At 68.2% G+C, this 113834-nt stretch carries 100 protein-coding genes and 3 pseudogenes (2 of these 103 only partly in view); 41 read left to right on the top strand and 62 right to left on the bottom strand.

Annotated elements, in window-relative coordinates:
• Window positions 1-857 carry the 5' portion of an acetyl-CoA C-acetyltransferase gene (locus MNR01_RS10255; protein WP_241917713.1) on the bottom strand. Its footprint begins 421 nt before the window's first position, so only the first 857 of its 1278 coding nucleotides appear in the window; the start codon lies at window positions 855-857; the stop codon falls past the left edge of the window.
• A gap of 119 nt (window positions 858-976) precedes the next feature.
• On the opposite strand from MNR01_RS10255, the gene MNR01_RS10260 reads away from it, so the two are divergent.
• Window positions 977-1894, top strand: coding sequence for a hypothetical protein (locus MNR01_RS10260; RefSeq protein WP_241917714.1), 918 nt, complete (start codon window positions 977-979; stop codon window positions 1892-1894).
• 40 nt (window positions 1895-1934) lie between these two features.
• Here the strand turns inward: MNR01_RS10260 and MNR01_RS10265 are convergent, their stop codons facing one another.
• The 10 genes from MNR01_RS10265 to MNR01_RS10310 form a co-directional block, all read right to left on the bottom strand.
• Window positions 1935-2246 carry a hypothetical protein gene (locus tag MNR01_RS10265; RefSeq protein ID WP_241917715.1) on the bottom strand — a complete coding sequence of 104 codons (312 nt, stop codon included), beginning with the start codon at window positions 2244-2246 and terminating at the stop codon, window positions 1935-1937.
• Between the two features lie 54 nt (window positions 2247-2300).
• Entirely contained in the window at window positions 2301-2807 is a 507-nt protein-coding gene (locus MNR01_RS10270) for a GNAT family N-acetyltransferase (RefSeq protein ID WP_241917716.1), read from the bottom strand.
• A gap of 7 nt (window positions 2808-2814) precedes the next feature.
• Window positions 2815-3381, bottom strand: coding sequence for a superoxide dismutase family protein (locus MNR01_RS10275; RefSeq protein WP_241917717.1), 567 nt, complete (start codon window positions 3379-3381; stop codon window positions 2815-2817).
• A 208-nt stretch (window positions 3382-3589) separates the two neighbouring features.
• Window positions 3590-4993, bottom strand: coding sequence for a nitrogen regulation protein NR(I) (gene ntrC / locus MNR01_RS10280; RefSeq protein WP_241917718.1), 1404 nt, complete (start codon window positions 4991-4993; stop codon window positions 3590-3592).
• A complete protein-coding gene (locus tag MNR01_RS10285) occupies window positions 4990-6081 on the bottom strand; it encodes an ATP-binding protein (protein WP_241917719.1) in 1092 nt (363 codons plus the stop codon). The genes ntrC and MNR01_RS10285 overlap by 4 nt, the downstream gene beginning before the upstream one ends.
• A gap of 62 nt (window positions 6082-6143) precedes the next feature.
• Window positions 6144-6497, bottom strand: coding sequence for a response regulator (locus tag MNR01_RS10290; RefSeq protein WP_241917720.1), 354 nt, complete (start codon window positions 6495-6497; stop codon window positions 6144-6146).
• Window positions 6472-8259 (bottom strand): ATP-binding protein, encoded by a 1788-nt coding sequence (locus tag MNR01_RS10295; RefSeq protein WP_241917721.1) that lies wholly within the window; start codon window positions 8257-8259, stop codon window positions 6472-6474. Before MNR01_RS10295 ends, MNR01_RS10290 begins: the two co-directional genes overlap by 26 nt.
• Window position 8260: 1 nt before the next feature.
• Entirely contained in the window at window positions 8261-9574 is a 1314-nt protein-coding gene (locus MNR01_RS10300) for a tetratricopeptide repeat protein (RefSeq protein ID WP_241917722.1), read from the bottom strand.
• Window positions 9571-9717, bottom strand: coding sequence for a hypothetical protein (locus MNR01_RS10305; protein WP_241917723.1), 147 nt, complete (start codon window positions 9715-9717; stop codon window positions 9571-9573). Before MNR01_RS10305 ends, MNR01_RS10300 begins: the two co-directional genes overlap by 4 nt.
• A complete protein-coding gene (locus MNR01_RS10310; protein ID WP_241917724.1) occupies window positions 9714-11192 on the bottom strand; it encodes a glycosyltransferase in 1479 nt (492 codons plus the stop codon). The genes MNR01_RS10305 and MNR01_RS10310 overlap by 4 nt, the downstream gene beginning before the upstream one ends.
• 163 nt (window positions 11193-11355) lie before the next feature.
• Here MNR01_RS10310 and MNR01_RS10315 point away from each other — a divergent pair, with 163 nt between their 5' ends.
• From MNR01_RS10315 to MNR01_RS10325, 3 genes are read left to right on the top strand one after another with little or no spacing between them, the layout of a single operon-like run.
• A complete protein-coding gene (locus MNR01_RS10315) occupies window positions 11356-12324 on the top strand; it encodes an ATP-grasp domain-containing protein (protein WP_241917725.1) in 969 nt (322 codons plus the stop codon).
• Window positions 12300-12926, top strand: coding sequence for a phosphoglycerate mutase family protein (locus MNR01_RS10320; protein ID WP_241917726.1), 627 nt, complete (start codon window positions 12300-12302; stop codon window positions 12924-12926). Before MNR01_RS10315 ends, MNR01_RS10320 begins: the two co-directional genes overlap by 25 nt.
• Window positions 12916-13263 (top strand): hypothetical protein, encoded by a 348-nt coding sequence (locus MNR01_RS10325; protein ID WP_241917727.1) that lies wholly within the window; start codon window positions 12916-12918, stop codon window positions 13261-13263. The genes MNR01_RS10320 and MNR01_RS10325 overlap by 11 nt, the downstream gene beginning before the upstream one ends.
• A 34-nt stretch (window positions 13264-13297) precedes the next feature.
• On the opposite strand, the gene MNR01_RS10330 is transcribed toward MNR01_RS10325, so the two are convergent.
• Window positions 13298-14323: a PIG-L family deacetylase gene (locus tag MNR01_RS10330; RefSeq protein ID WP_241917728.1), complete on the bottom strand. Its 1026-nt coding sequence runs from the start codon at window positions 14321-14323 to the stop codon at window positions 13298-13300.
• An 86-nt stretch (window positions 14324-14409) separates the two neighbouring features.
• Complete coding sequence (locus MNR01_RS10335) at window positions 14410-15276, bottom strand: phosphatase PAP2 family protein (RefSeq protein ID WP_241917729.1); 867 nt, start codon at window positions 15274-15276, stop codon at window positions 14410-14412.
• Between the two features lie 174 nt (window positions 15277-15450).
• On the opposite strand from MNR01_RS10335, the gene MNR01_RS10340 reads away from it, so the two are divergent.
• Window positions 15451-16818: an amino acid permease gene (locus MNR01_RS10340; RefSeq protein WP_241917730.1), complete on the top strand. Its 1368-nt coding sequence runs from the start codon at window positions 15451-15453 to the stop codon at window positions 16816-16818.
• Between the two features lie 125 nt (window positions 16819-16943).
• On the opposite strand, the pseudogene amt reads toward MNR01_RS10340, so the two are convergent.
• From amt to glnA, 4 genes and pseudogenes are all read right to left on the bottom strand, one after another.
• Window positions 16944-18275: pseudogene (gene amt / locus MNR01_RS10345) on the bottom strand (ammonium transporter); the annotation flags it as partial.
• 283 nt (window positions 18276-18558) lie between these two features.
• On the bottom strand, window positions 18559-18897 hold the full coding sequence (locus tag MNR01_RS10350; protein WP_241917731.1) for a P-II family nitrogen regulator: 339 nt from the start codon (window positions 18895-18897) through the stop codon (window positions 18559-18561).
• A gap of 61 nt (window positions 18898-18958) precedes the next feature.
• Window positions 18959-19717 (bottom strand): TorF family putative porin, encoded by a 759-nt coding sequence (locus MNR01_RS10355; RefSeq protein ID WP_241917732.1) that lies wholly within the window; start codon window positions 19715-19717, stop codon window positions 18959-18961.
• 203 nt (window positions 19718-19920) lie between these two features.
• Window positions 19921-21330 (bottom strand): type I glutamate--ammonia ligase, encoded by a 1410-nt coding sequence (gene glnA, locus MNR01_RS10360; RefSeq protein ID WP_241917733.1) that lies wholly within the window; start codon window positions 21328-21330, stop codon window positions 19921-19923.
• A gap of 274 nt (window positions 21331-21604) precedes the next feature.
• On the opposite strand from glnA, the gene MNR01_RS10365 reads away from it, so the two are divergent.
• Both MNR01_RS10365 and MNR01_RS10370 read left to right on the top strand, forming a co-directional pair.
• Window positions 21605-22459, top strand: a complete 855-nt coding sequence (locus MNR01_RS10365) for an undecaprenyl-diphosphate phosphatase (protein ID WP_241917734.1) — start codon at window positions 21605-21607, stop codon at window positions 22457-22459.
• A gap of 83 nt (window positions 22460-22542) precedes the next feature.
• Window positions 22543-23388: an META and DUF4377 domain-containing protein gene (locus tag MNR01_RS10370; RefSeq protein WP_241917735.1), complete on the top strand. Its 846-nt coding sequence runs from the start codon at window positions 22543-22545 to the stop codon at window positions 23386-23388.
• A 27-nt stretch (window positions 23389-23415) separates the two neighbouring features.
• Here the strand turns inward: MNR01_RS10370 and MNR01_RS10375 are convergent, their stop codons facing one another.
• The 13 genes and pseudogenes from MNR01_RS10375 to MNR01_RS10435 all read right to left on the bottom strand — a co-directional run bounded on the left by MNR01_RS10375 (window position 23416) and on the right by MNR01_RS10435 (window position 37752).
• Window positions 23416-24492, bottom strand: a complete 1077-nt coding sequence (locus tag MNR01_RS10375) for a sensor domain-containing diguanylate cyclase (RefSeq protein ID WP_241917736.1) — start codon at window positions 24490-24492, stop codon at window positions 23416-23418.
• A 62-nt stretch (window positions 24493-24554) separates the two neighbouring features.
• The gene (locus tag MNR01_RS10380; RefSeq protein WP_241917737.1) at window positions 24555-25181 is read right to left on the bottom strand and encodes a YbhB/YbcL family Raf kinase inhibitor-like protein; all 627 of its coding nucleotides are present in this window, start codon (window positions 25179-25181) and stop codon (window positions 24555-24557) included.
• 120 nt (window positions 25182-25301) lie between these two features.
• A complete protein-coding gene (locus tag MNR01_RS10385) occupies window positions 25302-27371 on the bottom strand; it encodes a tetratricopeptide repeat protein (RefSeq protein WP_241917738.1) in 2070 nt (689 codons plus the stop codon).
• A 123-nt stretch (window positions 27372-27494) separates the two neighbouring features.
• Complete coding sequence (locus MNR01_RS10390) at window positions 27495-28499, bottom strand: alpha/beta fold hydrolase (protein WP_241917739.1); 1005 nt, start codon at window positions 28497-28499, stop codon at window positions 27495-27497.
• Window positions 28500-28556: 57 nt separating this feature from the next.
• A complete protein-coding gene (locus MNR01_RS10395) occupies window positions 28557-29363 on the bottom strand; it encodes a lysophospholipid acyltransferase family protein (RefSeq protein WP_241917740.1) in 807 nt (268 codons plus the stop codon).
• Between the two features lie 153 nt (window positions 29364-29516).
• Window positions 29517-31913, bottom strand: a pseudogene (locus tag MNR01_RS10400) (exo 1,3/1,4-beta-D-glucan glucohydrolase); the annotation flags it as partial.
• Between the two features lie 342 nt (window positions 31914-32255).
• Window positions 32256-32615, bottom strand: coding sequence for a hotdog fold thioesterase (locus MNR01_RS10405; RefSeq protein ID WP_241920588.1), 360 nt, complete (start codon window positions 32613-32615; stop codon window positions 32256-32258).
• 343 nt (window positions 32616-32958) lie between these two features.
• Complete coding sequence (locus tag MNR01_RS10410) at window positions 32959-33150, bottom strand: hypothetical protein (protein ID WP_241917741.1); 192 nt, start codon at window positions 33148-33150, stop codon at window positions 32959-32961.
• A 45-nt stretch (window positions 33151-33195) separates the two neighbouring features.
• Entirely contained in the window at window positions 33196-33393 is a 198-nt protein-coding gene (locus MNR01_RS10415; RefSeq protein ID WP_241917742.1) for a hypothetical protein, read from the bottom strand.
• A 406-nt stretch (window positions 33394-33799) separates the two neighbouring features.
• Window positions 33800-35905, bottom strand: a complete 2106-nt coding sequence (locus MNR01_RS10420) for a phospholipase D family protein (protein ID WP_241917743.1) — start codon at window positions 35903-35905, stop codon at window positions 33800-33802.
• Window positions 35905-36507: a YceI family protein gene (locus tag MNR01_RS10425; RefSeq protein ID WP_241917744.1), complete on the bottom strand. Its 603-nt coding sequence runs from the start codon at window positions 36505-36507 to the stop codon at window positions 35905-35907. Before MNR01_RS10425 ends, MNR01_RS10420 begins: the two co-directional genes overlap by 1 nt.
• 23 nt (window positions 36508-36530) lie before the next feature.
• The gene (locus MNR01_RS10430) at window positions 36531-37007 is read right to left on the bottom strand and encodes a histidine phosphatase family protein (RefSeq protein WP_241917745.1); all 477 of its coding nucleotides are present in this window, start codon (window positions 37005-37007) and stop codon (window positions 36531-36533) included.
• Between the two features lie 112 nt (window positions 37008-37119).
• Window positions 37120-37752 carry a ParA family protein gene (locus tag MNR01_RS10435; protein WP_241917746.1) on the bottom strand — a complete coding sequence of 211 codons (633 nt, stop codon included), beginning with the start codon at window positions 37750-37752 and terminating at the stop codon, window positions 37120-37122.
• Between the two features lie 230 nt (window positions 37753-37982).
• On the opposite strand from MNR01_RS10435, the gene MNR01_RS10440 reads away from it, so the two are divergent.
• Window positions 37983-39470: an AAA family ATPase gene (locus MNR01_RS10440; protein WP_241917747.1), complete on the top strand. Its 1488-nt coding sequence runs from the start codon at window positions 37983-37985 to the stop codon at window positions 39468-39470.
• A gap of 34 nt (window positions 39471-39504) precedes the next feature.
• On the opposite strand, the gene ggt is transcribed toward MNR01_RS10440, so the two are convergent.
• From ggt to MNR01_RS10465, 5 genes are all read right to left on the bottom strand, one after another.
• Window positions 39505-41205: a gamma-glutamyltransferase gene (gene ggt / locus MNR01_RS10445; RefSeq protein WP_241917748.1), complete on the bottom strand. Its 1701-nt coding sequence runs from the start codon at window positions 41203-41205 to the stop codon at window positions 39505-39507.
• A gap of 201 nt (window positions 41206-41406) precedes the next feature.
• A complete protein-coding gene (locus MNR01_RS10450; protein WP_241917749.1) occupies window positions 41407-42036 on the bottom strand; it encodes a tetratricopeptide repeat protein in 630 nt (209 codons plus the stop codon).
• Between the two features lie 133 nt (window positions 42037-42169).
• Complete coding sequence (locus tag MNR01_RS10455) at window positions 42170-44533, bottom strand: family 20 glycosylhydrolase (RefSeq protein WP_241917750.1); 2364 nt, start codon at window positions 44531-44533, stop codon at window positions 42170-42172.
• Window positions 44534-44677: 144 nt separating this feature from the next.
• A complete protein-coding gene (locus MNR01_RS10460; RefSeq protein ID WP_241917751.1) occupies window positions 44678-47446 on the bottom strand; it encodes a TonB-dependent receptor in 2769 nt (922 codons plus the stop codon).
• 142 nt (window positions 47447-47588) lie between these two features.
• Window positions 47589-48617: a glucokinase gene (locus MNR01_RS10465; protein ID WP_241917752.1), complete on the bottom strand. Its 1029-nt coding sequence runs from the start codon at window positions 48615-48617 to the stop codon at window positions 47589-47591.
• A 374-nt stretch (window positions 48618-48991) separates the two neighbouring features.
• Between MNR01_RS10465 and MNR01_RS10470 the strand changes: the two genes are divergently transcribed.
• From MNR01_RS10470 to MNR01_RS10485, 4 genes are all read left to right on the top strand, one after another.
• Complete coding sequence (locus MNR01_RS10470; protein ID WP_241917753.1) at window positions 48992-50302, top strand: sugar MFS transporter; 1311 nt, start codon at window positions 48992-48994, stop codon at window positions 50300-50302.
• Between the two features lie 219 nt (window positions 50303-50521).
• Window positions 50522-51556: a LacI family DNA-binding transcriptional regulator gene (locus tag MNR01_RS10475; RefSeq protein ID WP_241917754.1), complete on the top strand. Its 1035-nt coding sequence runs from the start codon at window positions 50522-50524 to the stop codon at window positions 51554-51556.
• Window positions 51557-51628: 72 nt separating this feature from the next.
• A complete protein-coding gene (locus MNR01_RS10480) occupies window positions 51629-52957 on the top strand; it encodes a flavohemoglobin expression-modulating QEGLA motif protein (protein WP_241917755.1) in 1329 nt (442 codons plus the stop codon).
• Between the two features lie 359 nt (window positions 52958-53316).
• Entirely contained in the window at window positions 53317-53598 is a 282-nt protein-coding gene (locus MNR01_RS10485) for a cupin domain-containing protein (RefSeq protein ID WP_241917756.1), read from the top strand.
• Between the two features lie 87 nt (window positions 53599-53685).
• Here MNR01_RS10485 and MNR01_RS10490 read toward each other — a convergent pair whose 3' ends face one another.
• The 5 genes from MNR01_RS10490 to zwf all read right to left on the bottom strand — a co-directional run bounded on the left by MNR01_RS10490 (window position 53686) and on the right by zwf (window position 60073).
• Entirely contained in the window at window positions 53686-55146 is a 1461-nt protein-coding gene (locus MNR01_RS10490; RefSeq protein ID WP_241917757.1) for a DUF1254 domain-containing protein, read from the bottom strand.
• Window positions 55147-55260: 114 nt separating this feature from the next.
• A complete protein-coding gene (eda, locus tag MNR01_RS10495; RefSeq protein WP_200608147.1) occupies window positions 55261-55887 on the bottom strand; it encodes a bifunctional 4-hydroxy-2-oxoglutarate aldolase/2-dehydro-3-deoxy-phosphogluconate aldolase in 627 nt (208 codons plus the stop codon).
• Between the two features lie 77 nt (window positions 55888-55964).
• Window positions 55965-57794 (bottom strand): phosphogluconate dehydratase, encoded by a 1830-nt coding sequence (gene edd, locus MNR01_RS10500; protein WP_241917758.1) that lies wholly within the window; start codon window positions 57792-57794, stop codon window positions 55965-55967.
• Window positions 57795-57852: 58 nt separating this feature from the next.
• Complete coding sequence (pgl, locus tag MNR01_RS10505) at window positions 57853-58635, bottom strand: 6-phosphogluconolactonase (protein ID WP_241917759.1); 783 nt, start codon at window positions 58633-58635, stop codon at window positions 57853-57855.
• A complete protein-coding gene (gene zwf / locus MNR01_RS10510; RefSeq protein ID WP_241920589.1) occupies window positions 58619-60073 on the bottom strand; it encodes a glucose-6-phosphate dehydrogenase in 1455 nt (484 codons plus the stop codon). Before zwf ends, pgl begins: the two co-directional genes overlap by 17 nt.
• Window positions 60074-60278: 205 nt before the next feature.
• On the opposite strand from zwf, the gene MNR01_RS10515 reads away from it, so the two are divergent.
• From MNR01_RS10515 to MNR01_RS10560, 10 genes are all read left to right on the top strand, one after another.
• Complete coding sequence (locus MNR01_RS10515) at window positions 60279-61022, top strand: GntR family transcriptional regulator (RefSeq protein ID WP_241917760.1); 744 nt, start codon at window positions 60279-60281, stop codon at window positions 61020-61022.
• Window positions 61023-61086: 64 nt separating this feature from the next.
• Window positions 61087-62121, top strand: coding sequence for an SIS domain-containing protein (locus tag MNR01_RS10520; protein ID WP_241917761.1), 1035 nt, complete (start codon window positions 61087-61089; stop codon window positions 62119-62121).
• Between the two features lie 4 nt (window positions 62122-62125).
• Window positions 62126-63274 carry an N-acetylglucosamine-6-phosphate deacetylase gene (gene nagA / locus MNR01_RS10525; RefSeq protein ID WP_241917762.1) on the top strand — a complete coding sequence of 383 codons (1149 nt, stop codon included), beginning with the start codon at window positions 62126-62128 and terminating at the stop codon, window positions 63272-63274.
• A 198-nt stretch (window positions 63275-63472) separates the two neighbouring features.
• Complete coding sequence (locus MNR01_RS10530) at window positions 63473-67156, top strand: indolepyruvate ferredoxin oxidoreductase family protein (RefSeq protein ID WP_241917763.1); 3684 nt, start codon at window positions 63473-63475, stop codon at window positions 67154-67156.
• 310 nt (window positions 67157-67466) lie between these two features.
• Window positions 67467-67934 (top strand): hypothetical protein, encoded by a 468-nt coding sequence (locus MNR01_RS10535; protein WP_241917764.1) that lies wholly within the window; start codon window positions 67467-67469, stop codon window positions 67932-67934.
• A complete protein-coding gene (locus MNR01_RS10540; RefSeq protein ID WP_241917765.1) occupies window positions 67931-68818 on the top strand; it encodes a DUF692 domain-containing protein in 888 nt (295 codons plus the stop codon). Before MNR01_RS10535 ends, MNR01_RS10540 begins: the two co-directional genes overlap by 4 nt.
• Window positions 68815-69636 (top strand): DNA-binding domain-containing protein, encoded by an 822-nt coding sequence (locus MNR01_RS10545; protein WP_241917766.1) that lies wholly within the window; start codon window positions 68815-68817, stop codon window positions 69634-69636. Before MNR01_RS10540 ends, MNR01_RS10545 begins: the two co-directional genes overlap by 4 nt.
• Window positions 69637-69693: 57 nt before the next feature.
• The gene (locus tag MNR01_RS10550; protein WP_241917767.1) at window positions 69694-70056 is read left to right on the top strand and encodes an MmcQ/YjbR family DNA-binding protein; all 363 of its coding nucleotides are present in this window, start codon (window positions 69694-69696) and stop codon (window positions 70054-70056) included.
• Window positions 70057-70168: 112 nt separating this feature from the next.
• Complete coding sequence (locus MNR01_RS10555) at window positions 70169-71464, top strand: M20 family metallopeptidase (protein WP_241917768.1); 1296 nt, start codon at window positions 70169-70171, stop codon at window positions 71462-71464.
• Window positions 71465-71539: 75 nt separating this feature from the next.
• The gene (locus MNR01_RS10560) at window positions 71540-72904 is read left to right on the top strand and encodes a M20 family metallopeptidase (RefSeq protein ID WP_241917769.1); all 1365 of its coding nucleotides are present in this window, start codon (window positions 71540-71542) and stop codon (window positions 72902-72904) included.
• 9 nt (window positions 72905-72913) lie between these two features.
• On the opposite strand, the gene MNR01_RS10565 is transcribed toward MNR01_RS10560, so the two are convergent.
• The gene (locus tag MNR01_RS10565) at window positions 72914-73555 is read right to left on the bottom strand and encodes a glutathione S-transferase family protein (protein ID WP_241917770.1); all 642 of its coding nucleotides are present in this window, start codon (window positions 73553-73555) and stop codon (window positions 72914-72916) included.
• A 129-nt stretch (window positions 73556-73684) separates the two neighbouring features.
• On the opposite strand from MNR01_RS10565, the gene queF reads away from it, so the two are divergent.
• From queF to MNR01_RS10580, 3 genes are all read left to right on the top strand, one after another.
• Window positions 73685-74506: an NADPH-dependent 7-cyano-7-deazaguanine reductase QueF gene (gene queF, locus MNR01_RS10570; RefSeq protein WP_241917771.1), complete on the top strand. Its 822-nt coding sequence runs from the start codon at window positions 73685-73687 to the stop codon at window positions 74504-74506.
• Between the two features lie 116 nt (window positions 74507-74622).
• The gene (locus tag MNR01_RS10575; RefSeq protein ID WP_241917772.1) at window positions 74623-74922 is read left to right on the top strand and encodes a LysM peptidoglycan-binding domain-containing protein; all 300 of its coding nucleotides are present in this window, start codon (window positions 74623-74625) and stop codon (window positions 74920-74922) included.
• A 61-nt stretch (window positions 74923-74983) separates the two neighbouring features.
• Window positions 74984-75475 carry a hypothetical protein gene (locus tag MNR01_RS10580; RefSeq protein ID WP_241917773.1) on the top strand — a complete coding sequence of 164 codons (492 nt, stop codon included), beginning with the start codon at window positions 74984-74986 and terminating at the stop codon, window positions 75473-75475.
• A 199-nt stretch (window positions 75476-75674) separates the two neighbouring features.
• Here the strand turns inward: MNR01_RS10580 and MNR01_RS10585 are convergent, their stop codons facing one another.
• Window positions 75675-76061: a YchJ family metal-binding protein gene (locus MNR01_RS10585; protein WP_241917774.1), complete on the bottom strand. Its 387-nt coding sequence runs from the start codon at window positions 76059-76061 to the stop codon at window positions 75675-75677.
• Between the two features lie 97 nt (window positions 76062-76158).
• Between MNR01_RS10585 and MNR01_RS10590 the strand changes: the two genes are divergently transcribed.
• Entirely contained in the window at window positions 76159-76866 is a 708-nt protein-coding gene (locus MNR01_RS10590; RefSeq protein WP_241917775.1) for a UPF0149 family protein, read from the top strand.
• A gap of 209 nt (window positions 76867-77075) precedes the next feature.
• Window positions 77076-79310 (top strand): NADP-dependent isocitrate dehydrogenase, encoded by a 2235-nt coding sequence (locus MNR01_RS10595; RefSeq protein ID WP_241917776.1) that lies wholly within the window; start codon window positions 77076-77078, stop codon window positions 79308-79310.
• Window positions 79311-79434: 124 nt separating this feature from the next.
• Here the strand turns inward: MNR01_RS10595 and MNR01_RS10600 are convergent, their stop codons facing one another.
• From MNR01_RS10600 to MNR01_RS10620, 5 genes are all read right to left on the bottom strand, one after another.
• On the bottom strand, window positions 79435-80505 hold the full coding sequence (locus MNR01_RS10600; RefSeq protein WP_241917777.1) for a DUF4344 domain-containing metallopeptidase: 1071 nt from the start codon (window positions 80503-80505) through the stop codon (window positions 79435-79437).
• Between the two features lie 92 nt (window positions 80506-80597).
• Entirely contained in the window at window positions 80598-81566 is a 969-nt protein-coding gene (locus tag MNR01_RS10605; protein ID WP_241917778.1) for a DMT family transporter, read from the bottom strand.
• Window positions 81567-81636: 70 nt separating this feature from the next.
• Window positions 81637-82458, bottom strand: a complete 822-nt coding sequence (locus tag MNR01_RS10610) for an AraC family transcriptional regulator (RefSeq protein ID WP_241917779.1) — start codon at window positions 82456-82458, stop codon at window positions 81637-81639.
• A 101-nt stretch (window positions 82459-82559) separates the two neighbouring features.
• The gene (locus MNR01_RS10615) at window positions 82560-82793 is read right to left on the bottom strand and encodes a hypothetical protein (RefSeq protein ID WP_241917780.1); all 234 of its coding nucleotides are present in this window, start codon (window positions 82791-82793) and stop codon (window positions 82560-82562) included.
• Between the two features lie 143 nt (window positions 82794-82936).
• Window positions 82937-83152, bottom strand: coding sequence for a hypothetical protein (locus MNR01_RS10620; RefSeq protein WP_241917781.1), 216 nt, complete (start codon window positions 83150-83152; stop codon window positions 82937-82939).
• Between the two features lie 161 nt (window positions 83153-83313).
• Between MNR01_RS10620 and MNR01_RS10625 the strand changes: the two genes are divergently transcribed.
• The 3 genes from MNR01_RS10625 to MNR01_RS10635 all read left to right on the top strand — a co-directional run bounded on the left by MNR01_RS10625 (window position 83314) and on the right by MNR01_RS10635 (window position 85817).
• Window positions 83314-84273, top strand: a complete 960-nt coding sequence (locus MNR01_RS10625; RefSeq protein WP_241917782.1) for a LysR substrate-binding domain-containing protein — start codon at window positions 83314-83316, stop codon at window positions 84271-84273.
• A 67-nt stretch (window positions 84274-84340) separates the two neighbouring features.
• Window positions 84341-85234: a methyltransferase gene (locus MNR01_RS10630; RefSeq protein ID WP_241917783.1), complete on the top strand. Its 894-nt coding sequence runs from the start codon at window positions 84341-84343 to the stop codon at window positions 85232-85234.
• A 46-nt stretch (window positions 85235-85280) separates the two neighbouring features.
• Window positions 85281-85817, top strand: a complete 537-nt coding sequence (locus MNR01_RS10635; protein WP_241917784.1) for a pseudouridine synthase — start codon at window positions 85281-85283, stop codon at window positions 85815-85817.
• A gap of 24 nt (window positions 85818-85841) precedes the next feature.
• Here the strand turns inward: MNR01_RS10635 and MNR01_RS10640 are convergent, their stop codons facing one another.
• Together MNR01_RS10640 and MNR01_RS10645 are read right to left on the bottom strand one after the other, a co-directional pair.
• Window positions 85842-86822 carry a DMT family transporter gene (locus MNR01_RS10640; RefSeq protein ID WP_241917785.1) on the bottom strand — a complete coding sequence of 327 codons (981 nt, stop codon included), beginning with the start codon at window positions 86820-86822 and terminating at the stop codon, window positions 85842-85844.
• A gap of 29 nt (window positions 86823-86851) precedes the next feature.
• Window positions 86852-87043, bottom strand: a pseudogene (locus MNR01_RS10645) (aldo/keto reductase); the annotation flags it as partial.
• Between the two features lie 299 nt (window positions 87044-87342).
• Between MNR01_RS10645 and MNR01_RS10650 the strand changes: the two are divergent.
• A complete protein-coding gene (locus MNR01_RS10650) occupies window positions 87343-88446 on the top strand; it encodes a hybrid sensor histidine kinase/response regulator (RefSeq protein WP_241917786.1) in 1104 nt (367 codons plus the stop codon).
• Window positions 88447-88477: 31 nt separating this feature from the next.
• Here the strand turns inward: MNR01_RS10650 and MNR01_RS10655 are convergent, their stop codons facing one another.
• On the bottom strand, window positions 88478-88834 hold the full coding sequence (locus MNR01_RS10655; protein WP_241917787.1) for a hypothetical protein: 357 nt from the start codon (window positions 88832-88834) through the stop codon (window positions 88478-88480).
• A 141-nt stretch (window positions 88835-88975) separates the two neighbouring features.
• On the opposite strand from MNR01_RS10655, the gene MNR01_RS10660 reads away from it, so the two are divergent.
• Complete coding sequence (locus MNR01_RS10660; RefSeq protein ID WP_241917788.1) at window positions 88976-89641, top strand: Fe2+-dependent dioxygenase; 666 nt, start codon at window positions 88976-88978, stop codon at window positions 89639-89641.
• Window positions 89642-89668: 27 nt separating this feature from the next.
• On the opposite strand, the gene MNR01_RS10665 is transcribed toward MNR01_RS10660, so the two are convergent.
• Together MNR01_RS10665 and hrpB are read right to left on the bottom strand one after the other, a co-directional pair.
• Window positions 89669-90688 (bottom strand): hypothetical protein, encoded by a 1020-nt coding sequence (locus MNR01_RS10665; protein ID WP_241917789.1) that lies wholly within the window; start codon window positions 90686-90688, stop codon window positions 89669-89671.
• Between the two features lie 22 nt (window positions 90689-90710).
• Window positions 90711-93239, bottom strand: coding sequence for an ATP-dependent helicase HrpB (hrpB, locus tag MNR01_RS10670; protein WP_241917790.1), 2529 nt, complete (start codon window positions 93237-93239; stop codon window positions 90711-90713).
• A 96-nt stretch (window positions 93240-93335) separates the two neighbouring features.
• Between hrpB and MNR01_RS10675 the strand changes: the two genes are divergently transcribed.
• Window positions 93336-94142 carry a TatD family hydrolase gene (locus MNR01_RS10675; RefSeq protein ID WP_241917791.1) on the top strand — a complete coding sequence of 269 codons (807 nt, stop codon included), beginning with the start codon at window positions 93336-93338 and terminating at the stop codon, window positions 94140-94142.
• Window positions 94143-94148: 6 nt separating this feature from the next.
• Here the strand turns inward: MNR01_RS10675 and MNR01_RS10680 are convergent, their stop codons facing one another.
• Window positions 94149-94436 carry a hypothetical protein gene (locus MNR01_RS10680; RefSeq protein ID WP_241917792.1) on the bottom strand — a complete coding sequence of 96 codons (288 nt, stop codon included), beginning with the start codon at window positions 94434-94436 and terminating at the stop codon, window positions 94149-94151.
• Between the two features lie 190 nt (window positions 94437-94626).
• Between MNR01_RS10680 and MNR01_RS10685 the strand changes: the two genes are divergently transcribed.
• Window positions 94627-96627, top strand: a complete 2001-nt coding sequence (locus tag MNR01_RS10685; protein ID WP_241917793.1) for a winged helix-turn-helix domain-containing protein — start codon at window positions 94627-94629, stop codon at window positions 96625-96627.
• A gap of 54 nt (window positions 96628-96681) precedes the next feature.
• Here the strand turns inward: MNR01_RS10685 and MNR01_RS10690 are convergent, their stop codons facing one another.
• The 4 genes from MNR01_RS10690 to MNR01_RS10705 all read right to left on the bottom strand — a co-directional run bounded on the left by MNR01_RS10690 (window position 96682) and on the right by MNR01_RS10705 (window position 100023).
• On the bottom strand, window positions 96682-97119 hold the full coding sequence (locus MNR01_RS10690; RefSeq protein ID WP_241917794.1) for a hypothetical protein: 438 nt from the start codon (window positions 97117-97119) through the stop codon (window positions 96682-96684).
• A gap of 94 nt (window positions 97120-97213) precedes the next feature.
• Window positions 97214-98200, bottom strand: coding sequence for a 2-dehydropantoate 2-reductase (panE, locus tag MNR01_RS10695; protein WP_241917795.1), 987 nt, complete (start codon window positions 98198-98200; stop codon window positions 97214-97216).
• A gap of 10 nt (window positions 98201-98210) precedes the next feature.
• Entirely contained in the window at window positions 98211-99011 is an 801-nt protein-coding gene (locus MNR01_RS10700) for an ABC transporter permease (RefSeq protein ID WP_241917796.1), read from the bottom strand.
• 70 nt (window positions 99012-99081) lie between these two features.
• Window positions 99082-100023, bottom strand: coding sequence for an ABC transporter ATP-binding protein (locus MNR01_RS10705; protein WP_241920590.1), 942 nt, complete (start codon window positions 100021-100023; stop codon window positions 99082-99084).
• 203 nt (window positions 100024-100226) lie between these two features.
• Between MNR01_RS10705 and MNR01_RS10710 the strand changes: the two genes are divergently transcribed.
• The 4 genes from MNR01_RS10710 to MNR01_RS10725 all read left to right on the top strand — a co-directional run bounded on the left by MNR01_RS10710 (window position 100227) and on the right by MNR01_RS10725 (window position 104614).
• Window positions 100227-100994 carry a ferredoxin--NADP reductase gene (locus tag MNR01_RS10710; protein WP_256451840.1) on the top strand — a complete coding sequence of 256 codons (768 nt, stop codon included), beginning with the start codon at window positions 100227-100229 and terminating at the stop codon, window positions 100992-100994.
• Window positions 100995-101103: 109 nt separating this feature from the next.
• On the top strand, window positions 101104-102660 hold the full coding sequence (locus MNR01_RS10715) for an alpha/beta hydrolase (protein WP_241917797.1): 1557 nt from the start codon (window positions 101104-101106) through the stop codon (window positions 102658-102660).
• Window positions 102657-103403 carry an ATP-binding cassette domain-containing protein gene (locus MNR01_RS10720; protein ID WP_241917798.1) on the top strand — a complete coding sequence of 249 codons (747 nt, stop codon included), beginning with the start codon at window positions 102657-102659 and terminating at the stop codon, window positions 103401-103403. The genes MNR01_RS10715 and MNR01_RS10720 overlap by 4 nt, the downstream gene beginning before the upstream one ends.
• Window positions 103400-104614 (top strand): ABC transporter permease, encoded by a 1215-nt coding sequence (locus MNR01_RS10725; protein ID WP_241917799.1) that lies wholly within the window; start codon window positions 103400-103402, stop codon window positions 104612-104614. Before MNR01_RS10720 ends, MNR01_RS10725 begins: the two co-directional genes overlap by 4 nt.
• 206 nt (window positions 104615-104820) lie before the next feature.
• Here the strand turns inward: MNR01_RS10725 and MNR01_RS10730 are convergent, their stop codons facing one another.
• From MNR01_RS10730 to rpmH, 5 genes are all read right to left on the bottom strand, one after another.
• Entirely contained in the window at window positions 104821-105858 is a 1038-nt protein-coding gene (locus MNR01_RS10730; protein ID WP_241917800.1) for an energy transducer TonB, read from the bottom strand.
• A gap of 185 nt (window positions 105859-106043) precedes the next feature.
• Entirely contained in the window at window positions 106044-107390 is a 1347-nt protein-coding gene (gene mnmE / locus MNR01_RS10735) for a tRNA uridine-5-carboxymethylaminomethyl(34) synthesis GTPase MnmE (RefSeq protein ID WP_241917801.1), read from the bottom strand.
• 83 nt (window positions 107391-107473) lie between these two features.
• Entirely contained in the window at window positions 107474-109195 is a 1722-nt protein-coding gene (gene yidC, locus MNR01_RS10740; RefSeq protein ID WP_241917802.1) for a membrane protein insertase YidC, read from the bottom strand.
• A gap of 15 nt (window positions 109196-109210) precedes the next feature.
• Window positions 109211-109654 (bottom strand): ribonuclease P protein component, encoded by a 444-nt coding sequence (gene rnpA / locus MNR01_RS10745; protein WP_241917803.1) that lies wholly within the window; start codon window positions 109652-109654, stop codon window positions 109211-109213.
• A 56-nt stretch (window positions 109655-109710) separates the two neighbouring features.
• Window positions 109711-109851: a 50S ribosomal protein L34 gene (gene rpmH, locus MNR01_RS10750; RefSeq protein ID WP_031374044.1), complete on the bottom strand. Its 141-nt coding sequence runs from the start codon at window positions 109849-109851 to the stop codon at window positions 109711-109713.
• A 416-nt stretch (window positions 109852-110267) separates the two neighbouring features.
• Here rpmH and dnaA point away from each other — a divergent pair, with 416 nt between their 5' ends.
• The 3 genes from dnaA to recF form a co-directional block, all read left to right on the top strand.
• Window positions 110268-111593, top strand: a complete 1326-nt coding sequence (gene dnaA, locus MNR01_RS10755; RefSeq protein WP_241917804.1) for a chromosomal replication initiator protein DnaA — start codon at window positions 110268-110270, stop codon at window positions 111591-111593.
• Between the two features lie 303 nt (window positions 111594-111896).
• Entirely contained in the window at window positions 111897-112997 is a 1101-nt protein-coding gene (dnaN, locus tag MNR01_RS10760) for a DNA polymerase III subunit beta (protein ID WP_241917805.1), read from the top strand.
• Window positions 112998-113246: 249 nt separating this feature from the next.
• Window positions 113247-113834: the 5' portion of a DNA replication/repair protein RecF gene (gene recF, locus MNR01_RS10765; protein ID WP_241917806.1), read on the top strand. Its footprint extends 528 nt past the window's final position; 588 of the gene's 1116 nt are visible here — the first part of the coding sequence; its start codon is at window positions 113247-113249; the stop codon falls past the right edge of the window.

Consider the following 113834-nt stretch of genomic DNA (forward strand, 5'->3'; position numbering starts at 1 on the left):
AGCACTTCATGGCCGTGCGAGCGCGCCCATTCCTCGGAGGCCAGCAGGCACGCGGAGGCGCCATCGGTCAGCGGGGTGGAGTTGGCAGCGGTCAGGGTGCCGCGGCCGGAGGTCTTGTCGAAGGCCGGCTTGAGCGAGGCCAGCTTCTCCAGGGTGCTGTCGGGACGCAGGATGTTGTCGCGCGAGACGCCGCGGAAACTCACCACCAGGTCGTCGAAGAAACCGCGCTCGTAGGCGGCGGCAAGCTTCTGGTGCGACGACAGCGCCCATTCGTCCTGCGAATCGCGCGAGATGTTCCACTGCTTGGCCATGTCCTCGCAGTGGTCGCCCATCGACTTGCCGGTGCGCGGCTCGGCCACGCCCGGAAACTCGGGCTTGAGTTCGCGGAAATGGAAACCCTTGAACGCGGCCAGCTTGTCGCGCGGCGTCTTGGCGCGGGCAGCCTCGAGCAGGCGACGGCGCAGCTTCTGGCCGTAGACGATCGGCACGTCGGAGGTGGTGTCCGAGCCGCCGCCGATGCCGACCTCGATCTGGCCGGCGGCGATCTTGTTGCCGATGTGCACGATCGAGTCGAGCGAGGTGCCGCAGGCGCGCTGCAGGGTGATGCCCGGGGTCAGCGGCGACAGGCCGGACGACAGCGCCGCCTCGCGGCCGAGGTTCCAGTCGCTGGAGTGCTTGATCACCGCTCCCATCGCCACTTCGCCCAGCTGCTGGCCATGCAGGCCGTACTTCTCGACCAGCGCGCCCAGGGTGCGTACCGACATGCCCAGGTTGCCAACGTCCGCATAGGCCGTGTTCTGGCGGCAGAACGGGATACGGACGCCACCGAGCACGGCAACGGGACGGGCAGGACGCATCGTTAACACCTCACGCAGAATGGCTGAAGGGGGATGAACACCCGGGCCTTAACGGCGCCACGGGCATAATGTCCGCAGTGTAGCGCCGCCTTCGCGTGCGACCAAACGCCACCGTATCCATGAGTCTTCCCGGCCCCGCCCCCGCTGTCCCCACCACTACCCTGCACGTGCTCGGCGCGCTGGCGCTCGAGTTGCGCGGCGATGCCCCGGTGTCGCGCCAGGCCCTGGCGCAGGTCGAGGTCGGTGCCCTCGCCGAGCTGGTCGCGCATGACCTGGCGGGCTTCGCGCCCGAGGCGGCCGCGCTGGAGCTGGTGACCGTCGGCGCCCATTACGACCCGGTCGAGTTGCTGCGGCCGGGCTGGCCCCTGCACCAGGAACTCGACCAGCTGGCCGCGCGGGCACCGCGTTCGGCGGCGCAGGCCGGCGGCCGGATCATTGCCTTCGGCGCGCACGACGCGCAGCTGCCTGGTGCGCTGACGCCGTCGCCGGATTTCGCCGGCGGCCCGCTGCGGCTTGTGCCGTTCGTGCTCGGCGGCGATCCCGACATCGCCACCCGGGTCGGCGACGCCTTCGAGCGCGAACTGCTCGAGCGCGGCATGGCCGGCGCGGCGACCGCGCTGGCGGCACAGGAGGCCTTCGGCCTGCAGGTCGAACATGCGCGCTACCTCACCGTGCACGACCTCACCGCGATGATGGCGATGCAGTACGACCACGCCGGCCTGGGGCCGCTGTGGCCGCTGCTGGAAACCGCCCTGCTGGAGCCCGAAGGCGAGCACTGGCTGGATGCGCCACCGGAGCCGCTGGTGCACTACGCCAACGGCGAGGCACGCATCGCGTTGTTCGAACCGCGTGCGTGGAAGGCGCGCTATGCCACCGAGGCCCCCTGCGAGACGCCCGAGTGCCGCGACAAGCTTGAACGGCTGCACCAGCATTTCCAGTCGCGCCAGCGCCAGATCGCCGCGGTGCTGGGCGCGCACGGCGTACCGGTCAACTTCGTGCATTGCGCGGGCGAACAGGCGCGCGAAGCGCTGGATTGAGCGTTGCGCCGGCGCAGATGCATCCGCGCAGCTGTCGACCCTAGGGCAACGTGAACTTGCGCGTGGAGCGCAGCGGCCACAGTGAGGTGAAACGCGCGCCGCCGACGAGGCGGTATGCGCTGGAAACGCCCTGCACCAGTCCCATGCGCTGCAGAACCTCCCTGGCGCGGCGGAACGACTGTCGCGGGTCGGCGGTCACCATGAAGAGGTTGATCTCGTTCTTGCTGACGTCATAGCCGTCAAGCTCGGCAGAGTCGCCCAAGGCCTGCTTCAACTCGCCCTCGATGGTTGCAAGGAAGGTTTCGTCGGCCAGGGACTTGCGCCAGAACTTGATGACGAGCTGGTAATCCATCTCCTGATTGTAGGGACAATCACCGGGGGTGGCGATGACTGCCTTCCGAACTCGTCAGGTCGGGAACTCCGCTTCGTAGATCGCGTAGCCGGCATCGACCATGCCCAGCGACTGGTAGGTGCGATGGGCCTGGGCATTGTCGCGTTCGACGTACAGACGCAGGCCAACCACGCCGGGGGTGGCACGCGCCAGCGACTCGACGTGGCGGTACAGCGCGGCGAACACGCCCTGTCGCCGATGCACGGGGGCGACGTACACGCTCTGGATCCACCACCAGTCACCGTTGCGCCAGTCGCTCCATTCGCGCGTGAGCATCAGCGTGCCGGCCGCGCTGGAGATGGTTTCGCGGCCGGCGACGGTGGCCTCGCGGACGGCGACGAAATAGCGCGCCTTGGCAGGATCGTCGATCGCCGCTTCGACGCCGGCGAGCACGGTCGCCGGATCCAGCTGCTTGTGCTCGGTTTCCAGCGCCATCGCCAGCGCCCACTGCGCGAGCAGGTCGCGGTCGTGGGCATTGGCAGCGCGTATGCGCAGCGGCGCCTGCGCCGGGTGGTCGGACACGGTGGCGTTACTGGGTGACGGTGATGACGCCGCAGGCGACGCGGCCGCCTGCGTTGCCGGTGGGCTGCGTCTTGTAGTCGTCGGCGCTGGCGTGGACGATCACCGCCTTGCCGGCGACATCGTTGGCCGCGCCACCGCCGAGGGTGACGCCACTGGCGTGCACGTCGACCCTGGCCACGCCTTCGCCGTCGGCAACGATGTTGTTCATGTCGCCGCCGTGGTGCGCGCTGCTGTCGACCTTGCCGTGCGGCGAACCGGCCGGATTGAAATGGCCGCCAGCGCTGCTGGCATCGGCGGCGCTGCAGTCGCCCTTCTCGTGGATGTGGATGGCGTGCGTGCTGTTGGGCGCGAACCCGCCGACCTCACCGGTGAGGTGCACGCCATCGCCCATCGGCACCACGCTGAGCTTGCCGCTGACCAGGCTGGCCGACGCCGATGCGAGGTTGACCGTGGCGGCCCTGGCGGTCGACACCGCGGTCGGCGCGGCGGGCGCCTTCGTCTTCGGCGTGGAACTGCAGGCGGTCACGGCCACCACGACGGCGGCGGCGAGCAGGGTGTTCAACGTGGTGTTCATCGACTTCTCCATGTTGTTTGGACGGGGACTGGCAGCAGGCCCCTATGCAAAGCCAGATCGTCACGCAGCCTAGCTGCGCGCCGGTCATCCAGCGGTGAAAGACGCCCCGGCCGGTGTTCACGCCAAGCTCGCAAACCCAGCCGTACGCGTCATTGAAGCTTCGCAGCTTCGGTCGTGGCGATCACGACCGGTCCGTTGCGGCGCGGGGTCAGGTTCGACGCCGTCCGGGGCCAAGTTTGCGCGTCAGCGTGTTGCGGCCCAGGCCCAGGCGCGCAGCCGCTTCGGTGCGGCGACCGCCGGTGTGCTCCAGCGCTGCCTCGAACAGGGCGCGTTCGAAACGCTCGCGAGCCTGTGCGTGGATGTCGTCGCTGCCGAGCGTGAGTTGCGCACGCGCCCATGCCGCAAGCCGGGTGTCCCAATCATCGTCGTCGCGGTTGCCGCTGTCCTTGCCCGGCGTGGCGGCAAGTGCCTCGTCCAGGTCGGCGCGCGCGATGGTCTCGCCCGGCGCGAGTGCGGCCAGGCGCCAGCACAGGTTTTCCAGCTGGCGCACGTTGCCGGGCCAGTCGTAGCCGAGCATGCGCTCGAGCGCCGGCTTGGCCAGTCGCTTGGCCGGCGCATCGAATCGCGCGGCGGCCGACGCCAGGAAGCGTTCGGCCAGGCGCGGGATGTCCTCGCGCCGCTCGCGCAGCGGCGGCAGGTGCAGGCGCACGACATCAAGCCGATGCAGCAGGTCGGCGCGGAAGCGGCCATCGGCCACCAGCGCTTCCAGATCCTGGTGGGTGGCGGCGATCACGCGGACATCGACGCGGATCAGCTCGCGCCCGCCGACACGAAAGAATTCGCCCTCGGCCAGCACGCGCAGCAACCGCGTCTGCAGCGGCAGCGGCATGTCGCCGATTTCGTCGAGGAACAGCGTGCCGCGATGGGCCTGTTCGAAGCGTCCGGTATGGCGGCGCTGGGCGCCGGTGAAAGCGCCGGCCTCGTGGCCGAACAGTTCGCTTTCCAGAAGCTCCGACGGGATCGCCGCGGTGTTCAGCGCGACGAAGGGGTGCTCGGCGCGCGGGGACTCGCGGTGCAGCGCGCGCGCCACCAGCTCCTTGCCGGTGCCGGTCTCGCCGGTGATCAGCACCGACAGCGGCGCCTGCGCGAGGCGGCCGATCGCGCGGAACAGCGTGCGCATCGCCGGCGTGTCGCCGATCAGCGCGTCGTCCTTGGGCAATTCGGCCTGCGCTGGCGCGGCCGCCTCGCCCACCGCGGCGAGCGTGCGCGCGGCCAGCGCCACGGCTTCATCGAGGTCGAAGGGCTTGGACAGGAACTCATGCGCGCCGCCGCGGAAGGCACCGGCGGTGCTGGCGACATCGGTGTAGGCGCTCATCACGATCACCGGGAGCTGCGGCACCTGCGCCTTGAGGCGCTCGAGCAGCACCAGGCCATCGTCGCCGGGCATGCGCACATCGGTGAACAGCAGGTCCGGTGCGCCGCGTTCGGCCAGCGCGGCCAGGGCATCGGCGGTGTTCTCGAATCCGTCGACCGTATAGCCGCCCTCGCGCAGTGCGGTGGCGAGCACGAAGCGCACGCCACGGTCGTCGTCGACCACCCAGATCCTTTTCACGCGCCCACCTCTTCCTCGATCTGCAGCGGCAACAGCAGCGTGAACACGGTGTGGCCCGGTCGCGAGCGGTAGGCCAGCGAACCGCGGTGCTCGCGCGCGACCTGTTGCGCCAGCGCCAGGCCGAGACCGCTGCCTTCGGCACGGCCGGAGACCAGTGGCAGGAACAGCTGTTCGGCCAGCTCCTCGGGAACACCGCGGCCGTCGTCGACGATCTCCAGCCGCATCGCGATCGGATGCACGGCATCGCCGATCCGCACCGCATGCTCGGCGCGCGTGCGCAGGGTGATGTTGGCGGCGCCGGCTTCGATCGCGTTGCGCACCAGGTTCCAGACCGCCTGCACCAGGCGATCGGGGTCGCCGCCGAGCTCGGGCAGGCTTGGGTCGTAGTCGCGCACCAGGCGTACGGCCCAGCCGGCGTCGCTTTCGGCCAGGCGCAGCACGCGCTCGAGCACGGCGTGGATGTTGAGCGGCGCGTGCGGACGCGGTGGCGCCGGCGTGAGCAGCTGGTCCACCAGGGCGGTCAGCCGCTCGACTTCGCTGCCGACCAGCGCCACCAGCTCGCCGGCATCGCCGCTGCTGTTGCCGGTGTCTGCATCGATGCGCCGCGCCAGCAACTGCGCCGCGCCCTTGAGGCCGGCAAGCGGATTGCGCAGTTCGTGTGCCAGTCCCTTGAGCGATGCCGACAGCGCCGACGGCAGCAGCAGTGCCGGGTCGTCGCCGGGAAACTCGTCGACCGGATGCGCTTCGAGCAGCCAGCCGCCGTCTTCGCGGCGACTGAGCCAGACATCGGCGAAGCATTCGTCACCATCGGCGAAGCGCAGCCGGCTACGGCGCAGGCGCAGGGGCGCATCGGCGGCCGCATCCAGGCGGCGCATGGCGTGGGCGAGATGGCCGTCGCCGCCGTCCAGGCCGGCCAGCGGCCAGGCCACGAGCCGGCGGGCGCTGACCCCGAGCCAGCGCGAGAAGGCGGCATTGCAGCCGACGATCGCGCCTTCCTCGTCGCTCCACGCCAGCGGCGTGGTCAGGCCGTCGAGGTCGGGCCGGTCGAGGTCGGGCCGATTGGAACCAGTCGGGGCGGGCGCGGACATTGCACCATGTTAGTGCATGAGGGCGACGTCCACGTGGGCGACTCCCCTGCGGCGGCAGGCGCTCAGGCGGTTTTGAACGCTGCCTCCACCGCGCCGATGCTGACCGGCTTTTGCAGGACGTCGTCGAAGCCGTTCTCGACCAGGGTCTCCATCTCTTCGGGCAGCACGGATGCGGTGTAGGCGACGATCCGCAGCGGCCCGCGCTGTTGCTGCCGCAAGGCTTGGCAGACCTCGCGTCCGTTCATGCCGGGCAGGCCGATGTCGAGCAGCACCGCGTCGAAGTGCTCGCGCTGGAAGCACTCCAGCGCGGAAGCGCCATTTTCGCATTCCACCGTCGTCCAGCCTGCGCGCTCGAGAATGGCGCGGGCCAGCTTCCGGTTGACCAGGTCGTCATCGACTATCAGGACGTTCGGCATGGCTTGTGCCCTCGATGGTTGCCGCTTGCGCAGCGCCGCTGGCATCGCCTGTGCCAGGCCCGCGAAGCGGGATCCAGAACGTGACCGCGGTGCCTTCGCCCTGCTCCGACACCACATCGATACCGCCGCCGTGCAGGGCGATCAGCTCCCTGGAGAACGCCAGGCCCAGTCCGGCGCCGGCCTGGGCCATGGAGGCCTCGTCGCGCCCCTCGCTGAAAGGCTCGAACAGATGGCTTTTGACTGTGTCGCTCATGCCGATGCCGGTATCGGACACGCGGACCATGGCACGGTCACCCTCGGCGTACAGGTCCAGGGCGACGCGACCGGCGTTGGTGAACTTGATGGCGTTGTGCAGCAGGTTGTTCATGACTTCGCGCATTCGCACGCCGTCGCAGATCACCTTTGCGGGAAAGCCGGCGGCAATGTCGAGGCGATACTCGAGCCCTTTGCGTGTCGCGACGATCGCGTGGGTCCTCGATACGCTCGTCGCGAGCTGGCGCAGGTCGGCTTCGCCCAGTTGCAGCTGCAGCTTTCCGTGCTTGATCTTGGTCAGGTCCAGGATCATGTTGACCAGATCCAGCAGATGGCCGGCGCTGTCGTGGATGTATTCACCGTACTGGCGCTGATCGGCTTCACCGGCGGTGGTCTTGACCAGTTCCGAGAAGCCCAGGATGCCGTTGAGCGGCGTGCGCAGGTCATGCGAGATCCTGGCCAGGAATTCGGACTTGAATTCATTGGCTTGTCGTTCGCTTGCGACCAGCCGCTGCAACGTCCGCTTCTGGCGCCTGGCCAGCACCGCCGCCAGGATGGTCAGCATGCCCACGCCCAGCGTGAACGCCGTCGTTCCAATGAGATAGATGCGCCGGTGCCGCTCGAACTCGCGCAACGCGTCCTGGCGGGAAATGCCGACGACGATGATCAGCTGGTAGTCGCCCAGGTAGCCGCCGGACCATAGCCTCGGCACGGCATCCACCGCCGGCTGCGAGATCTGCTGGATGGTGCCGTCCTTGAGCCGGTAGATGACCGGTGTCGTCGGCCAGCGGCTCGATGGGATCGGCTTGCCCCCCACCAGCACCGCCCGCACGCGTCCGTCCAGGCCGAGGATGGCGGCGATGTCGCGCGGCCCCAGTTCGACCGTTCCAAACTGGCGGGACATGGGGCCGACGTTGAGCCTGCGCAGGTTGGTGAGGAGCTGTTCCGGGCGGACGCTGACGATCACGGCACCGGACAGGGCGCCATCGGGCTGTCGGACCGGACGGCTGAACATGAGCATGTCCGGACGCCCGGCGTGAGCCAGCAGTGGCTTGGACACCTGCGGCCGGTCAACCACTTCCGCTGTCCACGGCAACACCGTCGACAGCCAGCCACGATCCATCGGGACCGTGCCCGCGACGGTCCGGTAGGCGGCATCTACTATGCCCACCGTCATGTCCTGCGGCCTGACATATCCGGCGCCTTGCAGCAGCCGGCGGATGTCGACTTCCGGTTTGCCGGCGACGTAGGCCTGCCGGATCACGCGCGCGACCCGGTCGAGATCATCCAGGCGGTGCTGGGTCTGTGCCGCAAACGAGCGGCTGAGACCATTGGCCTCGCGGTAGCCCTCGACCAGCGCGCGGCTGCGGTCCTTGGCGATCTGACCGTAGGTAACGCCCCAGGCGAAGAAGATCATCAGCGGACCGACCAGCAGCATCAGCAACGCGGGATCGATCCGGCTGGTCAGGCGCCGCAGGCGCGACTCGCGGCGTGCAGGCGACTCGGCCATGCTATTTCCACTCCACCCGCCAGCCCACGATCGCTTCGGTTTCGTCGCCCAGCGTGCGGTGTTCGATGCCGAAGGTGATGGCCTGGTGGCGCGGCAGCGGCCATACGCCGCGCACATGGGAAATGAAGTTGGACGGGTCGGTGCCGTAGCCGATGCCGCCGGTCAGTTGCAGGCGTTCGCGCTCGTAGGTCAGGTCGGCGACGTAGGCGGTCGACTTGTCCGCGAATGTCGGATCGCCGAAGTACGCGACCACGGTCGCATAGGTATGGGCCGATGTCGGCATGCTCAGGCCCAGGTGCCACAGCCGGTCGTGCGCGGGCGTGGCGCCGAACTGCTGGCGCACGCCGGCGAAGCCCTGCACGCGGCCGCCGAGCCGGTGCCCGACGTTGAGCTCGACGCGCTGTTCGTCCTGGACGCTGTCGTGTTGGCGGTACTCGTAGGCGACTTCCCAGAAGAACTGCCCGGGTACGCGCCGCATCCAGCTGACGCGGCCGGCGTTCAACGGCAGCACGGCCAGGTCCCTGGGGTCGAGCGAGATCAGCTCGCGGTCGTTGTTGACGTAGGTCGCGCGGAACACGTCACGCGCGTTGAGCGCGATTTCCAGGTCGGCGAGCAGCCGGTTGGAGTTGCCTGCCGACAGATCCTCGCGACCGGCCATCAGATCAAGCCGATAGCGCCAGCCCAGCGCAAGCTCTTCCAGGCCAGCGCGCACCTGCGGATCGTCGGGAGTTGCCGCCTGCAGCGGCTGCAGGCGCTCGCGGGCCAGGTCGTAACGCCGCTGCTGCAGGGCCACCATGGCCATTCCGGCCTGCGCTTGGCGATCGTCCGGATCGGCGGCAAGCAGGCCGCGGTAGATCGCTTCGGCCTCGTCGGGGCGGTACTGCTGGCGCGCGACCCTGGCAAGGCCGAGTTGCGCCGGGCGTGATCCCGGATCGGCCTGCAGGACCTGATCGTAGAGAACGCGCGCCTTGTCGGGGCGTTGCTGGAATTCATGCGTGACCGCCAACTCCAGCACGGGCGCCACCTCATCCGGCGCCTGCTGGTGGGCCCGAGCCAAAGCGGCGGCGGCATCGTTCAGACGCCCGTCGTCGCGCGCACGCACGCCGGTCAGCAGGTCGACGCGGTAGTCCGTAGCGGCCAGCGCGCGGCACTGGTCCAGCATCGTGTCGATCTGCGCCGTCGGTTGCGGTTGTTGCCCCATCAGTTGCTGTGCGCGGTCGAGCTCGCACTGCGCGGCAGCGGCCGCAGGCGCAGCCGCGGGAAGCAATGGCGCGGCGCCAAGTACAGCCATCAGCGGCACGATGGCGGCCCTCATGGCCAGACGCCATGACGCAGCAGGGCCAATCCCACCAGCACCGCCAGGATGGCGATCTCTGCATACAGCAGGCGTCGCTCGCGCCGGATGTCGGCCTGCAGGTCGGTGCGAAACCGGGCCGCGCGGGTATCGGGCTCGCTCATTCCAGTTGCCTCACCTTGCCGATCTTCACGGTCTTGTCCCAGCTGCGCTCCGCGCCACGCCACTCGGCGACATAGGCGGCGAACGAGACAGCGCACAACACCGGGCCATAGCCGACCACCGCCAGCAGTGGACGCACCAGCCAGGCCGGTGCACCGGCGCGTTCGAGCCGGTACAGGCCCCAGCCGGCGGCCATGCAACCGCCGACCCAGGCGTACATGAACACGATGACCAAGACGCGCCAGTCCCAGGCTTCGTGCAGCGTCGGGAACGACTGCACCAGGTGGTACGCCCGGTCCGGGAAGAGCGACAGCGCCATCAGACCCAGCGACATCAGACCGGGAAAGAGGATGCCTTCCAGCCAGGCCCGCTTCGCCGTCGCCGCATCGATCAGGCACGAGAACAGCAACACGAACAGATAGACGAAGGCGTTGATCAGCCATAGCACGTGGAAGGCCCGCCATGCCCAGCCATGATGAAGCAGCAACAGGGCCAGGCACGCGGTCATGGCCGCGAGCATCAGGATCGGCGTGAGCAGGGTCGAGAACCAGATCAGCCCGAACATCCAGCCGCCAATGCCACGGTGCGAGAACGGCCGGAACCAGGCATGGCGGAACGCCCAGGTCAGTTGCAGGTTGCCGCGCGCCCAGCGCAGGCGCTGCTTCCACAGGCTCACCAGCGCGTCGGGCTCTTCGGCCCAGACGATCGCGTTGCCGTCGAACAGCGCGCGCCGGCCACGCAGCTCGGTCAGGAACGTGGTGTAGGTGTCCTCGGCCAGCGTCGAGGTGTCGATGGCGCCGCCGATGGCGACCAGGTTCTCGCGCGAGTGCAGCTGCGCGCCGCCGGCGACGCAGGCCATCACGCCCATCACGTTCTGGGCGCGCCGCGAGGCCGCCTGCGCGGTGATGTACTCGAAGGCGATCGAGCGCGAAACGAATCCGCCAGGATCGCTGCCTTCCTTGATGTACGCCGTGACCGCGCCCACTTTCGGGTCGGCGAGGTGGCGGACCATCCTGTTCAGCGCATCTCGCGAGAACACCACGTCGGCGTCGGTGATGAGCACCGCCTCCATCCAGTCGCTGTCGAGCACGTGCGCGAGACCGAAGTTGAGCGTGTGCGCCTTGCCCTGCCCGCCCTTCTCGCGACGCAGGTGGAAGACGCTGCCGGGATAGCGCAAGGCCGCGTCACGGGCGAGCTGCGGGGTCTGGTCGGTGCTGGCGTCGTCGATCACGTAGACGCGCAACGCATCGCGCGGATAGTCCAGCGACATCATGTGCTCGATCGTGTTGGCGATCACCAGGCCTTCGTTCCAGGCCGGAATCAGCACGGCGATGCGCCGGGTTACCGGCGCGCATCTGGCGTAGTGGTTGCGCACGCCATGCACGCCCACCAGCAGGAACTGGACGAACGCCGCCAGCTGCGGCGCGGTGCCGAGGAAGACGGCGAGCACACACACCCAAACCCAGACTTCCTGCATGCGCCTAGCCTCCGGATCGCCTGCGGGCACGCATCCGGCGATGACCGTCGGGCCTGTTTACCACAACCGTCGAATGCGGCCTGCGAACGCCGCGACACGTGAAGGCAACCATCACAACGAAGCGGCTAGCGTTCCATCGCACCAGCTCCCGGATAACGAATCCATGCGCGTGTTGGTCACCGGTGCCGGTGGTCCTGCGGCGGTCAGCGTCTGGAAATCGCTGGCCGACGAGCACGAGCTGCTGCTCGCCGACATGGACCCCGATTCGCCCGGCCTGTACCTGGTGCCGGCGCAGCGCCGTTTCCTGATTCCCCGTGGCGAGTCGGCCGAACTGGTGCCGGCATTGCTCGAACTGTGCCGCGCGCAGTCGGTGGAGGTATTGATCTCCACGGTCGATGCCGAACTGGCCCCCGTGGCCGAAGCCGAGGCCTCCTTCGCTGCGATCGGCACGCGCGTGCCGTTGTCGCCGGCGCAGGTACTGCACCGCTGCCGCGACAAGTGGGCGCTGCTGTCGCACCTGTCCGGGAATCCGTTCGTCCCGTCGTGCGTGCAATTGTCGGCACGGACGTTGCCCGCCATCACCCGGTTTCCCTGCTTCGCCAAGCCTCGTGCAGGCTCAGGCTCGCGCGGTATTGCCCTGATCGAAAGCGCGCAGGACCTGGCCGAGCTGCCGCTGGACGATTCCTATCTGGTGCAGGAACTGTTGCCGGGCCCGGAGTTCTCGGTCGATGTCTATGTGAGCCAGCGCGGCGAGCTGGTCGCCGCGGTTCCGCGGGAAAGGATCCGTACCGATTCGGGCATCGCGATCACCGCACGGACCCTGCACATGCCCGAACTGATGGAGGCCGCCGCCAACATCGCCCGCACCGTGGGCATCCGTTACGTCGCCAATGTCCAGTTCAAGCAGGCCAGCGATGGCCATTACAAACTGCTGGAGATCAACCCGAGGTTCCCCGGCAGCCTGCCGTTGACGGGCGCTGCCGGAGTCGACATCCCGCGCCTGCTGATGGACGATCTGCAGGGCAAACCGTTGCCGTCCGGGCCGATGCCATTCAGGGAGATACTCATGGTCCGCTATTGGACGGAGAAGTATCTGGACCCGTCGGAATGGCAAGCGCTGTGCCGCCACTGAGTGTCCAGCTGATACGACATGGGCAAACCACCGCCAATGCCGGCCAGGTCACGGACAACCATTCCGACATCTGCCTGACTGCGCTGGGCGAGCAGCAGGCGCGCGAGGTGGTGGCGAAGATCCTGCATCCCCCGGACCTGATCGTGGTGTCGCCGTTCCGCCGCACCCTCGATACCGCCCAGCCCTTGATCCAGGCCCATCCGGCGACGGCCGTGGAGACCTGGCCGATCCAGGAGTTCTCCTATCTGGCCCCGGCGCGGGCGAACCGGACCAGCTACGCCGAACGCAAGCCGATGATCGCCGAGTACTGGCAGCGCGCCGATCCCGACCACGTGGATGGCGCTGAAGCAGAGTCGTTTGCGCAGTTCGTCGCGCGCCTGCAGGCATTTCACGAGCGGCTGTGGCAACAGGCCGGGCGCGTGGTGGTGTTCGGCCACGGCCAGTTCCTGCGTGCCTTCACCATCGGGCTGCGTGATGGCTTCTCGGCAACGTCCAAGGCCATGCTGGCGTTTCGCCAGGCCGAGATGTCGAAGCCGGTGCGCAACGGCGAGATCATCGCCGTCGCGCTGCCGCCGCCGGGCGAGGTGATCGGTGGACGCTGATGGCGACCTGGATCTGGCGTCGGCCGCGCGCCTGCTGGGAGATGCCGCGCTGGTGCCGTTGGTGGTTGACGCGTTCGCCACGTCCGCACCGCCACTGCTGGCGCAGCTCAGGCAACGCATCGTGGCGAACGACGAAGCCGAGGTGCGGCGTCACCTGCACCGGTTGACGCCAACGTTGGCGCTGCTGGCCGGCGGTGACCTTCAGGACCAGTGCGGACAGGTATTCTCGATGTGGCACGCGCCGCGGACGGCCGCGCGCGAGGCCCGCTCGCTGGCGCTGGTCGACCGCCTTGAAGCGCTCGTGCGCGAGGCCGCTCATAGCGGCGCGTCCAAGTGAAGGTTCGCCCCTGCCCTGATTCACGCCGACACCTTCACCGACCGCGCTGCCGGATCACTTCCAGCGGTTCGGCCATGACGTAGCCGGCGAACCGACCCCAGTAGCGTGCCGTTGCCACGATCAGGTCCGGGGCCAGGTACGCGCGCAGCGCCGTCTGGCTGGAGTAGGCCTCGATGGCCTGGAGCTTGCGCTGCATGTGGTCGCTGATATCGATGAACAGCCCGGGACGAAATTCCACAGTGGCCGAGGGCGGCTGGTAGCAATAGACATTGGCGATGCTGCGCGCGGCGACCATCGTGGCGCGGTAGGTGTTGCGATGGTCCTGGTGGGTGTCGTGCTGGGAATGCGTGTACAGGTCGGTCGGCTGGATCTGCGCGATCGCCTCCTCGATCAGTTCGATGCTGGCGCCGCCCTCGGGCACCATGGTGTCGTGCAGGTCGGCCAGGATCAGCCGGGCCTGCAACAGTTCGGCGGCGGCGTGCGCCTCGCGCGCGCGAATCCTGGCATCGCCGCCCTGTGCGCCATGGCTCAGGGTGAGGATCGTCACTTCGTCCTGCCTGGCCGCATGCATCGACAGCGTTCCGCCGCAGCCGATCTCGACATCGTCCGGGTGCGCGCCCACTGCCAGCACCGATCGTCGCTCCTTCTGGCGGCGCTGGCGGGTGAGCTGCGCCAGCTTGCGCACCTGCTCCAGGAACACCTCCTTGGCGAAGGGCTTGAAGAGCATGCCGTCGGCATCGTTCTGCACGGCCGTGCGCGCGTACTCGGCGTTGACCACGCCGGTCATCACCAGCACGCAGGTCCACCTGTGTGCCGCCTTGACCTCCTGGATCAGCTCCAGCCCGTTGCCGCCGGGCATCTCGATGTCGGTGATGACCAGGTCCCAGTCGCGGGTCGGGAATGCCGCCCTGCCCTGCATCGCATCGGAGGCGAGCGTCACCTGGGCCAGGTCGCCCTCCTCGAGCCATTGCCGGACGATCAGCGCGTACTCGGGGCTGTCCTCCACCACCAGGATCTGGAAGGGTCGGCTCTGGAACGGGCGGGTAATGGACGGAGGCATTTGCGCTGCCTGTGCATGGCGTTGATCGACGGCAAGCTGATCTAAAGCACGCTGATCTAAAGCACGCTGATCTACAGCACGCTGATCTACAGCACGCGCTCGAGCTTCTGCTGCAGGGCCGTCGCTTCGGCGGCGCAATCGCGAGCGGGCGCGAGGCCTTTGCTGCGTGCGTCGGAGATCTCGGCCTTCGCCGCGGCCATGTCCGCCTCGAAGGTCGGGTCGGCGTGCAGGCGGGCGACGGTGCTGGCGCCCATGAAGCGGCCTTCGAGGATGTCGCTCTGCCAGTGGACGTTGCAGACCAGGCGGCTTTCGCCGAACGAGCGGCCGCGCGCGAGCACGGCGTTGGCGTGGTCGGGGGCGAGTTCGGCGAGGATCAGGGCCCAGGCCCAGCCAATGGTGGTGTGGCCGGACGGATAGGAACCGTCCTTGCGCAGCGCGGCTTCTTCGTCTGGCGTGCAGCTGGCCTCCTTGGCCATGACGAACGGGCGGGTGCGGTTGTAGTGGTTCTTTGCCTTGTAGGTCGCCAGGCCGGCGTCGACCATGCTGCGCTGGAGCAGCATGTACAGCCGCGGCGTTGCCTGCTGCGTCAACGGGATGCCCAGCGCGCACTCGAAGGTGCCGGCCGCGTGCGGGAAATGCAGGTCGGCATCGCTGACGGCCTGCTGCCAGCGTGGCGTGCCGCGCAGGGTGATCGCTTCCTCGCGGACGGCCTGGTCATGGGCGAACGCGGCCGATCCGGCGGCCGGTGGGGCCGGCACCAGCGCCAGGCTGTCCGGGTACTGCGCCTGCTGCAGATAGCCGGCGGGAATGCCGGGGCGGATTTCCGGCACGGCAGACGGCGGCGCAGGCGCCGACTGCGCCGCTTCGGATTTCGGCGCCTGGCTGGCGCAGCCGGCAAGCAGGACGAGGGAAGCGCACAGGGCGAGGTGCAAGGCGGCGGTTCGGGGGCGCATGTCCGTGCTCGCGTGGAAACAGTCCGCAAACCTTCCCGGCGGCGCAGTGAAAACACCGTGAGAGCTTGCGCCTGGCATCCGGCCAGCTCCGTCGAAGCACAGCGGCAGGATCGGCCAGTGCTGCGCCGGCCGGACACGCTATTGTGGCGGCCCAACCCGTTGCCGGATCCCTTGATGGCCTCTCCCGTCGCCCCAGCCGCAGCACCGACCCAGCTCAAACACGCGCTGCAACCACGGCAGCTGATCATGATGGGCCTGGGCAGCGCGATCGGCGCCGGCCTGTTCCTGGGATCCGGCGTGGGCGTGCAGGCGGCCGGACCGGCGGTGCTGGTGTCGTACCTGGTCGCCGGCGCGCTGGTGATCATCGTCATGAACGCCCTGGGCGAAATGGGCGCGGCCAAGCCGTCCAGCGGTGCGTTCTCGGTGTACGCGGCCGATGCGATGGGCGCCACGGCCGGCGCGACGGTGGGCTGGTTGTGGTGGGCGCAGCTGGTGATCGTGATCGCGGCCGAATCGGTCGGCGCCGCCGGGCTGCTGGCTACCGTGTGGCCGTCGTTGTCGGTTCCGCTGGCGTCGCTGACCTTCATGCTGTTCTTCACCGCCATCAACCTGCTGGGAGTGAAGAACTTCGGTGAGTTCGAATTCTGGTTCGCGATCCTCAAGGTCGTGGCGATCGTCGCCTTCATCCTCATCGGCGTCGCGCTGCTGCTGGGCCTGCTGCCAGAGGTGGCGTCACCGGGGCTGTCGAACTTCACCGCCAATGGCGGCTTTGCGCCCAAGGGCCTCGCCGGGATCGGCGCGGCGCTGCTGGTGGTGGTGTTCGCCTTCGGCGGCACCGAGATCGTCGCCGTTGCCGCCGCCGAGACCCAGGATCCCGAGCGCAGCATCGCCCGCGCGATCCGCACGGTGGCCTGGCGCATCCTCGTGTTCTACATCGGTTCGCTGAGCGTGATCATCGCGGTGGTGCCGTGGACGAGCCCGGCGCTGTCGTCGCCGTTCGCGGCGGTGCTGGAGGCGGCGAAGATTCCCGGTGCGGCCACGGCCATCACCCTGATCGCGGTGATCGCGCTGCTGTCCGCACTCAACGCCAACCTCTATGGCGCCTCGCGCATGATCCATTCGCTGGCGCAGCGCAGTGAAGCACCGCGCTGGCTGGCGCGGGTGAGCCGCAGCCAGGTGCCGGTGGCGGCGGTGCTGTCGTGCGTGGTGTTCGGTTTCATCGCCACTGCGATGGAACTGCGCTACCCGGGCAAGGTGCTGCCGGTGCTGCTCAACGTGGTCGGCTCGACCTGCCTGCTGGTGTGGACGATTTCGCTGGTGTCGCAGTTGATCCTGCGCCGCCGCGCCGATCGCGCCGGCACGCCGCTGCCGTTCCGCATGCGCGGTTTCCCGTATTTGACGGTGATCGCGCTGGCGATCCTGGGCCTGATCTTCCTGTTGCTGCTGTCGGGCAGCGAAACGCGGATTCAGTTCCTGTCGATGCTGGCGCTTACGCTGGGGATTGCGGCGGTGAGTGAGGTTGCGCGCCGGCGACGCGGCTAGTGGTTGCAAGTCCCGGGTGCGCTGCGCTTACCCGGGCTGCGTTCGCGCAGTAGCCCGGGTAAGCGCAGCGCACCCGGGGATCACGTCAGACCCCTCTCCCTTTGCGGGAGAGGGGCGGCCGCCAGTCAGTTCTCGTAGGCCGATTCGCCGTGCGAGGTGATGTCCAGGCCTTCGCGCTCGGACTCTTCCGACACGCGCAGGCCGACCGTGTACTTCACGATCAGGAAGCTCGCCAGCGCAACCACGCCCGACAGCACCACCGTCACCAGTACGCCCTGCAGCTGGATCCAGACCTGCGAGGCGATGCTGTACTCGGGCAGCGCAGTCTCGGTAACGTAGTCCCAGATGCCCGAACCGCCCAGCGCGGGCGAGGCGAACACGCCGGTGAGGAGCGCGCCGAGGATACCGCCGATGCCGTGCACGCCGAACACATCGAGCGCGTCGTCGGCGCCGAGCAGGCGCTTGAGTCCGTTCACGCCCCACAGGCACACCGCACCAGCGAGCGCACCGATGATCAGCGCACCGCAGAGGCCGACGAATCCGGCCGCCGGCGTGATCGCCACCAGGCCCGCGACCGCACCCGACGCCGCACCCAGCATCGACGGCTTGCCCTTGCTGATCCATTCCAGAGCCGTCCAGCCAAGCACGGCGGCGGCCGTGGCCAGGAAGGTGTTGACGAAGGCCTGTGCCGCAACGGCGTTGGCTTCGAGCGCGGAACCGGCATTGAAGCCGAACCAGCCCACCCACAGGATCGATGCGCCGACCATGGTCTGGGTCAGGTTGTGCGGCTTGATCGCTTCGCGCCCGTAACCCACGCGCTTGCCGATCACGTACGCGCCGACCAGGCCGGCCACCGCGGCGTTGATGTGCACCACCGTGCCGCCGGCGAAGTCGAGCGCGCCCTTGGCGAACAGGAAGCCGGACTGGGCCAGCACGCCCGGCACGACATCATTGCCGGTGAACGCATCCGGGCCGGGGAAGAACCACACCATGTGCGCCATCGGCGTGTAGGCGAAGGTGAACCACAGCACGGTGAACAGCATCACCCCGGCGAACTTCACCCGCTCGGCGAACGCACCGACGATCAGCGCGCAGGTGATGCAGGCGAAGGCGCCCTGGAAGACGAAGAACACCAGCTCCGGGATGTAGACGCCCTTGGTGAAGGTCGCTCCCATCGCGGTCGCCGTCAGGCCCTTGGCGAGCAGGCGGTCGCCGCCGCCGATGAAGGCGTTGCCCGTGGTGAATGCCAGCGAGTAGCCATACAGCGCCCACAGCACCGCCACCAGCGAGAACACCAGCATGCACTGCATCAGCACCGACAGGACGTTCTTGCTGCGCACCAGTCCGCCGTAGAACAGCGCCAGTCCCGGCAGGGTCATGAAGATCACCAGTGCCGAACACACCAGCAACCATGCCGTGTCGCCCTTGTCGGCGACCGGCGCGGCCGCGGCCGCGGCGTCCTGTGCGAGGGCGAGTCCGGGCGTTGCCAGCATGGCCAGGGCGGCGAGCAGGCGTGGCTGGCGGAATGCAGCGACCATCCGGCTGCGTTCCATGGAGGGCAACGCCGGTCCTCCACTACCGTCATTCCCGCGAAGGCGGGGATCCAGTGCCTTTGAAGCTGTCATGTCGTCGTTCCTTTCGATGGCGTTGATGGACGAAGCGAAGTCGCTGGAGTCCCGCCTGTGCGGGAATGACGGCTCTGCCGGGTCGAGTTTGTGCGTGGTGTCCATGGGCTCACCCTCACAACGCATCGTCATCGAGCTCGCCGGTGCGGATGCGCACCGTGTGCTCCAGGGCTTGAACAAAGATCTTGCCGTCACCTACCTTGCCGGTGCGCGCGGCGGTCTGCAGGGCTTCCAGGGCTGCCTCGAGGATCGACTCGGCAACAGCGCACTCGACTTTGAGCTTGGGCAGGAAATCGACGACGTACTCGGCACCGCGGTAGAGCTCGGTGTGGCCTTTCTGCCGTCCGAATCCCTTCACTTCGGTGACGGTGATGCCGGACACGCCGACTTCGGTGAGCGCTTCGCGCACCTCGTCGAGCTTGAACGGCCGGATGATCGCGGTGATCAGTTTCATCTCGCAGCTCCGTGGGTCTGGATGGCTCGTGTGGGTTGGGTCATCGCGGGCGCGCCCTGCCTCAGAAGGTCTTGGTCAGGGTCAGCACCACGGTGTCGTCGCCGAGGTAGTTGCCGTAGCGGTTGGTGTAGAGCGCCTCCTCCGCGTCGGTGTCGAGGTAGGCCAGGGCGATGGCGAAGCCGCCGTCGAAGGACTTGGTGACGCCGAGCTTCCAGTCGACGTACTCGAAGTCTTCGTTGTTCTCGATCCACTGCTTGCCGGCGTGGGCGTTGAGCGTCCAGGTCGGGACGAACTCCCAGTTCACCGCGGCGTCGAGATAGCCGCTGCCGTCCGAATCGGCGTAGCCGAACAGATCGGTCAGGGCATAGGAGTACTTGGCGGCAAACACCCCGGCGCTGATGCCGAAGTAGAGCTCGCCGGTGTCGGGGCTGTTGAAGCCCGAGGGATAGTCGCCGGGATACCAGTAGTACAACGCGCCGACGTCGAATCCCACGGACTCGCCGAACTTGCCACGGTAGCCGCCGTAGAAGTCGAGCTCGACGCTGTTGGAAATCGAATCCGGAAAGACGTTGGTGTCCGACAACCAGCTGACGTTGCTGCCCCAGCTGCCGATGTAGAAGCCGCTGTCGGCGGCATATTCGATGCCACCCTGCAGGGCCGGTTCCTGGTTGTTCTGCGAGATGCCGCGGAAAAGGTAATCACTGGTCAGCGCCAGTGAGCCGGACGTGCCGGCGTGTGCGTTGCCCATTCCAACGCCAGCGAGCGCGATGGAGACGATGGTTGCAGCACAGGTCTTGCTTGCAGTGGTTCGAGACGACATGACGCAGGCTCCTCATAAGCGGTGGCCCCTCCCCGGTCATTGCTTCGTGCTCTTGCAACGCGGACGTTGGTGTCGTCTCCCGCGCCATCACTGGGACGCACTTCGCCTTGCGGCGGGCGCAGCCCGTCGATTTGGGTTACCTCGTGGTGGTGGAAGCAGCTGCTGACCCTCCCCTGCTTTCGCAGGGGAGGGAGCGTGTTGCGTCAGACGGTGTAGTACATCTGGTATTCGAGCGGGTGCGTGGCCGCGCGGAAGCGGGTCACTTCCTGCATCTTCAGGGCGATGTAGCCGTCGATGAAGTCGTCGGTGAACACGCCGCCGGCCTTGAGGAAGTCGCGATCCTTGTCGAGTGCTTCCAGCGCCTGGTCGAGGCTGTGGCACACGGTCGGGATGTTCTTCTCTTCTTCCGGCGGCAGGTCGTACAGGTCCTTGTCGCTCGGTGCGCCCGGGTCGATCTGGTTCTTGATGCCGTCCAGGCCGGCCATCATCAGCGCGGCGAAGGTCAGGTAGCCCGACTGGATCGGATCCGGGAAACGGATCTCGATGCGGCGCGCCTTCGGGTTGGCCACGAACGGAATGCGGCAACTGGCCGAACGGTTGCGGGCCGAGTAGGCCAGCATCACCGGGGCTTCATAGCCCGGCACCAGGCGCTTGTAGCTGTTGGTGCCGGAGTTGGTGAAGGCGTTGAGCGCTCGGGCGTGCTTGAAGATGCCGCCGATGTACCACAGCGCCATCTGCGACAGACCGCCGTAGCCGTCGCCGGTGAACAGGTTGACGCCGCCCTTGGCCAGCGACTGGTGCACGTGCATGCCGCTGCCGTTGTCGCCGACGATGGGCTTGGGCATGAAGGTCGCGGTCTTGCCGTTGCGGTGGGCGACGTTCTTGATGACGTACTTCATCGTCATCAGCTCGTCGGCCTTCTTCACCAGCGAGTTGAACTTGGTGCCGATCTCGCACTGGCCGGCGTTGGCCACTTCGTGGTGGTGCACTTCCACTTCCATGCCGACCAGTTCCAGCGTCTTGCACATCTCGGCGCGCAGGTCGTGCAGCGAGTCCAGCGGTGCGACCGGGAAGTAGCCGCCCTTCACCATCGGACGGTAGCCGGTGTTGCCACCGTCGTATTCGCGGCCGGAGTTCCAGTGCGCTTCTTCCGAGTCGATGTGGAAGAAGGTGTGGCCCATTTCATTGGCGAAGCGGACCGAGTCGAAGATGAAGAATTCCGGCTCCGGGCCGAAGAAGGCCTGGTCGGCGATGCCGCTGGACTTGAGGAAGGCTTCGGCGCGCTTGGCGACGCCGCGCGGATCGCGCGAGTAGGCCTGCATGGTCGCCGGGTCGAGGATGTCGCAGGTCAGCACCAGCGTCGGGTCGGCGGTGAACGGGTCCAGGAACGCGGTGCTGGCGTCCGGCAGCAGAACCATGTCGGACTCGTTGATGCCCTTCCAGCCGCTGATCGAGGAGCCGTCGAACATCTTGCCGTCTTCGAACAGGCCCGGCTCGACGATCGACTTGGGGAACGTCACGTGATGCTGCACGCCGCGCATGTCGACGAAGCGCAGGTCAACGAATTCGACCTTGTGGTCCTTGATCAGCTTTTCTACGTGTTCGAGCGACATGGGTACTCCGGGACAGGGGACGTGTTGGAAAGACGGACTTGGGAAAAAGTCGGCCGCGTTGGCCGCACTTGTCTAGAAGAACGCAATGAACGTGCCAACATTTCCGTGTTCGTAACTGATTGATTTTAAAGAGTGCGCTCGAAGCCTGGAGTCGGCAGCGCACCATTTTGGTGCGCGCCTGAGGCCTGATGCCTCAACCGGGTGCAAACACCGATCCGGTATGCTGCCGCGTCGCGCGAACCTCGCCACCACCCTATTCCGACCGGCCCATTGCATGACTGATCTGCTCGCCGCGCTGCTGCTCGGCATCATCGAAGGCATCACCGAGTTCCTGCCGATCTCCAGCACCGGCCATCTGCTGATCGCCGAACGCTGGCTCGGCCACCGCAGCGATCTGTTCAACATCTCGATCCAGGCCGGCGCCATCCTCGCGGTGGTGCTGATCTACCGGCAACTCCTGTGGGACCTGGCGATGGGCTTCATCGGTCGCCGCGCCAGCGCCGAGCACAGCCCGGCCGGCATGGCGCTGACCCCGGCGCAGGCGCGCGACTACGCCTTCAAGCTGGCCGCGGCATTCGGCGTGACCGCGGTGCTGGGGCTGGTCGTCAAGAAGCTCGGCTTCGAGCTGCCGGACCAGGTGACGCCGATCGCGTGGGCCTTGGTGATCGGTGGCGTGTGGATGATCGCGGCCGAACATTTCGCCGCCAAACGCGCCGCCAAGCTCGGCGAGCGCGCCGCGATCACCTGGACGGTGGCGATCCTGGTCGGCATCGCCCAGGTCGTGGCCGGTGTGTTCCCGGGCACGTCGCGCTCAGCGGCGACGATCTTCGTCGCGCTGCTGGCCGGTACGACCTCGCGCGCAGCGGCCACCGAGTTCGCGTTCCTGGTCGGCATCCCGACCATGTTCGCGGCGACCGCCTATGAGCTGATGCACGTGCTGGGCAACGGCGAAGCCGCGAACGAAGACTGGACGGCGCTTGCGGTAGCATTTGTCGCCTCGGCGATCACTGCGTTCGTGGCGGTGAAGTGGCTGCTGCACTACATCCAGAGCCATCGTTTCACCGCGTTCGCGATCTATCGCTTCGTGCTGGGCGCGGCGCTGCTGTTGCTGGTGCCGAGCGGTAGCTGAACCGGCGCTGGCGCGCGCTGGCGCGCCTTCACCCCGTTTTAGGCAGCACTGCGTTCCCATTGGCACCCGCAATGGAGACCGCAATGAATCCGGCACAAAAGAATTTCGCCCCGCTCGCCCTCACCCTGGCACTGACGCTGGCCCTCGCCGCCTGCGCCAAGGCGCCGGCACCGCCAGATGCGACGGCTCCGTCCGCGACGCCGGCTCCGGTGGCGGCCACGGCCACCGCGCTCGACGCCGCCGAACTCGGCCGCCAGCACTGGAAGCTCGAGCGGGCGGTCGATGCCAAGGGCCAGCGCATCGACGCGCTGTTCGCCCGCAGTGACAAGCCGCTGCAACTGGATTTCCGCGACGGCCGCGTCAGTGTCGGCAATGCCTGCAATCGCATGGGCGGGGGCTACACGCTCACCGGCGACCGCCTGCAGGTGGCGCGCATGGCCGCGACACTGATGGCCTGCACCGATCCCAAACTGATGGCGCTCGACCAGGCCATCGGTCAGCGTCTCGAGGTGCCGCAGACGGTCGCGCTGCGCAACGAGAGCGAGCTGACGCTGACGTCCGCCGATGGCGATGTGCTGACGTTCCGCGGCGAACCCACGGCCGAAACCCGTTACGGCGCGCCAGGCGAGACGGCCTTCCTGGAAGTCGCCGCACAGACCAAGCCGTGCAGCCACCCGCTGATCCCGGACATGCAGTGCCTGCAGGTGCGCGAACTGCACTATGACGATCGCGGCATCAAGACCGGCACGCCCGGCGAATGGCAGGCGCTGTACCAGGACATCGAGGGTTACGAGCACACCGATGGCGTGCGCAACGTCGTGCGGGTGAAGCGTTACACGGTCAAGAACCCGCCGGCCGACGGCTCCTCGATTGCCTACGTGCTCGACATGGTGGTCGAGTCGGAGAACGTTGCGGCCGCGCGCAAATAAGGCGCGGGGCGGCAACTTCGCCGCTGGTCAGGCCGGCACGCGTGAGGGCTTGCCGGCCTTGATCGCATACATCGCCGCGTCGGCCTGGACCAGCAGCTCGGACAGGGTGGCGCCGGGCGTATCCGCCGGATCGATCACGCCGACGCTCAGCGACAGCACATAGGGCTGGTTGGCGTGCAGTGCCGCCAACTGCTTCAGCCCGGCTTCGACGCGACGGCGCACGGTGGCCTCGTCGATGGGGTCGAGCGCGAGCACGGCGAACTCGTCGCCACCCCAGCGTGCGAGCACGTCGGCCTCGCTGAACACCACGCGCATCAGCTCCGCGGCCTGGCGGATCATCACGTCACCGGCGGCATGGCCGTGGCGGTCGTTGACCTGCTTGAGGCCGTCCAGGTCGATGAAGATCAGCCGGCATGGCTGGTGCAGGCGCCGCACCACTTCCAGCTCCTGCGTCGCCAGCACCTGGAAGCCGCGGCGGTTGTGCAGGCCGGTGAGTTCGTCGGTCAGCGACAGCAGGCGCACTTCACGCTCGGCGCGTTCGCGTTCGAGCATTTCCTCGCGCAGCAGCTGGTTGGTGCGCGCCAGCTCCTCGGTGCGGTCGAGCACGCGCTGTTCCAGTTCGGCATGCATCTGGATGTTCTCCAGCGCGACCGAGGTGGCATTGGCCAGGGTCTGCAGCAGGTGCGTCTCGTCCGCGCTGGGGGTGTGGTGCTGCGCCCAGTAGCTGCCGATCGCACCGATGGGTTCGATCGTGCGGATCGGCGTCATCAGCAGACTGCGCACGAAGGTCGGGCGATAGGCCGCATGCGGGATGCGCTCGTCGGCGTAGATGTCCTCGATCGCCACCGCGGTGCGGTTGAGCATGCACCAGCCACTGATGCACTGGCTCAGCGGGAATCGCTGGCCTTTCCACAACGGCGAGATCGCGTCTTCATCGAAGTAGTAGCACTGGCCGGCATCGCGCAGCACCAGCGAGGCGCCGTCGGAACCGGCCAGCTTGCGCGCGGCACCGCGCACGATCGCGGCGACGCTGTCGAGGTCGCGTGCCAGCGACAGCTGCTGCACGGCCTCGACCAGCGATTCGAGTTTTTCCTGGTATTGCATCGCAACTCCCCCGTGCGACGGCAGTTGCCCGCGACCGCGGGCGAGGAGTCAGTCCATGACGTTCAGTCTTTGACGCTTGGGTTGAGCGAGTACGTGCCGTAGATCGCCACTTCATCGAGGACGTGGCCGTGCATGGCCTTGAGCACCTGGGTGGCGGTGAAGCGGTCCGGTACCGGCAGGTGATCGATGTCGAGGGCGAACAGACGGAAGAAATAGCGGTGCAGGCGCAGGTCGTTCGGCGGCGGGAACGGGCCGTCGTAGCCGAACCAGTCGCCGCCCAGCGATGCGTCCTCGGCGAACCAGCCGGTGTAGTCGTTCATGCCCTGGCGCGCCCCGGCCGGTCCGGCCGGATGCGTCTTGCCGTGCGGCACGACACCATCGCTGCAGCTGCCGGCGACGATCTGGCTGACGCTGGTCGGGATGTCGACCATCGCCCAATGCACGAAATCGCCGCGCGGCTGCTCGGACGGAATCAGCACGCCGGGCTTGCCGACCATCTCAGGCTCGGTCGGCACATCCGGATCGATGCACAGCAGCACGAAGGATTGCGTCCCCACCGGGGCATCGCCCCACGCCAGGTGCGGGTTGCGGTTGGGCGCGAAGCCGAAACCGTCGGCCGTGGCCTGGCCGGCGGCGAATTCGGCCGGAATGCGCTGGCGGTGCTCGAAGCTGTCACTGCGGATGTACATGGATCGACCCTCCTTGCCGGACCGGTCGGGGCCCGGGTGCAATGTCCGCGCAGGCTACGCGAGAGCCGCGCCGGACCGCCACTGCAGTCCGGCCGACTGCCTTTACTCCGCCGGCTGCCCTTACTCCGGGTAGCCCAGGCGCTGCGCCACCGGGGTGAGCAGGGCGAACTCCTCGGCCAGCGCCTCGCGGTAGTGGCGCCAGTGTCCGGCGCCGAAGTGCATCGGCCCCATCCGCTCGCGCGGCGCGATCGGTACGCGGGTGCCCAGTGCATCGGCCAGCGCCTGGGCGATGCCGGTGGCGTCCTCGCCGATGTCGTCCATCCGGATCAGGCGGTGCGGGAACAGGTCCTGCTCGTGCAGGTCGGCGATCTGCGCCAGCGTCGCCGCCAGCCAGCGTGCGCCGTCCCTCGGCGAAGACAGGGACAGCGGCACCGGGCCGCCGAAGGCGAGCCAGTCGAGCAGCATGTCGCGCGGGTCGCGCACGGCGACCATCAGCATCGCCTCGGGCAGGTGCGGGCGAAGGCCCAGCAGCAGCGCGTTGTCCCACCACAGCAGCCAGTCGAAGACGTTGCCGTCCTGGATGCCGCGCGTCGGCAGCGCGGCGCGCCACAGGCTGACCATGTAGGCCGGATCGAGCGAGCCGTCGTGCAGGCCGGCCACGGTGTTGTAGCGCTGCAGCGGATCGTTCGGCGGCTGCGCGGCGAAACGGTCGACGCGCAACGGGCCGCCGGCGAGCTGGAAGGTCAGGGCGATGCGCTCGACCAGCGAGCCAGGCGCACCCCACAGCAGCAGCACGGCCGGCGCCTGTTCCGGCACCGGTGCCAGGGCGGGCCATTCGGTGATGGCCGGGCCTGGTTGCGGCAGCGGCAGGCGCTCGGCGACGGCTTCGGTGTGCAGTTCGGCCCAGGTGGCGGCGGCCGCAGCCGCCTGGCCGGCGGCGTCGAAGCAGCGACCCAGCAGCTGGCGCAGGCTGCGCTTGACCGCCGGGTCGGGCGCCTGCGCGAGCAGGCCTTCCACGCGCAGCACGGCGGCGTCGGGGTCGCGACTGAGCAGTTCATCGACGATGCGCATTTCGGCCAGGGTGTGGCCCGGCTGCAGTTCGGTGATGCGCTGGGCGGTGGCGAAGGCCAGGTCGCGTTCGCCGGACTGGTCGTACAGCGTCGACTGGGCTTCCAGTGCCGGGACGTAATCGGGCATCGCCGCGCGCCAGCGCGCGATCACTTCGCGTGCCTGCTCACCGGCGAATTCCTCGAACAGCAGGCGTCCGCGCCACAGGTCGGGCGCCTGCGGATGTTCGAGCAGGACCGTGTCGAGCGTGCTGCGGGCTTCGTCCTGCAGTTCCAGGCGGCGCCAGGCCTCGAGAACCGCCAACAGCGCGCGGCGGTCGAGCGGCTGGGCCAGGAACGCCTGGCGCAGCAGCGTCAGCGCGCGGTCGTTGCGGCCGGCGTCGAGCTCGAGCTCGCCGACCAGGCGCTGCATGCCCGGGGTGGCGCCGTCGCCTTCGAGCAGCGGGGCGAGTTCGTCGGCGGCTTCGGCCGGGCGCGATTGGCGACGCAGCAGGTCGGCGACCAGCATGCGCAGCGGGCGCGAGGTCGGCTCGGATTCGAGCAGGGTGCGGAAAGCCTGCTCGGCGAAGGCGAAATGCCCCTTGCCCAGATAGGCGAAGCCGAGCGCATGGCGCAGCTGCGCGTCGCCGGGGGTGCGCTCGGAAGCGCTGCTGAGGATCGCCAGGGCGCGATCGGCTTCGCCGCGGCGCAGCGCCAGCGTGCCTTCGATGGCGGCCACGTGCGGATGCTCGGGCGCGATGCGGGCGGCGGTGCGGCCCAGGCGCTCGGCCTCGGTGAGGTCGCCGCGGGCGATCGCGAGGTGGGCCTGCATGATGTAGGCGGGGAACTGGTTCGGGTCCAGGCCGGTGGTGCGGGCCAGGGCGGCCTCCGCCTCGCCGATCTGGCGCTCGCCCAGCAGCATGCCGGCGTGCTCCAGGTGCAGGTTGGCGTCGTCCGGGGCCAGTTCGATGGCCTGGCCGATGGCAGCCAGCGCAGCCTCGCGGTCGCCGCCCAGGCGCAGGGCCGCGGCCAGCAGGCGGTGCGCGTTGGCGTCCTGCGGCTGCGCGGCGATGGCCTCGCGCGCTGCGGTGAGCGCTTCGCTGGCCGCGCCGCGGCGCAGGGCGTCAATGATCGGTTCGTACATGGACTGCTCGATGATTCAGGCGAAACCGCGATTGTAGCGGCTGCCGACCCCCGGCCCGGCTTGCCGCAGGCGGTTTTTCAGGGCCTGTGGAGCGATTCGGCCCCGGGCGGGCCGCTGCCGGGACTAGCCGGCCGCGTCGAGGATGCGCTGGGCGATCCAGCGCTCGGCGAAGCCGTCCAGGCTGGCGCTCTCGAGGAAGCCGCAATGGCCGCCCCAGGGCGCGATCTCCAGTTGCGCGTTGCGCGGCAGCGTCAGCGCGTGGAAACCGTCGACCGGGATGACCGGATCGTCCTGCGCCATCAGGATGCTGGCCGGGACCTGCAGCGCGGACAGGCGGTCGCCGGCGATCGAGTAACCGTCGAAGTAGCGCTCCAGCGTGCCGAAATCGGTGTGGCGCTCGACCATCCACTGCGTCAGCGGGCGCATGCGCAGGCCCAGCACCTGGTCGTCGAAGGCGTGGACCTGCGGGAACAGTTCGCGCTTGCGCGCCAGCGAGTCGCGCCACTTGCGCTCGAAGTACCACAGGTAGAGCGGCAGGCCGTTCTCCATCGACTCCATCGTCCGCGCCGGATCCAGCACCGGGCAGACCGATGCGACGTGGACCAGGTCCAGGCCCGCCGCCGGCGCGCGCAGCGCCAGGCGCAGGGCGAAGTTGCCGCCGAGCGAATAGCCGGCCACGGCCATGGGCCGGTCAGGGAAGCGCCGCGACACTTCCACCGCCGCCCGCACGACTTCGTCGATGCGATTGGAGTGGAACAGCCCTTCGTTGAGGTGGTGGGTGTTGCCGTGGTCGCGGAAGTTGAGGCGGAACACCTCGAATCCGGCCTTGAGCAGCTGCACCGCGGTCAGGCGCATGTAGCTGGAGTCGACGCTGCCTTCCCAGCCGTGCAACAGCAGCACCAGGCCGCGCGATTCGCGGTCGGGCATGGCGCTGTGGAGGCCGTGCAGGCGGGCATCGCCGGCGTCGATCAGGTGCTCGGTGCTCACCGCGCCCAGTTCGGCGAGGCTGCGCTCGCCATAACGCCGGCGCAGCGAGCTGGAACCGAGCGCCGACTGGACGTGCGCGTTGCGCAGCCAGCGGGGTGGTCGGTAGTCGGCCGCAGTCAGCATGCCTTGGACCATAGCCATCTGAATTCGAGTGCGCCCACTAATTTTCGATTGTCGATGACGGTACCAACGTACAACTCAGGCCGTCATGGCCTCGACAATTCGCGAGCGGGCCAGATCGGCGATCCGGCGGCGGCCGTCGGTCTGGCCAGGCGCGATCGGCTCGAGGAAATGCACCTCGGCCAGCCGCGTCGGTTCGCCGAGCAGGCGCACGAAATTCCCCAGGAAACTTTCGCCGGGCTGGAACGCGACGACGTGCTGGGCTTCGCCGCCCTCGCCGTAGCGCAATGCCACCGGCTGCACCGGCACGCCGGCCTCGACCGCGGCCAGGAAGATGCGCGCATGGAACGGGCCGATCTCGCGACCGCCACGCGTGCCGCCTTCCGGGAACACGCCGACCGAACGGCCGCCGCGCAGGCGCGCCAGCATCTCGTGCAGCACGCCGCCGAGCGATTCGGTGCTGCCGCGCGAATGAAAGATGGTCTCGCCGCGCGCGGCCAGCCAGCCAACCAGGGGCCAGCCTTCGATTTCGCGCTTGGCGACGAAACCCATCATGCGCTGGCTGTGCAGGGTTTCGATGTCGATCCAGCTGACATGGTTGGCGACGAACATCGCCGCGCCCTGCAGCGGCTCACCGAAACGGCGCAGGCGGAAGCCGAAGATCCACATCAGGCCGGCCGACCAGGCGCGGATCGCGCGATGGTCCAGGCGCTCGTTGCCGACGCGCATGCCGGCGGTCAGCGGCGTGCCGAGCAGCAGCACCAGCGGCAGGTCGACGACGACGTGCCACAGCAGCATCGGCACGCGGACGAGATAACGGAGGACGCGCGCGGCGGGCGCCGCGGTCGGCGCCGTCGCGCCGGCATGGGGGGACGGCGCATTCATTGATGGCACGATACCGAAGCGATGTCGCTGCGGCCAGCGTTGATTCGCCATACGTGGGTGGATGTTGCGGCGATGAATGGCCGCCACGTCCGACGCAGGAGCAAGTCGCCCGGCTCCTGCACGGATCACGCTCGGATTACCGGCGCGAATGGTTCACTTGAGTGCGCAGGCCATCACCTTCTCGGCATCGCCCTGCGCACCGAGCGCGACCTTCGACAGCGACAGCTGCCTGGGTCCCTTCGCCTGCAGGCTCAACACGGTGTCGACCTTGCCCATGTCGGCGCCGGCGGCCTGGAAGCACTTGAGCGGAATGCCCAGCGTGGTCCAGCGCGCGGGTTCGAGCCCGGCCAGCGTTTCAGCGAGCGGCAAGGTCGCGCCGCAGCCCGGGCCGCAGCCCACGCCAATCGACACGTCGCCCTGCGCCGGCGAATCCACGCGCACCGTCAGCACCAGCATCACGTCGCCGTTGGTCTCGCGGATGAGTTCCTTGGCCGCATCGGAATGCAGCGCTACGGTGGCCGCGCCGGCACCGGACCATTCGATGCGGCGTGCGTCCTCCTGCGCCAGGTGGTCCACGCCGCGCACCTTGATGCTGCCGTCGGCAGACGCCGCCGGCAATGCCGGTGCATCGACGGCCGCACCGGTCGCGCCCTGCAGGCGCATGGTGATTCCCGGCGTCAGCACGCCACGGGCGTAGTACACGCCCGGGCGTCCCATCGCCGCCGAAACGCCCGGCTCTTCCGGCAGCATCGCCAGGTTGCCGTCATCGCCGTAACCCAGGCCATGGCCGAAGGCGAACTGCGGCGAGTAGTCGGCCTGGCCGACGTTGTTGACGTACTGGTCGGCGCGACGCGGCCAGGAGAATCCCAGTCGACCCTTGAAGTCGTGGGCGACCTTGCCGTCGCTGCCACGCAGCAGTACGTCGGCGATGCCGCCGCCCTCGCTGCCCGGCAGCCAGGCGGCGACGAACGCATCCGCCGCGTTGATCTCGCGGTTCATCCACAACGGCCGACCGCTTAGGAACACCGCCACCACCGGGATGCCCTCGGCCTTCAGACGCTTGATCAGCTCCAGGTCGCGGTCGTCGCCGGGCTTGTACCAGAGGGTGGGAATGTCGCCCTGGAACTCGGCGTAGGGATCCTCGCCGAACACCACGATGGCGGCGTCGGGCTTGCGCTTGTAGCGGCCGTCGATGGCCAGCTCGGCGTGGCCACCGGCGCTGCGCACGGCGCTGTCGAGTCCTTCCCAGATGGTCTGGCCGTTCGGGAAATCGGCGCGGGTGCTGCCCACGCCCTGCCAGTTGAGGGTCCAGCCGCCGCTCTGCTTGCCCATGTCGTTGGCGCCGTCGCCGGCCACGAGCAGGTTGCGCTTGGGATCGAGCGGCAGCACGTGGTTGCTGTTCTTGAGCAGCACCAGCGATTCGCGCACGGCCTGGCGCGCGATCGCGCGGTGCTCAGGTGCGCCGAGGAGCTCGAACTTGCCACCGAGCGGGCGCTGCGACGGCTTGCCGGCGTCGAACAGGTGCAACCGGAACTTCACCCGCAGCACGCGGCGCACGGCGTCGTCCAGGCGCGCCTTCGGCAGTTCGCCGGAGCGGGCCGCGGCAAGCGTGCTTTCGTAGACCGCCTTCCAGGTATCGGGGGCCATGAACATGTCGATGCCGGCGGCGACGACCGCCGGGCAGCCATCGTTGCTGCAGCCCGGGACCTGGCCGTGGGCGTTCCAGTCGGTGACGACGAAGCCGTCGAAATTCATCCGCTGCTTCAGGACGTCGGTGATCAGGCCCTTGTTCGCGGCCAGCTTGACGCCGTGCCAGCTGCTGAAGGAGGTCATCACCGCCTGCGCGCCGATCGCCACCGCCGGCGGGTAACCGGCCGCGTGCACGTCGCGCAGCACCTGTTCGCTGGAGAGGTTGTCGCCCTGGTCCTTGCCGTCGGCGGTGCCGCCGTCGCCGACGTAGTGCTTGACCGAGGAGATCACGTGGCTGCCGTCGAGGAAGGCCGGCGTCCCGGGCGTGCCCTGCAGGCCTTCGACCATCGCTGCGGAGTAGGCGGCCACGACCTGCGGTTGTTCGGAATAGCCTTCGTAGGCGCGGCCCCAGCGGTCGTCCTGCGGTACGGCCACGGTCGGGGCGAACGCCCACTCCATGCCGGTGACGCGGGTTTCGATCGCGGTGACGCGGCCGATCTCGCGAATGAGCGCCGGGTCGCGCGCGGCGCCCAGGCCGACGTTGTGCGGGAACACGGTGGCGCCGACGACGTTGCTCTGGCCGTGCACGGCGTCGATGCCGAACAGGATCGGGATGGCCTTGCCGCCGCCGCTGGTGTCCATGGACGCTTCGTAGAAGGCGTCTGCCAGCGCCAGCCAGTCGGCGGGCGGGGCGTTGTATCTGGCGCCGGGGTCGGAGTTGCCTCCGGCGAGGACGGAACCGAGTCGGTACTTGCGTACGTCGTCGGGGGTGAGGGTGGCGATGTCACCCTGGACGATCTGACCGACCTTCTCTTCGAGGGTCATCTTCGCCAGCAGTTGTTCGATCCGGCGTTCCATGGCGCGGTCGACGGGCAGTGCGCGTGCGACTTTCGGCCAGAGTTCGGGGTGGATGCTGGCGTCGTCAGCGGCCACGACGGCGCCGGGGCCTGTCACCAGGCCTATCGCTACAACACCTGCCCAGATGCTCTTCCTGCGCGGGCTCGCCGCACGTGCTGCTGTGTCCAAGGCCGTCTCCGTGATCCCCACGCCAGGCGCTTTAGCTGGCGGGGCAAGACTGCGGCTCATCGACTGGCGGCGTCAATGAACCTGGCGCCCTGGACTGCTGACTGGACTGCTGATGGGAGCCCCGCTCCCGCTTGCGGGAGAGGGGTCGAGGTGAGGGCCGCCGAAGCAGCAAGCCGCTCAGGTCCGCGGAACGACCGCCAGCGTCAGGCGCGAGATGCAGACCAGGCGGCCGCGCTCGTCTTCGATGCGGATGTCCCAGACCTGGGTGCGGGCGCCGATGTGGATCGGTCGCGCGGTGCCGGTGACCACGCCCTCGCGCGCGGCGCGCAGGTGGTTGGCGTTGATCTCGATGCCGACACAGACCTCGTCGCTGCCGACGCACAGGTTGCCGGCGCTGCTGCCCAGCGTCTCGGCGAGCAGGACCGAAGCGCCGCCGTGGAGCAGTCCATACGGCTGGCGGGTGCGCTCGTCGACCGGCATGGTGCCGCGGACGAAGTCATGGCCGATTTCGGTGAAGACGATTCCCAGCGGCTCCATCGCGGTGCCCTTGGACAGCGCGTTGAGATCGGCCGGGTCGGTGGTGCCGCGGAACGGCGAGCGCTGCGGCGCGGGGGAAGTGTCGTCGCTCATGGCGCAACCTTAGCCCAGCGTGGGCGGTGGCAGCCAGCCGTACAGCGGCTCAGAGCGCGATTGCGGACAGAAGGCCTGCCGGGGAAAAAAATCGGCCCGGTGGACGGCGCGTCGCCACGGAGAGAGTCCGACGAGCCGGCCCCGGGCCAGGGGGAAGTGAGAGATGCGTTGTATGGAGCGGTGCTACGGGTACTGCTTGTGCTGCGACAGCGTCATTCGATCCGTTCATCCGATGTGTTCTTCGCTCGGATCACGCGCAGCGGAAGCGCGGCTGCATCCAGTCCTGGGCATAGCGGCGGTCGCTGGCGTAGCCGCTGCTGTTGCCATAGCCGACGCCGTAGTCACGCTCGCGGTGAACATGGCGCTGCGGCATCGGAACAACGTTCGAGCGCGGAGCGGTGGCGGTGGCGGGGACGGTCGGGGTGCGGGTGAAGGCGTTCATGGCGTGATCCTGGCGAAGAGGTGTTGCGGTGTGGCGAGTAGCGGTTCAGGCGCAACGGAAGCGCGTCGGGCCCCACTCGGAGGTGTAGCGGCGGTTGCTGGCGTAGCCGCTGCTGTTGCCGTAGCCGATGCCAAAGTCGCGTTCGCGATGCAGGCGGGCCGGGGCGGCGTTGAGCAGGTTGGCGGTCAGGCGGGCCGGAGCTACCGGCTTGGCAAACAGGGAGGAGAGGCGGATGGCGTTCATGGCGGTGTCCTGAGTCAGCGGGGGTGTGACTTGGTGTGTTGGTAGACTACAACACCAGATCGATTCCGCCATGGGCCATAAGTCACCCCACCTAAGACCTACCTGGTGAAGCGCAACCGCAGTCGGAACTTGCTGATATAGATAGCTATTTCGAGCGAACCGTTGCCATGACTGATGGCAGGGGTAACAGCTCGAGGCAGCCGACGGGGCCGCCGGACCCCCGATCCGGGCCAACGGGGACAGTGACGAGCGTCACGGTCAGGCGACTGAACAGGGCTTCGTCGGCGGGGGGCGAAGCGGCCAGTGCGCGAAATGGGGTGGTTGGGGTGCGTCCCCAGGGCCTTCGGCACGTAGCCCGGGCAAGCGCAGCGCACCCGGGACCCGGTGGCCTCGACCGCCCCCCACCTCAAAGAATCGGAGCCAACCCCGCGCCAAAGGCGGTAAAGATCCGCGTGGTGATCCCCTTGAACCCCAGCGCCACTTCCGGGAAGTCCCCGACCGGCTGGTAGCAGGCACGGAAACCCGGATCGCTCGGCAGCAGCGGCTGCGGGCAATCCGGCCCCGGCACGAACTCGTAGCTGGTGGCGTAGCGCATCGGCCACAGGTCGAAGATCGGCATCGCCTCGAACATCTTGCCGATGGAGTAATCCAGGCCCGAGAACACCGGCGGCTTGTCGCGCCGCGCGATCACCCACGAGTTGGCCGGCTCCATGTCGCGGCGGATGCTGCGCGCCAATGCCTGGGCGAATGCCACGTCCTCGATCACCACCGCGCTCTCGGTGTTGTAGTGGTCGCCGCGCGGATCGAAGTTGTGCGTACCGACCACGCCGATCTTCTCGTCGATCACCATCGACTTGGCGTGCATGCCGATGCGCACGCCGGCGCGCTCGAGCGGCACCGGCTGGTTGGCCTTGCGCGAGCCGTAGCGCAGCGCGGTGTACTCGCGCGACAGCGCGCGCCGGTACTGCTCGCGCTCGACCACGCTGCGACGGTCGTAGCGCTCGCGCAGTTCGCGATGGGTTTCCTGTGGCGTCGCCGAGCCGCGCGCCGTCGGCTGCGGTTCGATGCCCTCGTCGGACAGCGCATTGGCGGGTTCGAGTGACGAGGGGTCAGCGTCGTCGTCGATGTCGATGACCGGAGTGGCGGTCTGGCCGCCGGCGTCGTCGAACGCCGGCAGGGTCGCACCGGTGGTGGCGACATCGATCAGCGCATCGCGCGGGAACGGCTTGTATTCGAAGATGTTGAAGCCGAACTCGCGCAGGTAGCGACGCTTGTACTTGTACGACAGCGCGTAGGCGATGAAGGCGTCGGTCGCGGCCAGGCTGTTGGTCGAGACGATCACCTTCGGGCGCTCTTCGCGCGGACGCTGGTGCAGCTGGCGGAACATGTCCTGCGCGGCGTCCGACAGCACCAGGTAGGGCGTCTGCAGCAGCACTTCCTTGCGCGCCGACTCGATCAGCTCGCGCAGCGATCCCGAGGCCACCGCCTCCTGGTTGGCGCCATTGCTGTGGTGCTTTTCGGGCGTGTCGGAGATGTAGCGCACCTGCCCTACCGGCAGGGCCTGCTGCGCCAGGCGCATCGTCACCAGGGTGGCGTCGGCGGCGTCGCGCCGCATGGCCTGCGCACGCTGCGGTTGCTCGTACACCGCCGTGGGCAGGGTCGGGACACCGCCGTGCAGCAGGCGCTGCCCGACGTCGTTGAGGCGCTCGACCGGGACGCTGCGGCGATCGTTCCAGAACAGCGAGAAGTCCTCGCCCATCACGTGCGCGACCGGTCCGGCGACGAGCAGGTCGCGATCGCGGAAGTTGTACTCCTTGTCCCAGTCGTAATAGTCGTCCTGGTAATTGCGCCCACCGGTGATGCCGACGGCGCCATCGACCAGCAGCAACTTGGTGTGCATGCGCTGGTTGAGCTTGTTCCAGCAGCATGCCGCCGCCAGCGCGTACTGCGGATAGCTGGTCTGGGCGCGGCCGAGCACCGGGCTGTACAGGCGCAGCTCGAAATTGGCATGGGCGGCGGCGAGCGCGGCCAGTGTGTCGACATGCTTGAGCGCCGACAACTGGTCGATCAGCACGCGCACGCGCACGCCACGACGGGCGGCCGCCAGCAGCTCCTCCATCACCAGCCGGCCGGCATCGTCCTCGTCGAAGATGTAGGTCTGCAGGTCCACGGCGGTCGTGGCGCTGCGGATCAGGTTGATGCGCGCCAGCAGTGCGTCCGGGCCGACATCGAGGATCAGCGCGTAATGGCGCGGCGCCTGCGCGGTCGATTCGGCGAATGCGCGCGAGGCCAGCTGGCGCAGCGGCGAAGGCTGCGCGCAGGCGTCCTCGCGGACGCAGTCGACCTGGGTGGGGCGCGCCGCAACGACTATCGCGCTGGCGCGGTCGCGCTCGGCGTTGGACAACGAGGCGCAGCCGGACACCAGCAGCGCCAGCAGCACCGCTGCCAATCGCAGCCGCGCGCACTTCACGCCTGCTGGCTTCAGCCCGCCTGTCTTCACCACCACTGCCATCAGCGCGCCTCGATCACGCGCACGCGCATGTTGAAACGGACCCGGTCGGTCAGGGCCAGTTGCCAGCCATTGAGGTCGTAGTCCGCGCGGCTGATGCTGCCGCTGGCGACGACATCGCAGTCCTTGCCGGGCCGGTCGCACACGGCCGGCGCCAGATAGAAGGTTTCAACGCGGCTGACCCCGTGCATGGTGAGGCGTCCGCGCAGGCGCCCGCCGGTGCGGATCAGCGGCTCCGGGTGCGGATCGGATTCGAACTCGATCACCGGGTGGTGCTCCGAATCGAAGAAGCTCGGCCCCCGCGCCATGGCGGTATAGCGTTCGGAACCGGCGACTTCGACGCCCCCGGTGCGCAGCACGATCCGGACCGAGTGGCGCCCGTCCGGCAGCAGCGTCACTTCACCTTCGTATTGGGGAAACATGCCGACCACGCGCTGTCCCCAGCGCGTGCGCAGCTCGAAGCCGAAGCGGGTGAAGCGCGGATCGAATGCCTGCACCGATGCCGCCCTGGCCGGGACCGGAGCGGCAGACGCGGTCGCCTGCCGGGCCAGCACGGGCGGGCCTGGCAACAGGCACGACAACAGCACGCAGCACAGCAGCGCCACTTGGGCGCATCGCGAACTCGTTGTCACGGCCACCAGAAAGCGCTGAGCTGGGCCACTCCCGGTTCGAGGCTGGTCTGCGCAGGAACACTGAGCACCGCGATCCCGCCCGGCGGCATGCCGCGGTAATCACCCGACTGGCCGCTGTGGAGCAGCGCGGCCAGTCGTTCCAGCCCGGGGTTGTGGCCAACGACCATCAGCCGCTCGGACTCGCCGTGGACGTCGGCCAGGGCGATCAGCGTGCCCGGGGTCGCCTCGTAGATCGACGGTTCGATGCGCTGGTCGACGTAACCGATGGCACCCAGCACCGCTTCGAGGGTTTCGCGTGTCCGCCGCGAGGGCGAACACAGCACGCAGTCGGGCACCAGCTTGTTGGCCGCCAGCCAGCGGCCGGCAGCTTCGGCCTCGGCCAACCCTTCGGCCGAGAGCGGGCGGTCCAGGTCGGCCTGGCCGTTACCGGCAGGTTCGGCATGGGCATGGCGCAGCAGGATCAATTCACGCATTCGCGTTGCTACCTTTTCGCGTCTGGACCGAGGGATCGGCGGAAGATCGAGCGTTCATTATCCTCGACCGGCGTGACGTCGCACTGATCGACCGCGCTGACCTGCGCGGTCGTCACGCTTTCTTCAACCACTTGAGCAAGGGTTGCCAGTCGTCCTGGTGTTCGCGCACCTGCGCGGAGTGGTAGTCGAACAGGCTCTTGCCCAGTCCGGTCAGGACCACGTAGGCCTGGCTGTCGCGCAGCTGCGCCACCACCGGGTACGGCCAGGCGGAGAGCAGTTCCAGCGCCTGCTGCGAAGCATTGGTCCATGGCTTTATCTTGTTGCCGACCAGGCCCACGCGAAGTGAACCCTTGCGGACGCGCGGGTGCCGGGCCAGCGAGTCCAGGAACGGCACGGTCGCGTCGATATCCAGCGCCGACGGTTGCACCGGGACCAGGATGGCGTCGGCATGGTCGAGGAAGCTGTCGAGATCGTCGGCCATCGCGCCGGCAGGTGCATCGATCACCAGGCGCTGGGTGTCATCAGGCAGGTGCTTGCGCCAGGCCTTGCGGCGGGTTCCGTCGAGCGGCAGGACGGCACTGTCGAGCAGTGCGCGGCGTTGCGCCCAGCGGGTGGAGGACTCCTGCGGGTCGGCGTCGACCAGCGCGGTGCGCAGGCCGTCGATGGCCGATTGCGCGGCGATATGGGTGGCGATCGTGGTCTTGCCGACGCCACCCTTGGAACTGGCCACCAGCACGGTCTTCATGCGAACTCCCTCTGGATGGAAGCCGCAGCGTACACCGGGGCGCCGTGGCGCGACCATCGCCGGCGGCGACGGCTCAGCCGGGCGGGCCGGGCAGATTCCGCGCCTGCGGGCCCGGCCTGCGAGCGACCGCCATGCCAGCGCCGTGGCGAATGCCGGGTCTTCCGCCTTGCACCACTCTGGCAACGGCTATCATCAGCCACAGACACGGACGCGCCGGAAAGCCACACGCGATGAGCGAACTGCAGGACCTGACCGCGCTGATCCGCGCAAATACCCCTCTCATCGTCATCGAGACCCGCGACGAGGCACGCGTGGTCGAGCTGTTCCGGCAGGCACTGATGCAGGTGTGGCGCGCGCTGCACCGCTGGTCGATCACCGAGGGCCTGCGCCGGATCGACCTGGACAAGGAAGATCCGCCCGAGGTCGCACCCGATGCGTCCACGACCCTGCATGCGATCCGCGATGCCACCCAGCGCGGCATCTACCTGCTGCTCGATATCCATCCCTACCTGGGCTATGCCAGCACGCAGCGCCTGCTGCGCGACATCATCCAGCGCCGCGACTGCGAGCCGCACGTGCTGGTGCTGGTCGGGCACAAGGTCGAGCTGCCGCCGGAACTGGACGCCCTGGCGGTCCGCTTCACGCCGCGCCTGCCCGATGCCAACGCCCTGCTCAAGCTGGTGCGCGAGGAGGCCGAGGCCTACACGCGCGAGCATGGCGGGCGCCGGGTCGAAGCCGATGCCGAGACGGTGAAGCAGATCGTGCGCAACCTGCGCGGCCTCGACCCGATCGATGCGCGCCGCATCACCCGCCACCTGATCCACAACGATGGCGCGCTGGGCCCGGGGGACCTGCCGCAGCTGGCCAAGCTGAAATTCGAGCTGCTCAATCGCAGCGGCCACCTGCATTACGAATACGACAACGCGCGCATGGACGATGTCGCCGGCGCGCGCCGCTTCAAGCGCTGGATCGAGCAGCGCCGCGGCGTGTTCACCAGCGGCGACGCGCCGCCGGGGCTCGACCCGCCCAAGGGCGTGCTGCTGCTGGGCGTGCAGGGCTGTGGCAAGTCGATGCTGGCCAAGGCGGTCGCGGCCGGCTTCGGCGTGCCGCTGGTGCGGCTGGATTTCGGCACGCTCTACGACAAGTTCCATGGCGAGACCGAGAAGAACCTGCGCGCCGCCTTGAGTTCGGCCGAACAGCTGGAACCGTGCGTGCTGTGGATCGACGAGATCGAGAAAGGCCTGGCCGGCGATGGGGGCGACAGCGACGGTGGCGTCTCGCGCCGCGTGCTGGGCTACCTGCTGACCTGGATGGCCGAGCGCAAGTCGCGCGTGTTCCTGGTCGCCACCGCCAACCAGATCGATGCGCTGCCGCCGGAGCTGCTGCGCAAGGGCCGCTTCGACGAGATCTTCTTCATCGACCTGCCCGATGCGGCGGCGCGCGAGCAGTTGTTCGCCCTGCACCTGCGCCGGCGCGCGCTGGAACCGTCGGGCTTCGACCTGGCGTCGCTGGTCGCGGCCAGCGACGGCTTCTCCGGCGCCGAAATCGAGCAGGCGATAGTGGCTGCGCTCTACGCGGCGCACGCGGCGAAGGCACCGCTCAACGACTTCACCTTGCGCGCCGAGCTCAAGCAGACGCGGCCGCTGTCGGTGCTGATGGCCGAGCAGGTGCAGCAGCTGCGCGAGTGGGCGAACGGGCGGACGGTGCCGGCCGACTGATCGGCCTACTGATCGGCCGGGTGCCCCTCCCGGGTCAGTAGCCCGCCGCCTGGCCGTCCTTGCGCGATTCGCTGGCGCCGATGTAGCCGCCGTTGGGATTGACCATGATTGCCTGGTAGCCGCCGTACGGGCCGTCGGCGAAGCGCACCGAGTGACCCTTGCGCATCAGTGCGCGCACGGTCTCGTAGGAATAGCCGGTTTCCAGGTCGAGCTCGCCGCCGTCGCTCATCACCGTCGCCTGCCCGGCCGGTTCGGTGCTGCCGTCGTGCTGGATGCGCGGCGCATCGCCGGCTTCCTGCAGGTTCATGCCGAAGTCGATCAGGTTGAGCAGGATCTGCACGTGTCCCTGCGGCTGCATCGCCCCGCCCATCACGCCGAAGCTCAGCCACGGCTTGCCGCCCTTGGTGACGAAGGCCGGGATGATGGTGTGGAACGGACGCTTGCCCGGCTGGAACGAATTGGGGTGGCCTTCCTTGAGCACGAACTGCTCGCCGCGGTCCTGGAAGATGAAGCCCAGGCCCGGCGGTGCCATGCCGCTGCCCATGCCGCGGTAGTTGGACTGGATCAGCGAGACCATCATGCCGTCGGCATCGGCCACGGTCATGTAGATGGTGTCGCCTTCGTCGAGTTCCTTGGGCGTGGCCGGCTGCACTTCCTTGAGCGCCTTGTCCATCGAGATCAGCTTGCGGCGCTGCGCGGCGTAATCCTTGGAGATCAGCTTCTTCACCGGCGAGGCGGCAAAGGCCGGGTCGGCATACCAGCGCGCGCGGTCGGCGAAGGCCAGCTTCTTGGCCTCGGCGAACAGGTGCACGTGCTCGGGACTGCCGAAGCCGTACGACTTCATGTCATAGGGCTCGAGCAGGTTGAGGATCTGCAGCGCGGCGATGCCCTGGCCGTTGGGCGGCAGCTCCCACACGTCGTAGCCACGATAGTCGGTGCTGACCGGCTCGACCCATTCGCCCTGGTGGGCGGCCATGTCCTCGTAGCTCAGGAAGCCACCATTGGCCTTGAAGTAGGCGTCGATGGTGTGGGCGATGTCGCCCTTGTAGAACGCATCGCGACCGCCCTGGGCAATCTTCTCCAGGGTGTTGGCCAGGTTCGGGTTGCGCCACATCTCGCCAGTGCGTGGGCCGCGCTTTCCATCGATGGTGAACTGCTCGGTGAAGCCAGGCCACTTCGACAGCGTCGGCACGCTGCGGCCCCAGTAATAGGCGATCACTTCGTGCACCGGATGGCCTTCGCGGGCGTAGCGGATCGCCGGTGCGAGATCGTCGGCGATGGGCTTGCGGCCGAAGCGGCCGTGCAGCGCGAACCAGGCATCGACCGCGCCGGGCACCGTCACCGGCAGCGGGCCATGCGGCGGGATGTCGGTAAGTCCGCGGCGCTGGAACTCGGCCAGCGTCAGCGACTTGGGTGAACGGCCCGAGCCGTTGTAGCCGTACAGCTTCTTCGTTTTGGGATCCCACACGATCGCGAACAGGTCGCCGCCGACACCGCTGCCGGTCGGCTCCATCAGGCCAAGGGCGGCATTGGCGGCAATCGCGGCATCGACCGCGCTGCCACCGTTCTTCATCACGTCCAGTGCGATCTGCGTCGCCAGCGGGTGCGACGTCGCGGCGATCGCGTGCGGCGCGTAGACCTCGCTGCGGGTGGCGAAGGGCTTGCCGGTGATGCGGTCGGCGCACATGGCGGAGAAAGGTAGGCTCAGGAGGACAGCGGTGAACAGCAGACGCATTGCCGGAGGACCCGCGCGGGAAAACCGCATCGTAGCGCGGGCCGCGGGCGTGGCGACTGTGCCGCTTCGTCCAATTGCGCGTACGGGGGCGGATGGGCTGCCGGCCCTTCGACCTTGCGGCCAGGCCGGCATGCTCAGGACTAATGCCGACCCCGTCCCCGGCCCCCATGGCAAATGACCCCGCAGCGCGGGGTCATTCGATCAAGGCCACCTCGGCGGATTGGCGGCCCATGCGGCCTGCACTTCGGCCAGCGTTGCGCGCTCGTCGTCGCGCCAGTCCGGCAGCAGGCGCGCGAACTGGTTCGGCGTGTTCCATTGCTGCGGCTCGCTGCGCACGGCGGCGGCGTACCACTGTACGGCGTCGTCCTTGCGGCCTACCGACCACAGCGCCAGGGCGAAGGTCGGCGGAATCCAGGTCGCGGTCACGCTGCGCGATTCCACCAGGGTGCGCCACTGCACCAGCGCATTTTCGCTGTCGCCGGCGCGGTAGAGGTCCCAGCCGTAGTTCCAGACGACCGAGCGCCACAGGCCGTCGCTGCGGTCGATCGCGCCCAGTGCGCGGCCGTAGAGCTGTCGACCCAGTTCGACGCGGCCGGCATCCATCGCCAGGTGCGCGAGCTGCGCGACCTCGGCCTTGGCATGCGGGTTGCGCTCGACGGTCTTGGCGAGCTTCTGCATCGCCACGTCGCCGGTTTCGCGCACCGCCACGACCGGTTTGACGGTATTGGCATCGGCGGCGAAGTAGAACTCCGCGGGCTTTGGAAAGGATTGCGCCGACGCGGCGCCGGTGGCGGCCAGCAAGGCCGTCAGTAGAAGGCTTCGAGCGAGCATGTTGTGGGGTCCCCTGTAACGCGCCAATCCTAACCCGCATTTGGCGCCGCGCGTCACGCTCGGCGTGTGCGATTGCGACGATTGGCCGCCCCCCGGCAAGCCGGAGGGCAGCACTGGCAAAGCTGCGGGAACGTCAGGGCAGCAGCGCGACCTCGTCCACGACCCACATCGGGTTGTATTCCCCGGAGGCGAAGGTGAAGCACAGGTCGTGCTTGCCGGCGGTGGCCGGAAGGATCGCCTGCAGCGTGGTCAGGCCATCGGACTTGCGCGCCGGGGCCAGCGGCAGCGTCGCTACCGGCTCGCCCTCGCAACTGTCGAGGCGCACTTCCAGGGCGCCGCCGGCGATCCTGGCCGGACGCGTGACCACCAGCTTGGCATCGCGCCACAACTGGAAGTTGTGCGGCAGCTGGCCGACGCGGACTTCCAGGTGGGTGATGCCGTCGAGGCTGGCGTCGTCGTAGACCCAGCACGGGTCGAACACGTCGGCCAGCAGCAGCGCGCGGTCGCTGCCTTCCCCGGCGGCAGGCGCATCGTCCTCCATGCGCAGTGCCAGGCCCTTCTTGCACGATTGCAGGGCGTGGCTGCCGCGAGCGCGCAGGCTGCGCTGGTCCACCGCGAACTTGCGTGGCGCGGCCAGGGCGACGCCGTCGGCGAATGCGTTGGCGGTGACGGTCGTCGGCAGGGCCACGGACAGCGGCTGGCTGTACGCCGGCGACGCCGCCGTCGGTTCGCTGCCGTCGGTGGTGTAGCGGATCTCACCGAACTGGCTCTGGTTGGACAGCGTCAGCGAGCCCTTGCCATCGGCCGCCGGGGCCGCGGCGAAGCGCACGGCGAACGCGCTGTCGGACGCCTGGAAGCCGCTGGCGCGGTAGCGCGCCATGTCCGGCACCATGCGCCGCAGGAAATCCTGCCAGTCGTGGCGGTCGGCCGGCGTCCAGACATTCTCGGCCAGCGCCGCCACGCGCGGGAACGCCGCACGCTGCATGCGCTCGTTGGTGCGCTGGTGTTCGGTCCACAGGTTGGCCTGCGCGCCGAGCACGTGCCTGGCCTGGTCCGGATTGAGCTGCGGCGGCACGACGTTGTAGGCGTAGTAGTCCTTCAACGCGAACACGTCCAGGCGACCGGGCGTCTCGTCCGCGGCGTCGCTCTGGATATGGTCCAGGTACAGGTCCGGCGCCGGTGCCAGCACCACATCGTGGCCAGCGCGCGCTGCTTCGATCGCGCCGTCGGTGCCGCGCCACGACATCACCGTGGCATCGGCCGGCGGCCCACCTTCGAGGATTTCGTCCCAGCCGAGCAGTCGCCGGTCGTGGTTCTCGATGTAGCGGCCGAGCCGCCCCATGAACCAGCTCTGCAGCTGCATCTCGTCCTTGAGCTTGAGTTCGCGCAGCTTGGCCTGCACGGCCGAGGACTGCTGCCACTGGTCCTTGGCCGCTTCGTCGCCGCCCAGGTGGATGTACTTGCCGGGGAACAGCTCCATCACTTCGTCGAGCACGTTCTCCAGGAAGGTGAAGGTGCCGTCGTCGACGTTGAACAGCCAGGTGTGCACGCCCCAGTCGGGCGACACCGGCGGCGCCTTGCCGGTCACGCCCAGCTGCGGGTACGCGGCGATCGCGGCCTGGGCATGGCCCGGCAGGTCGATTTCGGGAACGATGGTGATGAAGCGGTCGGCGGCGTACTTCACCACGTCACGGATCTGGTCCTGGGTGTAGTAGCCGCAGTAGGGCTTCGGCTCACCCTTGGCGTCGCGCCCGGCAGCACCGGCCGGGATGCGGCAGCCGCCGACCTGCGTCAGCTTCGGGTACTGCTTGATCTCGATGCGCCAGCCCTGGTCGTCGGTGAGATGCCAGTGGAAGGTGTTGATCTTGTGCAGCGCCAGCTGGTCGAGCAGCGCCTTGACCTCGTCGGTGCTGCGGAAATGGCGGGCGACGTCGAGCATCATGCCGCGCCACTGGAAACGCGGTGCGTCCTCGATGCGCTGGGCGGCGATGCGGGTCGCACCCTGGCCGCCGTCGGCGGTGGCCAGTTGCCACAGCGTGACCGCGCCATAGAACAGGCCCGCCGGGGCACGGGCCGTGAGCTTGGCGCCCTGCGGGGTGATGTCGAGGGTGTAGGCCTCGTCGCTGGCGGGTGCCGCCTTGGCATCGATCGCGAAAGTGATGGCGGCGGCGGCGTCGTTGCCGACGACCGGCGCAAAGCCGCGCGACTTCTGCACGCGTGCGGCGAAGTCCTGGGCAATGCGCAGGGCCTCGGCGTTGTCGCCGACCACGGCGATGCGCGCATCGGGCCCCAGCGTGAACTGTCCCTGCGCGGCGTCGACCTTGGCCGGGCGCGGGATGACAGGCGTGATGGCAGCGGGGGTAGCGGCAGCCGCCGACGGCGCGGCGGTGCTGGCGGTGGTGTCTGCACGGGTCGCCGCGTCCTCGCGCTGGCAGCCTGCCAGCCCGATCGCCACGGTTGCGCCCGCCATTGCGGTCAGTATCGATTGCAGTTTCATCGGTCCTCTCTTTCCTTCAAGAGGCGGCACCGCTGACGGGGCCGCCGCCGACAACAAGCGGGCCCGGCATGACCGGGCCCGCTGTTTTTACCTCAATGACCACCGTGTTGCCCCGGGGCTGCGCCCGGACCGGTAGTTGCCACGTCAGTAGTTGAAGCGGAAGTTCAGGTAGTACTGACGGCCGTTCTCGTAGATCGAACGCGGGCGATCCTTGTTCTCGGCGAAGTAGGCGATCTTCGGGTTGTTGAGGTTCATGGCGTCGAGCTGCAGCGACATGTTCTCGTTGATCTTCCAGCCCACAGAAGCCGACAGGGTGCCGATCGAGTCCTGCCAGAAGGCCGAGGCACGATCCAGGCCGCTGAAGAACTCGTCACGCCAGGTGTAGTTCACGCGGGCGTTGAACATGTCGTTCTCGAAGTAGGCACCGACGTTGATGGTGTTCTCCGAGGTGCCCAGCATCGCGTCGGTCTCGACCGTGGCCGGGTTGCCGTCGTCCGGGTTGTCGGCTTCGCCATCGGCGTAGGTGTAGTTGGCGAACGCGCCGAAGTTGTCGCTCAGCGGCTGTTCCCAGGCCAGTTCGAAGCCCTTCACCTTGGCGTTGGTGTTCACCGGCACGGCCAGGTCGTACGGCACGTCGGCGCCCTGCGGGTGCAGGTTGTCGATCGTGAAGAACGACTGGCGGACGTTGCCCAGCGAGACGTAGTTGTCGATGTCCATGTAGAACACGCCAGCCGACACCAGCGAACGCTCACCGTAGTACCACTCCCAGGTCGCGTCGAAGTTGGTCGACAGGATCGGTTCGAGGTTCGGGTTGCCACCGGTGCCGGTGCCCACGCCGCCGACGTTCGCCGGCGGGCTCAGGCTGACCGAGCCGGCCAGTGCCGAGAAGTCGGCGCGGGTCAGCGTGCGCGACAGGGCCAGGCGCAGCACGGTGTCGTCATTGACGTCGTACTTGAAGTTCGCGCTCGGCAGCCAGTCGTTGTACTCGTTCTTGGTGATGATCGGCTTGTACGGGCCGAACGCCGAGGTGGTGATGGCCTCCGGGTCCTGCGCCGTCGTCTGGACGTAGTTCTTGACCTCTTCCTCGGTGCGCACGTAACGCACGCCGAAGTTGCCGCTCCAGCGGTCGCCGCGGAAGTTCAGCTGGCCGTAGGCGGCGTCACTGCGCTCCTTCAGGCCGTATGCCGCGTTGTAGCGGAAGCGGCTGATCGGGTCGCGGTTGCTGAAGTTGCTGCCGAACTCGTGCAGGTCGTCGGCCGAGTAGTACCAGATGTCGCGCGGGAAGGTGCCACCGAAACCATCAGCGAAGTCGCTGGGGTAGTCGCGGAAGCTCTGCGGCCAGTTGGCCGGGTCGAACGCACCCGGGCCAGGGCCCTGGCCGGTGACCTGCGGCAGGTCGCGCTCGTGGCGGGCGCTGCGGATGCCGAAGTCGACCGAGGAGATGGTGCTGCCCTCGACGAAGTAGGTGCCGTCGATCTGGCCCCAGTCTTCGCTGTCTTCCACGTCGATGTCGTTGTCGCCGAAGACCCAGTCGAGGCGGTAGTCGGTGTTGGCCACGCCCGGCTGTGCCGTGTTGGCCGTACCCAGGTTCCAGTCGGCCGCGCCGACGCCGTGGATGTTCCAGGCGGCGCCGGTGTTGAGGCCGGTGTCGAACTCCATCACGTCCTGGGTCGGGGTCTTGCCGTGGCCTTCGGAGGTACCGGCCTGGGCCTTCAGCGTCAGCTTGTCGCTGACGTCCCACTTGCCGTCGACGCTGAAGAACTCAGCCGAGGACTCCGAGTTCGGACGGTTGATCATGTCGTAGATGCCGAACGCATGATCCTGGCCCGGGGTCGCGGCGAACTGCGCCGCCACCAGGGTGTTGTTGCGCACGACGTAGCCCGGCAGCGGCACCTGGCCGATGTCGGTGCCGCCGGAGCCGTTGATGATGCGGCGGCCCCACAGCATGTAGTTGCGGTTGTAGTTGTCGGCTTCCATGTCGGAGCGGAAGTAGTTGGCTTCCAGCTCGACGGAGTCGGTCGGCTTCCACTGCGCGGAGAACATGCCGCCGGTGCGCTTGCGCTCCTGCTCGAACAGGGCCGAACCGATCAGCACCGGGAAGTAGACGCCGACCAGGTCCGGATGGGCGATGCCCGCCGCGGTACCGGCACCGATCGTCTCGTAGCCCAGCAGTTCCTGGCCGTCGCGGCGCAGGTGGCGCTCTTCGCTGAACGCCTGCACGGTCAGGCCGAAGGTGCCGTCGCTGTTCTTCCAGTTGCCCAGGACCGAGATCTGCGGGTCGGTCTTGCTCGGCTGGTCGGCGTACACGGCGCCGATCGAACCGAAGATGCTGAAGCCTTCTTCGAAGTTGAGCGGGTTGCGGGTCTGGATGTCGACGCTGCCGACCGCGCCGCCTTCGACCAGCTTGGCTTCGGAGGACTTGCGCACGATGACCTTGTCGACCAGTTCGGCCGGCAGCAGCGAGTAGCTGACGCTGCGGCCCACGGTGCCGGTCTGGTTGAGCACGAACCAGTCGCCCGAGGCGATGTTGTGGCCGTCGACCAGGGTCTGGGTCAGGCTCGGGCTGGTGCCGCGCATGCTGACGCGGTCGTTCTCGTCGAACGCACCTTCGTTGGCGCTGGCCGCGCTGATGTTGACGCCGGGAACGCGCGCCAGCGAGTCGGCGACGTTCTTGTCGGGCATCTTGCCGATGTCTTCCGACGTGATGACTTCCACGCGGGTGACGTCATCGCGCTTGGTCTCGAGCGACTGCTCGATTGCGCCGCGAATGCCCTTGACGACGACGGTGTCGAGGTCCTTGGCTTCCTGCGAAGAGGCGGCAGCCGGAGCGGCCGCGTCCTGCGCCATGGCGGTGCCGGCAAAGCCGAGCGCCGCGACGATACTCACCGATAGCATTGACTTGCGAAGTTTCATTGCTCTCCCTCCCACGGGCTGTGTGCGACTCCGCTATGCCGATTCTTGCGTCGGCGTTACGGAGCCAGTTTCCTGGTCCGCGCCCGGCTTTCGCCGCGGCCCGGTTCCGTTGTCCTGTGACTTCTGGTGCGCTGTGCCTGGTTCATTCGCCCGCCTGCTGCTCGGAGGCATGCTGCTCGGAGGCATGCTCGAGGTACCAGCTGGCAGCGCCGATCACGCCCAGGCGCTCGTTTTCGATCAACCGCACCGGCACGCGCTCGAGCGCGGCATGCATCACGCCCTTGTCGAGCAGGCGCGCATGGAACTGGCTGTGCGGCAGGAAGTCCTTCAACCGCGGCAGGATGCCGCCGGCGATGAACACCGCCTTGGCGCTGCTGATCGTGACCAGGTCGCCGATGACGCTGCCGAGCAGGGCGCAGAAGGTCATCACGGCTTCGCGCGCGGGCACGTCGCCGCGGCGCGCGGCCTCGGTGATCGCAGCCGGGGCGCGCAGGCTCGGCTCGATGCCGTCGATGGCGCAGATCGCGTCATACAGGTGCACCAGGCCGGGGCCGGAGACGAAACGTTCGGTCGGCACGTGCGACTGGCCACGCTGGCGCGCCCAGTCGAGCATCGCCGCTTCGCGCGCATTGCCCGGCGCGAAAGCGGTGTGGCCGGCTTCGGTCGGCAGCACCACGGTGCCGCCGCGATGCGGGATGCGGATGGCCGCACCCAGGCCGGTGCCCGGGCCGACCACCAGGACCGGGCCGTCGGCGGCTTCGCTGACACCCGGGGTGAGCAGCAGCGAATCTCCCGGGTCCATGCACTGCGCGGCGTGCGCGGCGGCCTGGAAGTCGTTGATGAACTGCAGTTCGCTCAGGCGCAGTTCGCTGCGCAGCTGCGACAGCGAGATGCGCCAGGGCAGGTTGGAATTGATGACGGCATCGTCGAGGACGACGCCGGCGCTGGCGATGGCGACGCGGTCGATGCCGGCGCAGGCGTTATGGCCGGCGACGAAGTCGGACAGGATCGCGGCCAGGCTCGGATAGTCGGCGCAGACGTACTTGCGGTGCGCCAGGACCACCACGTGCGATTCCTCGGCGCCACCGGCGCGGACCAGGCCGACGCGGGTGTGGGTGCCGCCGACGTCTGCGGCGATGAAGCGGGTGTCGGCATGCACGAGCGGAGCCACGGCGCTCACCCGCGGACGGCGCGCATGGACTGCGCGCTCACGAGAGGGCATGACTGGCTTGGCATTTCCGTCGAATCCCACTGCATGTTCCCTCCGCTGGCGCCGGCTCCCCACCGGCACGGGCCGAGATTGGCTCGCCTCTGACAACGTTGTCAACCAAAAGTTACGAAATTGTCAGATTGGCCGGAATCGTGGCCCGGAGAGGGTCTTTTTTTGCTGCGGCGCAGCATGCCGATTCGGCTGTTTGGACCATAAGCGCCTTATACGAAAGGGTCTCTGGCGTGCCGGCCCGACTTGTGACAACGTTGGCCGACGGATGTCGTACGAGTCATCGTGCGACATTGACCGCATTCCTTGGGAGGGGAACCTTGAGCATGTCCACCACCACTGCCACCGGGTCGCGCAGCCATTACGGCTCGATCGCGATCATCGGCGCCCTGTTCTTCATCTTCGGCTTCGTCACCTGGCTCAACGGCCCGCTGATCTCGTTCGCCAAGCTGGCGTTCAACGTCAGCGAGACGCTCGCGTTCCTCATCCCGTTCGCCTTCTACATTTCGTACCTGGTCCTGGCGCTGCCGTCTTCGATGATCCTGAAGAAGACCGGCATGAAGAAGGGCATGGCGCTGGGCCTGTTCCTGATGGCGATCGGCGCGATGGTGTTCGGCCAGTACACAACCGGGCGCGTCTACGGCGGTGCGGTGACGGGCATCTTCATCATCGGTGCGGGTCTGGCGATCCTGCAGACCGCTTCCAACCCCTACATCAGCATCCTCGGCCCGATCGAAGGGGCCGCGCAGCGCATCGCGGTGATGGGCATCTGCAACAAGGTGGCCGGCATCCTCGCCCCGCTCGTCATCGGCACGCTGGTGATGCACGGCATGGGTGACCTGTCGGCGCAGGTTGCCGGCGCCGATGCGGCGACCCGCGAGCAGCTGCTCAACGAGTTCGCTGCGCGCATCCACGACCCGTACATGATGATGGCCGGCCTGCTGGCGCTGCTGGCGGTGGCAATCCTGTTCTCGCCGCTGCCGGAAATCCGCCCCGAGGACGCCAATGCCGATGCCGACCCCGGCAAGGCCGGCAGGTCCAGCCTGTTCCAGTTCCCGCACGTGTGGCTGGGCGCGCTGTGCATCTTCGTCTACGTCGGCGTGGAAGTGATGGCCGGCGATGCCATCGGCACCTACGGCCAGGGCTTCGGCCTGCCGCTGGACAAGACCAAGTTCTTCACCTCGCTGACCCTCGGCGGCATGCTGCTGGGCTACCTGATCGGCCTGCTCGCGATCCCGCGTTACATCTCGCAGGAGCGCTACCTGTCGTTCTCGGCGGTGCTGGGTGTGCTGCTCGCCATCGGTGCGTTCCTGACCACCGGCTACGTGTCGGTCGGCTTCGTCGCCGCACTGGGTTTTGCCAACGCGATGATGTGGCCGGCGATCTTCCCGCTGGCGATCCAGGGCCTGGGGCGCTTCACCGAGTACGGCTCGGCGCTGCTGATCATGGGCATCTCCGGCGGCGCGGTGATCCCGCAGCTGTTCGTGCACTTCAAGCAGCACTACGACTTCCAGCTGGTGTTCGTGCTGCTGATGGTGCCGTGCTACCTGTACATCCTGTACTTCGCGCTGCGTGGCCACAGCGTTGGCCACGCCCCGGCGGTGGTCAACGGCACGGCGGCATCGCAGCACGGCTAAAGCAGGTACGTACAGGTACGTGCAGGCATGTGCGCTCATACGCGACCGGTCCAGACACCACCGCATGTGGTTCGCGGCAACGTGAACCACTTCACGGCAATCCACGCCAGCGCGATTCCCATCGCTGGCGGCGGTGGTTAGGCTAGTCGTCTTTACGCCGCGTCACCGGACGCGGCGGTTCCACCGGCGGCGAATCCGCCGGAACCACGCGAGGCTTCGGTGCGCAGACCCACGATAAAAGACGTCGCAGAGCGCGCCGAGGTGTCGCTCAAGACCGTCTCGCGCGTCATCAACGACGAACCCAGCGTGCAGGCGAGCACGCGTGCCCGCGTGAAGCGCGCCATCGACGACCTGGGTTACCAGCCCGATCCGTCGGCGCGCAGCCTGCGCAGCGCGCAGAACTACGCGCTCGGCCTGGTCTACGACAACCCAAACCCCTATTACGTCATCGCGGTGCAGAACGGCGTGCTGTCGGTCTGCCGCGAGACCGGCTACGGCCTGCAGATCCATCCCTGCGATTCGTCCTCGCCCAACCTCGCCAGCGAGCTGATCGACCTGGTCCAGCATTCGCGCCTGGCCGGGCTGGTGCTGGCGCCGCCGATGTCGGAGCGAAATGAGCTGGTGACCGAGCTGGTCGCGCATGGCATCCGCCTGGTGCGCATCGTCTCGGCCGCCGCCGACCCGCAGGACGGCAGCGCCTGCATCTACGTCGACGACCGCGACGCCGCCTACGAGATCACCGAGCACCTGATCCAGCTCGGCCACAGCCGCATCGGTTTCCTCTGGGGCGGCAAGTCGCACGGCTCGTCCTGGGAGCGCTACAAGGGTTACGAGGACGCGCTTCGCGAGTACGGCATCACCCTCGACCCGGACCTGGTGGTCGAGGGCGACTACTCCTTCGACGACGGTTTTCGCGGTGCCCGCCGCCTGTTCGCGCTGGCCGACCGGCCGACCGCGATCTTCGGCAGCAACGACGAGATCGCCGCCGGCGTGCTGGCAGCCGCCAAGTCCAGCGGCATGAACGTGCCGTACGACCTGTCGATCGCCGGCTTCGAGGACAGCCCGTTCTCCAAGCAGAGCTGGCCGGCGCTGACCACGGCCAAGCAGGCCACGCAGGAGATCGCGCGCCACGCCGCGCACCGCCTGCTGCAGGAGATCCGCGAGCACGCCCCGAGCCGGCCGCTGCCCAACGAGGGCTTCAGCCCCGAGCTGGTGGTGCGCGGTTCGACTGCGCCGCCGCGACCGAAGGCCTGACCACTTCACCTGCCTTTATCGCCCCATCGCGCAGGCTGCTGCGGCCTGCGTTTCCTCGCGAGGGGAGCTTCGATGTCGGCCTTGCCTGTTGCCCCGCCCGCGCCCGAGGCCCTGAAGGATCCGGCGCTGGTTCCGCTGTTCGAACAGGACCGCACCCTGGTCAAGCTCGGTCGCGGCATCCGCGTGCTCAAGGCCATCGACTGGCCGATGGAACTGGAAGAGCGCTTCCTCGCTGGCTGGCGCGTCGGTCGCCCCGAATTGCCGGAGCCGCCGACGCAGCCGCATCCGATGGAATCGGAGATCGAGGGCCTGGATGACCTGCTCGGGCGCATCGATCGCGGCCACCCGCTGGGCATGTGGCTGTACAAGTCGGCCTGGAGCTACCGCGTCGCCGCGCAGATGCTCGGCGCGATCGGCACCCCCGAGTACACCCGTTGTTCGGCGCTGCTGTACGGACGCCCCGACCACCTCTACCCGAGCCAGGACTCGACCAATGCCGACGTCGCCCGGGAATTGCTGCGCGTCACCGATGAGCTGATCAACGACCGCCTGCTGCCCGAAGTGCCGATGGACATCGAAGCGCCCGAGTTCGCCCGGCGCCTGCGCGAGCGCATCGATCCGTTCTTCAACCACGACAAGGTCGAGGTCGTGCTGGATCCGAACCTGGCCTCCAAGGCCACGGCCGGCAGCAAGCGGGTGACGCTGCGGGCCACGGCGATGTTTTCCGAGCGCGACCTCGAGCAGCTGATCCAGCACGAAGCCTTCATCCACACCCTGACCGCGCTCAACGGCAAGCACCAGCCCTACCTGACATCGCTGGGCTGCGGCGCGCCACGCACCACGCGTGCCCAGGAAGGCCTGGCGACGTTCTCGGAGATCATCACCGGCGCCATCGACATCGCCCGCCTGCGTCGGGTCGCGCTGCGCGTGGTGATGGTGGAACAGGCGTTGAAGGGCGCCGATTTCATCGAAGTGTTCCGCGGATTCCTCGATGCCGGGCAGAGCGAAGTCGAGAGTTACCGCAGCGCGGCGCGCGTCTTCCGCGGCGGCAACGTCCGGGGCCTGGTCTGCTTCACCAAGGACGGCGCCTACCTGGAAGGCGTGCTGCGGATCTACGCCTTCATCTGCAAGGCCCTGCACGAAGGTCGCGGCGAGCTGTTGCCGCTGCTGTTCTGCGGGCGCGTGACCGTCGCCGACACCGTGGTGCTGGAGCCATACCGCAACAATGGCCTGATCGTGCCGCCGCGCTACGTGCCACCTTGGGCGCGCGACCCGCAACGGGTGCTGTCGGTCATGGCGTTCTCGACCGTGGTCCAGCGTCTGCGCCTGGAAAACCTGACGCTGCAACGCTTCGTCGACGCCGAGGCCGAGACGGTCGAGTCGTCCGGCATCGGCGACTAGCCTCCCAGGGCGCATTGGCCTGCCTGCGCCCTGCCCGGCGTTTACGTCTGGGCCGGCTGGCTCTGCAACTCCCCCGATGCGGAGGACGCCAACGGAAACGGTACCGACGGAGGGTGCCGCGCCACATCGAGGTCCGCCCGGCTACCCGGCCCCGGGGCGGAAGGGCGCTTGAGGTCGGGATTTCCGAACTGCGAGTGACCGCTCCGGCTTCATCCATGCCTGCAGACATGCCCTGACATCGGACCTTCGCGCTCGCGGCGAGCCACGGAGAATCCACCATGAAACCCATCCTCGTACCGGCCCTGTGCGTGGCCGCTTTCGCGTGCGCGTCCGTTTTTTCGGCCGCCTGCGCCCAAGACATGGCCAAGACCGCCGGCAAGAACGCCAAAGTCCTGCTCGACAACGACAAGGTGCGCGTCCTGGAATTGAACATGCCACCCGGCGCGAGCACCGGCCTGCACTCGCACGGCGACAACGTCGTCTATTTCGTCACCGGCGGCACGGCAACGCAGGTCACCAATGGCGAGTCCAAGACCATGACCCGCAAGCCCGGCGAAGCGATCTGGAGCGGCCCGGTGACGCACGACACCACCAACTCCGGCAAGACCGCGGTCAAGACGGTGATCATCGAGCTGAAGTAGCTTTCCAGAAGCAGGAAGGGAGCCCCATGGCTCCCTTCCCTCCTTCCGTAGCCCGGGTAAGCGAAGCGCACCCGGGGTTCATGCGTGTCAGCGTGTCGTTTCCAGGGGCGGCTTCTTCCAGCTGTGGTCGACCACCGACGGCGCCGGGCTGTAGTTGCGCAGGATCGCGTAGAACGGGCCGTTTGGTGCCGGCAGCCAGTTGCTCTCCTTGTCCTTGCCCGGCGAGGCGTGCTGCAGGTACAGGGTCAAGCCGCCGTCGGCGTCGCGCTTGAGCTTGGACAGCATCGGCGAGTTGATCAGGTAACGGTTGATCGGGTTGTCGACCAGCAGCTTGCTCTTGCCGTCGTACATCGTGATCGACCAGAACGCATTGGTCGGCGGCAGGCTGTCCTTGCCGAAGTGCAGCGAGTAGTCGTGCTGGGAAGCATCCAGCGGCGCGCCCTTGGCGTCGACGAAGTAACTCAGGTAATCGGCCTCGGAACCGGAATTGCCGTAGATGCCCAGCTTGGCGCCGGCGAAGCGGTAGAGGCTGTTGCCCTTGAGGAAATCGCGGGTACCGAAGAAATCAGCGCTGAAAAGCTGCTCGGTGTTGATCTTGGTCGCGGTCAGTTCCTGCAGGTCCTTGTCGGCGTCGGCGATGCCGTCGAGCAGGGCCTGGCGGGTTTCCGGCGACAGCGCCGCTTCGTCGAACGGCTTGCCCGGGGCGATGCCGATCGTTTCGAACCGCTTGCGCAGGTCGGCGTCGGCCGGATTGGGCGGCATGAACTGCAGCAGGAAGTTGAGGTAGCTGAAGAAGCCAAGGTCGTTGGCCTTGGCGGCGTCATAGGCGGGGAAGTCGATCTTCGCCGCCGGCGCCGGTGCCGGCGTGCCGAGGAATGCGCTCAGCGGCTGCGCCTTGTACTGGGCCTGCAGCTTCTTGACGTTGGCCAGGTCGTCCGGCGCGAACAGCTGGGTGCGGATCAGCCCGTAGGCGAACTGCGTCTCGGCCTGGAACACCTTGTCGATGCCCTTGGGCGTCTCACCCTTCCAGTCGGGACCGGCGACCAGGTACTTTCCGGCCTTGCCCTGGGTCAGCGCTTTGTTGATGTAGGCGAAGTTGTAGGTGTACATGTCGATCAGCTGGACCGAGAAATAGCGTTTCTCGCCCAGCGCCGGGATCGTGATCACCACCGGTTCCGCGCGCAGGTCCATCCACAGGAACGAGTACGGCGTGTCCGAGTTCGGCGTGATGATCGCGGTGTCTTTCGGCGTCGCGACGCTGGCAGCGCTGCCGATCTGGTTGAACGGCGCGTGGAAGTCGGGGCCGCCGGCGTTGATGGCCTGCGCGTACATCGACTTGTAGTTCTCCACGACCGGGAAGCCCCAGGTGTAGGCATCCTTGGCGATGGCGCGCGCTTCGGCCACCTGGTCGGCCTGGCCCGCGGCCGCGGGTTGATCCGTCGTGGTTGCTGCCGGAGGCGTTTCGGGTTTGCAGGCGGGCAGTGCCAGCGCGATCGCGACTGCGGCAAGCAGTGCTGACAGGCGCATGGCCGACAAGGAAGGCTTCATGGAACGTCCCCACGTGGATGGTGGGGCGATGCTAGGACGCTCGCTGTGTGCGCCCCCTTCACACCTGTCTTGCTGAAGCGAGCCTGCTTTCGCGCAGGCCCGCTCCCGGGGGCATCAGGCGCGCAGCAGCGTCGCCGCGCGTGCCAGGGCCTCGATCGCACCCCATTCCTCGGCGGCCACCAGGCGCGAGGGCGTGATCCACGAACCACCGACACAGGCGACGTTCGGCGTGGCCAGGTAGTCGCGGGCGTTGTGCGCGCCGATGCCGCCGGTCGCGCAGAAGCGGATCTCCGGCAGCGGCCCGTGCAGCGAACGCAGCGCCGCGGCGCCGCCTGCGGCCTCGGCCGGGAAGAACTTCTGGAAGATGAAGCCGTGCTCGGACAACGTCATCGCCTCGCTGGCGGTCGCCGCACCGGGCAACCACGGCAGCGGCGAATCCTTGGCCGCTGCGATCAGGTCTGGCGTCGAGCCCGGCGAGACGGCGAAGCGCGCGCCGGCCTGTTGCGCGTCGAGCAGGTCCTGCGGCTTGCGCACCGTGCCGACGCCGACGATGGCGCCTTCGACTTCATTGGCAATTGCACGCACTGCATCGAGTGCCGCGCGCGTGCGCAGCGTGATCTCGATCGCGGGGATGCCGCCGGCGACCAGCGCGCGCGCCATCGACACGGCGTGGCGGGCGTCCTCGATCACCACCACCGGCATCACCGGCGCGACGTGCAGTACGGATTCAAGCAGGCCCATCAACGTTTCTCCAAGTGAGTCTCAAAGCTGTGTTGTCATTCCCGCGAAGGCGGGAATGACGGTGATTGACAGGCGGCTCATCCGGCAACGCCGAAGATGCCGCCACCGAGGTCGGCAGTCGCCGCGGCGCCGCGGAACACCGCAAACAGCTCGCGCCCCATGCCGACATGGCTGGCCGACAGATCCGCGTCGGCATGCTCGCGCAGCTTCCATTCGTCGGCCGCCACCAGCACTTCGAGCTTGCCGTTGCGCGCGTCCACGCGGACCACGTCGCCGTCGCGCAGGCGGGCGATGTCGCCGCCACAGGCTGCCTCGGGGCTGACATGGATCGCCGCGGGAACCTGACCAGAAGCGCCGGACATGCGCCCGTCCGTCACCAGCGCGACGCGGTGGCCGCGCTTTTGCAACACGGCCAGTGTCGGCGTGAGCTGGTGCAGCTCCGGCATGCCATTGGCACGCGGGCCCTGGAAGCGCACGACCACGACCACGTCGCGGTCGAGTTCGCCGCGCTCGAATGCGTGCTTGACCTGGCCCTGTTCGGAGAACACGCGGCACGGCGCTTCGATGACCCAGCGATCCTCCGGCACCGCCGAAACCTTGATCGCGGCAGTGCCGAGCGGACCGTGCAGCACGCGCAGCCCACCGTCGGCACGGAACGGGTCGGCGACCGGACGCAGGACCGTGGGATCGCCGCTGAGTCCGGCCGCCGGCACGTAGTCAACCTGCTGCTCCGGTGCCAGCCTGGCCTCGACGCGATAGCGCGCCAGGCCCGGGCCGGCGACGGTCTCGACGTCGCCGTGCGCCAGTCCGGCGTCAAGCAGTTCGCCGATCAGGAAGGCGAGCCCGCCTGCGGCATGGAAATGGTTCACGTCGGCGCTGCCGTTGGGATACACGCGCGCCAGCAGCGGCACCACCGACGACAGTGCATCGAAGTCTTCCAGGCGCAGCTCGATGCCGGCGGCGGCGGCGATCGCGATCAGGTGAAGCAGGTGGTTGGTCGAGCCACCGGTCGCATGCAGCCCGACGACGCCGTTGACGATGGCGCGCTCGTCGATGATGCGGCCGACCGGACGGTAATCGTCGCCGAGGGCGGTGATCTCTGCGGCGCGGCGCGCGGCCTGCGCGGTCAGCGCATCGCGCAGCGGGTTGTCCGGGTTGATGAAGCTCGCGCCCGGCAGGTGCAGGCCCATCAGCTCCATCAGCATCTGGTTGGAGTTGGCGGTGCCGTAGAAGGTGCAGGTGCCGGCGCCGTGGTAGCTCTGCGCTTCGGCTTCGAGCAGCTCCTCGCGCGTGGCTTCGCCGACGGCATAGCGCTGGCGCACGCGCGACTTCTCGTCGTTGGGCAAGCCGGAGGTCATCGGTCCGGCCGGGACGAAGATCGCCGGCAGGTGGCCAAAGCTCAGGGCGCCGATCAGCAGGCCCGGCACGATCTTGTCGCACACGCCCAGGTACAGCGCGGCATCGAACATGTCGTGCGAGAGCGACACCGCGGTCGACAGCGCGATCACCTCACGCGAGAACAGCGACAGCTCCATGCCGGCGCGGCCCTGGGTAACGCCGTCGCACATCGCCGGCACGCCACCGGCGACCTGCGCGGTCGCGCCGACGCTGCGCGCGGCCTGCTTGAGCAGGAACGGAAAGCGCTCCAGCGGCTGGTGCGCCGAGAGCATGTCGTTGTAGGCGTTGACGATGCCAAGGTTGGGCGCGTGGCCACTGCGCAGTGCGGCCTTGTCGCTGGGCGAGCAGGCGGCGAAACCGTGGGCGAGGTTGCCGCACGACAGCGTGGCGCGATGCGGCCCACGCCCGGCGGCGGCGTCGATGCGCGCCAGGTAGGCGGCGCGGCGGTCGCGGCTGCGCTCGACGATGCGTTGGGTGACTGCGGCGACTACGGGGTGCAGGGCAGACATGAACTTCAGGTTCCTGGTGGTCGATGCCCTCCCCCACAGGCTGGGGAAGGGCCGGAAACTAAGGGCTCCAGAACAGCATCGGCACCACCGGCGCACCGGTCAGCACCGAACGGATCGGCAGCTTCGAACGCGGATCGCGCGCGGCACCTTCAAGCACGCCGCGCTTCCTGGCGCCTTCGATGTGCAGGTACAGCGACGGCGCGGTGAAGATCGCGCTCAGTGTCAGCGTGATGCGCGGCTCCGGCGCCGACGCGCTTCGAACTGCGAGCACGGGCGCGCGACCGGTTGGCTGCAGGCCGATGTCGCGTCGCTCGAGATCGGGGAATAGAGATGCGACATGGCCGTCCTCGCCCATGCCGAGCACGACCACGTCGAGCGGCAGTGCTTCGTTGGCGACCTGGGTCAGCACCGGCAGCAACGCGCTTTCCGGGGTCGCGGTCGGGCGTCGCAGCGGCAGCAGCTGCGCCTGTGCAGCGGCGCCCTGGAACAGCGTTTCGCGCAGCAGGCGCTCGTTGGAGCGCGGATGGTCGGGCGCGACCCAGCGATCGTCGACCGGCACCACGGTGACGTGCGCCCAGTCCAGCGTCTGCTTCGACAGCTCGGTCAGGAAGGCGCGCGGCGTGGTGCCGCCGGACACGGCCAGGCGGGCATAGCCGCGTCGGGCGATCGCGCCGCGCAGGTCGGCGGCGACCGCCTTGGCCAGCGCTTCGGCGAGGTCGGCACGATCATCGAAAAGATGTTCGCGCAGCGGCAAGGGATCCGGGGTCAGCACGGTGAGTCGCTCCGCATGGATTCTTTTGGCCTGCGCGCCGGCTGGCACAGTGTTAGACAGCATCTTCATGCCAGGTCCTGCCGTCGCGTTCGATCAGCGCAACCGCGGCGCTCGGGCCCCAGCTTCCGGCCGTGTAGGCCTTGGGCGCTTCGGCGCTGGCTTCCCACGTGGCGCGGATCGGATCGATCCAGGCCCATGCCGCTTCGACTTCGTCGCGACGCATGAACAGCATCGGGTTGCCGCGCACCACGTCCATCAGCAAGCGTTCGTACGCTTCCGGCTGGCGACCGCCGAAGGTCTCGGCGAAGCTCAGGTCCATCGGCACGCGGCGCAGGCGCAGGCCACCCGGGCCCGGCACCTTGTTCATCAGCCACAACTTCACGCCCTCGTCGGGCTGCAGGCGGATGACCAGCTGGTTCGGATAGATCGGTTCGGCCAGCTCGCCGAAGATCGAATGCGGCACCTGGCGGAAGGTCACCACGATTTCCGACATGCGGTCGGCCAGGCGCTTGCCGGTGCGCAGGTAGAACGGCACGCCGGCCCAGCGCCAGTTGCGTACTTCGGCCTTGAGGGCGACGAAGGTTTCGGTGCGCGAGTCGTTGCGGCCCAGTTCTTCCAGGTAACCCGGCACCGGGCGGCCTTCGACCGCGCCGGCGCGGTACTGGCCGCGCACGGTCTGTTGCGTGGTCGCGCCATTCTCGATCGGGCGCAGCGCGCGCAGCACTTTCAGCTTCTCGTCTCGAATCGCATCGGCCGAGAGCGACGACGGCGGCTCCATCGCCACCAGGCACAGCAGCTGCAGGATGTGGTTCTGGACCATGTCGCGCAGCGCGCCGGACTTGTCGTAGTAGCTGGCGCGGCGCTCCAGGCCGACCGTTTCGGCCACGGTGATCTGCACGTGGTCGATGTGTTCGGCCTTCCACAACGGCTCGAACAGGGCATTGCCGAATCGCAGCGCGATCAGGTTCTGCACGGTCTCCTTGCCGAGGTAGTGATCGATCCGGTAGATCTGCGATTCGTCGAAGACCTTGCCGAGGGCGTCGTTGATGGCGACGGCGCTGTCGCGGTCGTGGCCGATCGGCTTTTCCACCACCACGCGGGTGTTGGCGCCGGTCAGGCCATGGGCCTGCAGACGGGCGCCGACGCTGCCGAACAGGTCCGGGCCGACGGCGAGGTAGAACACGCGGACCCGCGATTCGTCCGACAGCTCCGCCGCCAGTTCGGCCCAGCCGGTGTCGGCGCTGAGGTCGATGCGGCGGTAGCCGAGCATCTCCAGGAACGGTTCCAGTGCCGCCGGCGAACGCGGGTCGTCGGCGAGGGTCTTCTGCAAGGCCTCGCGGACACGTTCGCGGTAGGCCTCGTCACCCAAGGTGTCGCGGGCGAGTCCGAAGATCCGGGTCCCGGCGACGATCTGGCCGTCGACATAGCGGTGGAACAGGGCCGGCAGCAGCTTGCGCAGGGCCAGGTCGCCCGTGCCGCCGAAGATGATCAGATCGAAGGGCGCCATCGGCGCGATGGAGGGGCTCACGGGACGCTCCGCGCGGAAGGGGTGGGAGTAGCAGTCGGTAACGGGACCAGGAACAAGACCAGAACCATACCAGTGACGATACCAGTCAAATACCAGGCCCGCAAACCCCCGACTTTAGTCGCGTCCTGAATACGTATTCCTGGCCGGGTTGCCGTCATTGGTATCTCACTGGTATCTTTTGTCCATGCAGGACTATCTTGTCAACGAGTTCAGCCGCCAGGCCGATGCGCGTCGCGCGCCGGCCTATCAGCACCTGCGCCGGACCCTGCAGCACGCCATCGAGAACGGCGAGCTGACCGCCGGCCAGGCCCTGCCGAGCGAGCGCGAGCTGAGCAAGCTGCTCGACCTGTCGCGGGTCACCGTGCGCAAGGCCATTGCCGGCCTGGTCGGTGATGGCCTGCTGATGCAGCGCCAGGGCGCGGGCACCTTCGTCGCCGAGCGCATCGTCAAATCCTTTTCCAAGCTCACCAGCTTCACCGACGACCTGCGCGCACGCGGCCTGGATCCGACCTCGCGCTTCCTCGAGCGCAGCGTCGGCGAGGTCACACCCGACGAGGCGATGGCGCTGAACCTGTCGCCGGGCGCCCAGGTCGTGCGCTATTACCGCCTGCGCATCGCCGACGACATGGTGCTGGCGCTCGAGCGCACGGTCGTTCCGCAATCGGTGCTGGCCGATCCGGGCCTGGTCGAGAACTCGCTGTACGAGGCCTTCACCAAGCTCGGCCTGCGCCCGACCCGTGCTCTACAGCGCCTGCGCGCCATCGCTTTCGACGCCGAGCAGGCGCGGCTGATGAACCTGGCCGAGGGCAGCCCCGGTCTTTTCATCGAGCGCCGCACCTTCCTCGACGACGGCCGCATCGTCGAATACACGCGTTCGTTCTACCGCGGCGATGCTTACGATTTCGTTGCCGAACTGCAGAGCGAATGAGCGCCGGCGGCCTCCCATCGCTTTCCGCACCACGCCGAGCAATTCCAATCCTTCAGGACCACCCATGATCTCCCCCACCGCGACCAGGATGTACGCCGAGGCCGAGCAGACGGCCGACGTCGTTGCCGGCCAGTTCGCCGCCAATGCCGACATCATCGACGCTCTTGTCGCCCGCCTGCGCAAGGATCCGCCGGCCTTCATCGTCACCTGCGCACGTGGCAGCTCCGACCATGCCGCGACCTATGGCAAGTATCTGTTCGAGACCACCCTCGGCCTGATCACCGCCTCGGCCTCGCCCTCGGTCGGCTCGGTCTACGCGGTGCAGCCGCACATGCGTGGCGCGCTGTTCGTGGCGATCTCGCAGTCTGGCAAGAGCCCCGACCTGGTCCGCAACGCCGAGATCGCCAAGGCCGCCGGCGCGCTCGTCGTGGCCTTGGTCAATGTCGAAGACTCGCCGCTGGCCAGGATTGCCGACACGGTGATCCCGCTGCGCGCCGGTCCGGAGACCAGCGTCGCGGCAACCAAGAGCTATCTGTGTTCGCTGGCGGCGCTGCTGCAGCTGACCGCCCGCTGGAGCGGCGATGCCGCCCTGCTCAAGGCCACCGATGAACTGCCTGCCGCCCTGCGCGCCGCCTGGGCACAGGACTGGTCGCCGCTGGTCGAAGGTTTGAAGGATGCGCACAACCTGTTCGTCGTCGGTCGCGGCCTCGGTCTCGGCGCAGCCCAGGAGGCGGCGCTCAAGTTCAAGGAAACCTGCGGCCTGCACGCCGAGGCGTTCTCCTCGGCCGAGGTCAAGCACGGACCGATGGCCATCGTCGGCCCCGGCTTCCCGGTGCTGGCCTTTGCCCAGGACGATGACACCGGCGCCGGCACGGTCGCGGTGGTCGAGGAATTCCACAAGCGCGGCGCACCGGTCTGGCTGGCGCGCCCCGGCGCCCACCGTGACGACGCCCTGCCGATGCCGGCATCGCCGCATCCGGCCTGCACGCCGTTGCTGGCGGTGCAGAGCTTCTACAAGGCGGTCAATGCACTGGCGGTGGCGCGTGGCCACAACCCGGATGTGCCGCCTCATCTGAACAAGGTCACCGAGACGGTCTGATGCCATGACGCCCTCGACCAGCACGACCACCGCCTTCCACAACGGCCACGTCCTCACCGACCACGGCTTCGAGACCGACGTCTGCGTGATCGTGGAAGACGGCCACATCGTTGCCGTGCTGCCCGGCGCCGCCCCCAAGGGTGCGCAGGTCGTCGACCTCGCCGGCGGCTACCTGGTGCCGGGCTTCATCGACACCCAGGTCAACGGTGGCGGCGATGTGCTGTTCAATGACGAGCCGACGGTGGCGGGCCTGCGCACGATCGCGACGGCGCACCGCAAGTTCGGCACCACCGGCATGATGCCGACGCTGATCAGCGACGACACCGGGGTGATGGCGCGCGCCATTGCCGCCACACGCGAGGCGATCTCGCTGGGCGTGCCGGGCATCCTCGGCATCCACCTGGAAGGCCCGTACCTCAACGCCGCGCGCAAGGGCGTCCACGACCCGGCCAAGTTCCACACCCCGGACGAGGACGAACTCGACCTGGTCGCCTCGCTCGGCAACGGCCGCACGATGCTGACCCTGGCCCCGGAGCGCTTTTCCGCCGCCACGCTGCGCGAGCTGGCCGCGCGCCGACTCATCCTCTGCGCCGGGCACACCGCTGCCACCTACGAACAGATGCGCGACGGCTTCAGCGCCGGCATCCGCGGCGTCACCCACCTGTTCAACGCGATGACGCCGATGAACAGTCGCGAGCCTGGCGGGGTCGGCGCGGCGCTGGAGAATACGTACACCTGGTGCGGCCTGATCGTCGACGGTTACCACGTCCACGACGCCACGCTGCGGGTGGCGATCGCGGCACGACCGCGCGGAAAGATGATGCTGGTGACCGACGCGATGCCGCCGGTCGGCGGCGAGCGCGAGGACTTCGAGCTCTACGGCGTGACCATGACCTGCCGCGACGGCAAGTGCACCACCGCCGACGGCACCCTCGCCGGCTCGGCGCTGGACATGGCCGGTGCGGTCCGCAACACGGTCCAGCGGCTGGGCCTTTCCCTGGAGGAAGCCTGCCGCATGGCCTCGACCTACCCGGCCGAGTTCCTCGGCCTGGGCGGCGAACTGGGGCGAATCGCTCCGGGCTTCCGTGCCGATCTGGTGATGCTGGACGAGGCGCTGCAGGTGCGCGGCACCTGGATCAACGGCCAGGGCTGAGCCCCGGTTGCGGGATTGGCTGAATGGGGCGCGGCGCCGGCCGCGAGGCGTCGCCGTGCCCGGCAGCCGGCTCAGATTCGTGTGACTGCTACAATTCCGAGTCTTTGCTCGGACTTTTGCGTCGCGACCACCCGTCGCGAGGCATGGTTACGGGCGTCCGCAGCCACCCCCGCGCCCCCCGGCGCGCCGGAGCCACGCATGACCAGCACCGCCGAACTCAGCTCGCCGTCCTCGGCGAATACCGCGCTTACCAACTCGGTGCTCGATACCGACTACTCGCTCGAGCACAAGTACAGCCGCGAACAGGGCCGCATCTACCTGAGCGGTGTGCAGGCGCTGGTCCGCCTGCCGCTGATGCAGCGCCTGCGCGACCAGGCCGCCGGGCTCGACACCGCCGGTTTCATCTCCGGCTACCGCGGCAGCCCGCTGGGCGGCTTCGACCTGGAGCTGTGGCGCGCGCGCAAGCACCTGGAAGCGGCCGGCGTGAAGTTCACCCCGGGCCTCAACGAAGACCTCGGCGCGACCATGGTCTGGGGCACGCAGCAGACCAATCTGTTCCCGGGCGCCAAGGTCGAAGGCGTGTACGGCATGTGGTACGGCAAGGGCCCGGGCGTGGACCGCACCGGCGACGTGTTCAAGCACGCCAATGCCGCCGGCACCTCGAAGTTCGGTGGCGTGCTCGCACTGGCCGCCGACGACCATGCCTGCCGCTCGTCGACGCTGCCGCACGGCTCGGAGGACGAGTTCGTCAGCGCGATGATGCCGATCCTCAACCCGGCCGGCGTCCAGGACATCCTCGACATGGGCGTGCTCGGCTGGGCGATGTCGCGCTACACCGGTCGCTGGGTCGGCTTCAAGACGATCGCCGAGACTGTGGAGTCGTCGGCCTCCATCGACGTCAACCCGCTGGCGATGCAGATCGTCATGCCGGACGACTTCGAAATGCCGGTTGGCGGCCTCAACATCCGCTGGCCCGATCCGCCGATGGACCAGGAAATGCGCCTGCACCGCTATGCGGTCAAGGCTGCGCAGGCCTTCGCCCGCGCCAACGGCATCGACCGCACCGTCATTGATTCGCCGCGCGCGCGCCTGGGCATCGTCACCACCGGCAAGTCCTATCTCGACGTGCTGCAGGCGCTGGAATACCTGGGCCTGGACGAGAACGCCTGCGCCGAGCTGGGCATCCGCGTCTACAAGGTCGGCATGACCTGGCCGCTGGAGCCGGTCGGCATCACCCGTTTCGCGCAAGGACTTGAAGACATCGTCGTCGTCGAGGAAAAGCGCGCCTTCATCGAACGCCAGATGAAGGAGTACATGTACAACTGGAGCGGCCAGCGTCCGTCGATCGTCGGCAAGTACGACGAACAGGGCGAGTGGATCCTGCCGTCCACCGGCGAGCTGACCCCGGCGACCATCGCCGGCGTGATCGGCCGTCGCATCCAGAAATTCCACAACAGCGAGCACATCGAGAACGTGCTGCGCTGGATGGCCGAGAAGGAGTCCGAGCTGGCCCTGCCGCGCGCGCAGTTCCCGCGCGTGCCGCACTACTGCTCCGGCTGCCCGCACAACACCTCGACCGTGGTGCCGGAAGGCTCGCGCGCCCTTGGCGGCATCGGTTGCCATTACATGGTGACCTGGATGGACCGCAGCACCGACACCTTCACCCACATGGGCGGCGAAGGCGTGACGTGGTCGGGGCAGGCGGCATTCACCGAAACCCAGCACGTGTTCCAGAACCTCGGCGACGGCACCTACTTCCACTCCGGCTCGCTGGCAATCCGCCAGTCGGTCGCGACCGGCGTCAACATCACCTACAAGATCCTCTACAACGACGCGGTCGCGATGACCGGCGGCCAGCCGGTCGACGGCACGCTGTCGGTGCCGCAGATCGCCCATCAGGTGCGTTCGGAAGGCGTGCAGACCATCGTGCTGGTGTCGGACGACATCGCCAAGTGGAACAAGCGCGAGATCTTCCCGTCCGATGTCGAGTTCTTCGATCGCAAGGAACTGGACACCGTCCAGAAGCGCCTGCGCGAAGTGAAGGGCACCAGCGTCCTGATCTACGACCAGACCTGCGCCACCGAGAAGCGCCGCCGTCGCAAGCGCGGCAAGATGGTCGATCCGCAGAAGCGGGTGATGGTCAACTCGCTGGTCTGCGAAGGCTGCGGCGACTGCGGCAAGAAGTCGTTCTGCGTGTCGGTGCTGCCGAAGGAGACCGAGTTCGGCCGCAAGCGCGAGATCGACCAGTCCAACTGCAACAAGGACTACTCCTGCGTCAACGGCTTCTGCCCGAGCTTCGTGACGGTGGAAGGCGGTGGCCTGCGCAAGAAGAAAGGCAGCGGCGCAAAGGATCGCCTGAGCGACCTGCCGATGCCGCAGCTGCCCTCGCTCGACCAGCCCTGGAACATCCTGATCACCGGCGTCGGCGGCACCGGCGTGGTCACGATCGGCGCGCTGCTCGGCATGGCCGGCCACCTCGAGGGCAAGGGCGCCAGCGTGCTCGACCAGACCGGCCTGGCCCAGAAGGGCGGCGCGGTCACCACCCACATCCGCATCGCCCGCACCCCGGCCGACATCCACGCCGTGCGCATCGCCGCTGGCGAGGCCGACCTGGTGCTGGGCTGCGACATGGTCGTGGTCAACGATTACTGGGCCCTGTCGAAGGTGCGCTCGGGCCGCAGCTCGGTCGTGCTCAACAGCTACGAGGCGATGCCGGGCACGTTCACCACGCGTCCGGACATGCAGTTCCCGGCGACCGACATCATCGCCGCGATCAAGGTCGCGCTCGGTGGCAAGGACCCGCACGTGGTCGACGCCACCCAGCTGGCCACCGCGCTGATGGGCGATGCGATCGCGTCGAACCTCTTCATCCTCGGCTACGCCTGGCAGCAGGGGCTGGTGCCGCTGTCGCTGGATTCGATCATGCGTGCGGTCGAGCTCAACGGCGCCGCGATCGAGATGAACAAGACCGCCTTCGCCTGGGGCCGTCTGGCCGTGGTCGATCCCAAGGCCGTCGCCGAGTCTGCAGGCCTGGTGCGCAACGCACAGACCGCCGCCGAGGCCACCCCGGGCGAGCTGCCGATGCTGTCGCCGGGCGCCTGGGAAGGCAACGAGTGGGGCGCGACCAGCGCACCGCGCACGACCCGCAAGGAAGACGAGCTGCGCCACGTGCCTGCACATGGCGGTGACAACGTCGCGTTCCTGCCGCTCGACGACGCGCGTCTGTCGCGCTCGCTCGACGAAGTGGTCTCGCGCCGCGTCGCCTTCCTGACCGAGTACCAGGACGCCGGCTACGCCAAGCGCTACAGCGATTTCGTTGCGCGCGTGCACGCGGCCGAGCGCAACGTCGCCGGCACCACCGACCTGACCGAAGCCGTCGCCCGCTACGCCTTCAAGCTGATGGCCTACAAGGACGAGTACGAAGTCGCGCGCCTGTACACCAGCGGCGATTTCCAGAAGAAGCTCGAACAGCAGTTCGACGGCGACTACAAGCTGAAGTTCCACCTCGCTCCGCCGCTGCTGGCGAAGAAAGACGCGCAGGGCCGCCTGATCAAGCAGGAGTTCGGTCCGTGGGTGTTCACCGCGTTCAAGTGGATGGCCAAGCTGCGCTTCCTGCGTGGCGGCGCCTTCGACATCTTCGGCAAGACCGAGGAGCGCAAGATGGAGCGCCAGCTGATCGTCGACTACTTCGCCACGATCGAAGGCCTGCTCGGCAAGCTCGACCGCAGCAATGTCGGCCTGGCCGCCGAGATCGCCGGCATCCCCGAGCACATCCGCGGCTACGGCCACGTCAAGGAAGACCACCTGCACAAGGCCAAGGCGCGCGAAGCCGAGTTGCTGAAGGAGTGGGACAACCCGCTGCGGATCGTCAAGGTGGCGTAACCGCCCAGGCGACGCGCACGCTTGAACTCAAGGCCGGCCCCCTCAGGGCCGGCCTTTTTCATGCCCCCACCGGCAGCCCGGGGGGCTTGGTGGCGCGGGTGCATTGCCTTGTTCCGCAACATCGTCGCCACTGCGACGCCAATCCTCGTGCGCACCGATTTGCCCCGAGGGCGCCACTTATGGGGTGAGGACGCGATGGCATGACCCGGGGAACGTTCCCTATCCCAGTCGTCGCGGCCGATTCCCGCACCTCGCGCCCCCGCTATTGGAGATATGCCCCATGAAGTCAGCCGCCATGAAGTCAGCCGCCATGAAGTCATCCATCACGAAGTCACCCATCGTTCCCGTTTCCGGCGTCGCCCTGGCCCTGATCGCCGCCGGCATGGCCTTTACCGCCCCCACCGCCAGCGCCAAGGCCAAGTCGTCCGACACGGTCGAGCTCGTGCACTGTTCCGGCGTGAACGCGTGCAAGGGCCACAACGACTGCAAGACCGCCGACAACGCCTGCAAGGGCCAGGGCAGCTGCAAGGGCAAGGGCTTTGTCGCCGCCACCAAGCAGGCCTGCGACGACATCGGTGGCAAGCGCGTCGACCGCAAGGTCAGCGTCACTGCCGAAGCCAGCAGCCAGGTGCACTGCTACGGCGTCAACGCCTGCAAGGGCCACAACGACTGCAAGACCGCCGACAACGCCTGCAAGGGCCACGGCAGCTGCAAGGGCAAGGGATTCGTCGCCCTGCCGGCGGCCAGCTGCGCCAACACCGGCGGCAACGCCGGGTGAGCGCGCGCGTCGCGACTGGCGGCGCAGACCACTCCGGCGCACACGCGCCGGAGTCCCGTCCCTGGCTCGGCTTCGGACTGGGGCTGCGCCCCGAATACTTCGAGCAGATCCTGGCCTCGCCGCCACCGGTCGACTGGTTCGAGATCATCTCGGAGAACTTCATGGTCGCCGGTGGCAAGCCCCTCCACTACCTCGACCGCATCCGCGCGCGCCATCCCGTCGCGATGCACGGCGTGTCGCTGTCGATCGGTGGCACCGACCCGCTCGACCGCGGCTACCTGCAACGGCTGCGCGAGCTGATGCACCGCATCGAACCGGCCTGGGTCTCCGATCACCTGTGCTGGACCGGCGTCGACGGCATCAACAGCCACGACCTGCTGCCGCTGCCCTACAACGAAGCCACGATCGGGCACGTGGTCGAGCGCGTGCAGCAGGTGCAGGAGTTCCTCGGCCGCGAGCTGCTGCTGGAAAACCTCAGCAGCTACGTCGAGTTCCGCGATTCGGACATGCCCGAATGGGAGTTCGTCGCCTGCATCGCCCGGCGCAGCGGTTGCCGGATCCTGCTGGACGTCAACAACATCCAGGTCAGCGCGCGCAACCACGGATTCGATCCGCACGATTACCTGGCGGGCATTCCGGCCGACCGGGTCTGGCAGGTGCACCTGGCCGGCCACAGCGACTACGGCACGTACTGCGTCGACACCCACAACCATGACGTGCCCGAATCGGTGTGGTCGCTGTACGAGAGCGCGATTGGCCGCTTTGGCGCGGTCAGCACGATGATCGAGCGTGACGACCACTTTCCTCCGTTGCCGGAGCTGCTGGCGGAGCTCGATCTGGCGCGGGCGGCGTTTGCCCGCGCCGTGCCGGTGGCATCGACGTGACCACCCGGCCCGACACGGACGATCGGCTGGCCCGCCTGCAACGCGGTCTGCTGGCGCAGGTGCGCGGCTGTGGCGCTGACGGTGGCGCTGACGGTGGCGCCGAACGTGGCATCGACGGACTGCTCGCCCACGGCCGGATGCCTGCCGCACTGGGTCTTGGCATCTACAGCCATGCCTACGGCGCGCGCCTGCGGGAAGCGCTCGAGCACGACCACGCGGTGCTGGGCATCTACCTGGGCGATGCGCTGTGGGAACGCATGTGCGAGGGCTACATCGCCACGCATCCCTCGCGCGTGCGGTCGTTGCGCGATTTCGCTTCGGACCTGCCCGGTTTCCTTGCCAGCGCCGAGCCGTTCGCTGCGCATCCCCAGCTGGCGGATCTGGCCCGGTTCGAGCGCTGCCTGCTCGACGGATTCGATGCTGCCGATGGCGAGCGCCTGGCCTGGGACGACCTGCTGGCCCTGCCGGAGGCGGCCTGGCCCTTCCTGCAACCGACCCTGCATCCGAGCTTCCGGCTGTACCAGGCCGGATTCAACAGCGTCGAAATCTGGCAGGCGATCAAGGCCGGGCAGACGCCGCCTGCTGCTGCCACCACGCACGCCTGCTGGGGCCTGTGGCGCGACGAGGAGCGGGTCAGCCGCTTCCGCTCTCTTGATTCGCGCGAACGCATCGCCATCAGCCACCTCCTCCATGGCGGCGGTTTCGCCGGCCTGTGCGAGGCGTTGGCAACGGACCTGTCGCTGGACGACGTGCCGGCCGCGGCCATCGGCTACCTGCAGTCCTGGTGCGCGGAAGGCTGGTTGTCGCGACTGTGCTGACAGTTCCGGGCAGTGGGCGGTGCCAGAATCCCGGCATTGTCCTACCGGCAACCGCGCATGGATACCTTGCAACTGCAGGCGCACTGCGCGGGTCTTCGCGGCGCGACGCGGGAGCTTCATCCCGACCCGCGCAACATCCTGGTCTACAGCGTCGGCGACAAGACCTTCGCCTACTTCAAGACCAGCGAACCCGAGCGCTGGCGCTTCAGCATCAAGGTCTCGCCGGAGCGCTTCGTCGAACTGACCGATGTCGCCGGCATCAAACCGGCGCGCTTCATGGGCCGCTTCCGCTGGATCACGATAGTGGATGTGCGGCGCGTGCCCGAGGACTACCTGGTCGAACTGGTGGAGTGGTCGTACCAGCGCGCGTTGGATGGGCTGACCCGCAAGCGCCGTGCCCAGGCCCTGGGCGACGCGTAGCCCTGGCTAGCCCGGGCAAGCAAAGCGCACCCGGGACCCGAGTTGCGACACACCCCGGGTGCGCTTCGCTTACCCGGGCTACCATCGAGGCCTGACGTCCGGAGTGCCCTTGATGCGTCCATTGATCCTGCCGGCGATGCTCGCGGCATTGCTGGCCTCGCCAGCCCACGCGCAGTCGCCCGATGCCACCGATGCCGCCACTGCGGTGCAGCCGCAAGTCGTGGCCTGGCGCCGCGACTTCCACCAGCATCCCGAGCTGGGCAACCAGGAAGTCCGCACCGCGCGCGTGATCGCCGAGCAGTTGCGCAAGCTTGGCCTGCAACCGCGCACCGGCATCGCCCATACCGGCGTCGTCGCCGTGCTCAAGGGCGGCCGGCCCGGTCCGCGGATTGCCATTCGCGCCGACATGGACGCGCTGCCGGTGACCGAGCAGACCGGCCTGCCGTTCGCATCGAAGGTGACCTCGCAGTACCGCGGCCAGCCGGTGGGCGTGATGCACGCCTGCGGCCACGACGCCCATGTCGCGATCCTGCTGGGCGTGGCGACCGCGCTGGCGGCGCAGAAGCAGGACCTGCCGGGCGAGGTGATGTTCGTGTTCCAGCCGGCCGAGGAAGGCCCACCGAACCCAGGCGACACCTTCGGCGCCAGGCTGATGCTCGACGAGGGCGTATTCCGCGACTTCAAGCCCGATGCGGTGTTCGGCCTGCATGTCTGGGCCGGCCTGCCGGTCGGGCAGGTCGGCGTGCGCAGCGGGCCGATGCTCGCCGCCGCCGACGAATGGAGCCTGACGGTCAACGGCAAGCAGACCCACGGTTCGCGGCCGTGGGACGGCGTCGATCCGATCACCGTCGCCGCGCAGATCCTGCTCGGCACGCAGAGCCTGATCGCGCGCCAGGTCAACATCGCCGCGACGCCGGTGGTGCTGACCGCCGGACAGTTCAATGCCGGCGTGCGCTTCAACATCATCCCCGACGAGGCGCGTGTGGTCGGCACGCTGCGCACGTTCGACGCCAAGGTGCGCGAAGACGTGATCGCGCGCTTCCGCCGTACCGCCGAGGATTTCGCCCACGCCAGCGGCGCGACCGCGACGCTCGACGTGGCCAGCAATGCACCGGCGACGATCAACGACCCCGCGCTGACCACGCGCATGCGGCCGTCGCTGCAGCGTGCGGTCGGCGCCGACAACGTCGTCGAGATGCCGATGGTGACCGTGGCCGAGGACTTCGCCCAGTTCGCCAACACCGTGCCGGGCCTGTACTTCTTCGTCGGCTCCACGTCCGCCGGCACCGATCCGGCGCACGCGCCGATCAACCATTCGCCGCAGTTCCTGCTCGACGAGCAGTCGCTCGATGTCGGCACGCGCGCGATGCTGCAGGTGGCGCTGGATTACCTGCGCGGCGGCAGCTGACCGCAACGGCAAACCCCATTCCTTGAACCTCTGCTGCAGTCACCGGCTGCGGCACCGCACACTCCGGAGTCCTCGATGCGTCGTCCCGCCCTGCACGTCCTGCCTGCATTCATTGCCGCCCTGCTGGCTTCCCCGGCCCATGCCGTCGAGGGCGCGGCCCAGTCCGCCAGCGAGCGGCCCGAGGTCACCGCCGCAGCCAAGGCGGTGCAGCAGAAGGTGGTCGCCTGGCGCCGCGACTTCCACCAGCACCCGGAACTGTCCAATCGCGAGACCCGCACCGCGGCCAAGGTCGCCGAGCACCTGCGCGCGCTCGGCCTGAAGCCCGTGACCGGCATCGCCCACAATGGCGTCGTGGCGATCATCCAGGGCGGCAAGCCCGGCCCGCGCGTGGCGTTGCGTGCCGACATGGACGCGCTGCCGGTGACCGAGCAGGTCGACCTGCCGTTCGCATCGAAGGCCACCGCGACCTTCCGTGGCCAGACGGTCGGCGTCATGCACGCCTGCGGCCACGACGCCCACACCGGCATCCTGCTCGGCATCGCCGACGCGCTGGTGAAGATGAAGGCCGACCTGCCCGGCTCGGTGATGCTGGTGTTCCAGCCGTCCGAGGAGGGCGCACCCGATGGCGAGGAAGGCGGCGCCTCGCTGATGCTGGAAGAAGGCGTGTTCAAGACCTTCAAGCCCGATGCGATGTTCGGCCTGCACGTGTTCTCGACCCTGCAGGCCGGTCAGATCGGCGTTCGCCAGGGCCCGCTGATGGCGGCTTCGGACAAGTTCACCATCAAGATCAAGGGCCGGCAGACGCACGGCTCGCGGCCGTGGGGCGGCATCGATCCGATCGTCGCCGCGGCCGACGTGATCGGCACCGCGCAGACCATCGTCAGCCGCCGCATCGACATCGCCAGGCTGCCGGCCGTGGTGACCTTCGGCGCGATCAACGGCGGCATCCGCTACAACATCATTCCCGACGAAGTCGAAATGGTCGGCACCATCCGCACCTTCGATGAAGGCATGCGGCAGAAGATCTTCAGCGACCTGAAGAACGTCGCCGAGCACGTCAGCGTCGCCAACGGCGCCACGGCCGTCGCCAATGTCCCCGACAGCGAGGGCAACCCGGTGACGGTCAACAATCCGGCGCTGACCGCGCGCATGCTGCCCAGCCTGCAGGCGGTGGCCGGCGCCGGCAACGTGGTCGAGCCCTCGCTGCAGATGGGCGCCGAGGACTTCTCGTACTTCGCCAGGGAAGTGCCGTCGATGTTCTTCTTCGTCGGCGCCACCGCCAAGGGCACCGACCCGGTGACCGCGCCGAGCAACCACTCGCCGCAGTTCGCACTGGACGAGTCGGCGCTGGACCTGGGGCTGCGCGCGCTGCTGCAGGTGACGCTGGATTACCTGCACCAGCCGCAGGCGGTTGCCGTGGCGCAGGCCGGCAACGACTGAGGCGCCGGCTCAGCCAAGCTCCTTCACCGAATGCGGATCCATCGCGTACGGGTGCACCTGCGCCAGGTGCCCCGGCTGTGCACGTACGCGGTCGATCCACGCGCACAGGTCTGGATACGTGGCCAGGTCGAATCCCGCTTCATCGGCAACCCCGACATACGCGAACAGCGCGATGTCGGCGATGCCGTAGCGGTCGCCGGCGATGTAGTCGCGCGTCGACAACTCGCGTTCGAGTATCGCCAGCGCATTGGCGCCGGCTGCCCGCTTCATCGCCACCAGCGCCTCTGGCCGGCGTGACAGCTTCCCCGTCAGCGTCCAGTGGCGCAGGGCGCCGATCTGGCTCTCGATGCGTTCCTGCTCGAACGACAGCCATTGCCAGGTCCTGGCCCGCCCGTAGGCATCGTCGGGCAGGTACTGGCTCCCTTCGGCCAGGTACATCAGGATCGCGTTCGACTCGGCGAGCGTGCGGCCATCGTCGAGTTCGATGGCCGGCACGGTGCCGGTGGGGCTGATCGCCAGGAAGTCGGGCTGGCGGCCCTGGCCCTCGAAGATGCTGACAGGGCGGGTCTGCCAGGGCCGCCCGAGCTGCTGCAGCAGCTGGCGGACCTTCCAGGCATTGCGTGAGGGCAGGTAGTCGTAAAGGGTGAGCATCGGGCGGCCCGGCGTGATCGATGGCGACAGTCTCGACCGCCGCCCTCGCGGCCGATATCCGTTCCTTGCGCTGCCTTGCCCCGCTTGCCGGTCAGGTTCGTGCGTGCCGGCGCGGGTAAAATCACCGCCATGACCGCCCAAGACCTGCCGCTCGGCCGCCACGTCGACTACCCGCGCGAGTACGACGCCTCCCTGCTGTTCCCGATCGCCCGGGCGCTCGGCCGGGGCGATATCGGCATCGACGACAACGCACTGCCGTTCATCGGCGTGGACCGCTGGCATGCCTACGAACTGAGCTGGCTCGACGGCCACGGCAAGCCGCACGTCGGCACCGCGACGATCACGGTGCCGGCGACCTCGCCGAACCTGGTCGAGTCGAAGTCGCTGAAGCTGTATCTCAACTCGTTCAACTCCACGCGTTTCGACAGCGACCAGGCGGTGCGCGAGCGCATGGCCGCCGACCTGTCCGCTGCCGCCGGTGCACAGGTGGACGTTGCGTTCGGCCTGCCGCCGATCGACGAGAGCGCCGACAACGCGGTGGTCGATTGCATCGACGGCCTCGATGTCGCCATCGACGACTATGGCCCGCCCCATGCCGGCCATCTCAGCGTGGACCCGGCACAGATCGTCAGCGAAACACTGACCAGCTCGCTGTTGAAGTCGAACTGCCCGGTCACCGGCCAGCCCGACTGGGCACGCGTGGTGATCTCCTACCACGGTGCGAAACTCGATCGCGCCGGCCTGCTGCGCTACCTGGTGTCGTTCCGCGATCACGCCGAATTCCACGAGCAGTGCGTGGAGCGCATCTTCGCCGACCTGACCGCGCATGCTTCGCCGCAACGGCTTTCGGTGGAAGCCCGCTACACCCGTCGCGGCGGCCTGGACATCAATCCGTGGCGCGCGGCACCGGGCACCGCGCAACCCACCGCAGGTCGCGACGAGAGGCAGTAAACAGCGGCGTGCATCACAACGCTAATGACTTGTGACGGAGCTCACCCGGTCGCCATATTTCCTTAACAAGGCGCATGTCATGGTGCTTCGGCCATTCCGGCAGGAGCCACCCACCCATGACCACACCGGATAAGAAAGCCGATTTCTCCGGCGTCAGCGCCAACGTCGACACCACCGCCGAGAAGGTCGAAAAGGCCGATTTCTCAGGCGTGAACGCATCCGTCGACACCACCGCCGAGAAGGTCGGTGAGCAGACCTACACCGTCGCCAAGGGCGACACGCTTTCGCATATCGCCAAGCAGTTCTACGGCAGCGCGAACAAGTGGAACGCGATCTTCGAAGCCAATCGCGACCAGCTCGACGATCCCGACAGGATCCAGCCCGGCCAGGTGCTGAAGATCCCGCCGCAGGACTGACGTCGCCATTGCTTCCCTTCCCCATTCCCCTTTGCGCCAAGAGTTCCAAGGAGATCGACTCATGATCAATCGCAATCGCCTGCACTACGCCGTGGCAGTCGCCTTGCTGGCATCGCTCGCCATGGTGGGCTGCAAGAAGAAGGAAGAACCCGTTGCAGTAACGCCACCGCCGGTCGAGACGGCGCCGGTGGCACCGGCCGAGCCGATGCCGGCACCGGTTCCGGCCGGAGTGGCCGTCACCAGCGTGACCCTGGGCACCGCCACGGGCGCAGACAAGAAGATCACCGCACCGACGATGGCCTTCACACCCAACGACAAGATCATCGTGTCGGTGGCCACCGATGGCACCGCGAGCAATGCCGAAGTTGCCACGCGCCTGGTCTATCAGGATGGCCAGACCGCCGGCGACATGAAGCAGGCGCTCAACACCACTGGCGCGGAAACGACCAACTTCGAGTTCACCAACGCCAATCCGTGGCCGGCAGGCAAGTACAAGGCCGAAGTCACCGTCAACGGTGCGCCGGCCTCGACCACGGAGTTCGAGATCAAGTAACGCACACCAGAACCCTCTCTCCCCCACCCCATGGTGGGCAAGCATGGGCGCGGTCCTTTGCCGCGCCCCTTTTTTTGGGCGCTGTGAATGCGTAGCCCGGGTAAGCGAAGCGCACCCGGGACCTGCACGGCTCCCGGGTGCGGCCGTTGGCCTTGCCCGGGCTACCGGAACAATCATGTGGGGTTGAGAACATCGGACATCAGCGCGACGGGAACTCGCCGTCGACGTAGTACCAGCGCCCGTCCTCGCGCACGAACCGGCTCAGCTCATGCAGCCGCACCGCCGCGGCGCCGCCCACCTTGTAGCGGGCCACGAACTCGACGATGGCGCTGTCAGCACCGGTCATTGCATGCCGCTTCACCTCCAGCCCGAGCCAGCGGGTCGCTGCGCTGTCGCCCAGGTCGAGCGGCGACGGCCGGGTATCGGCATGCCAGGTCGCACGCAGGTAGTCACTGTCGCCCAGGACGTAGGCGCTGTAACGCGAGCGCATCAGGGCTTCGGCCGTGGCGGCGGCCACGCCGGCATGGAGCGGGCCGCAGCAATCGGCGTACGGTCGGCCGAGACCGCAGGGACAGGTGGCGGACATGGGCGCGCGACGCTGAATCGGGGAGATGGCGCATTCTCGGCGAGAAAACACGCATGCGACTACCATGTCGCGTTTCTGTGATCGCGAGTTTCCCCCGATGAAAGCCCCCGCCTATCTCGACGACACCCAGATCGAACAACTGGCCGAGCTGCTGGAACAGCGCGCGGTGCCCTTCAAGGGCTTCAACCTGGAAGCGCTCGACGGCTACCTGTCCGCACTCGCGGTCGGCCCGGAGGTCATTGCGTTCGAGCAGTGGCAGGGCCCGGTCTGGGGCACGCAGCCGCGCTGGAAGGACGACGAGGAGCGCGAGCACGTCGAAGCCCTGCTGCAGGGCCACTGGAACATGGTCAGCCAGCGCGTGCGTTTCGGCGACGATGACCTGCCCGACCATCTGGCACCGCTGCTGTGGCTGCCCGAGGACCCGGAAGAGGAACAAGAGGACGACCTCGACGTCGGTCGCGACTGGGCGTTCGGCTTCTTCCGTGGCGTTGAGCTGAGCGAGATCCCCTGGGACACCTGGCTGGACGAGCATGAGTGGATCGACGAGATCTTCCTGCGCTTCGACCGCCTGGCCAGCGGCGAGATCATCGGCGAGGACCCGGAGCAGCCCGGCACGCCGGTCAGCTACCGCGAGCGCCTGGAGATCATCGCCAGCCTGCCCGGCATGCTCGCCGACCTGCACCACCAGCGCATCGAGTCGCTGACCCCGCGCGAGCCGATCCGCCGCGAGGCGACGCCCGACCGCAACGAGCCGTGTCCGTGTGGCAGCGGCAAGAAGTACAAGAAGTGCTGCGGGGCGGGCTGACAGGCCAGAACGCCGGCGTATGGAGCCGGGCGGCGCACACACTGTTGCGTCCCGGCGCTTTGCCCACCCCCGCCTAAACCGCGACAATGCGACGGTTGCGCGCCTGCGGGCGCGCGTCGCCATCGGCATCACCGGCGTGAATCTCCCGGTGCTGCCCGGCCTGCCCAGGCCTCCCGACCACACTGCATCCGCGAGCGAGTCACGCCGACATGTCCCAAGCCACCATGACCCCCAAGATCATCTATACGCTCACCGACGAAGCGCCGTTCCTGGCCACGCAGTCGCTGCTGCCGATCGTCGCGGCGTATACCGCCACCGCGGGAATCGAAGTGGAGACGCGCGACATCTCGCTGGCCGGTCGCATCCTGTCGCAGTTCCCTGACTTCCTGAAGGACGACCAGAAGATCGGCGACCACCTGGCCGAGCTGGGCGAACTGGCGACCACGCCCGACGCCAACATCATCAAGCTGCCCAACATCAGCGCCTCGGTGCCGCAGCTCAAGGCCGCCATCGTCGAGCTGCAGCAGCAGGGCTATGCGCTGCCGGACTACCCGGAAGAGCCGCAGGGCGAACGCGAGAACGAGATCAAGGCCCGCTACGACAAGATCAAGGGCAGCGCGGTCAACCCGGTGCTGCGCGAAGGCAACTCCGACCGCCGCGCGCCTGCGTCGGTGAAGCAGTACGCACGCAAGCACCCGCACCGCATGGGCGCGTGGAAGAGCGATTGCAAGTCGCACGTCGCGCACATGGACGGCGGCGACTTCTACGGCAGCGAGCAGTCGCGCCTGATCGAGCAGGCCGGCTCCGTCTCGATCGACCTGGTCGGCAAGGACGGCCGCCGCCACATGCTCAAGACCAACATCAAGGTCAAGGCCGGCGAGCTGATCGACGCTTCGGTGATGAGCGCATCCGCGCTGTCGCGCTTCGTCGACGCGCAGATCGAGGATGCCAGGGCGCAGGGCGTGCTGTTCTCGCTGCACCTGAAGGCGACGATGATGAAGGTCTCCGATCCGATCATGTTCGGCATCGTGGTCAAGCGTTACTACAGTGACGTGCTGGCCAAGCACGGCAAGGAACTCGAGCAGGCCGGCTTCGATGCCAACAACGGCATCGGCGACCTGTACTCGCGCCTGTCGTCGCTGCCGGCCGACGTCGCCGCGGCGATCGAGACCGACATCGTCACCGAGTACACCCGTCGCCCGGCGCTGGCGATGGTCAACTCCGACAAGGGCATCACCAACCTGCACGTGCCCAGCGACGTGATCGTCGACGCTTCGATGCCGGCGATGATCCGCGACTCGGGCTGCATGTGGAACAACGACGGCAAGCTGCAGGACACCAAGGCGGTGATCCCGGACCGCTGCTATGCCGGCATCTACCAGGCGGTGATCGACGACTGCAAGACCAACGGCGCCTTCGATCCGGCGACGATGGGCAGCGTGCCCAACGTCGGCCTGATGGCGCAGAAGGCCGAGGAATACGGCTCCCACGACAAGACCTTCCAGATTCCTGCCGACGGCACCGTGCACGTGCTGGACGAAGCCGGCAACGTGCTGATGCAGCACGAGGTCGAAGCCGGCGACATCTGGCGCATGTGCCAGACCAAGGACGCGCCGATCCAGGACTGGGTCAAGCTCGCCGTCAACCGCGCGCGCCTGAGCCACACGCCGGCGGTGTTCTGGCTCGACCCGCAGCGCGCGCACGACGCCAACGTGATCGCCAAGGTCGAGCGTTACCTCAAGGACCACGACACCAGCGGCCTGGACATCCGCATCCTCGCCCCGGTCGATGCGATGAAGCTGTCGCTCGAGCGCATCCGCAAGGGCCAGGACACCATCTCGGTGACCGGCAACGTGCTGCGTGACTACCTGACCGACCTGTTCCCGATCATGGAGCTTGGCACCAGCGCCAAGATGCTGTCGATCGTGCCGCTGATGGCCGGCGGTGGCCTGTTCGAGACCGGCGCCGGCGGCTCGGCACCCAAGCACGTGCAGCAGTTCGTCGAAGAGGACTACCTGCGCTGGGATTCGCTCGGCGAGTTCCTCGCGCTGGCCGCTTCGATCGAGCACATGGCCGACCGTTACGGCGACGCGCGTGCGCGCGTGCTGGCCGACGCGCTCGACGCCGCCAACGGCAAGTTCCTCGACAACGACAAGTCACCCTCGCGCAAGGTCGGCGGCATCGACAACCGCGGCAGCCACTTCTACCTGGCGATGTACTGGGCGCAGGCACTGGCGGCGCAGGACGCGGACGCCGGCCTGAAGGCGCGCTTCGCCAAGCTCGCCGCGGTGCTGGAGAGCAACGAAGCGAAGATCGTCGAAGAACTGGCGGCGGTGCAGGGCAAGCCGGTGGAGATCGGCGGCTACTACCACCCGGATGTAACGCTGATGTCGAAGGCGATGCGCCCGAGCGCGACGTTCAATGCGGCGGTGGCGGCGCTGTAAGGCCGAGCTGCCGTTGGTGTGAGAGGAAGGCCCGGCGCGAGTCGGGCCTTTTCTTTGGTGCGGACGTCAGGGCAACGTCCGTGGATCCCCGCGTTCGCCAGGATGACGGTGATGCGCGCGTGGGTCAGCGCGACGGCGGCGCCGAAGGCCGAACATACGGCAGGCTCGCATTCCGATCCCGCTCCAGCTCCCGCTGCTGGAACAACCGGTTCGCCTTCTCCTCCGTCATCTCGAACTTCGGCGCCACGTACGGCAGCAGCAGGCGCAGCCACGAACGGCTGATCCGCCGTGCCTCCTCCGGGCAACCCTTGGCACGCGCCTCCGGCAGATCGCCATTGGTGACGATGCTCAGGTACCGCGCCGGATCGCTGCCATACAACAGGCACTGCAGATTGAAATAGCGCTGCTCGCCGAGCGCATGCTCGTCGGCGTAGGCATCCAGGTTGTACTCACCCGTGCTGCGCGCCAGGAACCAGTTCGACGCCATGCGCAGGTTATCGGTGACCACGGTCGTCGACTCGTCGAGCCCGGCAAAACGCAGCATCAGCGTCGTGGCCAGCTGGTCGACCGCGTCTTCCTCGCGGCCGGTGATCGGGATCTGCAGCATGTTGATCAGCGCATGGCCGGTCTCGTGCAGGATGATGAAGCGCACGTTGGCTTCCAGGTAACGCTGCGCATAGCCGTCGCCGAGCTTGTTCTGCGCGGCCATCTCGCGACCGCGTTCGAGCAGTACCTTCATCGTCTCGTAGCACATCACCACTTCGCCGCGCTCGGGCGAGTAGAACGCATTGGGTTCGCCGCACTCGGCGGTGAGGTAGTTGATCTGGCGCGGCAGCATCAGCATGCCGTCGATGGCCTGCACTTCCGGCAGCTTGTGCAGCATGTCGCCGTCATGGGCGAGCTTGTAGTACTCCTCCAGCGCGGGGGTCTTCGGCTTGACGTACTCGTAGCCGAACTGCACGCCACCCACCTTGGTCTCGGCGTCGGCGGCCTTGCCGAACACGACAGGCTTGAGCGCGGCCAGTTCGTCGGTGACCGCCTTCTCGGCTTCGGCGCGACCTTCGATCCGGCCTTCGGCGCGTGCCGCAGCCAGCTTCGCCGGCTCGCGCTTGGCGACGATGAGCGAATAGCCGAAGGCGCCGCTGACCGCTCCAAGGGCCAACGACAACGTGACGATCAGGACTCTTGGCGACATGCGCTTCCCCGTTGCGCTTCACAGTTGTGGCGAACCACGCGCCACGCCCGGATCGTAACGGCTTGGGAGGCCCGGCGGAACCGCCCTCTCGTTCAGGTGCCGTGGACTTCGGCGACGGTAGGCTCAGGGCGGATGCGCACCGCCCACATCACGCCGGCGATCAGCAGCGCGATGCCCAGCAGGGTCAGCGCGCCCGGCATCCGGCCGCGCAGCGCGAAGGCATAGGCCAGCGCCGCCAGCGTCTCGAACACGATCAGCTGCCCGGCCAGCGCGGTCGGCAAGCGCTGGCTGGCCTCGTTCCAGCAGGTCGTGCCCAGCCAGGAGGCAAACAGACCGATCGCCGCCATCAGGCCGATGAAGAACCAGGGTCGCGGACCGAAGGGCATCGTGAAGTCGGCACCGGCCAGCGCCATGCCTATCCACAGCAGGCCATAGCCCGCCGCGGCCAGTGGCAAGGTGGCCACGCCCTGCGCGGTTGCCCAGGTGCGCGGGCTGCGGTCCGGGTGGGCGCGGAGCCAGTCGGCGTTGCGCAGCGGATACCAGGTCCAGCAGGCGACGGCGACGATCGCCAGCAGCGCGCCCTGGGCGTAGCGGAGCGGATCGGCGCCGGGATCGGCGCGCAGTGCCTGCAGCTCGACATGGTTCACGCAGCCGATGCCGGCGGCGATCAGCAACAGCGACGGCAGCAGCGCGCGCCACGGCAAGCGGCCGTCACGCCGGTGGTCGCGCAGGTTCGCGCTGATCGCGATCACCACCGGCAAGGTACCGATGATCATCGTCGGCAACGGCGCTCCGGCGCGCTGGATCGCGCTGGCCAGGCACAGGTAGTAGACGAGGTTGCCGACGATGGCCAGCTTCAGCGCCTCGATCCAGTCGCTGCGCGTGAGGCGCCGCAACGCGGCGCGGTCCATCCACGCCAGCGGCAGCGCGATCAGGCCGAAGGCGAGGTAGCGGCCCACTGACTGCAGTGCCGCCGGGTACTCCGGCAGCAGCAGCGGGCCGACGAAGACCAGGCCCCACATCAGGCCGGCAGCTAGCGCGTAGAGGGTTCCAATCCACATGGGCGCAGCTTGCGCGGTGGCAGGCCTGCTGTCTTGAACCAGATTGCGGTCCGGCCGATCCGCGGCGCTGCTACGACTGCACCTGCTGCCGGTAGCGCGCCGGCGTGACGCCGTAGCGACGGGCGAAGGCGCGCGTGAGGTGGGCCTGGTCGCTCAGGCCGACGGCCGCCGCCACGCGTGCGGGTGCCTGGCCGCCCGCCAGCAAGCGCTTGGCTTCGAACAAGCGCAGCGCCATCAGCATCTGCTGCGGCGTAGCGTGGTGGACCGCGCGGAAGCTGCGCAGGAAGTGGAACGGGCTCAGCCCCGCCACTCCCGCCAGTTCATCCAGCGTCATCGAACGCTCGAGGTTCGCGCGCAGGTAATCAATGACCGGGGTGAATCGCGGCGCGGCTTGGCGTGCCATCGGCGGCCGCCGCGCCTGGCGGGCGAATGCGTCCAGCAACTGCGACAGCAGGCTGTCGAACGCCAGCGGCTCGCCTGCCTGCCACAGGCCGTCGAGCAGCGCCGTCACCTTTCGCGCGCTTGCCGGATCGTGGGCGACCGCGTCGGCGAACCACCAGCCGCGCTCGCCGGTGACGGCTTCCACCACGTCCGGATCGATGTAGGCCATGCGGTAGCGCCAGCCGCCGTCGGTCTCGGCGCGCCCGGTGTGCAGCGCGTCGGGATTCATCAGCACCAGCGAGTCCGGCGGCGCCAGGTGCTCGCTGCCGTGGTAGCGGAAGCGTTCGACCCCTGACTCGATCGCGCCCAGGCCAAAGGCTTCGTGCGTGTGCGGCTCGAAGGCGTGGCGGACGATGTGCGCGCGATACAGCTCGATGCCGCGGCGGTGCGCCGGCCGGCGGAACTGCGCCACGTCCTGCGGATGCTCGAACTGGAGAGGGACGCCTTGCATGTGCCGATGATGCCACTGGCGGCCCGCGCAGGCCGCCCTGCCCGCGGCGCCATGCACTCGACGCCATGCCCGCGACGACGGCGTGCATGGCGGAGTGGAGGTCAGTAACGCGCCAGGTGCAGTGGCGGATAGACCAGCGGCGGCTCGGCCTCGAGCGCGCGGGCGAACGCCGCTTCATCGATGTCATCGCCATGAAGACCTGCGCTGGACAGGGCAAAGGCGCGCGGCGGGTTGGCGCGGCGCGCGTAGCGCTGGGCAAACAACGGCGCGCCGAACGCCAGCTCATGATCGGTCGGACCGGTATCGCGCAGGGACTCGTTCTTGAACAGCTGCATGGCATTACTCCGTGGGGGAGGGAGTAGCCGAGCCCTGGCACCGTCCGTGGCGCCGCCTCGACTTCGTGTCCACGCTACCGGCCGGCCGTGACATCACGCCTTCGCGGGCATTGCGGTTTTGTTCCGTCTGTCCTTCGCCGCGTTCAGGCGCAGCAGCCGATGGCACAGGCGTCGAGCTCGGGCGCGGACCGCGCCTCCTCGACCCGGCGCGCGGCGCGCGCGTGGCCCAGCGGGGCGAAGTACTTCTCCGACGCAGCGCGGTTGCCGTAGCCGTGCGAGTAACGGTCGTCGTCCTCGTCGAAGGGATGCGGGTCGGCCTGATGGCCCTGCAGGAACAACAGATTGGTGAAGATGTTCATGACGGACTCCCGAGAGGTATTGCCTGCCTGGCGTGGACAACTTCCTTGAACAGGTTGCAAGATAGGCCTGCTTGATTCGAAGAAAAAGCGACACTTTTGCAAACCAGCCTTGAGCGCACCTCAAGGCTTGAGGCCCCATCCCAAGCCATGGAAGCCGTCGAATGAGTCGTCCGCCCCTGCAGTCACTGATCGGATTCGCGGCCGCCGCGCGCATGGGCAACCTCACCCGCGCGGCCGAGTCGATGCACCTGACCGTCAGCGCCCTGAGCCACCAGATCCGCGCGATCGAGGAACGGCTCGGGCGTCGTCTGTTCGTCCGCGGTGCCCGTGGCGTGCGCCTCACCGATGACGGCCAGGCGTTGTACGAACGCATCGCACCGCACCTGGACGCAATCGAACGTGCGCTGCAGCCGCGCGTGTGCCGCGACGATTCGCTGACGATCACGCTGATGCCGTCGTTCGCATCGAGCTGGCTGATGCCGCGGTTGCCGCGCTTCCTTGCCGCGCAACCGCAGCTGGAGATCAGCCTGCAGTCGAACGTCGGCGTGGTCGACTTCGCCCGCGATACCGCGATCGATGCCGGCATCCGCTTCGGCCCGGGCAAGTGGCCGGGACTGGAAGCGGTGCACCTGTTCGACGACTGGGTGACGCCGACCGCGAGCCCGGCGCTGCTCGAACGCCTCGGCTATCCGACGCTGGAAACGCTGGGCAATTTCCCGCTGCTCGGCGCGCCCGGCGGTCGCTGGAGCGAATGGTTCGCCGAGTTCGGCGGCACGCCGCCGGAGCGCTTCGTCGCCATCCTGGATGATTCGGAGAACCTGCATCGCGCCGCCGTCGAAGGGCTCGGCATCGTGCTCGGACGGATGACACTGGCGCGACCACTGATCGAGGCCGGGCGCCTGGTGCCGCTGTTCAACGAGCGCTTCAAGGCCGAGTTCGCCCACTACCTGGTGTTCCCGCCGCGCTCGCGCGGGCACGGTGGTCTGGCGGTGTTCCGCGACTGGCTGCTGGAGGAAGCGCAGGTGTACGAGGCGGCCGAAGCGGTGCCGCCGCGTCACATAGAGCCGGCGCCCCAGTCGGGCAAAACCGCGACGCGCGGCAAGGGACGCAAGGCCAGGTGATGGCTGCGGCCGACGCTTGGGGTTAGGCTGGCGCCCCGCACCGAGTCCTGGCCTGGAGCCCGAACGCATGAAACGCACGTTGCCCGTCGTCCTGCTGTCCAGCCTGATTTCTGTCGCGCTCGCCGGCTGTGCCAGCAGCGCCGACACCACGACCGAAGCCGCTGCGGCTGCGGCTGCCCCCGCCGCTACCGCGCCTGCCGTCACCGCACCGGACAACAGCGCTGCGCTGCAGGCGGCCATTGCCGGCAGCGTCCGCGATCCGCGCAACGTCGCACGCGACCAGTATCGCCACCCGCGCGAGACCCTGGCGTTCTTCGGCGTGGCGCCGCAGCAGACCGTCATCGAGATCACCCCCGGCGCCGGCTGGTACTCCGAGATCCTCGCGCCGTACCTCAAGGACGGTGGCCATTACGTCGCCGCGGTGTGGGATGACGCCATCGCCGGCCAGCCCAAGTACCGCTACGACCTCAACAAGACCCTGCGCGGCAAGTTCGCCGGCAACGCGACCGCGTATGGCACGCCGGAAGTGCGCGTGTTCGATCCGAAGGCGCCGAACTTCGGCCCGGCCGGATCGGCCGACACCGTGCTGACCTTCCGCAACGCCCACAACTGGGTCAGCGACGGCAACGCCGAAGCGTATTTCAAGGCGTTCCACGACGTGCTCAAGCCGGGCGGCACGCTCGGCGTGGTCGATCATCGCGCCAAGCCGGGCACCGACCTGGAAGCACAGAAGAAGTCCGGTTACCTGACCGAAGCGCTGGTGATCCAGTACGCGCAGGGCGCCGGCTTCGTGCTCGAGGAGAAGAGCGAGGCCAACGCCAACGCCAAGGACACCACCGATCATCCCAACGGTGTCTGGACGCTGCCGCCGGTCAACCGCCACGACGCGGCCGATGACGCCAAGTACAAGGCGATCGGCGAAAGCGACCGGATGACGCTGCGGTTCCGCAAGGCGAAGTGACCTCGACCTGCGCGGGGAGCGGCCGCCGCTTCCCGCGCCTGCACGCATGCTGATCGCCTTCAACAAACCCTATGGCGTGCTGTGCCAGTTCACCGACCGCAGCACCCCGCCGCGACCGACGCTGGCGGGTTTCGGCCTGCCGGCGGATGTCTATGCCGCCGGTCGCCTCGACCACGACAGCGAAGGCCTGCTGCTGCTCACCGATGACGGCACGCTCGCCCATCGCCTGACCGACCCGCGGCACAAGCAGCCCAAGACCTACTGGGTGCAGGTCGAAGGCGATCCGGACGAGGAGCAGGTCGCACTGCTCGCGCGTGGCGTCGTCCTCAACGACGGGCCGACACGACCGGCGCAGGCGCGGCGCATCGAAGCGCCATCGCTGTGGCCACGCGATCCGCCGGTGCGCTTCCGCAAGACCGTGCCCGATGCCTGGCTCGAGATCACGATCAGCGAGGGGCGCAATCGCCAGGTGCGGCGCATGACCGCCGCGGTGGGATTGCCGACACTGCGCCTGGTGCGGGTGGCGGTCGGCCCGTATCGCCTCGAGCAGCTCGCTCCCGGCCAGTGGCGTCACTGCGACTGAGCGGACACGGCGCTTCCTGCTGCCTCAGCCGCGGGTTTCCTCGCGCGGATCGGTCTCCTCGGGGAAGTTCGCGACCGGCACCGAGTTCGCCCCGGGGCGCGTCAGCAGCAGCACGCCGCCGAGCACCACCGCGGTGCCGATCAGCTGCACCGCGGTGATCGGTTCGCCGAGCAGCCAGGCGCCGAGGAACACCAGCGACACCGGGCCGATCACCGACATCTGCGCCGCCGATCCGGCACCCAGCCGTGCCACCGCGCCCATCGTGAAGGTCACCGGCAGGAACGTGCAGAAGATCGCGTTGACCAGCGCCAGCCAGTAGACGGGCGTGGGCAGCTGCAGCAGGTGCACCGGATCGCGCAGCAGCAGATAGTGGATCACCGTCGCCGCAGTCGACACGCACATCGCGTACGCCACCAGCCGCAGCGAGCCGATGCGCTGGATCAGCTGGCCCGACATCGCCAGGTACAGCGCGTAGCTCAGCGCCGCCAGCAGCACCAGGCCGCTGCCGAGCAGCACGTGCTCGCCCTGCACGCGCAGGTTCTCGACGAACACCAGTGCGACGCCGGCATAGCTCACTGCCAGCGCGATCCATTCCTTGCGCGCGACCTTGCGGCCGAAGGCGAACACGCCGATCAGCAGCACGAAGGTCGGATTGAGGAACAGGATCAGCCGCTCCAGCGACACCGGCACGTACTCCAGGCCCCAGAAGTCGAACAGGCTGGAGAGGTAGTAACCGAGCACACCCAGGATCAGGATCAGGCCGAAGTCGCGACGGCTCATCGCATGGCGGCCGGCGCGCCGCGACTCATGGATGCCCAGGACGACGAACAGCGGCAGCGACATCAGCATGCGCAGCGCCAGCACATCGAGCGCATCGATGCCGTAGCGGTACTGGAACTTGGCCAGGATCGCCTTGGCCGAGAACAGCACGGCGCCGACCGCGGCGAGGGTGAAGCCCACCTTGCGTGCGGCGGGGTCGTGGCGGGCAGTCGCAGACCCGTTCATTCCGCGCTGGCGCCATCGAGCTGCGCGGTGTCCAGCGCCTGCGCCAGGCGCGACGCGCTGTAGTTGGACGCCCCGATGACGCGCACCTTGCCCTGTTCGATCAGTCGGGCGAAGGCACCCAGGGTCTCGGCCAGGGGCGTGTCGGGGTCGTCGGCATGGGCCTGGTAGAGGTCGATGACGTCGGTCTGCAGGCGCTGCAGCGAACCCTCGACCGAGGCGTTCCCGCCGAACGCAAACGGCGCCACCTGCAGCGACGAACGGCCAAGCGGACGGGAGGACTGGCTCATATGGGGGTCGCGGCGGGAGTAGGGTGTTACATGATGCGGTGCGTTGTGGTCCATGGGGCAGACGCATCCCGCAACGCCGTGTTGCGGACCATGACCGGATGTCGACCGATGCCGGCACGGGATTGCGGGCAAAAGGATGCCAAATGCACGCATTCCGGCAGGTTTCTGCTAACGTCTGGACCGATGCTGCCGCGGCGCGGAAGGGGACGTCGCCGCCACGGGGACACGGACGCATGGCCATAGCGACAAGCAATTCGGGCCGGATCCTGGTCGTCGACGACCAGAACGTGAACCTGCGCGTGGTCGGAACGCTGCTCGCCCGCCAGGGCTACGAGGTGATCACCGCCGGCAGCGGCGAGGAAGCGCTGCAGCGCTACGTCGAATCGCCGCCGGACCTGATCCTGCTCGACATGATGATGCCGGGCATGGACGGCTTCGACGTGCTCGCCTCGCTGCACGAGCTCGGCCCGTTGCAGGTGCCGGTGGTTTTCGTCACCGCCGCCCACGACCGCGACCTGCTGCTGCGTGCCTTCGACGCCGGCGTGGTCGACTACGTCACCAAGCCCTTCCTGCCCGAAGAACTGCTGGCCCGGGTCAATGCCCACGTCGGCCTGAAGCTGACCCGCGACCGCCTCGAACGCGTTGCCCGCGAACGCGAGGAACTGGTCAACCTGGTCGCCCACGACCTCAAGAACCCCCTCAGCAGCGTGCTGTTTGCCGGCGAGCTGCTGCGCAGCGGCGTGTGCAAGCCCGAACGGGTGCCGCGCTACCTGCAGATGATCCACGAGAGCGCCGACGACGCCCTGGGCTACATCCGCCACTACCTGGAAAGCCAGGGCGGGCGGCGCGCGCAGGAAGCCGCGGCCGATCGCGCCGATCTGGGCGAAACCCTGGAGTGGCTGCTGCAGCGCTACGAGATCCAGCTCGAGACACGCGGTATCCGCGTCGATCTGCGTCCGCCGGCGGGACCGGCCCACGTCGCGATCCACCCGCGCGTGCTGCGCCAGGTCAGCGAGAACCTGGTGACCAATGCCATGAAGTACGCGCCCGATTGCGAGCTGTTGCTGACCGCGCGCAGCGGCGCACCGGGTTACTGGCAGCTGATCGTCGCCGACCGCGGACCGGGCATCCCGGTCGACCGCCAGCGCGAACTGTTCAAGCCGTTCGTGCGCCTGCACGAAGGCGATGACCCCAACGGGCTGTCCAATGGCCTGGGCCTGTCGCTGGCCAAGCGCATCATCGCCAACGCCGGAGGCCAGCTCTGGTACGAGCCGCGCCGCCACGGCGGTGCCCGGTTCATCATCGAACTGCCCGAGGCGGCGCCGATCACCGTCTAGGCGCGTGCCCGGCGGGCGATGGCGCGGCCGCCTATTCGGTTTCGGCCGGTCGCGACCGGCGCGGCGCCGGCCGGCGCGCGGTGCGCTGCGCCTCGACCCGGCGTGCACTGCCTTCGATCGCCCCACCGTTTTCGGCCTGGCGCGCACGCCGCTTGGCGGCGTACCAGAGCAGACCGGCACCGGCGACGGCGGCGGCCACCAGCACCGGATTGCGGCGCACGAACTTGCCCGCCACCTGCACCCCGCCCTTCACGACGCCCAGCTTGGCGCCTGTTTCCAGCCATTTGCCGGCATGCTGGGTGACGCTGGGCACGGCATGGCGGAGGTTGTCGCCGACGGCGGACGCCAGCTCCAGCGCGCGTTCGGGCAGGTCGGAAAGCTTGCTCATCGTTGGAAACCTACGAAACGTTGGCAGGCCTGCAGTGTCCACGCGGCTTCGTTGAAGCGGCGTGAGCGGGGCGCGAGGTTGCCGGCTCGCGGCTGAATGCCGATCATGGCCGTTGCCTATCTCGCTCGAGCGCGGTCCGCCATGATCCGAGTGTTGCCCAACGTGCTCTCCGCCGCCGAACTGCAGGCGGTGCGTGAGTTGTTGCCGCAGGTGCGCTTCGGCGACGGCCGCATCACCAATCCCGATTCGTCGGTGAAGCAGAACCTGCAGGCACCACAGGAAGACCCGGCCAACGCCCGCATCGCCCAGATCGCGCGCGATGCACTGATGCGCTTCGCCGAGCTGCGCGTGTTCGCGCAGCCACGGACGATGGCGCGGACCACGGTGGTGCGTTACGAGCCGGGCATGAACTACGGCTGGCATGTCGACGAAGCGCTGTTCCCGTCGACACCGCCGATGCGCAGCGACCTGTCGTGCACGGTGTTCCTCAATGATCCGGCCGATTACGACGGCGGCGAGCTGACCATCCAACTCGGCGCGCAGGAGCTGACCTACAAGCTCGAACCCGGCAGCGCGGTCCTGTACCCCTCGACCACCATCCATCGCGTCACGCCGGTCACCCGCGGTGTGCGCCTGGCCGCGATCACCTGGCTGCAGAGCTGGGTGGCCGACAGCGGGCAGCGCGAGTTGCTGGTGCAGCTGGAGGAAGCGCGCGCGCTGGTCGCCAGCGGAGGCGACCGCCAGCGCCTGCAGGTGCTGCTGGAGTCGCTGCGGACCAACCTGTTCCGGATGTGGGCCGATACCTGAGCGGCCCCGCGCTGGACTGAAAGCCCGCTACGCGGCAGTGATATCGCGCAGTTGCGGGTGTCGTTGCAGCAGCGTTTCCACCCAGGCTTCGCCTTCGGCGATTTCCGCGCCATGCCGCTGCATCGCCAGCGCCAGGTCGTGGGCGCGGTCGTCGCGGCTGTAGCCGTGCGCCTGGGCCTTGGAATAGCGGCCCCATGCTGGCGATGCCATCGCGTTGTCCAGGCCGGAAGGTTCGAGGTCGAGGTGTGCCGCGAGCCGTTGCAGCTGCTCGCGCGGTTGCGCCAGCAATGCATCGAAGTCCATGCGCAGCACGCGTGCTGCGTTGTCGCCGCGCGCGATTGCGTTGAAGCGGACACGTTCGGCCAGCCAGCCCATCGCGCATTGCTGCGGCAGGCCGAGCGCATGCAGGGCGATGCCGTCGGCAATGCCGCGCGCGTGCAGGTCGCGCAGGCGCTCGCCGGCAGCGCTGGCGGCGTCGAGCACCGATGCCGGCGATTTCAGCAACGTCGCCAGGTACGGTCGCAAAGGCATGTCGAGCAGGACCGCGCGCATCGTCGGCTGCCAATCCAGCAGTGGCGCGATCAGTCCATTGCAGCTGCTGGTGGCCTTGACCACGCTGCGCGTTTGCGGCGGCAGCGGCTGCGACCAGCGCGACCACAGCGCGCGCAGGAGTTGCGGTGCCTGCGCGGGCGACAGGCGAGACTGCGGCTCCTCCAGCCCGGGCCAGGCCTCGGCCAGCGTGCGCAGCGGCAGCGGTTCGCGCAGGCCCTGCATCTGCGGCCAGCTATCGAGCAGGCGGCTGAGCAGGGTCGAGCCGCAATGGCCGATGTGGAAGATGGCATCGGCCGCCGTGGCGACGGCCATGTCGCGCGTGAGCACCGCTTCGAGCGGCACCCAGCCGCCATCGGCGTTGGCCGGCAGCGCGCGATCGTCGAGGAAGGCCGCATCGCGTCGCTGCGCCGCATCCAGGCGCAGGAACAACACGCGTCGCCCGACCAGGTCGAGCTTGAATGGCAGGAACCCGGGATCGTCGAGCGGTGATGTCATGGCGCGGAGTGTAGCGAGCCAGTCAGGTGCCGCGGGGCTTGGCGCGGTGCGTGGCCGCCGCGGTCCACGGGTCGTCGGGCCAGGGGTGCCTGGGGTAGCGGCCCTTCATTTCCTTCTTCACTTCCGGGTAGGTGCGGTCCCAGAAGCCGCGCAGGTCCTGGGTGATCTGCAGCGGCTTGCCGCCGGGCGAGAGCAGGTGCAGCGTCAAGGGCACGCGCCCATCGGCGATGCGTGGCGTGTCGGCCAGTCCGAACAGCTCCTGCAGTTTCACCGCCAGCACCGGTGCCACCGGCGCGCCGGCGGCATCGTCGAAGTCGTACTCGATGGCGCGCTCCATCCCCGACGGCACCGCCATCCGCGTCGGCGCGAGGGCATCGATCTTCTGTCGCAGCGACCAGTCGAGCAGCGAGCGCAACGCTTCGCCGAGCTCGTGTTCCGACAGTCCGTCCAGGCGCGTCTTGCCGCTCAGCACCGGCTTGAGCCATTGCTCCAGCGTCGCCATCAATGCCTCGTCCGACAGGTCGGGCAGGGCCAGTTCCGGGAGCCAGGCGCGCAGGCAGCGAACGCGCGCGCGCCACTGCGAGAGCGATGAAGTCCACGGTAGCGCCGACAGTCCGAGCTGGCGGACCGCGTCGACCAGCGCGTCGGCGTAGCGCGACGGGTCGGGTTTGGCCAGTGGCCGGCTGTCGATGACGATGCGGTCGAAGCGTTGCTCGCGCACGGCGGCTATTCCGCGCAGGGCGCTGTCCCAGACCACGCGGTCCTCGCTGACGAAGCGCTTGGGGAAATCGTTGCGCAGACGCTGTTCGTCGAGCGGCGCCGCGCGCATCACGCGCGCATCGCGCGGGTCGTCGCGCAGCTCGCTGATGGCCATCCAGGGTTCGCCGTACAGCGCGCTGTCGTCGAAGAGCCTGGCGCTGCGGCCATTGGCGAGCTGGTAGCGATACGGATCGCTCGGGTGCTGGCGCGCAATGCGGTCGGGAAATGCATGCAGCAACAGGTCGCCGAGCAGGTGCGGCGGCACCGAGGCCGGTGGAAGTGCATCGACACGCAGGCGCCGACGCCATTGCTTCGCGGCCTGGTCGATGGCAGCCAGCGCAGAACGCGAAGCATCGGCACCGACGCGCCCGGCGCGGAACGCGGCCAGGGCCTGCCAGCGTTCGGCCAGCGCATCGCTGCGCGAGCGCAATGGATCACGTGCTTCCACCAGTGCAGCGAGGTCGCAGGCCAGGGCCTGTTCGCTGGCCTGCGAGGGAGCCAGCAGCATCGCCGCCAGACGCGGATGCGTGCCCAGCGCGAGCATGCGCCGGCCAAGTGCCGTGATCGCACCGTCGTCGAGGGCCCCCAGCCGCTGCAGCAGTTCGCGCGCGGCCGCCAGCGCACCACTGGGCGGCGCGTCGACGAAGCGCAGGTTGGCGTCGCCCCACGCCGCCAGTTCCAGCGCCAGGCCCGCCAGCTCGACCTGGCCGATCTCGGCCCGGCGCTGCGGTTCCAGGCGCTGCGATTCCGGCCACAGCCGGTACGCCCAGCCTTCGGCAACGCGGCCGGCGCGGCCGGCACGCTGGTCGGCGGAGGCCTGGGCGATGTTGACCACATCGAGCCGGGCAAAGCCGCTGTTGGGGTCGTAGCGCGGTTCACGCGCCAGGCCGCTGTCGATCACCACGCGCACGCCGGGCAGGGTGACGCTGGACTCGGCGACGTTGGTGGCCAGCACCACGCGGCGGTGTCCGTCGGGATCGGGCTGCAGCACGCGCGACTGCTGCTCCACCGGCAGCTCGCCATGCAGGGTCAGCACGTCGGCGCTCGCGCCGCCCGCGGACGACGGACTCGCCGAGAGCGCGGCCTGCACGCGCGCGATCTCGCGCTGCCCGGGCAGGAACACCAGCACGTCGCCGGGATGCTGCGCCAACGCCTGCTCGACCGCGCGCCGCGACTGCTGCTCGATCGCCTCGTCGCGCCGCCCCGGGAAATGCGCGACCGAAACCGGGTAGCTGCGCCCCGCGCTGCTCAACCGCGGCGCATCGAGGAAGGCGGCCAGGCGCTCACCATCGAGCGTGGCCGACATCACCACGATGCGCAGGTCCTCGCGCAGGCCCGACTGCACATCCAGCGCCAGCGCCAGGCCGAGGTCGGCGGCGAGATGGCGTTCGTGGAATTCGTCGAACAGCAGCGCGCCAACCCCTTCGAGCATCGGATCGTCCTGCAGCATCCGGGTCAGGATGCCTTCGGTGACCACTTCTATGCGGGTGCGCGCCGATACCTTGTTCTCGAAGCGGATCCGGTAGCCGACGGTTTCGCCGACCGCCTCGCCACGCTGCCGGGCCATGAAACCGGCGGCGGCCCGGGCGGCGACGCGGCGCGGCTCCAGCATCACGATCTTCTGGCCGGCCAGCCAGGGTGCGTCGAGCAGCGCCGGCGGCACCTGCGTGGTCTTGCCGGCGCCTGGCGGCGCCTCCAGGACCAGGCGCGGATGTGCGGCCAGGCTGTCGCGGATGCGCGGCAGCAGTTCGTCGATCGGGAATGTGGGCGCTTGCCGGGCTTGCTCGTTCACCGCGCAAGGATAAGGCGCGAGCGCGCCATGGCGCCGAAACCGGTCCGCCGGGACGCAGTTGCTAAACTGCCCCGCCCTGCACTGCCCCCCCCTGACATGCAACTGGTCGACATCGGCGCCAACCTCACCCACGACTCGTTCGACCACGATCGCGATGCCGTGCTCGCGCGTGCGCGCGAAGCCGGGGTGGCGCAGATGGTGGTCACCGGTGCCAGCCGCGAGCATTCGCCGCTGGCGCTGAAGCTGGCCAGGCAGCATCCGGGCACGCTGTTCGCCACCGCCGGCGTGCACCCGCACCATGCCATCGAGTACACCAGCGAGTGCGACGCGGAGCTGCGCGAACTGCACTCGCACGCCGAAGTCGTCGCCGTCGGCGAATGCGGCCTGGATTACTTCCGCGATTTCTCGCCGCGGCCGTCGCAGCGGCGGGCCTTCGAACAGCAGCTGCAGATCGCCGTCGACCACGCTGTCGACGGCGTGGGCAAGCCGCTGTTCCTGCATCAGCGCGACGCCCACGCCGACTTCATGGCGATGATGAACAACTTCGACGGCCGCCTCGGTCCGGCGGTCGTGCATTGCTTCACCGGCACGCGCGAGGAGCTGTTCGACTACCTCGACCGTGACTGGCACATCGGCATCACCGGCTGGCTCTGCGACGAGCGCCGCGGCCAGCACCTGCGCGAACTGGTGAAGTCGATCCCGGCCAACCGGATGATGATCGAGACCGACGCGCCCTATCTGCTGCCGCGGACGATCCGCCCGGCGCCGCCGCACCGTCGCAACGAGCCGATGTACCTGGCCCATATCGTCGAAGAGCTGGCCCGCGACCGCGGCGAGGACGTCGCCACAGCCGCGGCCAACAGCACCGCCACGGCGCGCGCGTTCTTCCGCCTGCCGGACTGAGGTCGCTCAACGGCCGGCCAGCCGCCTGGGTGCCTGCGGGTTGGCCAGCACCAGCTGGACGATGCCGGCGTTGCGCTGGCAGGCGCGCTGGGTGTCGATCATCAGGCGGGTGCGCACGGCATAGGCCTGGCCGAGGTTGTCGACGCCGGTCAGGCGGGCGATGTCCTGCTGGCTGGGCAGCAGCGGACGCTGGCAGTCGATGGTGATCGTCGGCGACATCGGGTCGGTGGCTGACTGGGCGGCAGCGACGGGCGCGACGACGGCCAGCAGGAGGACGAAGAGACGGGTGTTCATGGGAATCTCCAGGCGGTGCCGGTCGATTCCGGCGCGACCAGCCTCGCGCCGCGCCCGCTGCAGGTCTTGAGGCTGGGCTGAGGACGGGCGCAGGCTTGTGTTGGGCCCGCGGCCAATGCTTGGGGAATGCTTAGGCCGTGTGCACCACCGGCCCGCGTATCCGTAATTGGGTGTTTTTCCACGTGACGCGATGACCCGCCCTACTCCGCCCGTGCTCCGCTTCGACGACATCGTCCTGGACCTGCCAGGACGCCGCCTGCTGCGCGCGGGCCAGCCGCAGCCGCTGGAGCCCAAGGCCTTCGCGGTGCTCGAGCTGCTGGCCGGTTCACCGGGCCAGGTGTTCTGCCGCGACGAGATCCTCGACGCGGTCTGGGGCCATCGCCATGTCACCCCGGGCGTGCTCAACCGGGTGATCACCCTGGTCCGGCACGCCCTGGGCGAGGACGCCCACAGCTCTCGCTACCTGCACACCGTGTACGGCTACGGCTACCGCTTCGACCTGCCGGCGCAGACGCAGGAGGCCGCAAGTGTGGATGACGCGCCGGTACACGCCGCGGTGGTGGCTGCGGTGGCCAACAGCGCGCCTGCCGTGGACGAAGCCAGCGCTGGCGTGCCGCTTCCGGTAGAGGCGCTTCCGACCACGCCGGTGCTGGCGCCCGCGGCGCGTTCACCTGCCCGGCGCTGGCTGCGCCATGGCGCGGCGATGGCGATCGCGCTGGTCGCGGTAGCTGTTTCGGTCTGGCTGTGGCGATCACCGCGACCGGGCAGTCAGGCGGCGCCGGCGCCGGTCCTGGCCGTCCTGCCGATGCGCGCAGTTGGCGACGATCCGCGTGGCCAGGCCTTTGCCGATGGCCTGAGCGAGGAAATGATCGGGCTGCTCGCCCACATCGACGGCTTGCGCGTGATCTCGCACACCGCCTCGTTCAAGTTCCGCGATCCCGCGCTGCCGATGACCGAGGTCGCGCGCCAGTTGCAGGCCACGCACCTGCTCGAGGGCAGCGTGCGCCAGGACGGTGAGCGCCTGCGCATCAGCCTGCACCTGGTCGAAGCCGACGCCAACCGCACCATCTGGTCGCAGAGCTTCGACCGCGAGTTCCGCGACATCTTCGCCGTGCAACGCAGTATTGCCTACGCGATCGCCAACACGCTGGAACTGCAGCTGGGCCTGTCGGCGACCTCGTCGAGCGCCGGCGAGGATCCGGCGCTGTACCGGCGCTACCTGCTGGCGCGCAACGCGTCGCCGCGTGCAGGCGAGGATCGCGGCGAGGCGGCGGAAGCCGCACTGCGCGAACTGACCCTCCAGCATCCCGACTATGCGCGCGCACAGGGCGGACTGGCGGTGATCCTGTGGGGACGCTCGCTGTCGGCGCGGCCCGGCCGCGACGCGCTGCGGGCCGAGGCCGAGCAGATGGCGGCAAGGGCACTGCAACTGGACCCGCAGCAACCCGAAGCCCACGCCGTCATCGCGGCCAAGGCGTGTCGCGCGCAGCAGTGGAGCGAGTGCATGCGCCTGTCGCAGCTCGCGATCAAGCTGGCGCCTTCCGATGCGTGGTGCCGGGGATGGTACGCCTATCGCCTGGCGACGCTCGGCTACGTCCAGCAGGCCCTGCGCGAGACCGATGAGGCCCTGAAGCTGGCCCCGTTCGACCAGGACCTGCATTTCTGGCGAGGCCGCCTGCTCGACACCCTGGGCCGCCATGAAGAGGCGCAGGAGCATCTGGCACTGGCGCCGCCCGATCGCGTCGCGACCGCGTCGTTCTTCAACGCGGTATGGCGCCGCGACTACACCACCGCGCAACGGCTGGTCGAAGCGTTGCCCGCCGACCTGCCCTGGCGCGCATCGGAACTGGCCGCCGTCGCCGCACTGCGTGACCCAACGCTGTGGCCAGCCGTGCCGCCGGCGATCGATGTCTCTGAACGGCATCCGCTGCATGGCCAGGTCCCGTACGACTTCACCCGCCTGCTGTTGCCGGTGCGCGATTACGCGCGCGACATCGATGGACTCGATGCCGTGCAGCAGGCGGGATACGCCTCTTACCAGTGGGTGTTCTGGCAACCCGAATCGCGCGAGCTGCGGCAGCACCCGGCATTCCAGCGCTACCTCCAGCGCAGCGGCATTGCGGCGTACTGGCGCGAGCATGGCTGGCCGGATGTGTGTCGCGCCGATGGGGTCGGCGTAGCCTGCGATTAGCGCACTGCTCGTGGGTTCAACGTCCGCGTTGGGTGCGGACGGGTGGAGCATGGTCTAGAACCAGCTGGGCGGTATCCCGAGTGCCTGGCACTCCGCGCGCTCTGACGGTGGCCCGTCGTCGTTGCGGCTGAGGTGTTCCCGTGCGCAGGCTTCCTTGTTGGAGATGTCTTCCTGCGGGCTCTGCGGCGGCTCGTCGCTGCTGAACGGTAGCGAGAACGAAGGCTGCGAGCGGTTGAATATGGTGTCCGGGTTGCGTGTTCCATCCATGCCGGGCGGGAGCCCGAACGGATTCTCAGGGTTACCGGTGAGAGTGATCGACGGGATCGAGAGCTGCATTGGCGGCGGGAGATGTTCCGGCGCGACCGCCGTCGACGCGTCCTTCTCCTGACCGCCTTCCCTTGCCTGTACCGCTTCCGGAAACGGGACGACGAGCATCGCCGCGAGTGTCAGGGCAGCGCACGTCCGCATGGCATTTGCCGGGTTGCCTGCCATGACCTCTCCTTTCGACACTCCAGGCTGGAGCAGGGAGGCATCAATTGAAGCCGCGCGCGCCGCGGCGCTCCATCAGAATTGTCTTAATCGCGCCTCATCTAGGGCGGCGCGCGGTGCGTCCCGCCTCGTATGCCTGCAGATGGCACCAGGCCGCTGCAAGCAGCGGCGCCGGCTGCGCCGCTGCATGCGCACGGTGCAGCATGTCGCCGACGATCTGCATGGCCTCCACCGGTTGCCCGGCTTCGAGGTCGCGGAGCATCGAGGCCTTCAGCGGCGAATCGGTCTGGGTCAGCGTATCGAGCGCGGCCTGCCGGGCCGCCTCGGGGATCGGTTCGCCTTCGGCATCGGCGACGGCCAGGCATTCGGCGTAGAGCGCGCGCATGAAGGCGTCGCCACCCTCGGTGGCAACGATGCCGCCGACGCTGGTTCGCATCAGGCAGGTGCCTGCGGCCAGGGTCGACAGAAAGGTGTACTTGCCCCACTGCTCTTTGGCGATTCGCAGCGAGCGCACGTGATCGATGCCTGCGCCGGCACACAACGCGGCGAAAGCACGGGTGCGTTCGCTGTCGGGATTGCCTTCGGGGTTGGAATCGGGGTTGGAATCGGGGTTGGAATCGCGCTCGCCAAAGGTGATCGAGGCCGGGCGGCCCAGGTGCAGCACTTCGCCCTGCGATCCTTTCATCGCGCTGATGAAGCACAGGCCACCGAGGACACGCTTCCGGCCGAAGCGCTGGTCCAGCAGCGGGTAGTGCGCCAGACCATTGAGGATCGGCAGGACTGCGGTGCCTTCGGCGACGGCCGGTGCCGCTGCGGCCATCGCGCTGTCGAGGTCGTAGGCCTTGCAGCTCAGCAGCACCAGATCGAACGGGCGCTCGCGGGCCAGTGCGGGCAGCGCCTCGGCGGTGACGTGCGCAACGTCGACGTCGGCATCGCCGAGCGGGCTGCGCAATGCCAGGCCGTGTGCATCCAGCTGTGCTGCGCGCGCCGGACGCACCAGGAAGGTGATGTCGGCGCCCGACTGCGCCAGGCGTCCGCCGAAGTAGCCGCCGGTGCCGCCGGCGCCGAGGACCAGGACGCGCATGCGTCGCTCCTCAGCTGCGCAGGCCGACGCCGCGCTTGAGCAGCCACAGGCCGAGCGATGCCAGCGCCACCACGAAGGCCATCATCAGCGTGTAGGCCACCCACACCGGCACGTCGCTGACACCCAGCAGGCCGTAGCGGAAGGCGTTGACCATGTAGAAGATCGGGTTGGCGTGCGTCATCGCCTCGGCCCACGGCGGCAGCAGCTTGACCGAATAGAACACGCCGCCGAGGTAGGTCAGCGGGGTCAGGATGAAGGTCGGGACGATCGCGATGTCGTCGAACTTCTTGGCGTACACCGCGTTGACGAACCCGGCCAGCGAGAAGATCGTCGCGCCCAGGAGGACGGTGGTGAAGGTGACCAGCGGATGCGGGATGCGCACCTTGGTGAAGAACATCGCGATCACCAGCACGATCGCGCCGACCATCAGGCCGCGCAGGACCGCACCGGCGACGTAGCCGCCCAGAATCACCCAGTTCGGCATCGGGCTGACCAGCAGCTCCTCGACGTGGCGACCGAACTTGGCGCCGAAGAACGACGACGAGATGTTGCCGTAGCTGTTCTGGATCACGCTCATCATCACCAGCCCGGGGACGATGAAGTCCATGTACTTGATGCCGTCCATCTCGCCTACGCGCGAACCGATCAGGCCGCCGAAGATCAGGAAGTACAGGGTCATCGTGATCGCCGGCGGCACCAGGGTCTGGCCCCAGATGCGCAGGATGCGGTTGATTTCACGGCGGACGATCGTGCCCAGCGCGATCAGGTTGCGCTGGTGGTCCGTGAGGGGTTTGGCGACGGCGGTGTTCATGCTTCGTCCTGCGAATTCGGTGTGGTGTGCTCCGCGCCTTCGCTGGGGGCGAAAGGCAGGGAGCAGTTCATCAGGCAACCTGTTCGGGCGGCGCCTGCGCGGTGCCGTCCTGCGCGTTCTCGCCGGTCAGGCGGACGAACAGTTCCTCGAGGCGGTTGGACTTGGTCCGCATCGAGCGCACCCGGATGCCAGCATCGCCCAGCACGGCGAACACACGGTTGAGGTCCATCGCGCGCGGCATCTCGATATCGAGGGTGTGGTCGTCGGCGGCGAGCAGGGTCGTGCCTTCGATCAGCGGCAGCGTCGCCGGCAGCTGGCCGTCGATGTCGAGCAGGAAGCCCTCGACGTCGAGCTTGGCCAGCAACACCTTCATCGGGCCGCGCTCGACAATGCGGCCGCGGTCGATGATGGCCAGGTTGCGGCACAGGCTCTCGGCTTCTTCCAGGTAGTGCGTGGTCAGGATGATCGTCGTGCCGGCGGCATTGATCTCCTTGAGCGTCTTCCACATGCCGCGGCGGATCTCGATGTCGACACCCGCGGTGGGTTCGTCGAGGATCAGCAGCCGCGGCTGGGTCATCATGGCCCGCGCGATCATCAGCCGGCGCTTCATGCCGCCCGACAGCGTGCGGCTCATCATGTTGGCCTTTTCCCACAAGTGGGCGCGCTTGAGCTCGACTTCGGCGCGGCGCAGCGCCTCCTCGCGCGGCACGCCGTAGAAGCCGGCGTAGTTGACCAGGATGTCGAGGGGTTTCTCGAACATGTTGAAGTTCAGCTCCTGCGGCACCAGGCCGATCAGGCGCATGGCGGCGTCGCGCTGGCGTGCCAGGTCGACGCCGAAGATCGACACCGAGCCGGCGCTGAGGTTCACCAGCGAGCTGACGATGCCGATCAGGGTGCTCTTGCCGGCGCCGTTGGGACCGAGCAGGGCGAAGAAGTCGCCGGGCATGACATCCAGGGAGACGCCCTTGAGCGCCTCCACGCGGTTGTCGTAGGTCTTGCGCAGGTCGCGCACGGACAGCGCGGGCGCGATTGCTGCGGGGGCGACAGTGGCGGAAGCGGCGCTTGCCGCGGTGGAGAGGTTCGAAGCCGGGGTCATCTGGGAGGCCTGTTGTGAAGCGTGCCTTCGCCGCGAGCCGCGCAGCGATAACCGGTAGTATAGGCGGCCTCGTGCCGGCACTCCGGCTACAGTCTGTTGCAACTTCCACCGGTATTGTCGTGGCCATCCAGCATTTCCCTCTCAAGCTCGTTTCGCGCCGGATGCTGGCCCCCACGGTCGGCCACTACACCTTCGTCCGCGACGACGGCCAGCCGCTGGATTTCATCCCGGGCCAGTTCATCCAGGTCCACTTCACCTACGCCGACGGCACCGCGACCAAGCGCAGCTACTCGCTGGCCACCATCCACGACCACGCCCTGGGACCGGGCGAGGCGGTGGAGATCGCTGTCAGCTACGTGGCCGGCGGCGCCGCCACGGCGTTGTTCGAGGGGCTGGAGGCCGACGGGCGGGTGGACGCCAGCGGTCCGTTCGGGCGCTTCTGCCTGATGCCGGCCGACGCCAACAAGCGCTACCTGCTGATCGGCACCGGCACCGGCGTCACGCCGTACCGGGCCATGCTGCCGCAGCTGGAAGCGCAGATCCGCGAGCGCGGCATCCAGGTCGTGCTGCTGTTCGGCGCGCGCACGCCGGCCGAGCTGCTCTACGGCGACGAATTCCGCGCCTTTGCCGGCAAGTACCCGCAGAACTTCCGCTTCGTTCCGTGCTTCTCGCGCGAGCTGCCCGAGCCCGGCTCGGCGCAGGCCCACGCCGATGTGCGCCACGGCTACGTGCAGCAGTACCTCGACGAGTTCGCGCCCAGCGCCGGCGACGACATCGCCTACCTGTGCGGCAATCCGAACATGGTCGATGCCTGCTTCGAGACACTGAAGGGCCATGGCCTGCCGGTGCCGCAGATCCGCCGCGAGAAGTACGTCAGCAGCAAGTAAGGCACCACGGCCGGGGTAGTCCTGGTCGGAGCATCGCGCGGCCACATTCATCCCGCGCCCCTCGTCTGGCATCCTTGAAGGCGCTTTGCCTTATGGACGAGAGGGAACCATGCGCAAGATCGGGGGAAGGACGGCCGCGCTCGCGGCGGTCCCGTTGTGGTCAGGCCTGCTGTTGTCGGGCCTGCTGTTGCCGGGGTGCGGATCGCAGCTCGCGGAATCGTCCGGAACGGCCAAGGCCACCGGGCAACGCATGTTCGGCGCCATTGCATTCGAGCCGTGCACGTTGTCGGCGCCGCTGTCGCCGACCAGCATCGACGCGCAATGCGCGAAGTTCGAGGTAGCCGAGAACCCGGCCGAACCCAAGGGTCGCAGGATCGCCCTCAACATGGCCTGGCTGCCTGCCAGCGACCAGTCGGGTGGCACCGTCGATCCGGTGTTCTTCCTCGCCGGCGGCCCCGGCCAGGCCGCCACCGAGTACGCCGCGCAGATCGACGTGGCGCTGCGCGATGTGCGCAAGCAGCGCGACATCGTCCTGATCGACCAGCGTGGCACCGGCAAGCTGAGTCCGCTCGATTGCCGCGACGGCAATGGCCGTGAGCTCGCGCTGCCCGATGCCGACGAAACCGATGCGAACGCAATCGCCGATTACGCGGCACGTTGCGCCCAGGCGCTGGCCGGCAAGGCGGACCCGCGCCAGTACACCACCACGCAGGCAATTGCCGACCTCGATGCGGTGCGTACCGCGCTCGGTGTCGACCGCATCAACCTGGTCGGCGTGTCTTACGGCACGCGCGTGGCGCAGCAGTACGCCGCGCACTATGGGCAGCACACGCGGTCGATCGTCCTCGACGGCGTAGCGCCGAACGAGCTGGTCGTCGGTGGCGAGTTCGCCCGGACCTTCGAGCGTGCACTGGGTCTGCAGGTCGCGCAGTGCCAGAAACTGGCCAGCTGCAGGAAGCGCTTCCCGCAGGACCTGCGCACGCAGCTGCACGCGCTCAAGGCGCGCCTGGCTGCCGCCCCGGTGGACGTCGAGTACCGCGATCCGGCCAGCGCCGAGGTCAAGCACGACACGCTCACCGCCGATACCGTCGTTGGCCTGACCCATCTGTTCTCGTACATGCCGCAGATGGCGTCGCTGCTGCCGGTGGTGATCGACGAGGCCGACCGCGGCCGCTACGCACCGCTGATGGCGCTGTCGCAGATGATGACGCGCGAAGTCGGCGGGCAGATGTCGCGCAGCATGCAGTGGTCGGTGATCTGCGCCGAGGATGCCGATCGCTATCGCCCGGATCCCGCCGATGCCGACACGGTGCTGGGCGCGGACGTCGCGACGGCCTTCTTCGCCGCCTGCAGCCGCTGGCCGCATGGATCGCGTCCGGCCGACTTCAACGCGCCGTTGAAGTCGAACGTGCCGGCGCTGCTGCTGTCGGGCGAGATCGATCCGGTGACGCCGCCCTCGTATGGCGAGCAGGTGCTCAAGGGCCTGCCCAATGGCCGCCACCTGGTGCTGCGCGGCCAGGGCCACAACGTCAGCGGCGTCGGCTGCGTGCCGAAGCTGGTGGGCCAGTTCCTCGAATCGACCGACGCACGCAAGCTCGACGCCAAGTGCGTGGACGCGATCGGCTACGTGCCGCCGTTCACCGGCTTCAACGGGTGGGAACCATGATCATCGCCAACGACCTGCACAAGAGTTTCAAGACCAAGACCGGCACCGTGCGCGCCGTCGACGGCGTTCATTTCGAAGCGCACGACGGCCAGATCACCGGCCTGCTCGGCCCGAACGGCGCCGGCAAGACCACCACGCTGCGCATGCTCTACACGCTGATGAAACCGGACGCTGGCCAGGTGATGGTGGACGGCATCGATGCTGCGCGCGATCCCGAAGCGGTTCGTCGCGCCCTGGGCGTTCTGCCCGACGCGCGCGGCGTCTACAAGCGCCTGACCGCGCGCGAGAACATTGCCTACTTCGGCGAGCTGCACGGCATGTCCGCGCAGGCAATCGCGCAGCGCACGCAGACGCTGGCCGATGCGTTGCAGATGCACGACATCCTCGACCGCCAGACCGAAGGCTTCTCGCAGGGCCAGCGCACCAAGACCGCCATCGCGCGCGCACTGGTGCACGACCCGCGCAACGTGATCCTTGATGAACCGACCAACGGACTGGACGTGATGACCACCCGCGCGATGCGCACCTTCCTGCAACAGCTTCGCGCCGAGGGCCGCTGCGTCATCTTCTCCAGCCACATCATGCAGGAGGTCGCTGCGCTGTGTGACCGCATCGTCATCATCGCCAAGGGCCAGGTCGTGGCCGCGGGCAGTGCCGACGAGCTTCGTGCGCAGACCGGTGAAGCCAACCTCGAGGACGCCTTCGTCAAGGCGATCGGCTCGGAGGAGGGCCTGCACGCATGAGTCCGATCCAATCCGACAAGCTGCCCCGCAGCAACAGCCTCGCTACGTTGTGGTCGGTGATGCGCAAGGAACTGCGCGACATCTCGCGTGACCGCCGCACGCTGGCGCTCGCGCTGCTGATGGGGCCGCTGCTGTATCCGTTGCTGATGATCGGCATCGGCACGCTTGCCGAGAGCCGTGCCAGGACGCAGCTCGACAAGGTGCTCGAGGTCCCGACCGTCGGCATCGAACGGGCGCCCAACCTGGTTGCGTTCCTGGCCACGCAGGGCATCGAGGCCAAGCCGGCACCGGCCGATCTGGACGCGGCGATCGCGCGCCAGGACATCGACGTCGCCATGCGTATCAGTGTCGGCTTCGCCCGCAACTGGCACGAGGGTCAGCCGGCGCTGGTCGAGATCGTGCGTGACAGCACGCGTCGCGATAGCGAGATCCCCGGTGCGCGCCTTCGTGCGGCGTTGACGGCGTACGGCGATCAGGTCGGCGCGTTGCGCCTGCTTGCACGCGGCATCGATCCATCAATTACGCGCGCGCTCAACGTCGGCAGTCGCGACCTGGCCACCGAAGATGCCAAGCGCGGTCTGGTGCTGTCGTCGATCATGCCGTACCTGCTGATCCTGATGTCGTTCCTGGGTGGCGCCTACCTGATCATGGATGCGACCGCCGGTGAGCGTGAGCGCCAGTCGCTTGAGCCGCTGCTGGCCACGCCGGCCCGTCGCGGCGCGATCGTCAGTGGCAAGATCGCTGCGGCGTGTGCGCTCGGGTTGCTGTCGCTGTTGTTGACGCTTCTGGCATTCAAGTTCAGCGCGCAGGTCGGCACCAGCGTGGGCAAGATGCTCGATGTCAGCTTCGGCGCGATCGGCAAGATGCTGCTGGTGCTGTTGCCGATGCTGTTCATCGGCACGACGCTGCTGACGTTGTTGTCGGCGACGGCCAAGAGCATGAAGGAAGCGCAGAGCCACATGACGTGGTTGATGCTGCTGCCGATGATCCCGACCATCGCGTTGGCGGTGAACCCCATCAAGACGCAGATGTGGCAGTTCACGGTGCCGTTCCTTGCGCAGAACCAGATGCTGCTGAAGGTGATCCGCGGCGAGTCGATCGACGCGCGCGTGTGGGCCATCTACCTTGCGGCGGGCTTCGGTGTCGCGGCGCTGTTGTGGTTCGCGGCGGTGCGGCGCTATCACCAGGAGCGTCTGGCGATCTCCGGCTGACGTCCAAAGCGCCCTTGCCCCACGTAGCCCGGGTAAGCGAAGCGCACCCGGGGAACGCCGCCAGAGCACCGTCCCAGGACGGTGCAGCCCTCCGGCAGCCCAGAAGAACAGGCACAAAAAAAGGCCCGGCTTTCGCCGGGCCTTCCTGTTACTGCCTTGCGTCCGCGAGACCGGTTCCCCAACCGTCCCCGCGACGCATGGCCTGATCAGCTCTGCGGATTGAAGCCGATCGTGCGGCGCGTGGTCACCGGCGAATCAACCGGCTGGAAGCGCCACTTGCGTACTGCATTGACCGCTTCGCGATCGAAGATGCGCGCCGGGTTGGAGCGCACCACGCGGGCGGCGGTAACCGAACCATCGGTGCCGACGGTGAACTCGACCTGCACCTCACCCGAGGTGCCGGCACGCAGTGCCTCCGGCGGGTAGCGCGGCGGCGGCATCGACAGCGGGCGCAGGTCGCTGGCATCGGCACTGGCCGGTGCGGCAGCGGTCTGGCGGGCGATCGCGGCACGCTGCTCGGCTGCACGCTCGTCGGCTGCAGCCTTGTCGGCGGCGGCCTTGTCGGCAGCGAGCTTGTCCGCGGCAGCCTTGTCGGCGGCGGCCTTGTTCTGCGACGCCAGGAGCTTGGCAGCTTCTTCCTGCTGCTTCTTCTGGTCCTCCACACGCTTGACCTCGAGCTCGGCCTTGCGCTTGGTCTCTTCCTCGGCGGTCAGCTGCTGCTGGGCGGCACGCTTGCCGGCAGCTTCCTGCTGGGCGGTGATGCTGGTCTTGAGGCGGGCCAGTGCCGGGTGCTGCGCGTCGGCTTTCTCGAGCAGGGCCGACAGGCGCTGCGCTTCGGTGAAGTCTTCGCGGTTGACGCTCTGTTCGATGGCGATGACCGTCATCGGCAGCAGGTCGGTCAGCGCGCTCGACACGGCGGCGTCGCCGGGTGCCTTGTCACGCAGGGCCAGGTAGTACTCGACCGCGTTGTCCTCGGCCGGAGCGTACAGGCGGTTCTCGGCGTAGGCCTTGCGGGCCGCCTCGCGCAACTGGTCGGCCGTCATGGCCGTTACCTTTGCCGACACCGCGGTGTCGGCCGTCACCGCGGGTGCGGCGGCGGTGGTTGCAGGTGCAGCCGCGCTCTCCGGCGCTGGCTCTTCTTTCTGGCAGGCAGCCAGCGCGCAGGCGATGGCCAGCACGGCGGACAACTGCTTTACGGCGGACAGCCGGCTGGAACGCCGGGCTTGCGGATTTACGACGGTCATATTGGCAAAGCTCCCCTGAAGTGCGCCGTCACGAGCACACGGCTCTTAATCGCGTGAGCGGGCCGTGTTTGTCAAGCGGTGGCGGCAGCAGCCTACCATCTGCCCGGCCTGTTACTGAATTCCACTGACCGATGCAGCCGACCGGTGTAGCCCGTTCAGCCTGGCCGGCCGCCGGCCGTGCGCGGTCACTTGCCGATGCAGAAGCTCGAGAAGATATGGCCGAGCAGGTCATCGGCGCGGACTCGCCCGGTGATTTCACCGAGCTGGTCATGGCCAAGCCGCAGTGCCTCCGCGGCAAGGTCCAGCGCTTCGTGGTCGAGGTGGATGCGGGCATCGGCGAGTTCCGTGCGCGCCTGGACCAGGGCGTCGACGTGGCGGGCACGGGCGGTGAAGGCGCCTTCGCCGGCAGCGTCGTCGTTACCCTGGGCAAGCTGCCGCAGGCGGGCGTGCAGGGCCTCCACGCCGAGGCCGGTCCGCGCCGATACCGGGAGGGTGTCCGGGTCGGTCGCGGCGACTTGCGTGTCCAGCAGGTCGGCCTTGTTGTGCAACCACAATCGCTTGGGCACGTCCGCGATCGCATCGACGACGGCAAGGCGGCCGGCGTCGGGGTCGCGTGCATCGAGCACGACGATGGCGAGGTCGGCGCGGCCGAGTTCTCCGCGCGCGCGGCGCATGCCTTCGCGCTCGATGACGTCGCCACCCTCGCGCAGGCCGGCGGTATCGACCAGGGTCAGTTCCACGCCGTCGATGCGGATGGTCTCGTGCAGCAGGTCGCGCGTGGTCCCGGCGATGTCGGTGACGATGGCGCGGTCGCTGCCGGCCAGCACGTTGAGCAGCGAGCTCTTGCCGGCATTGGGTGGGCCGACGATCACCGCGTGCAGGCCGTCGCGCAGGCGGCGGCCGCGCTCGGCGGCGGCGAGCAGTGCGTCGAGGTCGTTGGCGGTGGTGGCCAGGCGCGCGCGCAACTGCGCACCGCCGAGGGTATCGATCGGCTCGTCGGCAAAATCGATCGCCGCCTCGACGTGCACGCGTATCGCCAGCAGTTCGTCGGCCAGCGCGTCGACCCGTCGCGAGAACTCGCCGTCGAGTGCGCGCCGGGCGGCGCGGGCGGCACGGACATCGGCGGCGGCGATCAGGTCGGCGACCGCTTCGGCCTGGGCCAGGTCGAGCCGCCCTTCCAGGAAGGCGCGCTCGCTGAACTCTCCCGGCCGAGCCCGACGCGCGCCCAACGCGACGCAGCGCGCCACCAGTTCGTGCAGCACGGCCGGGCTGCCATGGGCCTGCAGTTCGACCACATCCTCGCCGGTGTAGCTGGCAGGCGCGGCGAAGTAGAGGGCGATGCCGTCGTCGATGACAGCTCCGTCCCCGGCAGTCAAGCGGACGTAGTGCGCCTGGCGCGGCGTGAGTGTCCGCGCGCACAGGGTTTCGGCGATGGCGCGGGCACGCGGACCGGACAACCGCACGATGCCGACGCCGCCCGCGCCCGGGGCGGTGGCGATCGCGGCGATGGTGTCGCGGGCGGGGCTGGTCATGGCGATATGGTCGCAGACAACGGCCTTCCACAAACACAAAGCCCGCCTTGCGGCGGGCCTTGTGAGTGTCATTGCCGCAAGGCTCAGGCCTTGGCCGGCTCCTCGCTGTAGCGCTTGACCATCCACCACTGCTGCAGCAGGCCGAGCGCGCCGTTGGTCACCCAGTACAGCACCAGGCCAGCCGGGAAGAAGGCGAACATCACGCCGAACACCAGCGGCATGAACTGCATCATCTTCGCCTGCATCGGGTCCATGCCCGCAGTCGGGTTGAGCTTCTGCGTGAACCACATCACCGCAACGTTGATCAGCGGCAGCACGAAGTAGGGATCGCGCGAGGTCAGGTCGGTGATCCAGCCGATCCACGGTGCGTGGCGCAGCTCGACCGACTCCGACAGCATCCAGTACAGCGCCAGGAACACCGGCATCTGCAGCAGGATCGGCAGGCAGCCGCCGACCGGATTGATCTTCTCCTTCTTGTACAGCTCCATCATCGCCATCTGCAGCTTCTGCTTGTCGTCGCCGTAGCGCTCCTTGAGCTGCGCCATGCGCGGCTGGAACTTGCGCATCTTGGCCATCGACTTGTACTGCGCCGCGGACAGCGGAAACATCGCCAGCTTGATCAGCAGGACGAGGCCGACGATCGACCAGCCCCAGTTGCCGACCAGGCGGTAGATCTGCTCCAGCACCCAGAACAGCCAGCTGGCGATCGTGGCCATGATGCTGAAGCTGCTGAAGTCGACCGCGCGGTCCAGGCCGGGGACGTTCTGCGCTTCGATCGCCTTGACCAGCTTCGGGCCGACCCACAGGCGTGCTTCGGTGCTGGCCGTCGCGCCCGGGGCGACGTTCACGCCCGGACCGACCTCGCGCACCACGTACTGGGTGCCGCCGGCGCCCTGGGTGGTTGCCAGCGAGAACGTGCTCTTGTCGTTGGCGCCCGGGATCCAGGCCGAGAAGAAGTGGTGCTGCAGCATGCCGACCCAGCCGCCGGTGACTTCCTTCTGCAGCGGACCGTCATCGACGAAGTCGTCGTACTTGCGCTTCTCGTACTTGTCGGCGCTGGAGTACCACGCCGCGCCCTGGAAGCTGTACTGCTCGGCGCTCATCGGGCCCTTCTTCACCAGTGCGCGCGGAACGCGGCTGAGCTGGCGATAGACGAAGCCCTGCCACGGCGCGCTGCCGGCGTTGACGACTTCGTCGCGCACCTTCACCACGTAGTCGCCGCGGCTGAAGGTATAGGTGCGCCGGATGGTCACGCCATCGGCGCCGGTCCAGACGAAGGGAACGTCGACGCTCGGGGCGCCATCGGCCAGCGTGTAGTCGGTCTTGCCGCCTTCGGGCACGAAGCCGGCCTGGTGGGTAGGCGCATTCTGGCCATTGGCCGCGCCGCTCTGCACCCAGCCGCTCTGGGCGACGAAGTAGTTCTGCGGGTCCTGTGCGAACACGCGCACCGGCGCGCTGTCGCGGTCGGCGGTGCTCGGATACTTGAGCAGGTCGGCCTGGCGCAGCTCACCGCCATCGAGGACGACCTTGAGCACATCGGTGGTGACGGTCGCGGTCGGCGCAGCGGCTGCGCTCGTGGCGGCCGGCGACACGGCGGCGGCCATGCCCGGTGCGCTGGGCACGGCGCCCGGTGCGGCCGGGGTAGCCGGCGCGCCCGGGACGGCGCCGCTGGCGGCGGCGGTCACGGTCGATGCCGAGGCCTGCACGGGTTCGGCCGGTGCGGCCTTCTCCTTGCCCCACTCCATCCACAGCAGGGTCGCCACCATCAGCCAGGCGAAGATCAGAAAAACACGGGTCTGGTTCATGGGCGACAGGCGGGCTCAGCCTTGACCGGAGTCAGGCATTGGGGCGGAAGGGGAAGCGGCCGGCATTGTGCCGGTCGCAGAAGTCGGGGGCAATGAAGGCGCGGGTGCCGCGGCGGACAGGGCGCCGCAGCGCTGCAACAGACCACGCAGGGCCGCGGCGAGTTCCGGACCGGTACTGCGTGCAGCGGCCGGACGAGCGACCACGACATAGTCGCCCGCGGCGAGTTCGCCACGGATCTGACGGAAGGTAGTGCGCAGGACGCGCTTGATGCGGTTGCGACCGACCGCGTGGGGATCGACCTTGCGCGAAACGGCAAGGCCCAGGCGCGGCGCGTTCTCGCTGGCCTGCCAATGCAAAGCCAGCACGGGCAGCGCAACGCGCCGGCCATGCTGGAAGATGCGATCGAAGTCGGAACGCGCTCGTACCCGCGCCGTGCGCGGGAAGCGGGCCGATATCATCTAGGGACTACCGGCGCAGGCCGGTCGGCTGCCGCACGAGGCGGCAGCGGCGACGCTTAGGCGCAGAGACGCTTGCGGCCCTTGGCGCGACGACGGGCCAGGATCTTGCGGCCGTCGGCAGTCGCCATGCGGGCACGGAAGCCGTGGTCGCGCTTGCGCTTGAGGTTGCTGGGCTGATAGGTGCGCTTGGTGGCCATGATCCGGCTCTGCGAAAACGTCAAATAGGACCGGCGATTCTAGCGGGTCCGGGAACGCCAGGTCAACCCACGTGAACCCTCGGTCAGTAGCCGCCTTCCGCAAACGCCCGGGAACATGGCGCCAGCCCCCGGAGCCAGGGGCGATTCGCGCGAAAGCGCGAATGGGGTGTGGACAACACGCAGTAGGCCCGAAGTTTGCAGCGCAAACGTTGGGAGGTAGCCCGGCTGCGCCAGGTTACCCCTGTGGACTACCTGTTAATTTGCCTGTGGACAAGTCCTGTTCCGCGCCGATTCCCGGTGATAGTCTGGCCTCCACCCCCCGCCCCGTTCGCCGCGATGTACGCATCGCGTGGCGGGCCGCTTTTCGTCCGAGGCCTCAGGCCCGCAGACCGCAACTGAAGAAGACGCCCTACCTGATGGATGCCTGGCCCCGCTGCCTCGAACGCCTTGAAGCCGAATTGCCGGCCGAAGATGTCCACACCTGGCTCAAGCCGCTCCAGGCTGCCCAGCGTGACGATGTCACCGTGCTTTACGCGCCCAACGCCTTCGTCGTCGAGCACGTGCGCGAACGCTACCTGGCCCGCATCCGCGAGTTGCTGACCTACTTCGCCGGCAGCGGCGAAGTCAGCCTGGAAATCGGCTCGCTGCCGCGCGCGGCCATGCCGATGCCGCAGGTCGAACCGACCCCGATGGCCCGTGCTGTGCCGTCGGAGCCGTTCAACGGCCACCTCGACAATCACTACACCTTCGACAACTTCGTCGAAGGCCGCAGCAACCAGCTCGGTCGTGCCGCCGCCTGGCAGGCCTCGCTCAAGCCCGGCGACCGCGCCCACAACCCGCTGCTGCTGTACGGCGGCACCGGCCTGGGCAAGACCCACCTGATGTTCGCCGCCGGCAATGCCATGCGCAGCGCCAACCCGAACATGCGCGTGCTGTACCTGCGCAGCGAGCAGTTCTTCAGCGCGATGATGAAGTCGCTGCAGGACAAGACCATGGATGCGTTCAAGCGCCAGTTCCAGCAGGTCGATGCGCTGCTGATCGACGACATCCAGTTCTTCGCCGGCAAGGACCGCACCCAGGAAGAGTTCTTCCACACCTTCAACCAGCTCTTCGACGGCAAGCAGCAGATCATCCTGACCTGCGACCGCTACCCGCGCGAAGTCGAAGGCCTGGAGCCGCGCCTGAAGTCGCGCCTGGCCTGGGGCCTGAGCGTGGCGATCGAGCCGCCGGACTTCGAGACGCGCGCGCAGATCGTGCTGTCGAAGGCGCGCGAGCGCGGCGCCAACATTCCCGAGGAAGTCGCCTTCCTGCTCGCCAAGAAGATGCGCAGCAACGTGCGCGACCTCGAGGGCGCCCTCAACACCCTGACCGCGCGCGCCAACTTCACCGGCCGCGCGATCACCGTCGAGTTCGCCCAGGAGACGCTGCGCGACCTGTTGCGTGCCCAGCAGCAGGCGATCGGCATCCCCAACATCCAGAAGACCGTCGGCGATTACTACGGCCTGCAGATGAAGGACCTGCTGTCCAAGCGCCGCACGCGCTCACTGGCACGTCCGCGGCAGATGGCGATGGCCCTGGCCAAGGAATTGACCGAGCACAGCCTGCCGGAGATCGGCGACGCCTTCGCCGGTCGCGACCACACCACCGTGCTGCATGCCTGCCGGCAGATCCGCACGCTGATGGAAACCGACGGCAAGCTGCGCGAAGACTGGGACAAGCTGATCCGCAAGCTCAGTGAGTAAGTCCGCCAATCGGCCGCAGCGCAAAGCTGCGCCGGTCGGGACATACTTATCCTCAAGCCCTGCGGGTAAGCCGTGTATGTTGCGGGCACAAGTTGTGGACAATTCACACCCTTCACCGGTGCGTTAGAGTTGTCCACAGTTTGTCCGGGACTTACAGGGGTAGTTCTACCGAAGTTTCGAAGGCAACAAAATCCTTATAAATCAAATGTTTGGTGCTGTTTTCCCGGATTTTCGGCGACTCCACCACCACCATGCTTTTGATTTATTCCACATCTTTAGTAATGGCACGGGGACGGGGTCCGCATGCGTTTCAGCCTTCAACGCGAAGTCTTTCTCAAGCCGCTCGCTCAGGTCGTCAACGTTGTCGAGCGCCGCCAGACCCTTCCGGTTCTGGCCAACCTTCTGGTCCAGGTGAAGGACGGACAGCTGTCGCTGACCGGTACCGACCTGGAAGTGGAGATGGTGTCTCGGGTTCTGGTCGATGACGCCCAGGACGGCGAAACCACGATCCCGGCGCGAAAGCTGTTCGAGATCGTTCGCGCCCTGCCCGACGGCAGCAAGGTCACCATTTCGCAGTCGGCGGAAAAGATCACGGTGCAGGCCGGCCGTTCGCGCTTCACCCTTGCGAGCCTGCCGGCGAACGACTTCCCGTCGATCGACGAAGTCGAAGCCACCGAGCGCGTGCGCGTGCCGGAAGCAGCGTTGAAGGAGCTGATCGAACGCACTGCCTTTGCGATGGCGCAGCAGGACGTTCGCTACTACCTCAATGGCCTGCTGTTCGACCTGCGCGAATCCAGCCTGCGCTGCGTGGCCACCGACGGTCACCGCCTGGCGCTGTGCGAAGCACCGCTGGAAAACGGCGCCCAGACCAAGCGCCAGATCATCGTGCCGCGCAAGGGCGTGCAGGAACTGCAGCGACTGCTCGAAGGCGGCGAACGCGAGCTCGAGCTGGAAATGGGTCGTGGCCACCTGCGCGTGAAGCGCGACGACGTGACCTTTACCAGCAAGCTGATCGACGGCCGCTTCCCGGACTACGAAGCAGTGATTCCGATCGGTGCCGACCGCGAGATCCGCATCGACCGCGAAGTGCTGCGCGCCTCGCTGCAGCGTGCCGCGATCCTGTCGAACGAGAAGTACCGTGGCGTCCGCCTGGAGGTTTCGCCGGGCCAGCTGAAGATCAGCGCGCACAACCCGGAACAGGAAGAAGCGCAGGAAGAAGTCGAAGCCGACACCAAGGTCGACGACCTGGCCGTGGGCTTCAACGTGAACTACCTGCTCGATGCGCTCTCGGCCCTGAAGGACGAGCACGTCGTGATCGCCCTGCGTGACGCCAACTCGTCCGCACTGGTGCGCGAAGCGGCGAACGACCGTTGCCGCCACGTGGTGATGCCGCTGCGCCTCTGACCAGCGTTCTCGCAGCGACTCCAGAAAGCCCGGCCCAGCGCCGGGCTTTTTCGTAGCCCGGGTAACGCCAAAGGCCGCACCCGGGGGGAGAGTCAGATTGCCCCTACCCAAGGTCCCCGGGATACGCCAGATTTTCGCCGATTAGGCGCGTGTTCCACGTGGAACATGGCAACCTGGTCGCTACAGCCCCCGATGCGCTTCCCCGGGTGCGCTGCGCTTACCCGGGCTACGGCCGGTAAACTAGGGGGAATGCACGTCACCCGCCTTGAACTGCGCCATTTGCGCCGGTTCATCGAGCTCCGCCTCGATCCTTCTCCAGGCCTCAACCTGATCACCGGCGACAACGGCGCCGGCAAGACCAGCGTGCTCGAAGCCCTGCACCTGATGGCCTACGGCCGCAGTTTCCGCGGACGCGTGCGCGACGGGCTGATTCGCGATGGCGACCCCGCGCTGGAGGTATTCGTCGAATGGCAGGAGAGGCTGGCAACCAGCCTGGACCCGCCAATCGGCACCCCGCCCCCCGAGCGCACCCGTAAAGCCGGGATGAGACACAGCGGCCAGGATTGGACCGGCCGCCTGGACGGCAGTAACGTCTCCCAGTTGGGCGACCTGTGCGCCGCCCTGGCCGTCGTCAGCTTCGAGCCCGGCAGCCACGCCCTGATCACCGGAGGCGGCGAGTCCCGCCGACGCTACCTCGACTGGGGTTTGTTCCACGTGGAACAGGATTTCCTCCCGCTGTGGCGCCGCTATGCCCGGGCACTCAAGCAACGCAACGCCCTGCTCAAGGCCCGCGCACGCGACGGACAGCTGGACGCCTGGGATCACGAGCTGGCTGAG

It is taken from the genome of Lysobacter sp. S4-A87, from assembly GCF_022637455.1.
In the GTDB taxonomy this organism is placed as follows: domain Bacteria; phylum Pseudomonadota; class Gammaproteobacteria; order Xanthomonadales; family Xanthomonadaceae; genus Lysobacter_J.

Bases quoted from the DNA above. Each gene is read 5' to 3' on its own strand.
- MNR01_RS10550 (WP_241917767.1), top strand. From the start codon at position 69,694: ATGGATACCTTGCAACTGCAGGCGCACTGCGCGGGTCTTCGCGGCGCG.
- MNR01_RS10310 (WP_241917724.1), bottom strand. From the start codon at position 11,192: ATGCAGGAAGTCTGGGTTTGGGTGTGTGTGCTCGCCGTCTTCCTCGGC.
- rnpA (WP_241917803.1), bottom strand. From the start codon at position 109,654: ATGATATCGGCCCGCTTCCCGCGCACGGCGCGGGTACGAGCGCGTTCC.
- MNR01_RS10430 (WP_241917745.1), bottom strand. From the start codon at position 37,007: ATGCGTGAATTGATCCTGCTGCGCCATGCCCATGCCGAACCTGCCGGT.
- eda (WP_200608147.1), bottom strand. From the start codon at position 55,887: ATGGGCCTGCTTGAATCCGTACTGCACGTCGCGCCGGTGATGCCGGTG.
- edd (WP_241917758.1), bottom strand. From the start codon at position 57,794: ATGTCTGCCCTGCACCCCGTAGTCGCCGCAGTCACCCAACGCATCGTC.
- MNR01_RS10720 (WP_241917798.1), top strand. From the start codon at position 102,657: ATGATCATCGCCAACGACCTGCACAAGAGTTTCAAGACCAAGACCGGC.
- panE (WP_241917795.1), bottom strand. From the start codon at position 98,200: ATGCGCGTCCTGGTCCTCGGCGCCGGCGGCACCGGCGGCTACTTCGGC.
- yidC (WP_241917802.1), bottom strand. From the start codon at position 109,195: ATGAACCAGACCCGTGTTTTTCTGATCTTCGCCTGGCTGATGGTGGCG.
- MNR01_RS10350 (WP_241917731.1), bottom strand. From the start codon at position 18,897: ATGAAACTGATCACCGCGATCATCCGGCCGTTCAAGCTCGACGAGGTG.
- MNR01_RS10410 (WP_241917741.1), bottom strand. From the start codon at position 33,150: ATGAACGCCTTCACCCGCACCCCGACCGTCCCCGCCACCGCCACCGCT.
- MNR01_RS10620 (WP_241917781.1), bottom strand. From the start codon at position 83,152: ATGAACATCTTCACCAATCTGTTGTTCCTGCAGGGCCATCAGGCCGAC.
- MNR01_RS10285 (WP_241917719.1), bottom strand. From the start codon at position 6,081: ATGTCCGCGCCCGCCCCGACTGGTTCCAATCGGCCCGACCTCGACCGG.
- MNR01_RS10435 (WP_241917746.1), bottom strand. From the start codon at position 37,752: ATGAAGACCGTGCTGGTGGCCAGTTCCAAGGGTGGCGTCGGCAAGACC.
- MNR01_RS10340 (WP_241917730.1), top strand. From the start codon at position 15,451: ATGGCCTCTCCCGTCGCCCCAGCCGCAGCACCGACCCAGCTCAAACAC.
- MNR01_RS10480 (WP_241917755.1), top strand. From the start codon at position 51,629: ATGTCGGCCTTGCCTGTTGCCCCGCCCGCGCCCGAGGCCCTGAAGGAT.
- MNR01_RS10380 (WP_241917737.1), bottom strand. From the start codon at position 25,181: ATGTACATCCGCAGTGACAGCTTCGAGCACCGCCAGCGCATTCCGGCC.
- MNR01_RS10260 (WP_241917714.1), top strand. From the start codon at position 977: ATGAGTCTTCCCGGCCCCGCCCCCGCTGTCCCCACCACTACCCTGCAC.
- MNR01_RS10470 (WP_241917753.1), top strand. From the start codon at position 48,992: ATGTCCACCACCACTGCCACCGGGTCGCGCAGCCATTACGGCTCGATC.
- dnaA (WP_241917804.1), top strand. From the start codon at position 110,268: ATGGATGCCTGGCCCCGCTGCCTCGAACGCCTTGAAGCCGAATTGCCG.
- dnaN (WP_241917805.1), top strand. From the start codon at position 111,897: ATGCGTTTCAGCCTTCAACGCGAAGTCTTTCTCAAGCCGCTCGCTCAG.
- MNR01_RS10375 (WP_241917736.1), bottom strand. From the start codon at position 24,492: ATGCAATACCAGGAAAAACTCGAATCGCTGGTCGAGGCCGTGCAGCAG.
- MNR01_RS10615 (WP_241917780.1), bottom strand. From the start codon at position 82,793: ATGCAGCTGTTCAAGAACGAGTCCCTGCGCGATACCGGTCCGACCGAT.
- nagA (WP_241917762.1), top strand. From the start codon at position 62,126: ATGACGCCCTCGACCAGCACGACCACCGCCTTCCACAACGGCCACGTC.
- rpmH (WP_031374044.1), bottom strand. From the start codon at position 109,851: ATGGCCACCAAGCGCACCTATCAGCCCAGCAACCTCAAGCGCAAGCGC.
- MNR01_RS10365 (WP_241917734.1), top strand. From the start codon at position 21,605: ATGACTGATCTGCTCGCCGCGCTGCTGCTCGGCATCATCGAAGGCATC.
- MNR01_RS10305 (WP_241917723.1), bottom strand. From the start codon at position 9,717: ATGAGCGAGCCCGATACCCGCGCGGCCCGGTTTCGCACCGACCTGCAG.
- MNR01_RS10680 (WP_241917792.1), bottom strand. From the start codon at position 94,436: ATGAACACCCGTCTCTTCGTCCTCCTGCTGGCCGTCGTCGCGCCCGTC.
- MNR01_RS10315 (WP_241917725.1), top strand. From the start codon at position 11,356: ATGCGCGTGTTGGTCACCGGTGCCGGTGGTCCTGCGGCGGTCAGCGTC.
- MNR01_RS10420 (WP_241917743.1), bottom strand. From the start codon at position 35,905: ATGGCAGTGGTGGTGAAGACAGGCGGGCTGAAGCCAGCAGGCGTGAAG.
- MNR01_RS10685 (WP_241917793.1), top strand. From the start codon at position 94,627: ATGACCCGCCCTACTCCGCCCGTGCTCCGCTTCGACGACATCGTCCTG.
- MNR01_RS10355 (WP_241917732.1), bottom strand. From the start codon at position 19,717: ATGTCGTCTCGAACCACTGCAAGCAAGACCTGTGCTGCAACCATCGTC.
- MNR01_RS10610 (WP_241917779.1), bottom strand. From the start codon at position 82,458: ATGCAAGGCGTCCCTCTCCAGTTCGAGCATCCGCAGGACGTGGCGCAG.
- MNR01_RS10640 (WP_241917785.1), bottom strand. From the start codon at position 86,822: ATGAACGGGTCTGCGACTGCCCGCCACGACCCCGCCGCACGCAAGGTG.
- queF (WP_241917771.1), top strand. From the start codon at position 73,685: ATGACCGCCCAAGACCTGCCGCTCGGCCGCCACGTCGACTACCCGCGC.
- MNR01_RS10440 (WP_241917747.1), top strand. From the start codon at position 37,983: ATGAGCGAACTGCAGGACCTGACCGCGCTGATCCGCGCAAATACCCCT.
- MNR01_RS10675 (WP_241917791.1), top strand. From the start codon at position 93,336: ATGCAACTGGTCGACATCGGCGCCAACCTCACCCACGACTCGTTCGAC.
- MNR01_RS10660 (WP_241917788.1), top strand. From the start codon at position 88,976: ATGATCCGAGTGTTGCCCAACGTGCTCTCCGCCGCCGAACTGCAGGCG.
- MNR01_RS10665 (WP_241917789.1), bottom strand. From the start codon at position 90,688: ATGACATCACCGCTCGACGATCCCGGGTTCCTGCCATTCAAGCTCGAC.
- MNR01_RS10460 (WP_241917751.1), bottom strand. From the start codon at position 47,446: ATGAAACTTCGCAAGTCAATGCTATCGGTGAGTATCGTCGCGGCGCTC.
- MNR01_RS10395 (WP_241917740.1), bottom strand. From the start codon at position 29,363: ATGAATGCGCCGTCCCCCCATGCCGGCGCGACGGCGCCGACCGCGGCG.
- MNR01_RS10730 (WP_241917800.1), bottom strand. From the start codon at position 105,858: ATGACCGTCGTAAATCCGCAAGCCCGGCGTTCCAGCCGGCTGTCCGCC.
- MNR01_RS10290 (WP_241917720.1), bottom strand. From the start codon at position 6,497: ATGCCGAACGTCCTGATAGTCGATGACGACCTGGTCAACCGGAAGCTG.
- MNR01_RS10535 (WP_241917764.1), top strand. From the start codon at position 67,467: ATGAAGTCATCCATCACGAAGTCACCCATCGTTCCCGTTTCCGGCGTC.
- MNR01_RS10415 (WP_241917742.1), bottom strand. From the start codon at position 33,393: ATGAACGCCATCCGCCTCTCCTCCCTGTTTGCCAAGCCGGTAGCTCCG.
- glnA (WP_241917733.1), bottom strand. From the start codon at position 21,330: ATGTCGCTCGAACACGTAGAAAAGCTGATCAAGGACCACAAGGTCGAA.
- pgl (WP_241917759.1), bottom strand. From the start codon at position 58,635: ATGAAGATGCTGTCTAACACTGTGCCAGCCGGCGCGCAGGCCAAAAGA.
- MNR01_RS10390 (WP_241917739.1), bottom strand. From the start codon at position 28,499: ATGGCTATGGTCCAAGGCATGCTGACTGCGGCCGACTACCGACCACCC.
- MNR01_RS10600 (WP_241917777.1), bottom strand. From the start codon at position 80,505: ATGTCGCCAAGAGTCCTGATCGTCACGTTGTCGTTGGCCCTTGGAGCG.
- ggt (WP_241917748.1), bottom strand. From the start codon at position 41,205: ATGCGTCTGCTGTTCACCGCTGTCCTCCTGAGCCTACCTTTCTCCGCC.
- MNR01_RS10590 (WP_241917775.1), top strand. From the start codon at position 76,159: ATGAAAGCCCCCGCCTATCTCGACGACACCCAGATCGAACAACTGGCC.
- MNR01_RS10585 (WP_241917774.1), bottom strand. From the start codon at position 76,061: ATGTCCGCCACCTGTCCCTGCGGTCTCGGCCGACCGTACGCCGATTGC.
- MNR01_RS10690 (WP_241917794.1), bottom strand. From the start codon at position 97,119: ATGGCAGGCAACCCGGCAAATGCCATGCGGACGTGCGCTGCCCTGACA.
- MNR01_RS10565 (WP_241917770.1), bottom strand. From the start codon at position 73,555: ATGCTCACCCTTTACGACTACCTGCCCTCACGCAATGCCTGGAAGGTC.
- MNR01_RS10320 (WP_241917726.1), top strand. From the start codon at position 12,300: ATGGCAAGCGCTGTGCCGCCACTGAGTGTCCAGCTGATACGACATGGG.
- mnmE (WP_241917801.1), bottom strand. From the start codon at position 107,390: ATGACCAGCCCCGCCCGCGACACCATCGCCGCGATCGCCACCGCCCCG.
- MNR01_RS10635 (WP_241917784.1), top strand. From the start codon at position 85,281: ATGCTGATCGCCTTCAACAAACCCTATGGCGTGCTGTGCCAGTTCACC.
- MNR01_RS10450 (WP_241917749.1), bottom strand. From the start codon at position 42,036: ATGCTCGCTCGAAGCCTTCTACTGACGGCCTTGCTGGCCGCCACCGGC.
- MNR01_RS10630 (WP_241917783.1), top strand. From the start codon at position 84,341: ATGAAACGCACGTTGCCCGTCGTCCTGCTGTCCAGCCTGATTTCTGTC.
- MNR01_RS10300 (WP_241917722.1), bottom strand. From the start codon at position 9,574: ATGAGGGCCGCCATCGTGCCGCTGATGGCTGTACTTGGCGCCGCGCCA.
- MNR01_RS10370 (WP_241917735.1), top strand. From the start codon at position 22,543: ATGAATCCGGCACAAAAGAATTTCGCCCCGCTCGCCCTCACCCTGGCA.
- MNR01_RS10385 (WP_241917738.1), bottom strand. From the start codon at position 27,371: ATGTACGAACCGATCATTGACGCCCTGCGCCGCGGCGCGGCCAGCGAA.
- MNR01_RS10650 (WP_241917786.1), top strand. From the start codon at position 87,343: ATGGCCATAGCGACAAGCAATTCGGGCCGGATCCTGGTCGTCGACGAC.
- MNR01_RS10335 (WP_241917729.1), bottom strand. From the start codon at position 15,276: ATGCGCCCCCGAACCGCCGCCTTGCACCTCGCCCTGTGCGCTTCCCTC.
- MNR01_RS10625 (WP_241917782.1), top strand. From the start codon at position 83,314: ATGAGTCGTCCGCCCCTGCAGTCACTGATCGGATTCGCGGCCGCCGCG.
- MNR01_RS10580 (WP_241917773.1), top strand. From the start codon at position 74,984: ATGATCAATCGCAATCGCCTGCACTACGCCGTGGCAGTCGCCTTGCTG.
- MNR01_RS10555 (WP_241917768.1), top strand. From the start codon at position 70,169: ATGCGTCCATTGATCCTGCCGGCGATGCTCGCGGCATTGCTGGCCTCG.
- MNR01_RS10485 (WP_241917756.1), top strand. From the start codon at position 53,317: ATGGCCAAGACCGCCGGCAAGAACGCCAAAGTCCTGCTCGACAACGAC.
- MNR01_RS10700 (WP_241917796.1), bottom strand. From the start codon at position 99,011: ATGAACACCGCCGTCGCCAAACCCCTCACGGACCACCAGCGCAACCTG.
- MNR01_RS10560 (WP_241917769.1), top strand. From the start codon at position 71,540: ATGCGTCGTCCCGCCCTGCACGTCCTGCCTGCATTCATTGCCGCCCTG.
- MNR01_RS10725 (WP_241917799.1), top strand. From the start codon at position 103,400: ATGAGTCCGATCCAATCCGACAAGCTGCCCCGCAGCAACAGCCTCGCT.
- MNR01_RS10605 (WP_241917778.1), bottom strand. From the start codon at position 81,566: ATGTGGATTGGAACCCTCTACGCGCTAGCTGCCGGCCTGATGTGGGGC.
- zwf (WP_241920589.1), bottom strand. From the start codon at position 60,073: ATGGCGCCCTTCGATCTGATCATCTTCGGCGGCACGGGCGACCTGGCC.
- MNR01_RS10515 (WP_241917760.1), top strand. From the start codon at position 60,279: ATGCAGGACTATCTTGTCAACGAGTTCAGCCGCCAGGCCGATGCGCGT.
- MNR01_RS10490 (WP_241917757.1), bottom strand. From the start codon at position 55,146: ATGAAGCCTTCCTTGTCGGCCATGCGCCTGTCAGCACTGCTTGCCGCA.
- MNR01_RS10405 (WP_241920588.1), bottom strand. From the start codon at position 32,615: ATGGAGCCGCTGGGAATCGTCTTCACCGAAATCGGCCATGACTTCGTC.
- MNR01_RS10330 (WP_241917728.1), bottom strand. From the start codon at position 14,323: ATGCCTCCGTCCATTACCCGCCCGTTCCAGAGCCGACCCTTCCAGATC.
- MNR01_RS10275 (WP_241917717.1), bottom strand. From the start codon at position 3,381: ATGAACACCACGTTGAACACCCTGCTCGCCGCCGCCGTCGTGGTGGCC.
- MNR01_RS10575 (WP_241917772.1), top strand. From the start codon at position 74,623: ATGACCACACCGGATAAGAAAGCCGATTTCTCCGGCGTCAGCGCCAAC.
- MNR01_RS10455 (WP_241917750.1), bottom strand. From the start codon at position 44,533: ATGAAACTGCAATCGATACTGACCGCAATGGCGGGCGCAACCGTGGCG.
- MNR01_RS10595 (WP_241917776.1), top strand. From the start codon at position 77,076: ATGTCCCAAGCCACCATGACCCCCAAGATCATCTATACGCTCACCGAC.
- MNR01_RS10715 (WP_241917797.1), top strand. From the start codon at position 101,104: ATGCGCAAGATCGGGGGAAGGACGGCCGCGCTCGCGGCGGTCCCGTTG.
- MNR01_RS10265 (WP_241917715.1), bottom strand. From the start codon at position 2,246: ATGGATTACCAGCTCGTCATCAAGTTCTGGCGCAAGTCCCTGGCCGAC.
- MNR01_RS10295 (WP_241917721.1), bottom strand. From the start codon at position 8,259: ATGGCCGAGTCGCCTGCACGCCGCGAGTCGCGCCTGCGGCGCCTGACC.
- MNR01_RS10530 (WP_241917763.1), top strand. From the start codon at position 63,473: ATGACCAGCACCGCCGAACTCAGCTCGCCGTCCTCGGCGAATACCGCG.
- MNR01_RS10655 (WP_241917787.1), bottom strand. From the start codon at position 88,834: ATGAGCAAGCTTTCCGACCTGCCCGAACGCGCGCTGGAGCTGGCGTCC.
- MNR01_RS10520 (WP_241917761.1), top strand. From the start codon at position 61,087: ATGATCTCCCCCACCGCGACCAGGATGTACGCCGAGGCCGAGCAGACG.